This is a genomic window from Metabacillus sp. RB-C-LZQ-3-1, assembly GCF_058315175.1.
Window position 1 is genome coordinate 57672 of record NZ_JBZFLI010000004.1, and the last position, 115343, is coordinate 173014.

General features: G+C 35.7%; 118 protein-coding genes, 1 other RNA gene, 1 pseudogene and 2 other annotated features (1 of these 122 only partly in view). Of the genes and pseudogenes, 104 read left to right on the forward strand and 16 right to left on the reverse strand.

The window, feature by feature from the left end; translation table 11 throughout:
* From recJ to dtd, 4 genes are all read left to right on the forward strand, one after another.
* Window positions 1-925: the 3' portion of a single-stranded-DNA-specific exonuclease RecJ gene (recJ, locus tag AC4GZ8_RS07735; protein WP_491081262.1), read on the forward strand. Its footprint begins 1430 nt before the window's first position; only the last 925 of its 2355 coding nucleotides appear in the window; its start codon lies off the left edge, out of view; its stop codon occupies window positions 923-925.
* Between the two features lie 16 nt (window positions 926-941).
* Complete coding sequence (locus AC4GZ8_RS07740; protein WP_491081263.1) at window positions 942-1454, forward strand: adenine phosphoribosyltransferase; 513 nt, start codon at window positions 942-944, stop codon at window positions 1452-1454.
* Window positions 1455-1824: 370 nt separating this feature from the next.
* Window positions 1825-4035 (forward strand): RelA/SpoT family protein, encoded by a 2211-nt coding sequence (locus AC4GZ8_RS07745; protein ID WP_491081264.1) that lies wholly within the window; start codon window positions 1825-1827, stop codon window positions 4033-4035.
* A 13-nt stretch (window positions 4036-4048) separates the two neighbouring features.
* Window positions 4049-4489, forward strand: a complete 441-nt coding sequence (gene dtd, locus AC4GZ8_RS07750; protein WP_491081265.1) for a D-aminoacyl-tRNA deacylase — start codon at window positions 4049-4051, stop codon at window positions 4487-4489.
* A 45-nt stretch (window positions 4490-4534) separates the two neighbouring features.
* Here dtd and AC4GZ8_RS07755 read toward each other — a convergent pair whose 3' ends face one another.
* Entirely contained in the window at window positions 4535-6304 is a 1770-nt protein-coding gene (locus AC4GZ8_RS07755; RefSeq protein ID WP_491081266.1) for an N-acetylmuramoyl-L-alanine amidase family protein, read from the reverse strand.
* 142 nt (window positions 6305-6446) lie between these two features.
* On the opposite strand from AC4GZ8_RS07755, the gene AC4GZ8_RS07760 reads away from it, so the two are divergent.
* The 5 genes from AC4GZ8_RS07760 (at window position 6447) to AC4GZ8_RS07780 (ending at window position 11387) form a co-directional block, all read left to right on the forward strand.
* Window positions 6447-6620, forward strand: coding sequence for an RNA polymerase subunit sigma-70 (locus AC4GZ8_RS07760; protein ID WP_491081268.1), 174 nt, complete (start codon window positions 6447-6449; stop codon window positions 6618-6620).
* A gap of 71 nt (window positions 6621-6691) precedes the next feature.
* Window positions 6692-6924: a binding site (T-box leader), on the forward strand.
* Window positions 6925-7140: 216 nt separating this feature from the next.
* On the forward strand, window positions 7141-8415 hold the full coding sequence (gene hisS / locus AC4GZ8_RS07765; RefSeq protein ID WP_491081269.1) for a histidine--tRNA ligase: 1275 nt from the start codon (window positions 7141-7143) through the stop codon (window positions 8413-8415).
* Window positions 8416-8429: 14 nt separating this feature from the next.
* Window positions 8430-10196, forward strand: a complete 1767-nt coding sequence (gene aspS, locus AC4GZ8_RS07770) for an aspartate--tRNA ligase (RefSeq protein ID WP_491081270.1) — start codon at window positions 8430-8432, stop codon at window positions 10194-10196.
* A gap of 60 nt (window positions 10197-10256) precedes the next feature.
* A non-coding RNA gene (gene ssrS / locus AC4GZ8_RS07775) (6S RNA) lies at window positions 10257-10443 on the forward strand.
* A 176-nt stretch (window positions 10444-10619) separates the two neighbouring features.
* A complete protein-coding gene (locus AC4GZ8_RS07780; protein ID WP_491081272.1) occupies window positions 10620-11387 on the forward strand; it encodes a tRNA threonylcarbamoyladenosine dehydratase in 768 nt (255 codons plus the stop codon).
* 37 nt (window positions 11388-11424) lie between these two features.
* Here AC4GZ8_RS07780 and AC4GZ8_RS07785 read toward each other — a convergent pair whose 3' ends face one another.
* Window positions 11425-12003 carry an RsfA family transcriptional regulator gene (locus AC4GZ8_RS07785; RefSeq protein WP_491081273.1) on the reverse strand — a complete coding sequence of 193 codons (579 nt, stop codon included), beginning with the start codon at window positions 12001-12003 and terminating at the stop codon, window positions 11425-11427.
* A 207-nt stretch (window positions 12004-12210) separates the two neighbouring features.
* Between AC4GZ8_RS07785 and AC4GZ8_RS07790 the strand changes: the two genes are divergently transcribed.
* From AC4GZ8_RS07790 to recD2, 6 genes are all read left to right on the forward strand, one after another.
* Entirely contained in the window at window positions 12211-13512 is a 1302-nt protein-coding gene (locus AC4GZ8_RS07790; RefSeq protein ID WP_491081274.1) for a replication-associated recombination protein A, read from the forward strand.
* Between the two features lie 263 nt (window positions 13513-13775).
* The gene (gene cymR, locus AC4GZ8_RS07795) at window positions 13776-14195 is read left to right on the forward strand and encodes a cysteine metabolism transcriptional regulator CymR (protein ID WP_026558646.1); all 420 of its coding nucleotides are present in this window, start codon (window positions 13776-13778) and stop codon (window positions 14193-14195) included.
* 39 nt (window positions 14196-14234) lie between these two features.
* Window positions 14235-15374: a cysteine desulfurase family protein gene (locus tag AC4GZ8_RS07800; RefSeq protein WP_491081276.1), complete on the forward strand. Its 1140-nt coding sequence runs from the start codon at window positions 14235-14237 to the stop codon at window positions 15372-15374.
* Window positions 15375-15396: 22 nt separating this feature from the next.
* Window positions 15397-16509: a tRNA 2-thiouridine(34) synthase MnmA gene (gene mnmA, locus AC4GZ8_RS07805; protein WP_491081277.1), complete on the forward strand. Its 1113-nt coding sequence runs from the start codon at window positions 15397-15399 to the stop codon at window positions 16507-16509.
* Window positions 16510-16648: 139 nt separating this feature from the next.
* Window positions 16649-17305 carry a tetratricopeptide repeat protein gene (locus AC4GZ8_RS07810; RefSeq protein WP_491081278.1) on the forward strand — a complete coding sequence of 219 codons (657 nt, stop codon included), beginning with the start codon at window positions 16649-16651 and terminating at the stop codon, window positions 17303-17305.
* 28 nt (window positions 17306-17333) lie between these two features.
* Window positions 17334-19703, forward strand: coding sequence for an SF1B family DNA helicase RecD2 (gene recD2, locus AC4GZ8_RS07815; RefSeq protein WP_491081280.1), 2370 nt, complete (start codon window positions 17334-17336; stop codon window positions 19701-19703).
* 171 nt (window positions 19704-19874) lie between these two features.
* Here recD2 and AC4GZ8_RS07820 read toward each other — a convergent pair whose 3' ends face one another.
* Window positions 19875-20369, reverse strand: a complete 495-nt coding sequence (locus tag AC4GZ8_RS07820; protein ID WP_491081281.1) for a hypothetical protein — start codon at window positions 20367-20369, stop codon at window positions 19875-19877.
* A gap of 251 nt (window positions 20370-20620) precedes the next feature.
* Here AC4GZ8_RS07820 and AC4GZ8_RS07825 point away from each other — a divergent pair, with 251 nt between their 5' ends.
* The 16 genes from AC4GZ8_RS07825 to AC4GZ8_RS07900 all read left to right on the forward strand — a co-directional run bounded on the left by AC4GZ8_RS07825 (window position 20621) and on the right by AC4GZ8_RS07900 (window position 35779).
* On the forward strand, window positions 20621-21097 hold the full coding sequence (locus AC4GZ8_RS07825; RefSeq protein WP_491081282.1) for a PRC-barrel domain-containing protein: 477 nt from the start codon (window positions 20621-20623) through the stop codon (window positions 21095-21097).
* A 15-nt stretch (window positions 21098-21112) separates the two neighbouring features.
* Entirely contained in the window at window positions 21113-21304 is a 192-nt protein-coding gene (locus AC4GZ8_RS07830; RefSeq protein WP_026558652.1) for a YrzR-like zinc ribbon domain, read from the forward strand.
* 13 nt (window positions 21305-21317) lie between these two features.
* A complete protein-coding gene (locus AC4GZ8_RS07835) occupies window positions 21318-21449 on the forward strand; it encodes a YrzQ family protein (protein ID WP_491081283.1) in 132 nt (43 codons plus the stop codon).
* Window positions 21450-21866: 417 nt separating this feature from the next.
* Window positions 21867-22928: an AI-2E family transporter gene (locus AC4GZ8_RS07840; protein WP_491081284.1), complete on the forward strand. Its 1062-nt coding sequence runs from the start codon at window positions 21867-21869 to the stop codon at window positions 22926-22928.
* A gap of 478 nt (window positions 22929-23406) precedes the next feature.
* On the forward strand, window positions 23407-26046 hold the full coding sequence (gene alaS / locus AC4GZ8_RS07845) for an alanine--tRNA ligase (RefSeq protein ID WP_491081285.1): 2640 nt from the start codon (window positions 23407-23409) through the stop codon (window positions 26044-26046).
* Window positions 26047-26124: 78 nt separating this feature from the next.
* Window positions 26125-26391: an IreB family regulatory phosphoprotein gene (locus AC4GZ8_RS07850; protein ID WP_026558655.1), complete on the forward strand. Its 267-nt coding sequence runs from the start codon at window positions 26125-26127 to the stop codon at window positions 26389-26391.
* A gap of 1 nt (window position 26392) precedes the next feature.
* Complete coding sequence (gene ruvX / locus AC4GZ8_RS07855) at window positions 26393-26809, forward strand: Holliday junction resolvase RuvX (protein WP_491081286.1); 417 nt, start codon at window positions 26393-26395, stop codon at window positions 26807-26809.
* A 30-nt stretch (window positions 26810-26839) separates the two neighbouring features.
* Complete coding sequence (locus AC4GZ8_RS07860) at window positions 26840-27124, forward strand: DUF1292 domain-containing protein (protein WP_491081287.1); 285 nt, start codon at window positions 26840-26842, stop codon at window positions 27122-27124.
* Window positions 27125-27285: 161 nt separating this feature from the next.
* On the forward strand, window positions 27286-28410 hold the full coding sequence (gene mltG, locus AC4GZ8_RS07865) for an endolytic transglycosylase MltG (RefSeq protein WP_491081288.1): 1125 nt from the start codon (window positions 27286-27288) through the stop codon (window positions 28408-28410).
* Window positions 28411-28875: 465 nt separating this feature from the next.
* Entirely contained in the window at window positions 28876-29484 is a 609-nt protein-coding gene (locus AC4GZ8_RS07870) for an O-methyltransferase (protein ID WP_491081574.1), read from the forward strand.
* A 15-nt stretch (window positions 29485-29499) separates the two neighbouring features.
* Complete coding sequence (locus AC4GZ8_RS07875; RefSeq protein WP_491081289.1) at window positions 29500-30432, forward strand: peptidase U32 family protein; 933 nt, start codon at window positions 29500-29502, stop codon at window positions 30430-30432.
* Window positions 30433-30466: 34 nt separating this feature from the next.
* A complete protein-coding gene (locus AC4GZ8_RS07880) occupies window positions 30467-31735 on the forward strand; it encodes a peptidase U32 family protein (RefSeq protein WP_491081290.1) in 1269 nt (422 codons plus the stop codon).
* A 5-nt stretch (window positions 31736-31740) separates the two neighbouring features.
* Complete coding sequence (udk, locus tag AC4GZ8_RS07885; protein WP_491081291.1) at window positions 31741-32376, forward strand: uridine kinase; 636 nt, start codon at window positions 31741-31743, stop codon at window positions 32374-32376.
* A gap of 267 nt (window positions 32377-32643) precedes the next feature.
* Complete coding sequence (greA, locus tag AC4GZ8_RS07890; RefSeq protein WP_491081293.1) at window positions 32644-33117, forward strand: transcription elongation factor GreA; 474 nt, start codon at window positions 32644-32646, stop codon at window positions 33115-33117.
* Between the two features lie 111 nt (window positions 33118-33228).
* Window positions 33229-34989, forward strand: a complete 1761-nt coding sequence (locus AC4GZ8_RS07895; RefSeq protein ID WP_491081294.1) for a peptidoglycan D,D-transpeptidase FtsI family protein — start codon at window positions 33229-33231, stop codon at window positions 34987-34989.
* 109 nt (window positions 34990-35098) lie between these two features.
* Window positions 35099-35779 (forward strand): YrrS family protein, encoded by a 681-nt coding sequence (locus tag AC4GZ8_RS07900; protein ID WP_491081296.1) that lies wholly within the window; start codon window positions 35099-35101, stop codon window positions 35777-35779.
* 61 nt (window positions 35780-35840) lie between these two features.
* Here AC4GZ8_RS07900 and AC4GZ8_RS07905 read toward each other — a convergent pair whose 3' ends face one another.
* The gene (locus AC4GZ8_RS07905; RefSeq protein ID WP_491081298.1) at window positions 35841-36047 is read right to left on the reverse strand and encodes a DUF2536 family protein; all 207 of its coding nucleotides are present in this window, start codon (window positions 36045-36047) and stop codon (window positions 35841-35843) included.
* 196 nt (window positions 36048-36243) lie between these two features.
* Here AC4GZ8_RS07905 and mtnN point away from each other — a divergent pair, with 196 nt between their 5' ends.
* The 3 genes from mtnN (at window position 36244) to AC4GZ8_RS07920 (ending at window position 38193) form a co-directional block, all read left to right on the forward strand.
* Window positions 36244-36936 (forward strand): 5'-methylthioadenosine/S-adenosylhomocysteine nucleosidase, encoded by a 693-nt coding sequence (mtnN, locus tag AC4GZ8_RS07910; RefSeq protein WP_491081300.1) that lies wholly within the window; start codon window positions 36244-36246, stop codon window positions 36934-36936.
* A 400-nt stretch (window positions 36937-37336) separates the two neighbouring features.
* A complete protein-coding gene (locus AC4GZ8_RS07915; RefSeq protein WP_491081301.1) occupies window positions 37337-37570 on the forward strand; it encodes a YrhC family protein in 234 nt (77 codons plus the stop codon).
* 476 nt (window positions 37571-38046) lie between these two features.
* A complete protein-coding gene (locus tag AC4GZ8_RS07920; RefSeq protein WP_491081302.1) occupies window positions 38047-38193 on the forward strand; it encodes a YrzI family small protein in 147 nt (48 codons plus the stop codon).
* 358 nt (window positions 38194-38551) lie between these two features.
* Here AC4GZ8_RS07920 and sigK read toward each other — a convergent pair whose 3' ends face one another.
* The gene (gene sigK, locus AC4GZ8_RS07925; protein ID WP_491081303.1) at window positions 38552-39277 is read right to left on the reverse strand and encodes an RNA polymerase sporulation sigma factor SigK; all 726 of its coding nucleotides are present in this window, start codon (window positions 39275-39277) and stop codon (window positions 38552-38554) included.
* 233 nt (window positions 39278-39510) lie between these two features.
* Here sigK and AC4GZ8_RS07930 point away from each other — a divergent pair, with 233 nt between their 5' ends.
* On the forward strand, window positions 39511-39660 hold the full coding sequence (locus AC4GZ8_RS07930; protein WP_491081304.1) for a hypothetical protein: 150 nt from the start codon (window positions 39511-39513) through the stop codon (window positions 39658-39660).
* 244 nt (window positions 39661-39904) lie between these two features.
* On the opposite strand, the gene AC4GZ8_RS07935 is transcribed toward AC4GZ8_RS07930, so the two are convergent.
* Complete coding sequence (locus tag AC4GZ8_RS07935; protein WP_491081575.1) at window positions 39905-40045, reverse strand: sporulation histidine kinase inhibitor Sda; 141 nt, start codon at window positions 40043-40045, stop codon at window positions 39905-39907.
* A gap of 381 nt (window positions 40046-40426) precedes the next feature.
* Here AC4GZ8_RS07935 and AC4GZ8_RS07940 point away from each other — a divergent pair, with 381 nt between their 5' ends.
* From AC4GZ8_RS07940 to AC4GZ8_RS07975, 8 genes are read left to right on the forward strand one after another with little or no spacing between them, the layout of a single operon-like run.
* Window positions 40427-40942, forward strand: a complete 516-nt coding sequence (locus tag AC4GZ8_RS07940; protein ID WP_491081305.1) for a YqeG family HAD IIIA-type phosphatase — start codon at window positions 40427-40429, stop codon at window positions 40940-40942.
* A gap of 3 nt (window positions 40943-40945) precedes the next feature.
* On the forward strand, window positions 40946-42052 hold the full coding sequence (gene yqeH / locus AC4GZ8_RS07945) for a ribosome biogenesis GTPase YqeH (protein ID WP_491081307.1): 1107 nt from the start codon (window positions 40946-40948) through the stop codon (window positions 42050-42052).
* A gap of 16 nt (window positions 42053-42068) precedes the next feature.
* Window positions 42069-42911 carry a shikimate dehydrogenase gene (gene aroE / locus AC4GZ8_RS07950; RefSeq protein WP_491081308.1) on the forward strand — a complete coding sequence of 281 codons (843 nt, stop codon included), beginning with the start codon at window positions 42069-42071 and terminating at the stop codon, window positions 42909-42911.
* Entirely contained in the window at window positions 42905-43198 is a 294-nt protein-coding gene (gene yhbY / locus AC4GZ8_RS07955; RefSeq protein WP_491081309.1) for a ribosome assembly RNA-binding protein YhbY, read from the forward strand. Before aroE ends, yhbY begins: the two co-directional genes overlap by 7 nt.
* Before the next feature lie 20 nt (window positions 43199-43218).
* Window positions 43219-43791, forward strand: coding sequence for a nicotinate-nucleotide adenylyltransferase (locus AC4GZ8_RS07960; RefSeq protein ID WP_491081310.1), 573 nt, complete (start codon window positions 43219-43221; stop codon window positions 43789-43791).
* Entirely contained in the window at window positions 43781-44353 is a 573-nt protein-coding gene (gene yqeK / locus AC4GZ8_RS07965) for a bis(5'-nucleosyl)-tetraphosphatase (symmetrical) YqeK (protein WP_491081311.1), read from the forward strand. Before AC4GZ8_RS07960 ends, yqeK begins: the two co-directional genes overlap by 11 nt.
* Complete coding sequence (gene rsfS / locus AC4GZ8_RS07970) at window positions 44353-44709, forward strand: ribosome silencing factor (RefSeq protein WP_491081312.1); 357 nt, start codon at window positions 44353-44355, stop codon at window positions 44707-44709. The genes yqeK and rsfS overlap by 1 nt, the downstream gene beginning before the upstream one ends.
* The gene (locus AC4GZ8_RS07975; RefSeq protein ID WP_491081314.1) at window positions 44706-45452 is read left to right on the forward strand and encodes a class I SAM-dependent DNA methyltransferase; all 747 of its coding nucleotides are present in this window, start codon (window positions 44706-44708) and stop codon (window positions 45450-45452) included. Before rsfS ends, AC4GZ8_RS07975 begins: the two co-directional genes overlap by 4 nt.
* Before the next feature lie 70 nt (window positions 45453-45522).
* Here the strand turns inward: AC4GZ8_RS07975 and comER are convergent, their stop codons facing one another.
* The gene (comER, locus tag AC4GZ8_RS07980) at window positions 45523-46356 is read right to left on the reverse strand and encodes a late competence protein ComER (RefSeq protein WP_491081316.1); all 834 of its coding nucleotides are present in this window, start codon (window positions 46354-46356) and stop codon (window positions 45523-45525) included.
* A gap of 88 nt (window positions 46357-46444) precedes the next feature.
* On the opposite strand from comER, the gene AC4GZ8_RS07985 reads away from it, so the two are divergent.
* The 3 genes from AC4GZ8_RS07985 (at window position 46445) to AC4GZ8_RS07995 (ending at window position 50147) form a co-directional block, all read left to right on the forward strand.
* Entirely contained in the window at window positions 46445-47077 is a 633-nt protein-coding gene (locus AC4GZ8_RS07985) for a helix-hairpin-helix domain-containing protein (RefSeq protein ID WP_491081317.1), read from the forward strand.
* Between the two features lie 83 nt (window positions 47078-47160).
* The gene (locus tag AC4GZ8_RS07990; protein WP_491081318.1) at window positions 47161-47721 is read left to right on the forward strand and encodes a ComE operon protein 2; all 561 of its coding nucleotides are present in this window, start codon (window positions 47161-47163) and stop codon (window positions 47719-47721) included.
* A 158-nt stretch (window positions 47722-47879) separates the two neighbouring features.
* Window positions 47880-50147 (forward strand): DNA internalization-related competence protein ComEC/Rec2, encoded by a 2268-nt coding sequence (locus AC4GZ8_RS07995; protein ID WP_491081576.1) that lies wholly within the window; start codon window positions 47880-47882, stop codon window positions 50145-50147.
* Window positions 50148-50197: 50 nt separating this feature from the next.
* Here the strand turns inward: AC4GZ8_RS07995 and AC4GZ8_RS08000 are convergent, their stop codons facing one another.
* Window positions 50198-50332 carry a YqzM family protein gene (locus tag AC4GZ8_RS08000; RefSeq protein ID WP_078432397.1) on the reverse strand — a complete coding sequence of 45 codons (135 nt, stop codon included), beginning with the start codon at window positions 50330-50332 and terminating at the stop codon, window positions 50198-50200.
* A 360-nt stretch (window positions 50333-50692) separates the two neighbouring features.
* Between AC4GZ8_RS08000 and holA the strand changes: the two genes are divergently transcribed.
* On the forward strand, window positions 50693-51715 hold the full coding sequence (gene holA, locus AC4GZ8_RS08005) for a DNA polymerase III subunit delta (protein WP_491081319.1): 1023 nt from the start codon (window positions 50693-50695) through the stop codon (window positions 51713-51715).
* Between the two features lie 88 nt (window positions 51716-51803).
* Here the strand turns inward: holA and rpsT are convergent, their stop codons facing one another.
* Window positions 51804-52070: a 30S ribosomal protein S20 gene (rpsT, locus tag AC4GZ8_RS08010; protein ID WP_491081320.1), complete on the reverse strand. Its 267-nt coding sequence runs from the start codon at window positions 52068-52070 to the stop codon at window positions 51804-51806.
* Between the two features lie 275 nt (window positions 52071-52345).
* Here rpsT and gpr point away from each other — a divergent pair, with 275 nt between their 5' ends.
* The 40 genes and pseudogenes from gpr to AC4GZ8_RS08210 all read left to right on the forward strand — a co-directional run.
* A complete protein-coding gene (gene gpr, locus AC4GZ8_RS08015) occupies window positions 52346-53455 on the forward strand; it encodes a GPR endopeptidase (RefSeq protein ID WP_491081321.1) in 1110 nt (369 codons plus the stop codon).
* Window positions 53456-53522: 67 nt separating this feature from the next.
* A complete protein-coding gene (spoIIP, locus tag AC4GZ8_RS08020; RefSeq protein ID WP_491081323.1) occupies window positions 53523-54722 on the forward strand; it encodes a stage II sporulation protein P in 1200 nt (399 codons plus the stop codon).
* Between the two features lie 21 nt (window positions 54723-54743).
* Window positions 54744-55094, forward strand: a complete 351-nt coding sequence (locus AC4GZ8_RS08025) for a YqxA family protein (RefSeq protein WP_491081324.1) — start codon at window positions 54744-54746, stop codon at window positions 55092-55094.
* Window positions 55095-55317: 223 nt separating this feature from the next.
* Window positions 55318-57141 (forward strand): translation elongation factor 4, encoded by a 1824-nt coding sequence (gene lepA, locus AC4GZ8_RS08030; RefSeq protein WP_491081325.1) that lies wholly within the window; start codon window positions 55318-55320, stop codon window positions 57139-57141.
* A 108-nt stretch (window positions 57142-57249) separates the two neighbouring features.
* Window positions 57250-58386 carry a radical SAM family heme chaperone HemW gene (gene hemW / locus AC4GZ8_RS08035; protein ID WP_491081577.1) on the forward strand — a complete coding sequence of 379 codons (1137 nt, stop codon included), beginning with the start codon at window positions 57250-57252 and terminating at the stop codon, window positions 58384-58386.
* Between the two features lie 101 nt (window positions 58387-58487).
* Window positions 58488-59519, forward strand: a complete 1032-nt coding sequence (gene hrcA, locus AC4GZ8_RS08040) for a heat-inducible transcriptional repressor HrcA (RefSeq protein WP_491081326.1) — start codon at window positions 58488-58490, stop codon at window positions 59517-59519.
* 106 nt (window positions 59520-59625) lie between these two features.
* A complete protein-coding gene (gene grpE, locus AC4GZ8_RS08045) occupies window positions 59626-60207 on the forward strand; it encodes a nucleotide exchange factor GrpE (RefSeq protein WP_491081327.1) in 582 nt (193 codons plus the stop codon).
* Between the two features lie 32 nt (window positions 60208-60239).
* Entirely contained in the window at window positions 60240-62069 is a 1830-nt protein-coding gene (dnaK, locus tag AC4GZ8_RS08050; protein WP_491081328.1) for a molecular chaperone DnaK, read from the forward strand.
* A gap of 158 nt (window positions 62070-62227) precedes the next feature.
* Entirely contained in the window at window positions 62228-63349 is a 1122-nt protein-coding gene (gene dnaJ, locus AC4GZ8_RS08055) for a molecular chaperone DnaJ (protein ID WP_491081329.1), read from the forward strand.
* Window positions 63350-63393: 44 nt separating this feature from the next.
* A complete protein-coding gene (prmA, locus tag AC4GZ8_RS08060) occupies window positions 63394-64332 on the forward strand; it encodes a 50S ribosomal protein L11 methyltransferase (RefSeq protein ID WP_491081330.1) in 939 nt (312 codons plus the stop codon).
* An 18-nt stretch (window positions 64333-64350) separates the two neighbouring features.
* The gene (locus AC4GZ8_RS08065; protein ID WP_491081332.1) at window positions 64351-65106 is read left to right on the forward strand and encodes a 16S rRNA (uracil(1498)-N(3))-methyltransferase; all 756 of its coding nucleotides are present in this window, start codon (window positions 64351-64353) and stop codon (window positions 65104-65106) included.
* Window positions 65107-65115: 9 nt separating this feature from the next.
* Window positions 65116-66474: a tRNA (N(6)-L-threonylcarbamoyladenosine(37)-C(2))-methylthiotransferase MtaB gene (gene mtaB / locus AC4GZ8_RS08070; protein ID WP_491081333.1), complete on the forward strand. Its 1359-nt coding sequence runs from the start codon at window positions 65116-65118 to the stop codon at window positions 66472-66474.
* Window positions 66475-66645: 171 nt separating this feature from the next.
* Window positions 66646-67314 carry a deoxyribose-phosphate aldolase gene (gene deoC, locus AC4GZ8_RS08075; RefSeq protein WP_491081335.1) on the forward strand — a complete coding sequence of 223 codons (669 nt, stop codon included), beginning with the start codon at window positions 66646-66648 and terminating at the stop codon, window positions 67312-67314.
* Window positions 67315-67537: 223 nt separating this feature from the next.
* Complete coding sequence (gene rpsU / locus AC4GZ8_RS08080; RefSeq protein WP_015595024.1) at window positions 67538-67711, forward strand: 30S ribosomal protein S21; 174 nt, start codon at window positions 67538-67540, stop codon at window positions 67709-67711.
* Between the two features lie 14 nt (window positions 67712-67725).
* Window positions 67726-68172 carry a GatB/YqeY domain-containing protein gene (locus AC4GZ8_RS08085; RefSeq protein ID WP_491081336.1) on the forward strand — a complete coding sequence of 149 codons (447 nt, stop codon included), beginning with the start codon at window positions 67726-67728 and terminating at the stop codon, window positions 68170-68172.
* A gap of 242 nt (window positions 68173-68414) precedes the next feature.
* Window positions 68415-69737, forward strand: coding sequence for an NfeD family protein (locus tag AC4GZ8_RS08090; RefSeq protein WP_491081338.1), 1323 nt, complete (start codon window positions 68415-68417; stop codon window positions 69735-69737).
* Between the two features lie 28 nt (window positions 69738-69765).
* Window positions 69766-70758 carry a flotillin-like protein FloA gene (gene floA, locus AC4GZ8_RS08095; protein ID WP_491081339.1) on the forward strand — a complete coding sequence of 331 codons (993 nt, stop codon included), beginning with the start codon at window positions 69766-69768 and terminating at the stop codon, window positions 70756-70758.
* An 81-nt stretch (window positions 70759-70839) separates the two neighbouring features.
* Complete coding sequence (locus tag AC4GZ8_RS08100) at window positions 70840-71334, forward strand: YqfB family membrane protein (RefSeq protein ID WP_491081340.1); 495 nt, start codon at window positions 70840-70842, stop codon at window positions 71332-71334.
* Window positions 71335-71404: 70 nt separating this feature from the next.
* Window positions 71405-71692 (forward strand): sporulation protein YqfC, encoded by a 288-nt coding sequence (gene yqfC, locus AC4GZ8_RS08105; RefSeq protein ID WP_491081341.1) that lies wholly within the window; start codon window positions 71405-71407, stop codon window positions 71690-71692.
* 147 nt (window positions 71693-71839) lie between these two features.
* Entirely contained in the window at window positions 71840-73027 is a 1188-nt protein-coding gene (yqfD, locus tag AC4GZ8_RS08110) for a sporulation protein YqfD (RefSeq protein ID WP_491081342.1), read from the forward strand.
* A gap of 3 nt (window positions 73028-73030) precedes the next feature.
* Window positions 73031-73999: a PhoH family protein gene (locus AC4GZ8_RS08115; protein WP_491081344.1), complete on the forward strand. Its 969-nt coding sequence runs from the start codon at window positions 73031-73033 to the stop codon at window positions 73997-73999.
* Window positions 74000-74229: 230 nt separating this feature from the next.
* Window positions 74230-76386 (forward strand): HD family phosphohydrolase, encoded by a 2157-nt coding sequence (locus tag AC4GZ8_RS08120; RefSeq protein ID WP_491081346.1) that lies wholly within the window; start codon window positions 74230-74232, stop codon window positions 76384-76386.
* On the forward strand, window positions 76386-76868 hold the full coding sequence (ybeY, locus tag AC4GZ8_RS08125; protein ID WP_491081348.1) for an rRNA maturation RNase YbeY: 483 nt from the start codon (window positions 76386-76388) through the stop codon (window positions 76866-76868). Before AC4GZ8_RS08120 ends, ybeY begins: the two co-directional genes overlap by 1 nt.
* Window positions 76840-77223 (forward strand): diacylglycerol kinase family protein, encoded by a 384-nt coding sequence (locus AC4GZ8_RS08130; protein ID WP_491081349.1) that lies wholly within the window; start codon window positions 76840-76842, stop codon window positions 77221-77223. The genes ybeY and AC4GZ8_RS08130 overlap by 29 nt, the downstream gene beginning before the upstream one ends.
* A 183-nt stretch (window positions 77224-77406) precedes the next feature.
* A complete protein-coding gene (locus tag AC4GZ8_RS08135) occupies window positions 77407-77808 on the forward strand; it encodes a cytidine deaminase (RefSeq protein ID WP_491081350.1) in 402 nt (133 codons plus the stop codon).
* Window positions 77798-78709 carry a GTPase Era gene (gene era / locus AC4GZ8_RS08140; protein WP_491081351.1) on the forward strand — a complete coding sequence of 304 codons (912 nt, stop codon included), beginning with the start codon at window positions 77798-77800 and terminating at the stop codon, window positions 78707-78709. Before AC4GZ8_RS08135 ends, era begins: the two co-directional genes overlap by 11 nt.
* 131 nt (window positions 78710-78840) lie before the next feature.
* Window positions 78841-78984, forward strand: a complete 144-nt coding sequence (locus AC4GZ8_RS08145) for a YqzL family protein (RefSeq protein ID WP_491081352.1) — start codon at window positions 78841-78843, stop codon at window positions 78982-78984.
* Window positions 78985-79017: 33 nt separating this feature from the next.
* Window positions 79018-79770, forward strand: coding sequence for a DNA repair protein RecO (recO, locus tag AC4GZ8_RS08150; protein ID WP_491081353.1), 753 nt, complete (start codon window positions 79018-79020; stop codon window positions 79768-79770).
* Window positions 79771-79825: 55 nt separating this feature from the next.
* Window positions 79826-79998: a binding site (T-box leader), on the forward strand.
* 101 nt (window positions 79999-80099) lie between these two features.
* Window positions 80100-80987, forward strand: a complete 888-nt coding sequence (gene glyQ, locus AC4GZ8_RS08155) for a glycine--tRNA ligase subunit alpha (RefSeq protein ID WP_491081354.1) — start codon at window positions 80100-80102, stop codon at window positions 80985-80987.
* Window positions 80980-83034: a glycine--tRNA ligase subunit beta gene (gene glyS, locus AC4GZ8_RS08160; protein ID WP_491081356.1), complete on the forward strand. Its 2055-nt coding sequence runs from the start codon at window positions 80980-80982 to the stop codon at window positions 83032-83034. Before glyQ ends, glyS begins: the two co-directional genes overlap by 8 nt.
* A 281-nt stretch (window positions 83035-83315) precedes the next feature.
* Window positions 83316-83945, forward strand: coding sequence for a transcriptional regulator CcpN (gene ccpN / locus AC4GZ8_RS08165; protein WP_491081357.1), 630 nt, complete (start codon window positions 83316-83318; stop codon window positions 83943-83945).
* 25 nt (window positions 83946-83970) lie between these two features.
* A complete protein-coding gene (locus AC4GZ8_RS08170; RefSeq protein ID WP_491081358.1) occupies window positions 83971-84786 on the forward strand; it encodes a pyruvate, water dikinase regulatory protein in 816 nt (271 codons plus the stop codon).
* Between the two features lie 313 nt (window positions 84787-85099).
* Complete coding sequence (locus AC4GZ8_RS08175; RefSeq protein ID WP_491081360.1) at window positions 85100-85552, forward strand: YaiI/YqxD family protein; 453 nt, start codon at window positions 85100-85102, stop codon at window positions 85550-85552.
* 32 nt (window positions 85553-85584) lie between these two features.
* On the forward strand, window positions 85585-87408 hold the full coding sequence (dnaG, locus tag AC4GZ8_RS08180; RefSeq protein WP_491081362.1) for a DNA primase: 1824 nt from the start codon (window positions 85585-85587) through the stop codon (window positions 87406-87408).
* 133 nt (window positions 87409-87541) lie between these two features.
* On the forward strand, window positions 87542-88660 hold the full coding sequence (rpoD, locus tag AC4GZ8_RS08185; protein ID WP_491081364.1) for an RNA polymerase sigma factor RpoD: 1119 nt from the start codon (window positions 87542-87544) through the stop codon (window positions 88658-88660).
* Between the two features lie 131 nt (window positions 88661-88791).
* Window positions 88792-89325: a hypothetical protein gene (locus tag AC4GZ8_RS08190; protein WP_491081365.1), complete on the forward strand. Its 534-nt coding sequence runs from the start codon at window positions 88792-88794 to the stop codon at window positions 89323-89325.
* 330 nt (window positions 89326-89655) lie between these two features.
* Window positions 89656-90018 carry a cytochrome c550 gene (gene cccA, locus AC4GZ8_RS08195; protein WP_491081366.1) on the forward strand — a complete coding sequence of 121 codons (363 nt, stop codon included), beginning with the start codon at window positions 89656-89658 and terminating at the stop codon, window positions 90016-90018.
* A 109-nt stretch (window positions 90019-90127) separates the two neighbouring features.
* The gene (locus tag AC4GZ8_RS08200; protein WP_491081367.1) at window positions 90128-90838 is read left to right on the forward strand and encodes a tRNA (adenine(22)-N(1))-methyltransferase; all 711 of its coding nucleotides are present in this window, start codon (window positions 90128-90130) and stop codon (window positions 90836-90838) included.
* Window positions 90839-90840: 2 nt separating this feature from the next.
* A complete protein-coding gene (locus AC4GZ8_RS08205; protein WP_491081368.1) occupies window positions 90841-91962 on the forward strand; it encodes a Nif3-like dinuclear metal center hexameric protein in 1122 nt (373 codons plus the stop codon).
* Window positions 91963-92146: 184 nt separating this feature from the next.
* Window positions 92147-92404: pseudogene (locus AC4GZ8_RS08210) on the forward strand (group II intron reverse transcriptase/maturase); the annotation flags it as partial.
* 72 nt (window positions 92405-92476) lie between these two features.
* Here the strand turns inward: AC4GZ8_RS08210 and AC4GZ8_RS08215 are convergent.
* Window positions 92477-93421: a 4-hydroxy-3-methylbut-2-enyl diphosphate reductase gene (locus AC4GZ8_RS08215; protein ID WP_491081369.1), complete on the reverse strand. Its 945-nt coding sequence runs from the start codon at window positions 93419-93421 to the stop codon at window positions 92477-92479.
* A gap of 149 nt (window positions 93422-93570) precedes the next feature.
* Window positions 93571-94227 carry a VrrA/YqfQ family protein gene (gene vrrA / locus AC4GZ8_RS08220; RefSeq protein WP_491081371.1) on the reverse strand — a complete coding sequence of 219 codons (657 nt, stop codon included), beginning with the start codon at window positions 94225-94227 and terminating at the stop codon, window positions 93571-93573.
* Window positions 94228-94533: 306 nt separating this feature from the next.
* On the opposite strand from vrrA, the gene AC4GZ8_RS08225 reads away from it, so the two are divergent.
* Window positions 94534-95850: a DEAD/DEAH box helicase gene (locus AC4GZ8_RS08225; RefSeq protein WP_491081372.1), complete on the forward strand. Its 1317-nt coding sequence runs from the start codon at window positions 94534-94536 to the stop codon at window positions 95848-95850.
* Window positions 95851-95861: 11 nt separating this feature from the next.
* The gene (locus AC4GZ8_RS08230) at window positions 95862-96755 is read left to right on the forward strand and encodes a deoxyribonuclease IV (protein WP_491081374.1); all 894 of its coding nucleotides are present in this window, start codon (window positions 95862-95864) and stop codon (window positions 96753-96755) included.
* Window positions 96756-96879: 124 nt separating this feature from the next.
* On the opposite strand, the gene AC4GZ8_RS08235 is transcribed toward AC4GZ8_RS08230, so the two are convergent.
* Window positions 96880-97134, reverse strand: a complete 255-nt coding sequence (locus tag AC4GZ8_RS08235; protein ID WP_491081375.1) for a DUF2624 domain-containing protein — start codon at window positions 97132-97134, stop codon at window positions 96880-96882.
* A gap of 180 nt (window positions 97135-97314) precedes the next feature.
* On the opposite strand from AC4GZ8_RS08235, the gene AC4GZ8_RS08240 reads away from it, so the two are divergent.
* The 3 genes from AC4GZ8_RS08240 to zur are packed head-to-tail and all read left to right on the forward strand — an operon-like array spanning window position 97315 to window position 99341.
* A complete protein-coding gene (locus tag AC4GZ8_RS08240) occupies window positions 97315-98076 on the forward strand; it encodes a metal ABC transporter ATP-binding protein (protein ID WP_491081376.1) in 762 nt (253 codons plus the stop codon).
* A gap of 15 nt (window positions 98077-98091) precedes the next feature.
* A complete protein-coding gene (locus tag AC4GZ8_RS08245) occupies window positions 98092-98934 on the forward strand; it encodes a metal ABC transporter permease (RefSeq protein WP_491081377.1) in 843 nt (280 codons plus the stop codon).
* Window positions 98931-99341: a zinc uptake transcriptional repressor Zur gene (zur, locus tag AC4GZ8_RS08250; RefSeq protein WP_491081378.1), complete on the forward strand. Its 411-nt coding sequence runs from the start codon at window positions 98931-98933 to the stop codon at window positions 99339-99341. Before AC4GZ8_RS08245 ends, zur begins: the two co-directional genes overlap by 4 nt.
* A 43-nt stretch (window positions 99342-99384) precedes the next feature.
* On the opposite strand, the gene AC4GZ8_RS08255 is transcribed toward zur, so the two are convergent.
* The gene (locus AC4GZ8_RS08255) at window positions 99385-99954 is read right to left on the reverse strand and encodes a hypothetical protein (protein WP_491081379.1); all 570 of its coding nucleotides are present in this window, start codon (window positions 99952-99954) and stop codon (window positions 99385-99387) included.
* A 144-nt stretch (window positions 99955-100098) separates the two neighbouring features.
* On the opposite strand from AC4GZ8_RS08255, the gene AC4GZ8_RS08260 reads away from it, so the two are divergent.
* Both AC4GZ8_RS08260 and AC4GZ8_RS08265 read left to right on the forward strand, forming a co-directional pair.
* Window positions 100099-100488, forward strand: a complete 390-nt coding sequence (locus AC4GZ8_RS08260; RefSeq protein WP_491081380.1) for a DUF4190 domain-containing protein — start codon at window positions 100099-100101, stop codon at window positions 100486-100488.
* A gap of 102 nt (window positions 100489-100590) precedes the next feature.
* Complete coding sequence (locus tag AC4GZ8_RS08265) at window positions 100591-100779, forward strand: hypothetical protein (RefSeq protein WP_491081381.1); 189 nt, start codon at window positions 100591-100593, stop codon at window positions 100777-100779.
* 67 nt (window positions 100780-100846) lie between these two features.
* Here AC4GZ8_RS08265 and ispG read toward each other — a convergent pair whose 3' ends face one another.
* The 3 genes from ispG to AC4GZ8_RS08280 form a co-directional block, all read right to left on the reverse strand.
* A complete protein-coding gene (gene ispG, locus AC4GZ8_RS08270; protein WP_491081382.1) occupies window positions 100847-101959 on the reverse strand; it encodes a flavodoxin-dependent (E)-4-hydroxy-3-methylbut-2-enyl-diphosphate synthase in 1113 nt (370 codons plus the stop codon).
* A 138-nt stretch (window positions 101960-102097) separates the two neighbouring features.
* Window positions 102098-102436: a LysM peptidoglycan-binding domain-containing protein gene (locus AC4GZ8_RS08275; RefSeq protein WP_491081383.1), complete on the reverse strand. Its 339-nt coding sequence runs from the start codon at window positions 102434-102436 to the stop codon at window positions 102098-102100.
* Window positions 102437-102769: 333 nt separating this feature from the next.
* Window positions 102770-103549, reverse strand: coding sequence for a DUF1189 domain-containing protein (locus AC4GZ8_RS08280; RefSeq protein ID WP_491081384.1), 780 nt, complete (start codon window positions 103547-103549; stop codon window positions 102770-102772).
* Between the two features lie 199 nt (window positions 103550-103748).
* Between AC4GZ8_RS08280 and AC4GZ8_RS08285 the strand changes: the two genes are divergently transcribed.
* The 10 genes from AC4GZ8_RS08285 (at window position 103749) to phoU (ending at window position 115329) form a co-directional block, all read left to right on the forward strand.
* Window positions 103749-105419, forward strand: coding sequence for a Na/Pi cotransporter family protein (locus AC4GZ8_RS08285; RefSeq protein ID WP_491081385.1), 1671 nt, complete (start codon window positions 103749-103751; stop codon window positions 105417-105419).
* A 243-nt stretch (window positions 105420-105662) separates the two neighbouring features.
* Window positions 105663-107459: a methyl-accepting chemotaxis protein gene (locus AC4GZ8_RS08290; protein WP_491081386.1), complete on the forward strand. Its 1797-nt coding sequence runs from the start codon at window positions 105663-105665 to the stop codon at window positions 107457-107459.
* A gap of 203 nt (window positions 107460-107662) precedes the next feature.
* The gene (locus tag AC4GZ8_RS08295; RefSeq protein ID WP_491081387.1) at window positions 107663-108148 is read left to right on the forward strand and encodes a DUF456 domain-containing protein; all 486 of its coding nucleotides are present in this window, start codon (window positions 107663-107665) and stop codon (window positions 108146-108148) included.
* Window positions 108149-108309: 161 nt separating this feature from the next.
* Window positions 108310-108918, forward strand: coding sequence for a superoxide dismutase SodA (sodA, locus tag AC4GZ8_RS08300; RefSeq protein ID WP_491081388.1), 609 nt, complete (start codon window positions 108310-108312; stop codon window positions 108916-108918).
* 341 nt (window positions 108919-109259) lie between these two features.
* Complete coding sequence (locus AC4GZ8_RS08305; RefSeq protein WP_491081389.1) at window positions 109260-110549, forward strand: MFS transporter; 1290 nt, start codon at window positions 109260-109262, stop codon at window positions 110547-110549.
* A 199-nt stretch (window positions 110550-110748) separates the two neighbouring features.
* Window positions 110749-111741, forward strand: a complete 993-nt coding sequence (locus AC4GZ8_RS08310) for a PstS family phosphate ABC transporter substrate-binding protein (protein WP_491081390.1) — start codon at window positions 110749-110751, stop codon at window positions 111739-111741.
* Between the two features lie 166 nt (window positions 111742-111907).
* Window positions 111908-112813 carry a phosphate ABC transporter permease subunit PstC gene (gene pstC / locus AC4GZ8_RS08315; protein WP_491081578.1) on the forward strand — a complete coding sequence of 302 codons (906 nt, stop codon included), beginning with the start codon at window positions 111908-111910 and terminating at the stop codon, window positions 112811-112813.
* Window positions 112814-112815: 2 nt separating this feature from the next.
* Window positions 112816-113700 carry a phosphate ABC transporter permease PstA gene (pstA, locus tag AC4GZ8_RS08320; RefSeq protein ID WP_491081391.1) on the forward strand — a complete coding sequence of 295 codons (885 nt, stop codon included), beginning with the start codon at window positions 112816-112818 and terminating at the stop codon, window positions 113698-113700.
* A gap of 20 nt (window positions 113701-113720) precedes the next feature.
* On the forward strand, window positions 113721-114548 hold the full coding sequence (pstB, locus tag AC4GZ8_RS08325; RefSeq protein ID WP_491081392.1) for a phosphate ABC transporter ATP-binding protein PstB: 828 nt from the start codon (window positions 113721-113723) through the stop codon (window positions 114546-114548).
* Window positions 114549-114669: 121 nt separating this feature from the next.
* Window positions 114670-115329 (forward strand): phosphate signaling complex protein PhoU, encoded by a 660-nt coding sequence (gene phoU, locus AC4GZ8_RS08330; protein WP_491081393.1) that lies wholly within the window; start codon window positions 114670-114672, stop codon window positions 115327-115329.
* The last annotated feature ends 14 nt before the right edge of the window (window positions 115330-115343 follow it).

A 115343-nucleotide genomic window follows, 5' to 3' on the forward strand; every position in this document is an offset into this window, starting at 1 on the left:
ATTTGGCATGAATAACCCAAAACCAATTATTCATTTGGAAAATGTGACATTAGCGAATGTTCGTAAAATTGGTGCAGATCAAAATCATTTAAAGTTAGTCTTTGCACAAGAAGAACTGCAACTAGACTGTGTAGGGTTTGGAATGGGCCATATCCATGATGAGCTTTCACCTTCTGTTACGGTATCTGCAATAGGAGAGCTGTCAATAAATGAGTGGAATAATTTGAGAAAACCTCAGGTTATGCTGCAGGATGTTAGAGTAGATCAATGGCAGCTATTTGACTTTCGTGGTTCTAGGAATGTTGAGCATCTTATTAACACAATCTCAATGAATGATAATGGTCGGATTATCACATTCCAATCAAAAACATATGAAAACCTTTTAAAAAAAGGACTAGAACATAAAGTATTTCATATAGCATCAGAAGAGGATGCCATTAGAATAGACACTCGTAATAAACAGCTACTAATGCTGGATATTCCTTCTTCAATAGATTTATTAGACGGATTATTTTCTAAAGGGAGACCAGCAAGAATTTACTCTGTTTTTCAACAAGAAGCAGATCACTTTTTTTCGACAATTCCAACAAGAGAGCATTTTAAGTGGTATTATGGTTTTCTATTAAAGAAAGGATCCTTTAAGCTTCGAGAACAAGGTGAACTATTAGCAAAACATAAAGGATGGACAAAAGAAACAATAGAATTTATGTCACAGGTGTTTTTTGAGCTAGAATTTGTTACAATAGAAAATGGCGTCATTTCGACAAATTCCTCGGCTCGTAAAAGAGATCTAAGTGAATCGAAGACTTATGCCCAAAAGCAAAAACAAATTGAACTAGAAAAAACGTTATTATATACATCTTACATGCAGCTTAAGCAGTGGTTTGAGCAAAGATTTCCATTAGATGCGCCTGTAGGTGTATAAGGAGGACAAAGGAAAAATGGATTTAAAGCAATTTGTAACAGTCGTTCCTGATTATCCGAAACCAGGAATTCAATTTAAAGATATTACAACATTGATGGATAACGGGGATGCGTATCGATACGCAACAGACCAAATTGTGAAGTATGCTCGTGAAAAAGAGATCGACATTGTCGTTGGTCCAGAGGCACGCGGGTTTATTATTGGCTGTCCTGTCGCATATTCATTAGGAGTTGGCTTTGCTCCAGTTCGTAAAGAAGGGAAATTACCTCGTGAGGTTGTTCGCGTTGAGTATGGTCTTGAGTATGGAAAGGATGTCCTTACGATTCATAAAGATGCGATTAAGCCTGGACAAAGAGTACTAATAACAGATGACTTATTGGCCACTGGAGGAACAATCGAAGCAACGATTAAGCTTGTAGAAGAGTTAGGTGGAGTTGTTGCAGGTATCGCTTTCTTAATTGAATTATCTTATTTAGATGGTCGTAAATTATTAGATGGCTACGATGTTTTAACATTAATGACATTTTAATTCAATGGGGACAGGAGTTGCAATCAACTCGGTCCCCATTATTCTTATGGGCACTCAAATGGGTGCTTTTTTTGCAAGTTGCATATACTAAATCAATGATGGTAGAAAAGTAAACTAAAAAGCCATATAAGTCCATCCTTCATATACCTTTTGTGTATATCGTCATATACCACTAACTGGCTAGGGTGAAAATTACTGTTTTCTCTTTACATCTAGTGTTTTTTTATTGATAATAGTTACAATATAGTAAAATTTCTAATCGAATTGATGATGTTCGTCACTCGGTTTTTATTAAAATATATAGATGCTTTACGTAGTAGGAAAGAATGTATATTTTCTAACAAAGTTTTCAATATAAAAAGGTGATTTCATGGCTAATGAACAAGTTTTATCTTCTGAGCAAGTGATTCAAAAAGCACAGCGATATCTATCAGCCGAAGATACCGTTTTTATTCAGCGTGCTTATGATTTTGCGGAAGAAGCACATCGGGAACAATTTCGAAAATCAGGCGAACCATATATCATTCATCCCATTCAAGTTGCAGGCATTTTGGTAGATTTAGAGATGGATCCAGCAACGATAGCGGGTGGGTTCCTTCATGATGTGGTGGAGGATACAGAAGTCACGTTAGACGATTTACGAGCAGAGTTCAATGACGAAGTGGCAATGCTTGTTGATGGAGTGACAAAGTTAGGGAAAATTAAATATAAATCAAAAGAAGAGCAACAGGCTGAAAACCATAGGAAAATGTTTGTAGCAATGGCTCAAGATATTCGAGTTATTCTTATTAAACTTGCAGACCGTCTGCATAATATGAGAACTCTGAAACATCTTCCACAGGAGAAGCAGCGGCGAATTTCAAATGAAACACTGGAAATATTTGCACCGCTTGCTCATCGTTTAGGTATTTCGAAAATTAAATGGGAATTAGAAGACACATCATTACGGTATTTAAACCCTCAACAATATTATAGAATTGTGAATCTAATGAAAAAGAAGCGCCAAGAGCGCCTGGAATATTTAGATCAAGTCATCGATGAAGTTCGCGAGAGAGTTGCTGAGGTGAACATTGAGGCAGAATTTTCAGGAAGACCAAAACATATTTACAGTATATATCGGAAAATGGTTCTTCAAAATAAGCAGTTTAATGAAATCTATGATCTTCTTGCGGTTAGAATTGTTGTCAATAGCATCAAAGATTGTTATGCCGTTTTAGGTATTATCCATACTTGTTGGAAGCCAATGCCTGGACGATTTAAAGATTATATTGCCATGCCAAAGCCAAACATGTATCAATCACTTCATACAACAGTAATTGGTCCTAAGGGAGATCCTCTTGAGGTACAAATTCGTACTTTTGAAATGCATCAAATTGCTGAGTACGGAATCGCGGCACATTGGGCGTATAAAGAGGGAAAAGATGTTGATGAAAAAACAACGCTAGAGAAAAAATTATCTTGGTTTAGAGAGATACTAGAATTTCAAAATGATGTAACAAACGCTGAAGAATTCATGGAATCTTTAAAAATTGATCTGTTTTCGGATATGGTATTTATTTTTACACCGAAAGGCGATGTCATTGAACTGCCTTCTGGATCCGTTCCGATTGACTTTGCTTATCGCATTCATTCGGAGATTGGAAATAAGACGATTGGTGCGAAAATAAATGGTAAAATGGTCACTCTTGATTATAAACTAAAAACAGGGGATATTATCGAAATTTTAACCTCCAAGCACTCATATGGACCTAGTCAAGATTGGTTAAAGCTGGCTCAAACATCTCAAGCAAAAAACAAGATTCGCCAATTCTTTAAAAAGCAGCGCCGTGAAGAAAACGTTGAAAAAGGTAAAGAAATGGTTGAAAATGAGATCAAAAACCTTGATTTTAATGTGAAAGAAATCATGACGGCGGATAATTTACAACGGGTTGCTGAAAAATTCAATTTTTCTAATGAAGAAGATATGTATGCTGCTGTTGGTTATAATGGTGTAACGGCATTACAAGTAGCAAATCGTTTAACAGAAAAGTGGCGCAAGAAACGCGACCAAGAAGAACAAGAAAAAAATATTCAAGAGGTTATGAATGAGACCAAACAAGTCCCTTCTACCTCGACTTCAAAAAAGCGTGATGCAGGTGTCCAAGTTAAGGGGATTGATAACTTATTAATACGCCTCTCAAAATGTTGTAATCCAGTTCCAGGTGACGATATTGTCGGCTTTATTACGAAAGGAAGAGGCGTATCAGTTCATCGCTCTGATTGCACAAATGTTCATACAGAGGATGCGAAAGAGCGATTAATAGATGTTGAATGGGAAAATCAGCCTTCATCCAGTAGGAAAGAATATAATGTTGAAATTGAGATTTTAGGCTATGATCGTCGAGGCTTGTTAAATGAGGTATTACAAGCAGTGAATGAGACGAAAACCAATATTTCATCTGTTGCAGGTAAATCAGATAGAAATAAAGTTGCAACGATTAATATGGCGATTTCTATTTCAAATATAAATCATTTACAAAAAGTAGTGGAAAGAATTAAACAGATTTCAGATATTTATTCTGTTAGAAGAATGATGAATTAAGGTAGGTTTTATCGTGAAGGTAGTTGTACAACGTGCTGTTCATGCAAAAGTAACAGTAGATGAAAAAGTAGTCGGTCAAATTGAAAAAGGTGTTATGGTGCTTGTAGGAATTACACATGATGACACTGAAGCAGATGCTGAATATTTAGCTGAAAAAATTGCTCATTTAAGGATCTTTGAAGATGAATCTGGGAAAATGAACCACTCCATCCTTGATGTGGGTGGACAGGTTTTATCCGTTTCCCAGTTTACTCTTTATGGAGATTGCCGAAAGGGCAGAAGACCTAATTATATGAATGCTGCAAAGCCTGATGTGGCGAGGGAGCTTTATGAATCCTTTAATCGCATGTTAAGAGATAAAGGTCTACAGGTTGAGACAGGGGTTTTTGGAGCGATGATGGATGTACAGTTTACAAATGTAGGTCCAGTAACACTGATTATAGAGAGTAATTAAAAAGGTTATCCTTCACTAAAATATGATGAAGGATAACCTTTTTTCTTACTTAAAATATCTGGCTAAACCATTAAAGATACCTTGTGAAGCTCGCTCTTGATAGCCCGTTGTTGCTACTGTTAATTCCTCTGTACGGTTGCTTAAAAATCCTAGCTCAAGCAAAACGGCAGGAACTTTGTTTTCTCTAAGAACATGGAAATTACCGAACTTCAAGCCTCTATCCCTTAGCTTTGTTTGTTTCACAAGTTCATTGTTTAGATCTTTTGCAAAAGGTCCATCCTTTAACGAATTATAATAATAAGTTGTTGTTCCAGAAACGCTTCGATCGGCTATACTATCGTAATGAATACTAATAAATGCCTCTGCATTTCGATAATGGGATGTGCTCACACGAGAATTTAGGCTAATATATGTATCATTTGATCGAGTCATAAAAACATTAGCACCTGCCGAATTTAACTTATCATATAATAATTTAGCTGTAGAAAGTGTTAAATTCTTCTCTAATGTGCCGGATACTCCGACGGCTCCAGCGTCACGTCCTCCGTGTCCGGGGTCAATAACAATTGTTTTGTTTTTGATGTATTGTGACGCTCCAGGCTTTGTAACAGGCTTGCTAACTCCTGTTGTTTCAACTACCCAACCAGCAATATAACCTGTTTTATTACTACCAATATTGATTTTATACCAATCTCCTGCTTTTTCAATGATTCCGTAAGTCTCACCTAAATTAGCACGCTTGATAATAGAATGAGAAGTAGAAGATCCTGACCGTATATTTGTACCGTTATAAATTATTTTTACACGTTGAGAGTTATTGTTCGAATTCATATTGGTAGCAGTAGTAGATGCTTTTGAAATATACCAACCAGCAACCCATCCAACCTTATTTGAACCAAATGATATCTTATACCAATCATTCTTTTCTTCGAGAATTGTTACCTTTGTTCCTTTTGATACAGACCCGATGACACTTCCACTAAGTGAACCGCTATTTCTAACATTTAAGGATGTTGCTGTAACGGTTCCATTACTTTTTGTAGCTGTGTTTTGAGTTGATATGGAAGTTTTAGCGGTCGAGTTGACCTTCACATAATCACTATGGACCCAACCAGAAATATTCTTTGTCTGGATTTGAACCCATTTTCCTGATTCTTGTAAGATTGATACAGTCGTATTTTTCTTAAGGCTTCCAACTAGACTGCCTGAGATAGAAGCGGTTTTACGAACATTCAAGGATGATGCTGTTACGGTAGCTGTTTTTCCTGATGATGTATTAGCAGTACCTTGTGTTGATGTTGCATTTTTGACCTTCACATAGCTTGACGATACCCAGCCTGATTTTCCTGAATAGGAAATCTTGATCCATTCGCCACTCTTCTCTAAATAGGTAGCTGTTTTACCTTTATCAAAAACACCAATTACTCCAAAAGAAGTTCCTGGACCAGAACGAAATCTAAGTCCTGTTGCAATGGATTCAACCACTGTTCCATTAGATGAAGTAACAGTGGGTGTAGACGAACTAGTGGTCGTTTTTTTCTGAGTGACTAACCAATTAGCTACCCATCCAGAAGAATTTGCTGATAATCTAATTTTCGTCCAATCATTCTTTTTTTCTACCACATCATATGTTTGGCCTTTTTTTACTTTGGCAATAACAGAGTATGTAAGACCGGCCCCGTTTCGCACATTTAGCACATCAACATTAATCGTTACTTGGTTAGCTGCCTTAACAGTTGAAGGTGATAAATGAGCGAAAATTGATAGTAGCACTAGAATAGAACACATGGATATGGTTATGATTTTGCGAATCAACGATAAACCTCCTTTATGAAAAAATGTAGTCAAATAAAACATTTCTCTACTTATATCGACATTCCTCTGAAAAGTTGAAATAAAATTTTCCAAAATAGGAAAAGATAAAAAAAGATAATGAAGAGATGAGGTGTACCGATAAATGAGAAATAATGATAAAGGGGAATTAATGTACTCACGAAGAGATGTGTTTGGAGTAGATTTTCATGACTTTATGACAAAAGAACAAAATGAATCCTCATTTGAACTTGCGTCTGAGTTTGGAATATCGTTAAGGGAAGTAAAGAATTTAAAAAAACATTTAAATCGTTCTTGACAATATACCTCAAAGATACGTATGATAAGATATAATTCGAAAAAATAATCTTTAAACATCATACATAAAGTTGTGAACCAGTGAGGGAGAACAGTAAATAAGAGTACACATGAAAAGAGAGGAAATGCCATAGGCTGAAAGCATTTCTACATGATGACTTATTGAAGAACACTCCTTAGGTTTCTCTCTGAAAAACAGCAGGTTTAGTAGGAGTAGAACGTGACAGGCGTTAACTGATCGAGTGGAAATAGATTTGTATTATTTCAACTAGGGTGGAACCACGGGTATAACTCTCGTCCCTACATTATGTAGGACGGGAGTTTTTTTGTTTTTGTCAAATTTTGTGATGTTTAATTTATGCTGTATTTAGTATTAGTGTCCAGCATTAGGCGCATCGGCTCGAGGTCATAAGGCATTTTAGGAATTGAAGGTAAAAGAAGACATCTTCTATTTCTGAATGTCTTATGCTTGTCACCGATAAGCGGGCGCCTTCCGCATTTCGTATATAGGAGGTAAAACTATGTCATTCCAGATTCCTAGAGGTACTCAGGATATATTACCTGGAGAGGTTGAGAAGTGGCAGTTTATTGAGAATACTGCACGTGAGTTATGTAAGAGATATCAGTATAAGGAGATTCGTACACCGATTTTTGAACATACAGAGCTTTTTGCTCGAGGTGTTGGTGAGAGTACGGATATCGTTCAAAAGGAAATGTATACATTTCAAGATCGGAAAGGAAGAAGCATTACCCTTCGTCCTGAGGGAACAGCCTCGACTGTTCGAGCTTTTGTAGAAAAAAAATTATATGCAAATCCGTCACAGCCAACAAAGTTATACTATATTGGACCAATGTTTCGTTATGAACGTCCACAAACAGGGCGCTTTCGTCAGTTTGTTCAATTTGGTATTGAGGCGCTTGGGAGTCATGATCCTGCAATTGATGCAGAAGTCATTTCGCTTGCAATGAATTTATATCAAACTCTTGGCTTAAAAAGCTTAAAGCTGGTGATTAATAGCTTAGGTGATGGGGATAGTCGTAAGGCACATCGCGAGGCACTTATTGCTCACTTTGAGCCAAGGATTGAAGAGTTCTGTTCTGATTGTCAAAAAAGGTTACAGCAAAATCCACTGCGAATTTTAGATTGCAAAAAGGACCGCGACCATGAATTGATGGGAACTGCTCCATCAATACTTGAATTCTTAAATGAGGAATCTGCATCCTACTTTAACAAGGTTCAACAATATTTAACGGCTAACGGTATTGAGTTTGAAGTAGACCCTGGACTTGTTAGAGGATTGGATTATTATAATCATACTGCTTTTGAAATTATGAGCAATGCTGAGGGCTTTGGGGCTATTACAACACTTTGCGGTGGTGGGCGTTATAATGGCTTAGCACAAGAAATTGGTGGTCCAGAGACTCCAGGTATTGGTTTTGCGCTAAGTATTGAGCGATTGTTAGCAGCCCTTGAGGCTGAAGGGGTTCATTTGCCAATTTCTGCTTCAAGCGATTGTTATATCGTGACAATGGGAGATCAAGCAAAAGATTATGCTGTTTCATTATTATATGAAATGAGAAATGCTGGTCTCATAGCTGAAAAAGATTATGAAGATAAAAAAATGAAAGCTCAATTTAAAGCAGCAGATCGTCATCAGGCTAAATTTGTAGCGGTTTTAGGTGATGATGAGTTAGAAAAGAATGTGATTGCTGTTAAAAATATGGAAACAGGTACACAAGAAGAAGTTCCACTTGATCAAGTGATCTCATATCTAAAACAAAAAACAATGGCATAAAAGGAGAGGTTTCTATGTTTGGCCGTACGTATTATTGTGGTGAAGTTCCAGAGTCAGCAATAGGTGAGGAAGTTGTTTTAAAAGGTTGGGTAGCAAAGCGCCGTGATTTAGGAGGAGTCATTTTTATTGATCTTCGCGACCGTACAGGTGTTGTGCAGGTTGTCTTTAATCCGGAAATATCTGCAGAAGCCTTAGCAATTGCAGAAAAAGTTCGCAGTGAGTATGTATTAGATATTACAGGTAAAGTTGTGAAACGTGACGAAGAAACAATCAATCCTAATGTTTCAACAGGTACAATTGAGGTTATTGTTGAAAAGGTGACAATTATTAATGCAGCTAAAAACCCTCCATTTTTAATTGAGGATAAATCTGATGAAGTATCAGAAGATGTTCGTCTAAAGTACCGCTACTTAGATTTAAGAAGACCAGCTTTACTAAATACACTTCAAATGCGTCATCAAGTGACAAGATCAATGAGAAATTTTTTAGATGAAAATGGCTTCTTTGATATTGAAACACCAATTCTAACAAAAAGTACTCCAGAAGGTGCACGTGATTATTTAGTACCAAGTCGTGTGCATGAGGGTGAATTTTATGCATTGCCACAATCACCTCAAATCTTTAAACAACTATTAATGGTATCAGGCTTTGACAAGTACTATCAAATTGCTCGATGCTTCCGTGATGAAGATTTACGTGCAGATCGTCAACCGGAATTTACCCAAATTGATATTGAAGCATCATTTATGAGTCAAGACGACATTATGTCAATGACAGAACAAATGATGGCAAGAATTATGAAGGAAACGAAAAATATTGATCTTGAGTTGCCGTTACCAAGAATGACTTATGATGAAGCTATGGGACGTTATGGTTCAGATAAACCTGATACACGCTTCGGACTGGAGCTTGTTGATGTTAGTGAAGTTGTAAAAGATAGCGGATTAAAAGTATTTAATACGGTTGTTGCAAATGGCGGTCAGGTTAAGTCAATTAACGTTAAGGGTGCAGCTGATAAATATTCAAGAAAAGATATGGATGCTCTTGCAGAGTTTGTTGCCCCTTATGGAGCAAAAGGTTTGGCTTGGTTGAAGGTGGAAGAAGACGGCCTAAAAGGACCTATTATCAAGTTCTTTACAGAGGAAGAACAAAGAGGATTATTACAAACTTTAGAAGCAACGATTGGCGATCTTCTTGTATTTGTTGCAGATAAAAAATCAGTTGTTGCAGATGCATTAGGCGCTCTTCGTTTAAAACTTGGTAAAGAGTTAAACTTAATTGACGAAAGCAAATATAACTTCCTTTGGGTTGTTGATTGGCCTTTGCTTGAGTATGATGAAGCAACAAAGCGCTATTATGCTGCACACCATCCATTTACAATGCCAGCACGTGAAGACATAGAATTATTTGATACAGATCCAGCAAATATGAAAGCTCAGGCTTATGACATTGTTCTGAATGGATATGAGTTAGGTGGAGGTTCTATCCGTATCTTTGAAAAGGATATCCAAGAAAAAATGTTTAAACTATTAGGCTTCTCTGAAGAAGAAGCAAGAGAGCAATTCGGTTTCTTATTAGAAGCATTTGAATATGGAACACCTCCACATGGAGGAATCGCTCTTGGGTTGGATCGACTCGTTATGCTTTTAGCTGGACGCTCAAATCTTAGAGACACAATTGCTTTCCCTAAAACGGCTAGTGCAAGTGATTTATTAACAAGTGCACCAAGTGCTGTTAGTGAAGCACAATTAGAAGAATTAAATCTGGAACTTCGCGACTAAGTCAAGATCTTGAAATGAATTTGTCGTTATGCTATTATTTTTTAAAAGCTAGCAATATAAAAAGTCCTGATGTGTTCGTTGTACACCTAGTTTTGACCTAACATTTTTTATACGGGAGCTTCTAGTTTCTAGCCAGAGTAAATGCCTCTCACACGCATGAGGACTTACAAACGTTTAGAACGAGGCACCCACCTGCTGAGTGCGGGATCAAAACGAGGGAAATGGCGACGGCACAATCGGGACTACCATATAAAACGATAAAACCAGGGACATCCGCTTTCCATTTATAAAATGAGGATGTCCCTATTTATTTGTCAATATAGGCTTACTTTTTCAACGATGTATGGTATATTCTTTTTCAGGTAAAAATACTGTCATTATGACATTTGAAGAAATTTAAGGTTAATAATTGGAGTGAGTTAGTTGCTACATCAATTTTCACGTAATGAACTAGCAATAGGTAAGGAAGGCTTAAATATTTTAAAAAATAGTACAGTAGCTGTGTTGGGGATTGGGGGAGTAGGCTCTTTCTCAGCAGAAGCACTAGCAAGATCAGGTGTTGGCCGCTTAGTATTAGTTGATAAAGACGATGTAGATATTACAAATGTTAATCGTCAAATTCATGCACTTATTTCAACAGTTGGACAGCCTAAAGTAGACTTAATGGCTGCCCGTATTAAAGATATTAATCCAGATTGTGAAGTTGTTTCATTAAAGATGTTCTATACGGAGGAAACGTACGAACAATTTTTTGATCAGAATCTTGATTATGTGATTGATGCCTCAGATACCATATCATACAAGATTCATTTAATGAAGGAATGTCTCAAAAGAAAGATTCCAATCATCTCTAGCATGGGGGCAGCAAATAAAATGGATCCTACGAGATTTCAGGTAGCTGATATTTCAAAAACACATACTGATCCGATTGCAAAGGTTATTCGGACACGCTTGCGTAAAGAAGGAATTCATAAGGGAATAAAAGTTGTATTTTCTGATGAAAGTCCAATTGTTATTCGTGAGGAAGTTCGTAAAGAGGTAGGAAATGATGCTGCACCAATAAGAAAAGCGAAAATGCCGCCTTCATCGAATGCATTTGTTCCTTCAGTAGCAGGACTAATTATGGGTGGACATGTAATTACAGAATTACTAAATGATATAAAAATTACAAGGGTGAAAGATGAAAAATAAGAGGTGAAAAGTAACCTATTTATGGAGAGGAAAAGCGTTAATGATAGGTTTGCTTTTCCTCTAAATGTTCTTCAGACATTTGCTGAGCTTCGCTAATAAGGCGAATGAGAATTTTATAATTATCATCTATTTTTTGTTTTCTTTGAAAAAGTTGATCATATCTCTTGGTGAGATCTTGTCTCATATTATTAAGTTGTGTGTTCTCCTCTCGTAGTCGTTTATTTTCATTCAGGATCTGAAGGTGATTATCTTGGTCTCTAACCTGGGATAAGTAACGAATACAGTCTTTTATAGTTAAATGATGTACATCATTTTTTTCTGTGTTAGTTAAAGAAGATTGATGTTGTGCAACCTGCGGTTCTTCTTTTGTGTAATCTCTCTCTTTGTTACGAGCAAGTTCTTTCCGTCTCTTCTTTGCATCCTCAAATTCTTTTACATACTTTTTGCGGACTTCCGCATTCCATCTATAGCCACATGCAGCAGCCGTTCGATTTAATTGATTTCCAACCTCCTCAAAAGCAGCAGTTTGAGTATGGCCGTTTTGAACATATGCTAAAACAGTCTCTGCTAGAAGCTTATCATTATCTAAAGTCCACGCATCACGTCTGGTTTTCACGACAACCTCCCTGACTTCTTATTCTTATTACAAAGATAAATTGGTGAGATATAGTTTAATTAATTATATTTATCCTATCCGAATTGACCATGTTTATTCTTGATCAAGTTATGAGAAAAGAAAAACGATTCTTCTAAGCTCCTTTCATTTCATTGTTTTGTTATTCTGATTTATAATCATACATAGAAATCAACTGGGGGTTTTAATGTGAACGGAGAACCACTTGCCTTCCGAATGAGGCCAACAACAATAGATGAAATTGTAGGCCAAAAAGAAGTTATAGGGGAAGGAACAAGCCTATATAAAATGATCAAAAATGGGTATGTCCCTTCAATGCTCCTTTATGGTGAGCCTGGAATTGGAAAAACATCTATCGCTTATGCCATCGCAGGTACAACAGATATCCCATTTATAGCCTTAAATGCAACAACTGCTGGGAAAAAAGATGTTGAAGCTGTTGTTGAAGAAACGAGAATTACAGGAAAAGTCATTTTGTTTTTAGATGAGATTCATCGTTTTAATAAAGCACAGCAAGACTATTTATTACCCCATGTAGAGCGAGGGGATATTATTTTAATTGGAGCGACAACGGAGAACCCATTTCACGATGTAAATCCAGCGATTAGAAGCCGATGTGGTCAAATTAAACAATTAACAAGGTTAACAGTAGAGGATATAGAGACACTTCTCCATAGAGCCCTGCATGATGAAAAGAAGGGTTTAGGAGACTTAAAAATAGACATAACAGATGAACAGGTAAAATTAATTGCATATGGGTCTAATGGAGATGCACGAAAATCATTAACGCTGCTTGAATCAATTGTTTATTCGTCACCAAAAGTAAATGATAAATTTGTTGTTGATGAAGAAATGATCAATGATATGGTCGGGAATGTTGGGGTATACGGGGATAAAAAAGGAACTCATTTTTATAATCTTCTATCAAGCTTACAAAAAAGCATAAGAGGTAGTGATGTAGATGCAGCCTTATATTATCTTGCCCATTTATTAGAAACAGGCGATCTTGTGGCTGTAAACCGAAGATTAGTTGTGATCGCTTATGAAGATATAGGCTTAGCAAATACTTCGGTGGGAAATAATGTGTTAGCTGCAGTTACTGCAAGTGAGCGACTAGGTCTTCCCGAAGCTCGCATTCCATTATCTGTAGCAGTCGTTGAAATGTGCTTGTCTTCTAAGTCAAATTCAGCATACAAGGCACTTGATTTAGCAATTGCAGATATTCGCTCTGGTCATGTAGGTGATATTCCTATGCATCTTCGAGATGGCCATTATGCTGGGGCGAAAACATTAGGACATGTGGGCTATAAATATCCTCATGATTATCCAATTGGAACATTTGGAGGATGGGTGAATCAAGAGTATCTTCCTAAAAATTTAATTGGGACAAAATATTATCAACCGCTTGAGGCCGGGGATGAAAAAAGACTTGCTGCAATCTATGAAAAATTGGATCAGTTTAAAAAAAATAGCTCGGGACAAAAAAAGTGACATTTATCAAATAATCGTGTATTGTGATATCTCCTAGTAGGATAGTTGGTTTAAGTGCTTAATTTAGTGAGTTTGTGCTATAATGGCTAATGTTCGAAAGTATATAGCAACTTAAAATTAGAAAACATGAAGATAGGTGTTATTTTATTAATTTTTATGATAATAAAAAGGTATATATAGAATCTGTCTACTATTGATTGTAGTGTAAATCAATAGTAAAAGAGCAAAAAGATAGCAGATTGAATTATGCAAGGGGGAGAACAATGAAAATATCAACAAAAGGTCGATACGGACTAACAATTATGATTGAGCTAGCAAGGAAGCATGGCGAAGGTCCAACATCTTTGAAGAGTATTGCGCAGGCACATGATCTATCTGAACATTACCTGGAACAGCTTATCGCACCATTAAGAAATGCACGTTTAGTGAAAAGTATTAGAGGAGCATATGGCGGGTATATTTTAGGAGATGAACCGGCAAACATCACCTCTGGAGATATTATTCGTGTATTAGAGGGACCTTTAAGTCCAGTTGAAGTGTTAGATGACGAAGAGCCTGCTAAAAGGCAGCTTTGGATTAGGATACGTGATGCTGTAAAAGATGTATTGGATAATACAACATTAGAGGATCTTGCAAATTATAATGGAGATGGAGATCAAGAACCTTATATGTTTTACATTTAAACAATAATCCTAACGAAACAAGAAAGGAGGAGACACACCATGAGGAGAATTTATTTAGATCATGCCGCAACATCGCCGCTCCATCCTGAGGTTGCTGACGAAATGATGAATAAAATGATTGAACATTTCGGTAACCCGTCTAGTATCCATTCTTTTGGCCGCGAAGCTCGTCGAATCCTTGATGAGTCAAGAAGAAGCTTAGCAAACACAATTGGAGCCAAGCCAGGAGAAATTATTTTTACGAGCGGTGGTACAGAGGCGGACAATTTAGCGATCATAGGAACAGTTTTGGCAAATAGCCAAATTGGAAAGCACATTATTACGACTCAAGTAGAGCACCATGCGGTCTTGCATGCTTGTGAATTTTTGGAGAAACAGGGATTTAATGTCACTTATTTACCTGTTAATGAACAAGGACTTGTTTCATTAGATGATGTAAAGAAACATGTCACAGATCAAACAGTTCTTGTTTCAGTGATGTTCGGAAATAATGAGGTCGGAACAATTCAACCAATTCGTGAGATAGGCGACTATCTGAAAGATTACCCTGCTTTTTTCCATACGGATGCCGTACAAGCGTACGGAATGGAATCTATAAATGTACAAGAGCTTGGTGTGGATTTATTAACAGTGTCAGCGCATAAAATTAATGGACCAAAGGGTGTCGGCTTTTTATATGCAAAAGCTGGTATAAAGCTTCAACCTGCTATGTATGGCGGAGAACAGGAATTAAAACGCAGAGCTGGTACTGAAAATGTAGCTGGAGTAAGTGGATTTAGTCATGCAGCAAATCTTTCAATCTCAACGATGGAGCAAAAGAGAGAGCTATATATTTCATTCAAAAAAGAAATGATGAGGATTTTTGAGGAAAACAATATTACCTTTTCTATAAATGGCTCTATTGATGGTTTACCACATGTCCTTAATATATATTTTCCAAAAACGCATATAGAATCTCTTTTAGTTAATTTAGATTTAGCTGGAATTGCGGCATCTAGCGGATCTGCATGTACAGCTGGTTCGGTTGACCCTTCCCATGTGTTGGTTGCGATGTATGGAAAAGAATCAGATCGTATTCAATCATCCATACGTTTTAGTTTTGGATTAGGGACAAGCATGGATGATATTCAATATGCTGCACATGAGATTTCCAAAGTGATTAAGAGAGTAACAGCTTAGAAAGTAACTGGAGGTGAATGGGATGAAAAAAGACCCAAAAGATATAAGAGTTGTTGTCGGAATGTCAGGTGGTGTTGATTCTTCAGTTGCTGCTCTTCGATTAAAGGAGCAAGGATATGATGTAATCGGAATTTTTATGAAAAACTGGGATGACACGGATGAAAATGGAGTATGTACGGCAACAGAAGATTACAATGACGTGATTCAAGTATGTAACCAAATCGGTATTCCTTATTATGCTGTAAATTTTGAAAAACAATATTGGGATAAGGTCTTTACGTATTTCCTCGATGAATACAAAGCAGGCAGAACGCCAAACCCTGATGTTATGTGTAATAAGGAAATTAAATTTAAAGCCTTTTTGGAGCATGCTATGTCATTAGGTGCTGATTATTTGGCAACAGGTCATTATGCTCGTGTTGAATATCGGGATGGAGAATATAAAATGCTCCGTGGAGTTGATGAAAACAAAGATCAAACGTATTTTCTAAATCAATTAGGTCAAGAACAATTATCAAAGGTAATGTTTCCACTTGGCGATATTGAAAAACCATTGGTTCGAGAAATGGCTAAAAAGGCAAATCTCGCAACAGCGGCCAAAAAAGATAGTACAGGTATCTGTTTTATTGGCGAAAGAAATTTCAAAGAGTTTCTAAGCGGATATCTTCCAGCACAACCCGGTTTAATGCAAACCCTTGATGGAGAAGTAAAAGGAAAGCATGATGGATTAATGTACTACACAATCGGTCAAAGGCATGGTCTTGGTATTGGTGGAAGTGGAGAACCTTGGTTTGCTGTCGGAAAAGATTTGGAAAAGAATATACTATATGTTGATCAAGGGTTTCATAATGATTTATTATATTCTGATTCCATTACTGCAACTAATGTAAGTTGGGTATCAGACCAACCTGTAACAGAATTAACATGTACAGCAAAATTCCGTTACCGCCAACAGGATAATGAAGTTACGGTCACAATGATAGATGAATCAACGGCAAAAGTCACATTTAAGGAACCTATTAGAGCGGTAACCCCTGGTCAAGCAGTTGTGTTTTATGATGGTGAAGTTTGTTTAGGTGGCGGTACAATTGACCATGTATTTAAAAATAACGAAAAGCTATGGTATGTTGGATAAAAATGATTTCTATATAGTTGATCGATTGATCTTCCATAGTGATCATTTCTTTTGATAAGATGAAGGGGTTGGCACTTAAAGAGTCAGCCCTTTTTCTCTTGTAGAAAAAACGGAAATGAAAAATAAAGGTAGGGTAATGATGGATACAAATCAACGTGGAATTGAAGCGATGCAAAAAGGGAATTTTGAAGAGGCTGCAACTATATTTTCAGAAGCAATTGAAGCAAATCCCAATGATCCTATAAGCTATATAAACTTTGGTAATCTTTTATCAGCAGTTAACGAATTAGAAAAAGCACTCAAATTTTACGAAAAAGCAATTGAAATAGATGCTAATGCTGCAACAGCTTATTATGGGGCAGGAAATGTGTATTTTAATCAAGAAAACTATGATGAAGCTAAAAGTATGTATGAAAAAGCATTAAAAAATGGCCTTGACGAAGGTGATTTGCATTTTATGCTGGGGATGTCACTCTTTAATCTAGGGCAAAACCGCTTAGCTTTACCGTATTTCCAACGTTCAGTTGAATTGAATGAAACAGATAGTGACGCTAGGTTTCAATACGGCTTATGCTTAGCTCAGCTTGAACTTATTGATGATGCAGTAAAGCAATTTGAGGCTGTGATACAATTGGATCAACAACATGCAGATGCATTTTATAATCTTGGTGTTGCGTACGCTTTTAAAGAAAATACTAATAAAGCAATTGAAATGCTAGAAAAGACCTTAGACATACAGCCTGATCATATGCTAGCTGGACATGCTTTGAAAATAATGAACGGTCAGTCGAATTAATCGATATGTTGTGAAAGGAGAGCCGCTTATGCAGGAGAGTGCAGATTTATTTAGTGATAATGAACGTTATGTAAAAGGGCTTGTTAAGGTTGTGATCTTTCACAATGACCAAAATTTATATTCTGTTTTAAAAGTAAGAGTTCATGAAACAAGTGAAAACATTGAAGATAAAGAAATAACGGTTACAGGTTACTTTCCACTCCTGCATGAAGATGATGTTTATACCTTTTTTGGCTCATTTACAAATCATCCTAAGTTTGGTCTTCAATTTCAAACTGAACATTTTCGTAAGGAAATTCCCCAAACAAGAGAAGGGATTATTCAATATCTTTCAAGTGACCTTTTTAAGGGAATTGGGAAAAAAACAGCAGAAGCGATCGTAGAGAAATTAGGAGAATCAGCCATATCAAAAATTCTTCAAAACCCTTCGATATTAGATGATGTTCCAAAAGTGAATAAAGAAAAAGCAAAACAATTGGTTGATGCCTTAGTTTCTCATCAGGGCCTTGAACAGATCATGATTGCATTAAATCAATTTGGCTTTGGCCCACAGTTAGCCATGAAAATTTATCAAACATATAAAGATGAAACTTTATCAATCGTTCAAGATAATCCTTATCAGCTTGTTCAAGATATTGAGGGCATAGGTTTTGTCAGGGCAGATGAACTTGGCAGACAGTTAGGCATTTCTGGAAAAGATTCTGAAAGGATTAAAGCAGCATGCCATTACATTATTGAACATTTATGTTTACAGGAAGGCCATGTCTATTTAACACTGGAACAGTTAATCGTAAAAGCTAAGGAATTGTTGGATCATTCCAAGCAAGCAACAATTCATGAGACAGATATTGCTACAGAAATTATTGCATTAGGTGAAGAGGGAAAGTTAATTGTAGAGGAAGAACGTGCATATCTTCCCTCCCTTTATTTTGCAGAACAAGGATTAGTTAAAAATATTAAAAAAGTTTTAGAGCAAACCGAATATGATGAATTATTTCCTGAATCTGAGTTTTTATTATCATTAGGTAAACTTGAAGAAAGAATGAAGGTCCAATATGCACCTTCTCAAAAGGATGCCATTCAAAAAGCATTAATGTCTCCAATGCTCCTACTGACAGGAGGCCCAGGGACAGGAAAGACAACCGTTATAAAAGGGATTGTCGAGCTATACTCTGACTTACATGGGTGTTCTCTAGACCCGAAGGATTATAAAAAGGAAGAACCATTTCCTGTTTTGCTGGTAGCTCCAACAGGCCGTGCTGCTAAGCGTATGAGTGAAGCAACAGGTATGCCAGCAGTCACGATCCACCGATTGCTAAAATGGAATGGAGCTGATGGATTTGAACATGATGAAGACAATCCGATAGCAGGAAAACTGCTTATTATTGATGAGGTATCAATGGTGGATATATGGATTGCTCATCAATTGTTCAAAGCGTTACCGAAAGAAATACAGGTCATAATGGTAGGTGATGAGGATCAGCTTCCATCGGTTGGACCAGGACAAGTTTTACGCGATTTATTGTCCTCAAACGTGATCCCAACTGTACGTTTAACGGATATTTATCGTCAGGCTGAAGGCTCATCTATTATTGAACTTGCCCATCAAATAAAAGCGGGAAAGCTACCCCAAAATATTACTAAACCAACCTCAGACCGATCATTTATTCGTTGTTCACAAACACAAATGAAAGATGTTATCGAAAAGATCATAAAAAGTGCAATTAATAAGGGGTATACTGCAAGGGATATTCAAGTTTTAGCCCCTATGTATAGAGGCCCTGCGGGAATTGACCAGCTAAATAAATTGCTTCAAGAGTTGTTTAATCCTAAGACTCCTGGAAAAAGAGAAATGAAGTTTGGAGAGGTTGTCTATCGAAATGGCGATAAAGTACTACAACTCGTGAATCAACCTGATAGTAACGTATTTAATGGGGATATTGGAGAGATTGTTTCGATCTTTTATGCAAAAGAAAATACGGAAAAAGAAGATATGATTGTGATTTCCTTTGATGGAAATGAGGTTACCTATACCAAACAGGACTTTAATCAATTTACACATGCATTTTGTTGCTCTATACATAAATCACAGGGAAGTGAATTTCCAATTGTCGTGCTGCCAATTGTGAAAGGATATTACCGGATGCTAAGGCGGAATTTGATTTATACTGCTGTTACCAGAAGTAAACGATCATTGGTTTTATGCGGCGAGCTAGATGCTCTTCAATGGGGTGTGTCAAATAATGACAGCTCAGATCGTCAAACAAGCTTAACGAAAAAATTAAGTGGAATTCATTCTGATTCGGAAATGGATCAACTACAGAAAGAATTGCCGTTTCCGCTTAGTGATGCAAATATTGGCATGGAAAACGTTACTCCATATGACTTTATGGATTAATCTATTTATTTTATATTGATTATTAGTCTTAACCAAGGTGAAGTGGGAAAATTTTCAAGAAGGATAATTAAATGAAAAAAGCTTTTTTGGATATATTAAAACTAATTTAAACAAGCTTAATAAATGTGTAGTTGATCTGCACAATCAACTACACATTTTAATAATAAGCTCTTATTGGTAAAGGTTTGAACCTGTTTGGTTTTGATTTTGTTGTTGTTGGTTCTGTTGCTGGCTTTGTTGTTGTTGGTTTTGCAATTGTTGTTGAGATTGATTAATTTGTTGAGCAATTTGGTTTAACATATTAACTGATTGTAATGATTGTTCCACATTACTTAACATTTGTGTAGCCTGGTGAATAGATTGTTGCAATTGTTGAAACGTTTTTTGCTGTTGTTGTTGAGCTTGTGAGCTAAATTGTTGCATTTGGTTTAATAGTTCATTTGATTGTTGTTGATTTTGGCCAACTGATGTCATTGAGGCTTGACCGCTTGAATTTAATTGATTTAAGGCATTTTGTATAGTTTGTAATTGGCTTTTTAATGGTGCAAGCTCTTCACCAATTTCTGCTTCTACTTTAGCGGTTGCAACTCTTTCAATTGTTGCTTTTTCCGCATCTTTCGATTTAATATTCTTTTTAATTACTTCCAATTCTGTTTCTTTTGCCATAATAAATTCCTCCTTATAAATCGTGATTGTTAAACATTAAATGGTGGTAGCTACTAGTGAATCACCAGTAGACAAATATATTGTCTTCTTAGTTTGATTTATTTATTTGTGGTATGAATTTCCATTTTTCATCCCGATGAGTAGGTTATTAAACAAGCATTATAAGTAGAATGATTAATGGAAAACGTTACACAGTATGACGATATGGACTTGGGCGTAATCTAAAAATGTTCGGAAAGGTGGAGATGACTTTGCGGACATTCTCAAAGCTCAAAGGACTTCCTGTGTATTGTAGCAACAGCGCAACCTTACTTGGTTATATAACAGATTTATGCTTATCTTCCAAAGGCTTTATTTTTGGATTGATGATGGAGGGGAAAGGCTTATTTCACCGTGATAAATTTATCCCAATTAATTCAATCTATTCTATTGGAGAAAATGGAGTCATGGTGGAACAAGGAGAAACATTATTATCCATTCAGGATTTGAAGAAACAATATACGTATAACACCTATCATGACCTTGAAAATAAAGCAGTTTTAACAAAAGAGGGAAACAAATTAGGATTGTTAGAGGACGTATATTTTTCTGAAAAATTGGGCACAATTGAGGCATACGAATTGACGGACGGATTTTTTGCAGATATTGCTGAAGGAAAAAAAGTGGTCAAAGCATCTGGAGAACCATTTTCGATAAGCAAAGATGCGATCGTCATTGATCTAATGTAAAAGAGGTGTGCCCAATTGTTTTCATGTCCAAATTGTAGAAGTAAAGACCTTGGAAAGATAGGTGTAAATCAATATTATTGCTGGGGTTGCTTTATTGAACTATCTGTATCAAAGGGAAAAATTTTAACTCATCAGGTGGAAGAAGATGGGACATTAAGCTCACTTGATGATTTATTTTCTGAAGATGAACGATCAATAAGCATGTAAAGGGGAGATCGTGTTGAATCGTACATTAACTTCATTAGTATCACTAGGATTAGGGGCAGTTGCTTATCATTATGCACGAAACACAAACATGACGAATAATCGTTCAATGAGAAAAATAAGAAGACGAATCACAAGGATGTTTTAATAGGAAGGGGCTGATTTAATCAGCTCCTTTTTTAACAGATAAGAAAGTATAAAATTTTGTACTTAGTTTTAGTAGCTCCGAAGCACAGGACGTGCAAGTGCAGTCGTGGCAACAGGATGTTGCGGTTTTAGACTGCCAGCGCTTATCAAACTTCAGATCATCTCCTACAATAAGTTAACATCGGTTTGCTTCGCTTTACCGTGTTTCGTTTGCCCTACTTTAACGAGCAGTATAAAATGACTCAAGAGAGACCATAGTGTGAGGTTCACTGCCCGGTAAAAGTCCGATAAGTCTCGCTCTTTATCTCAGTCGTTGCTCCTCTTAGTTTGTACGGCGATGACCAAGGCGCTTGCGCTTTTCTTATGATGTATAAAAAAGTCTCTGCCCTCCACACTAAATGAATGAGGAGGAGTTTGTATGAGAGAAAAACATATCAAATGGCTGTTACAAATTATAATTTTATTATTAGCCTTATTGTCAGTATATGTATTTTTAAAGCTATACACTGTATGGGCTCCTTTTTTATTTATGCTTAAAGCAGTTATGATTCCATTTCTTATCAGTGCATTTATCACTTATTTACTACACCCGGTTATTGAAAAGCTTCATCGTTCGGGCTTGCCTAGATCAATCTCCATTCTTGTCATTTATTTTTTATTTTTTGGATTATTAGGCTATGGATTCTATAGAGGAATACCTGTTTTAATTAGCCAGCTTAGAGACCTGTCAGAAAGCTTCCCGCAATTTACATTAACATATAATAGATGGATTGATTCAATTCATGATCAAACAGATACATGGCCAGTGGGTATACACGATCGTATTGATCTAATGTTTACAAAAACAGAAGAATGGCTTGCTGTTACCATTGAGAAGGTTATCAATAGTTTAAAGGGTATTTTTGATTATATGCTATTAATTGCGATCATACCGTTCCTTGTTTTTTATATGTTAAAGGACTATGAGCAAATAAAGAAGGCTGCATGGTACTTGACCCCTCGTAAATGGAGAAGTAATTCTATTCAATTTCTAAAAGATATTGATCATTCATTGGGCAATTACATTCGCGGCCAATTGTTTGTATGCCTCATTATAGGAACATTAGCTTTTTTAGCACTATGGTTTTTTCATGTCAGATACCCTTTAATTCTTGGACTTTTAATTGGTACAACGAATATCATTCCTTATTTCGGACCAATCATTGGTGCTGTGCCTGCGTTAATTATCGCTGCTACGATGTCAACAAAAACTGTTATCATTGTCATTGTGATTATTCTAAGCTTACAATTTATTGAAGGAAATATATTAGGGCCTTTAATTGTCGGTAGAAGCCTTCATATGCACCCTATTGTTATTATGCTCGCATTGTTAGCTGGAGGGGAGATTGGCGGAATTGTTGGGTTAATGCTAGCAGTACCAGTTATAGTAATCTTAAAAGTCATGATTGTTCATGTAGTTCAATTGAGAAGACAACATTGACAATTAGAAAACGCTTGTCTATAATTCTAAGTTAGAATAATGATAAAACAATGATGGAATAAAGTATGCTGATACCGCTTTTAAGAGAGGAATTTTCGCGGCTGAGAGAAATTCTAAAGTAAGGACAGCAGAAAGCTAATCCTAAGTGCAGAAAAACCTGCCGTATTGAACCACGTTACGGTTTTAATAAAGGTGATGGACTGGTGTAAGAACAAAGATTTGTTTGTTAAACTTTGTCTTGCTGTCTAGCTTACAGGCGTCATCGGCGAAGCATAGGAAGTACAAGTGCAGTCAATGCGACAGGACTCGTCTTATGCTTGTCGCCGATAAACGGACGCCTTCCGCTTTTCAATGTCCATAATCAGGGTGGTACCGCGAGTTAACTCTCGTCCCTGTGCAAAGAGTCTTTCTTTTCACAGTGATGAGGGTTTTTTTGTTTTGCTTTTCCATCTATATTAAGAATTAAAGGAGGATATATATGAAAAACTTACAATCTTCAGAAGTTCGTCAAATGTTTTTAGATTTCTTTAAAGAAAAAGGACACGATGTTGAACCTAGTGCATCACTTGTACCACATGAAGATCCGACATTACTTTGGATTAATAGCGGGGTGGCAACACTAAAAAAATATTTTGATGGTCGTGTCATACCAGCAAATCCAAGAATTTGTAATGCACAAAAGTCTATTAGAACAAATGATATTGAAAATGTCGGAAAAACAGCAAGACATCATACATTTTTTGAAATGTTAGGTAATTTCTCAATTGGTGACTATTTTAAAGTTGAAGCAATAGAATGGGCATGGGAATTTCTTACCGACGAAAAATGGATTGGATTTGATCCAGAGAAACTTTCTGTAACGATTCATCCTGAAGATCATGAAGCTTTTGATATTTGGAAAGATAAAATTGGTATTCCAGAGGAGCGCATTATCCGTTTAGAAGGAAACTTCTGGGATATTGGTGAGGGACCAAGCGGACCAAATACAGAGATTTTCTACGATCGTGGAGAAGAATATGGTCATGATCCAAGCGACTCGGAGTTATATCCTGGTGGAGAAAATGAACGCTATCTTGAAGTATGGAATCTTGTTTTCTCACAATTTAATCATAATCCAGATGGAACATATACCCCGCTTCCTAAGAAAAACATTGATACCGGAATGGGATTAGAGCGTATGGTATCTGTTATTCAAAATGTCCCAACAAACTTTGATACAGATCTTTTTATCCCGATCATTAGAGCTACTGAGCAAATCTCAGGTGAACACTATCGGAAAGATCAAGAAAAGGACGTTGCTTTTAAGGTTATAGCTGACCATGTACGTACAGTTAGTTTTGCCATTAGTGATGGTGCTCTTCCATCAAATGAAGGCCGTGGCTATGTGTTAAGACGCCTATTAAGAAGAGCTGTTCGTTATGCGAAACAAATTAATATTAACCGTCCATTCATGTATGAACTTGTTCCTGTTGTTGCTGAAATCATGGTTGATTTTTATCCGGAGGTAAAAGCAAAAACAGAATTTATTCAAAAAGTCATTAAGAACGAAGAAGAACGTTTCCATGAGACATTAAATGAAGGATTAGCCATCTTGAGTGAAGTGATTAAAACTCAAAAAGAGAAGGGCAATAATGTCATTCCTGGAGAGGATGTTTTCCGTTTATATGATACATACGGATTCCCAGTTGAATTAACGGAAGAGTATGCTGAAGAAGAAGGAATGAAAATTGATCATGAAGGTTTCGAAAAAGAAATGGAGAGACAACGTGATCGTGCACGTGCAGCGATGCAAAAAGTAGATTCAATGCAAGTTCAAGGTGGAATGTTAGGCGAGATTAAACATGAAAGTGAATTTGTTGGTTATGATCAATTAGTGGTTGAGAATGCGACTGCTATTGTGATCGTGAAGGATGGAGATGTGATTCAAGAAGCTCATGAGGGAGAAGAAATTCAACTAATTCTTGATAAAACTCCATTCTATGCCGAAAGCGGTGGACAGATTGCAGACGAAGGGACTCTTTCCAGTGAAAAAGCAGTCCTAAAGGTAAAAGATGTTCAAAAAGCTCCAAATGGGCAAAATCTGCATAATGTTATTGTAGAAAGTGGTACAATTCAAACCGGTGATCAATTCACGGCAACAGTTTTTGAAGAAAATCGAAACGGAATTGTGAAAAACCATACAGCAACACATTTATTACACCAAGCTCTAAAAGATGTGTTAGGAACACATGTTAATCAGGCAGGATCATTAGTAACAGCTGATCGCTTACGATTTGATTTTTCACATTTTGGTCAAGTAACACAAGAAGAATTAGCTCGTGTCGAACAAATTGTAAATGAACAAATTTGGAAGAGCATTGATGTCCAAATTGATTATAAATCGTTAACAGAAGCAAAAGAAATGGGAGCTATGGCACTGTTCGGCGAAAAGTATGGAAATATCGTCCGTGTCGTACAAGTTGGTAGCTACAGCTTAGAGCTTTGCGGGGGTTGCCACGTTAAAAATACTTCCTCAATCGGTATTTTTAAAATTATGACAGAGACTGGTATTGGAGCGGGGACAAGGCGGATTGAAGCTGTTACAGGAAAAGCTGCATATGAGTTAACGAATGACCAGTATGCTAGACTTCAAGAAGCAGCAGATCTTTTAAAATCAAACCCTAGAGATATCGTTTCAAGAATAAATGGATTATTACAGGATTATCGTGCATTGCAACGTGAAAATGAATCTTTAACAACTAAACTTGGAAATCTGGAAGCTGGCAGTGTTGTTGATCAAGCAGTTACAGTTAATGGTGTCACAGTTTTAGCAGCACAAGTAAACGCAAAAGATATGAACAGTCTTCGTGGTATGATGGACGACTTGAAAAATAAACTGCAATCAGCTATTGTTGTTCTCGGAGCTAGTGAAGATGGTAAAGTGAATCTTGTTGCTGGTGTAACGAAGGATCTTGTCGATAAGGGGTATCATGCTGGAAAATTAATCAAAGAAGTTGCAGAACGTTGTGGAGGAAAAGGCGGCGGTCGACCTGAAATGGCCCAAGCAGGTGCAAAACAACCTGAAAAGTTAGCAGAAGCACTTAAATATGTCGAGGAATGGGTTGAATCCGTTTTATAATTAGGAAAAGTAGTGTAAAATGTAGGTAAGATAGGACAAGCAGATTCCCATTATGAATCTGAGAAAGAGGTGCGAACGGTGAGTTCATTTGATAAAACAATGAAATTTAACTTTTCTGATGAAACGGTCGAAACGAATGTAAACGAAGTCCTTTATACCGTGTACGATGCGTTGCAAGAAAAAGGATATAATCCTATTAATCAAATTGTAGGATATTTACTTTCTGGTGATCCTGCCTATATTCCGCGTCATCGTGATGCTCGGAATTTAATTCGCAAGCTTGAAAGAGATGAATTAATTGAGGAGCTAGTTAAATCTTACTTACAAAAAAACCGAGAGGCATAATATGCGAATATTAGGATTAGATTTAGGCTCCAAAACACTTGGGGTTGCAGTGAGTGATGAACTGGGCTGGACTGCCCAGGGAATAGAAACGATTAAAATAAATGAAGAAAGCCGAGACTATCAATTAGGAAGGCTTTCTGAAATTATTGAACAACATGGAGTAGAAAAAATTGTTCTCGGTATGCCAAAAAATATGAATGGAACCATTGGGCCAAGGGCAGAAGCGAGTCAAAGGTTTTCTGAAATATTGACAAAGAAATTTAATCTTCCTGTTATTTTATGGGATGAACGTTTGACGACCATGGCAGCCGAGAGAATGTTGATTTCTGCTGATGTTAGTCGAAAAAAAAGAAAGCAAGTCATTGATAAGATGGCTGCAGTAATGATATTGCAAGGCTATTTAGATAGTCTTAACTAAGTAAAACAAAACCAATTATGAGGTGAAAACATGGATCACGGCGAAAAACAAATTACAGTAATTGATGAAAATGGGAATGAACAATTATGTGAAGTTTTATTCACATTTGAATCTGAGGAATTTAAAAAATCTTATGTACTATATTATCCAGTTGGAGCGGAAGAAGATGATAACGAGGAAATCGAAATTCATGCTTCAAGCTTTAACCCCCACGCAAATGGTGAAGATGGAGAATTGGAACCAATTGAAACAGATGAAGAGTGGGATTTAATTGAAGAGATGTTAAATACATTTCTTGACGAGGAAGAAGAATAATTTTGAAAAGGTGCAAAGGGAATTTATTCCTTTTGTACCTTTTTTTAATTTTTTTCGTTTTTCATGTCCCCTATTTTTTATAGATTGCATAAATCGTGTAATTTATTGCCGAATCACCAAGAAAATTGTAGTATAATAATTGGGGTGAAAGGGGGATATACATGTCTGAAGATCCAAACAAAGATACATTCCGTAAAAACCTAATACAAAAACAAAGTGAGGCAAAGGTAGTTAGAAGAATTGTATTAACCGTTTTTATTATTCTAATTATTGCTTTTTCGGGAATAATAGGGGGCGGTTATCTATATATAAAATCTTCTTTAGAACCAGTAGATCCTAACAATCAGACAGCTATAGATGTAACGATACCAATTGGTTCTTCTGTTTCAACTATATCAAGAATTCTAGAAGAGAATGACATCATTAAGGATGATCGGGTATTTAAGTATTATATTAAATTTAAAAATGAATCAGGCTTTCAGGCTGGAGATTATAAATTAAACAAATCAATGACTTTCCAAGAAATCATTACAAGTTTAAAACAGGGAAAAGTGCTGAATGAGGCAGCCTTTCAGATTACGATTCCGGAGGGACGGCAATTAACTGAGATTGCATCGATCATAGCAAATCATACAGCTTTTGAAGAAGCAGAGGTTCTTGCAACATTAACAAATAAAGAATTCATCGATTCAATGAAAGCGAAATACCCTGATTTATTAACAGATGACATCTACGGAAAAGAAGTTAAATATGCTCTTGAAGGCTATTTGTTTCCGGCTACTTATCCTTATTACACAGAAGAGCCAACAATTGAAGAGGTTTTAGAACCAATGGTGAAAAAAACAAGTGAGGTTGTAGCAAAATATATCCCTCAGCTTCAGGAACAAAACATGAGTGTTCATCAATTCGTTACGATGGCATCACTTATCGAAGAAGAAGCAACAGAAAAAGCAGATCGTGAAAAAATATCAAGTGTATTTTATAATCGTATTGAGAAAAAAATGCCTTTACAAACAGATCCAACAGTACTTTATGCATTGGGGGAACACAAGGATCGAGTATTATATGCTGACCTTGAAGTAGATTCTCCATACAATACCTACCAAAATAGCGGTCTTCCTCCGGGACCTATCGCTAATGCAGGAGAAGTTTCACTAGTTGCAGCTTTATCACCTGAAGATACTGATTTCTTATATTTCCTTGCAACTAGTGAGGGAGAAGTAATTTTTACAAGAACTCTTGAAGAACATAATGTGGCAAAAAATAAATATATAACAAACAACTAAATGTATTCTAAAAGATAGTATAAAATCTCACATAGTTTTAATGTCTAGCTCCGCCTCAGATCGTACAGAACGTGCAAGTGCAGTCGTGGAGATTGACGTCGCGATTTTAGAATTGCCTCTAGGGTCTAGCCAGTTTCGAATAGAAGGCAATGAATGCCTTATCGTCTTATTTGCTCTAGGGGTGATCAAGGCGCTTTAGCATTTCTTATAGGTAAAGAAAGGGAACGCAGATAATCTATTCGCATTCCCTTTCTTCTTATGGTAAAATATATCGAGTTGTTAGTAGGATGACGATTTTTATATATGACTAAACAAGAGTTCTCTATCGAGGGGCTCTTCTTTTTAGTGTTTTCTATATAAATGAAATATGCTCAAAATTTACAAACAAAGATTATGATTGCAATACATGAACAGGAGGGCAATCATTTGTTAAGTCAAGATGTCATAACGTATGTAGAAAATTTAATGCCGGAATCATCACAATACGTTAAGCAAATGGAAGAGTTTGCGAAACAACATGATGTGCCAATCATGGAGAAGGTCGGCATAGAAGTTTTACTGTTACTTCTATCAATGCAGCAACCAAAAAGAATTTTTGAAATTGGGACAGCTATTGGATATTCTGCAATTAGAATGGCAATGCAATTGCCTCATACTCAAATTATCACAGTAGAGCTTGATGAGGAAAGGTACCAACAAGCTAAGAAACATATTAGAGATTTAGGCTTAGAAAACCAAATCAAAACCTTCTTAGGTGATGCTTTGATTATTTCAGAAGAACTCAAGCAATATGGGCCATTTGATGCACTTTTTATTGATGCAACTAAGGCAAAATACAAGAAGTTTTTTGACCTATACGAACCAATGTTAGCTGAAGATGGAATGATATATTCAGATAATGTTTTATTTAAAGGAACTGTTGCACGGGATCGTTCTGAGCTAAAAACGAGAAGACAACGCACCTTGGTGCGAAAGCTAGACGAATTTAATCAAATGCTGTCGACTTTAGAAGGATATAAAACAACGTTTATTCCTGTTGGTGATGGTATTGCTGTTACAAAGAAAATGAAATAAATGAGGTGAAATAGAATGAAAAAACCTGAATTGTTAGTTACACCAAAATCAGTGGAGGACTTTCAGCCCTTGATTGAAGCAGGTGCAGATGCATTTATGATTGGAGAACAAAGATTTGGTCTACGCCTTGCAGGAGAATTTTCCAGAGAACAAGTAAAAGAAGCTATTGAAATTGCTCACAAACATAATAAAAAAGTATATGTTGCCATGAATGCTATTTTTCATAATGAGGCGATCGAAGATATAGAAAACTATTTGTTATTTTTAAAAGAAGTAAAGGTAGATGCTGTCGTGTTCGGAGATCCAGCTGTTTTAATGGCAGCAAAAGAAGTAGCACCAGATCTAAAGCTGCACTGGAATACAGAAACAACTGCAACAAATTGGTATACATGTAATTATTGGGGAAGAAAAGGTGCAAAGCGAGCTGTACTAGCCCGAGAATTAAGCATGGATGCGATTATTGAAATAAAAGAGCATGCAGAGGTTGAAATAGAGGTGCAGGTGCATGGGATGACCTGTATGTTCCAATCTAAACGCACACTTTTAGGTAATTACTTTGAGTATCAAGGCAAGGCTTTAAAAGTTGAAAATCGTTTTGATGATAAGGAAATGATGTTTCTATTTGATCCGGAAAGAGATAATAAATATCCTATTTTCGAAGACGTCAATGGCACACATATTATGAGCCCGAATGATATTTGTATTATTGATGAGCTTGGAGAAATGATTGATGCAGGTGTTGACTCATTCAAAATTGATGGTGTATTGCAAACATCAGAATATATTATTGAAGTCACGAAAAAATACCGAAAAGCAATTGATCTGTGTATTGAAAATAATACAAAATACGAAGAAATAAAAGATACACTTTTAGAAGAAATCGAGAACATTCAAGCGAAGAATCGCTCATTAGATACTGGTTTTTTCTTCAAAGAAACAGTTTATTAAGTTGAACATTATCATGCAAAAGGGAGTGAAAAAAGTGACAACAGTAATCGATAAAATTTCTACAATGGTCGATGGGAAACGTGTGATTACTAAGAAACCTGAGTTATTAGCACCAGCAGGCAATTTAGAAAAATTAAAAATTGCAGTTCATTATGGAGCAGATGCTGTTTTTATTGGAGGCCAAGAATATGGTCTTCGTTCAAATGCAGATAATTTCTCTTTAGAGGAAATGGCAGAGGGTGTTCAGTTTGCAAACAAATACGGGGCGAAGATTTATGTAACAACAAATATATTTGCCCATAATGAAAACATGGATGGACTTGACGAGTATTTAATGGGATTACAGGATGCCGGAGTAACCGGAATTATCGTCGCTGATCCACTGATCATTGAAACCTGTCGCCGTGTTGCTCCGAAACTTGAGGTGCATTTAAGTACTCAGCAATCACTTTCAAACTGGAAAGCAGTTCAATTTTGGAAAGATGAGGGACTAGAACGTGTTGTTTTAGCTCGTGAAACAAGTGCTGAGGAAATAAAGGAAATGAAAGAAAAGGTTGATATTGAAATTGAAGCCTTTATTCATGGTGCAATGTGTATCGCCTACTCTGGACGCTGTACGTTAAGTAACCATATGACTGCACGTGATTCAAATCGTGGCGGTTGCTGTCAGTCTTGTCGCTGGGATTATGACCTGTTTAAAATTGAAAACAATCATGAAGTTCCTTTATTTGATGAAAATGATGCGGCATTTGCAATGAGTCCTAAGGATTTAAACTTAATTGAATCTATTCCTAAAATGATTGAGCTTGGGGTCGACAGTTTAAAGATTGAAGGAAGAATGAAGTCCATTCATTATATTGCTACAGTTGTAAGTGTCTATCGTAAAGTAATTGATGCATACTGTGCAGATCCCGAAAACTTTAAGATAGATCCTGAATGGTTAAAAGAACTTAACAAATGTGCTAACCGTGAAACAGCTTCTGCATTCTTTGAAGGAGTTCCTGGATTTAAACAACAAATGTTTGGCCAACATAGTAAGAAGACTGAGTATGATTTTGCCGGACTTGTTTTAGATTATAACAAAGAAACACAAATGGTTACTTTACAGCAACGTAATCACTTCAAACCTGGCGAAACAGTTGAATTCTTTGGTCCTGAAATTGATAACTTTACACAAACAATCGAGAAGATTTGGGATGAAGATGGTAATGAGCTAGATGCAGCTCGCCATCCACTACAAATTGTGACATTTAAAGTAGATAAACCGGTCTTCGTGAACAACATGATGCGAAAGGGGTTCTAATAAGAATGGCGAAGAAGCCGGTTGTAATAGGGGTTGCTGGAGGATCAGGATCAGGAAAGACAAGCGTGACGAAAGCAATCTACGAGCATTTTAAAGGTCATTCGATCTTAATGCTTGAGCAAGATTATTATTATAAAGATCAAAGTCATTTACCGTTTGAACAGAGATTAAACACGAATTATGATCATCCGTTTGCATTTGATAATGATTTATTAATCGAACATTTGAACGCTTTATTGCATCACAAATCAATTGAAAAACCAGTTTATGATTATAAATTGCATACAAGATCCGAAGATGTGATTATTGTAGAACCTAAAGACGTTATCATTCTTGAAGGGATCCTAATCTTAGAGGACGAGCGTTTACGTGATTTAATGGATATCAAATTATATGTTGATACAGATGCTGATTTACGAATTATTCGAAGAATTCTTCGTGATATTAAAGAAAGAGGTCGTTCTATCGATTCGGTTATTGAGCAATATATTTCAATTGTAAGACCAATGCATAACCAATTTATCGAGCCAACGAAGAGATATGCTGATATCATCATCCCAGAAGGTGGTCAAAATCATGTTGCGATCGATTTAATGGTAACAAAAATTCAAACAATTCTTGAACTAAATGCAATTTTGTAATAACATAGCATAGATAAAGTCTACTGTGTTCATATTAAGTATAAGTAATAAATCTATCTAGCTTTCATAAAGACATCGTTTATATGGGAAAAGGGCACTTTGTTGCCCTTGCTTTTTTACATAATTTGTTGGGCGATATTGGGATAATAAGTTTTATTATTTTTTACTTAAGTAGTTAGTGATTAGCTAATACATAGCAAAAAGAAAAAGTAAAGCATGAAATGACTCAGTACGACGGGGAAGTCTACTAGAAGGAGTGGAACAAACATGGCACAAGAAAAAGTTTTTCCAATGACTAAAGAAGGTAAAGAAAAGCTCGAGCAAGAGCTTGAATATTTGAAAACGGTTAAACGTAAAGAGGTAGTAGAAAGAATTAAAATTGCGCGCAGCTTCGGGGATTTATCTGAGAACTCTGAATACGATTCAGCTAAAGAAGAACAAGCATTTGTTGAAGGCCGTATAACAACATTAGAAAATATGATCCGTAATGCAAAAATTATTGAAGGTGAAGCTGATACAAGCTTAGTATCATTAGGTCGTACAGTTACATTTACTGAACTACCAGATGGTGATGAAGAAACGTATACAATTGTAGGTAGTGCAGAGGCGGATCCTTTTGAGGGTAAGATCTCTAATGATTCTCCAATAGCTAAAAGCTTACTTGGTAAAAAGGTTGGCGATGAAGTAACCGTTCAAACACCAGGTGGAGAAATGCTAGTGAAAATTGTGAAAATTAGCTAATAAAGGTTTATATAAGAAACACCTCGTCAAAAATGATGATGAGGTGTTTCTTTTTTTATTCCCTATTTTAAGGAATGATAAGTGAATGATAGCGCCTCACGGGAGGTTATGATGTTATCAAAAAAGAGACTTACTTTTATGGGTATTTTTTACTTAGTGGTTTTAACACTTATTTTATATCGGCTAGCTGATATTCAATTAATACATACAGAGTCCTTTTCAAAAAAAGGTATTAATCTTGTACAAGAAAGTGTTAATCAAAGAACACAAGAAGTCATGATTGATGATGGAAGAGGTCGTTTTGTTGACCGTCATGGAGAGTCATTACAAAAGCAAGCAGAACCATCCTTGGTTTTATTTCCGTTTCTAAAGGAGGTCTCATGGCCTTCAGAGGACCTTTCGCAGATTGTTGGGATTCCGAGTGAGACATTACAGGAATTAGTCAGCAACACGAAAGAGCCCATCGTGCTTTCAAGTAAAGATGGGATAGCCTTAACGAAACCTGAGCTTGAAAAAATTAATGACTTAGAAATTCCAGGTGTGTTCGGTATTTATCAACAAACAAAGCTGGATGAGACAATAGGGGATCATGTTATCGGAATTATTGGAGAAAATGCAGAGGCATTAAGAAAGAAATATCCAGATCGCACAGATTTGTCTTACAAAACCAAAATAGGTGTAACTGGACTTGAGAAAGCCTTTGATGAGTTTTTGTTACCAGACGCGGAAACAAAGCTTCTATATCATGTAGATGGTGACGGGCATCCTTTATTTGGTATCAATGTAAAATATATTGCAGATTCTAATCCGTTTTATCCGGTAACAGTGGAAACGACAATTGACAAGGAAATGCAAGCAATGATCGAAAAGGTATTAGATCAGCAAAAAGTCGAGAAAGGTGGAGCTGTATTACTTGATATCGAAAGCAATGAAGTATTAGCTATGGCCAGTAAACCAAGCTTAAATCGAGCGGATTCAAGTACTTTAACAAATCAAATGCTTCAGCCTCTTTTCCCCGGGTCTATTTTTAAAACTGTCATTTCTGCTGCGGCAATTGAATATGGTTTAGATGATCCAACAAGACAATTTAATTGCAACCTTAATTTACATGGTGAAGCAGATGGTGGACAAGAAGATGGACAGCTTACGTTTGAAAGGAGCTTTGCAAAAAGCTGTAACTATACATTTACAACATTAGCAAAGGAATTAATGGACCAAGATAAAGATGTTATAGAGGATACCTCTAATAAGCTAGGTTTAATTGACCCGGTTGGCTGGACTGGAGAAGTATTTCATTATGAGAATTTCAAGCAAATTCCTGATGAAAAATCTGGTAATATTTGGGGTGATAGTAAAGATAAAAATGTCCCAAGAGCTATAGATCAAACAGCTATTGGTCAAAAGGATGTAAAGGTTACCCCGCTTTCTGTAGCAAATATGATGGCAACCATTGCGAGGGGCGGACAAAAACAGCAAGTGAAGATCGTAGAAAATATATTATATAAAAATGGAACCAATATGTATTCATTTACGTCTAATTCATTGGAAGGGGAAAAAATAACTCCTACGACAGCTGCAAAGCTGCAAAAACTGCTAAGGCTAGTTGTGACAGATCCTGAGGGAACAGGAAGAAGGTTTCAAACATCACCGATTGAGGTATCAGGTAAATCAGGAACTGCTCAAACAGGTCAATCAAATGACAATGGTCAAACGTTATATAATAAATGGTTTGCCGGTTATTTTCCATCTGAAAAACCAAAATATGCTTTAGTTGTTGTTGAGATGGATACAACGAGTTCTGGGGCGGGTACGAATGCTGCTTTCTATGATATTGTAAACGAAATGTCTAAAATTGACGAACGAAAAAACTAGTTTAGGAGTAGTAATCTTTTCATTTAGGATTTATGATACGACTAGATAGAAAATAGCTAAAATGCTAGAATGTAGACTGAAGGTATAAGGGAAAAAGGAGTGTAGGGCATTGAGTCATAATCAATTTAGCACCTCTCGATACGAAAAAAGAGATAAAAAAAGAAAAACAAATATTGTTTTAAACACACTAATTGGTATTGTTTTAGTCCTGATATTTGTGATAGGGTCACAGCTTATACTAGGTGCAAACCAATCTGAAAAAACCGCTAAATACAATGAGCAGCCTGATATAAAACTTGCAAGTGAAAAAGAAAATACCGAAGAAGAAGATCCAAAGAAAACTGAAGAAACTGAAGAATCAACAGTAGACGATCCTGAAGAAGCAGAAGAACAAAAAGAAAATGGTTCCGAGGATACAGAGAGTAAAGAGGAAGATAAAACAGAGGATTCTTTTGAACAAGCAAAAATAACCGAGGGTGAACCTGGCTCAGGTATTGCAGAAACAATTGAAAATCCTGCATGGGAGCCAATTGGAACCTCTCAATCTGAGCCTCATTCAGCGAATTATACAAAGGGTTCACAAGATTGGAATGAAATGACAAAAGCACTTAGTTATGCAACTGGCATTCCAGAATCTGAAATGATTATCTGGTTCCTTGGAAACAATGGCAGTCCAAATGATGCTGCTGGTACCATCTCACCTAAGGATCAATCAGCTAAATATAAAGTTTATATTACTTGGGTTGAAAATCAAGGCTGGAAACCAACCAAAATTGAAAAATTAGATTAACTTAAAAAAGGAGCTTTTTACGTTTTATTCGTAAAAAGCTCCTTTTAGGTTTAATAAAGTATTACAGGTTTGCTTTAAAGTGAACGACAGCACTATACAATCTTTTGCCTTCTTCTGTTACAAACATCTGATGTGAAACAGAATGTACATGTAACAAAATAGCTTGGTTATGAACGATTTGATCATTAATTTTTTTTTCTAAATCCTTAATAGACGTTGCTTCAAAAAATTCAACTTTATCCTTTAATAAGTCCAATTGAAAATCCATGTTGTACACCTCTTATGCAAATTTTTCTTGATTAAATAGTACCAAATGATGAAAGGAAAAAACAGAAACAACAGCAACAGAAATAACTAAGTTAATTAACCTTGCGTTGAACAAATGAAATAGGTAAACTTCTATGTGGAGATACAAGACATCTAACATGAAAATTAGATCGATACATATGGAAGGAATGAATCTAATGAAAATTGCTATTATCGGGGCCATGGAAGAAGAGGTAACCATTTTAAGAGATAAGTTGGAAAATCGTGAGCAGCAAATGATTGCTGGAAGTGAATTTACTGCTGGTGTATATAACGGAGTGGACATTATCCTCCTAAAGTCTGGTATTGGAAAGGTTAATGCAGCTCTTAGTACAACATTATTATTAGACCGATATAAACCTGACTACGTGATTAACACTGGTTCAGCCGGAGGTTTCCACTCATCATTGAATGTAGGAGATGTTGTCATCTCCACTGAAGTACGTCATAATGATGTGGATGTAACTGCGTTTGGTTATGAATACGGACAAGTCCCAGGATTACCGGCAGCCTATAAACCAGATCCAAAACTGGTGGAGATTGCAGTTAAGAAAGCAGAGGAAATTACAGATATTCAAGTTGCTAAAGGCTTAATCGTGACAGGTGACTCGTTTTTAAATGACCCTGATAAAGTGGAATTTATACGAAGTAAATTTCAAAACCTTTATGCAGGTGAAATGGAAGCAGCTGCAATTGCACAAGTTTGTCATCAATTTGAAGTGCCTTTTGTGATCATCAGAGCATTATCTGATATAGCTGGGAAAGAGTCAAATATTTCCTTTGATCAGTTTTTAGATCAAGCGGCGAAGCATTCAGCTGATTTGGTTTTAAAAATAGTAGAAGCAATATAAAGTGAAACTTTCATCCCCCATTTACCTTCTCTGTAAACTCAGGAGCTTGAGGTAGGTTAACAGTGGGATAAATACCAAGATGACTTAAATTGTTGGATTAAACTCAACATTTAAGTCATTTTTGTATCGTGTTTAAATAAAGGAAATGATAAAATTCTAAAACTGTGGTTAAGTGCTTCGACATCCAGCTCCAGTGCCTAGCCCGTCGAGGTCATAAGCCACAAATGAATAGAAGGCAAAGAACGTCTTCTATTCGTTTGAGTCTTATTTGCCCGAGGCTGACCTAGGCGCTTGCGCTTTTCTAATATTAAAATTATCCCACTAATGGTTGAATTTACTGGGTTAATAGACTGCTAGACTGTGTTATTGTGTATGTATAACACGTTTAGTAGGTGATTTAATGAATAAAAAAGCATTACAAGAGCTTGCTACAGATTTTAAGAATTATGCATTTGTACTTTTAGCAGCAAGTGTTTTCTTATATATAGGTGTTGTACTGCCAGATGAGGAAAAACATTTTATTTATGATTTTGTTTTAATGATTACCACAATTCTTTTTTTAGCTGGAGCGTTCGTAAGCTTTAAAATGTCTTTGAAATATAATAAACAATTGGATGAAACAGAAAATAAATAACGTTACTTTCAAACCAATCTCAATCTTTCTTTTGAGATTGGTTTTTTGTGTAAATGAAAATATAATACCTGAATTATCAGAAAATATAAACTTTTAAAAACGTATTTACAGAATTGGAAATTGTGGATATAATTACCAATATAACAATAATTAATGAAATGGAGGTCGAAGAACATGAACAAACGAACAAATTCACATAACAACAACTTAATCTTTCTTTTCGACCAAAATGGTGTATATTAATTATTTACTTAACATGAATCGTTTTTTTTAGATAAGTAAACACGCCACAGGTTGATTTGAATCCTTGTGGCGTTTTTTATTTGTTATTAAACGCTGCAGGTTGCCCTGTGGCGTGTTTTTATTTTATTCGTCATTAAGAGATCACGTCACTATGTGAAATCCGGAAAACCTTTAAGGATTTGGCAACCTGTCATCATTTCAAGGTGTTAAACAACTTAAAGGAGGTGATATACATGACAATTAACTTATTTTTTATTACACTGACTCTTTCTGTTTCAAAAAGAAAGCAATCAAAAAATGACATTCAACGAGAGCAAGAAATCCAAAGAAGAATGGAAGAAGTTAAAACAAAGCAATTTGAGAATTTTCATAACATGTAATTAAAGCTTAAATAAAAATACTGGAGGCGATGAATATGATGAAAATTGAATTATTATTACATTTAGTTGTTGAGAAGGATACTGCCTAGCTAAGTTTAAAAGAATAAGAAAGGGGCGCAACTCTATCTGCGCCCCTTTCTTACTTTATCAGAATTTATATGTTTTGTTCTTAGTATAGTGTCCAGCGCCTAGCCTTAGATCGCACAGTACGTGCAAGTGCAGTTACTGCGACAAGACGTCGTGTAAGTAACTGCCTTAGGGTCTAGCTAAGTTAGAATTAAAGGTAAAGAACGCCTTCTGTTCTAAATTAGCTTATTTGCCCGAGGCTGATCAAGGCACTTGCGCTTTTCCTAAACCATCATTTTTCCTTTAAGCGATTTCTCTTTTCTTTTTCAGCACGATAAAATTCATGAAACATTTTCATTAATGCACGTTTTTCAATTCTAGATACATAGCTTCTCGAGATGCCCAGTTCTTTTGCAATTTCACGCTGTGTTTTCTCTTTCTTCAAATCAAGTCCAAACCTTCCAACGATGACTTCTCGTTCTCTGCCATCCAATATGTCGATATATTCCTTAACTTTTTCTAATTCCATATTTAATTGAATTGTGTCAATGACATCTTCGTTTTCAGATTTTAAGACATCGATTAAACTTATTTCATTTCCTTCTTTATCTTGACCAATCGGGTCATGTAGGGATACATCTTTTTTAGTCTTTTTTAAAGCTCGTAAATGCATGAGGATTTCATTTTCGATACATCTAGCTGCATAAGTTGCAAGCTTTGTTCCCTTCCCTTGTGAGTAGCTTTCAATCGCTTTTATTAACCCTATGGTTCCAATAGATATCAAGTCTTCTGAGTCTTCCCCGGTATTTTCAAATTTTTTTACAATATGAGCTACGAGTCGCAAGTTATGTTCAATCAACATGTTTCTCGCGTACTCATCACCTTCAGACATTTGTTGAAGATACTTCTTTTCGTCTGTTGCAGACAAAGGCTGTGGAAAGGCATTGTTTTTTACATAAGATACTAAAAACACTAATTCTTTTACAAAGAAACCTAGTGCTGTTATGAGCCCTGTCATACCCCCACCTCCACTTAAAACGTAATATAGGCAAGTGCCTATAAGTCATATGTATGATGAAGGGAGCTTGTTTGTGTCTGTACATATGAAAGAATTCCTTAGATTCTTTTTTGTTTTTATGTACATGTCACTATGTGAATTTTTTGGACGATGTTAGGTTAACAGCCTACGCGTTTACTAGGTTTCGTACATAGTTATATTGAAGAATGACTAAAAATAGGGAGGAAAAGTCGATGTATGGTTATTCACCATATGGGCCAGCGCCATATCCGTATACACCTGCAGCGAGCGGTTATGGTTATTGGTTTGCGTTTATTGTAGTATTATTAATTTTGTTGCTTGTCATTGGCGGAGGGTATTATTATTACAATCATGTTAGATGATAAATCAATCAAAATGAAAAACCTTCAGTATTCTCTGAAGGTTTTTCATTTTGGTCACATTTCCCCATCATAATTTTCTTCCGAATAAGGGAAATAAAGATAGAGGTGCTTCTAAACAAATGGTATAATAACATTCACTAATTATATGTTACGGCAAAGTATTTGAGAGAGTAGCGTAAAATCAGAATGGACAAAGTATATACGTGGATGATTAAAAAAAGCCGTCTGGCGACAGAGTAAAGCTTTAGGAAGAAGCTTTTAACACATGCCCCAAAGAACGGCGCTTAATTTCAATCATAATTAATTCTATAAAATCATCGTTTAGTTTCATATCGATCGCTTTGAAATAAGATTCGATTAATAATTCGTCAGAAAGTTTACGCATAAAGAATGGCCAAGTATTTGGCTCTACACCTCCTAACATTTGTTATGGTCTTATACAATATAAGACATGTAAAAATGTTATATTTTGTTATTAATTTTAATCTAACATGAATCAAAAGTAAGAACAACCGTTCTGTTATCCACAATTAACGGTGGATAAATTGTGGGTATAATGTTTATAAGGTGTGAAAAATGAGGTATTGCAAGGTGGATATTGTGTATAATATTATCCACAGCTGTTGAAGGTGGTCGGAATTTGTCGAAAAGTTTTTGTGATTTTTTGTGGTAAATTTTCATATACTTTAATTTTGTTTTGAAAGAATGATTTAAATTCGATATGATGTAAGATGGCAAAAAAATGATAATGAGGTGTTAAAAACTCATGCTACAGTTATTTTTACCTGGTGAATATGTGAAAAGTATTTATCATATATCTCCGCAGAAATTGAAGGAAAGTGGAATAAAAGGAATTATTACTGATTTAGATAATACTCTAGTTGAATGGGATCGACCAGAAGCTACCCCCCAATTAATTGAGTGGTTTAAAGAAGTAAAAGACCTTGATATGAAGATTACAATTGTTTCAAATAATAATGAAAATCGTGTAAAAGCATTTTCAGAACCTCATAATATCCCTTTTATCTATAAGGCTAGAAAGCCTATGGGAAAGGCATTCTTAAAAGCGGTTAAAGATATGAACTTAAAAAAAGAAGAAGTTGTTGTGATAGGTGACCAGCTCTTAACAGATGTATTAGGCGGAAATCGTAATGGATTCCAGACTATTTTGGTTGTTCCAGTTGCATCAACAGATGGATTCTTTACTAGAATTAATCGCAGAATAGAACGTATGATCATGGCTAATTTGAAGCGTAAAGGTATGATTCAATGGGAGGAATAAGACGTGTCTGAACAGCAATTTTCATGTATAGGGTGTGGTGTTTTAATCCAAACACAAGATCCTGGCAAGCTTGGGTATGCTCCAGAAAGTGCATTAGAAAAAGAGGATATTATTTGTCAAAGATGCTTCCGGTTAAAAAATTATAATGAGATTCAGGATGTTTCACTAACAGATGATGATTTTTTAAAGATTTTACATGGAATTGGCGAAACAAAAGGATTAATTGTAAAAATTGTTGATATTTTTGATTTCAGTGGTAGCTGGTTACAAGGAATTCAACGTTTTGTAAAAGGAAATCCAATTTTGTTAGTTGGAAATAAGAGTGATATCTTACCAAAGTCAGTGAAAAAGCAAAAGTTGATTAACTGGATGAAAAGAGAAGCGAAAGAATTAGGGTTAAAACCGGTTGATGTATGTTTAGTAAGCTCTGCAAAAGGTCATGGCATTAAAGAGGTAGCTGAATTAATCGATGAATATCGGAATGGACAGGATGTTTATGTTGTAGGCTGTACAAATGTTGGGAAATCAACCTTCATTAATCGAATGATTAAGGAAGTTGCAGGAGTAAATGATGTGATTACTACGTCACATTATCCAGGTACAACATTAGACCTAATTGAAATACCGCTAGACAATGGAGCATCTTTATACGACACACCTGGTATTATCAATCACCATCAAATGGCACACTTTGTGGATAAGCGTGACTTGAAGCTACTAAGTCCTAAAAAGGAAATTAAGCCGAAAGTATTTCAATTAAATGAAAACCAAACATTATATTTCGGAGGACTTGCTAGATTAGATTATGTATCTGGTGGAAAAGAAGCTCTTGTTTGCTATATTCCGAATGAGTTGAACATTCATCGAACTAAGTTAGAGAATGCTGATTCATTATATGAAAAACATGTTGGTGAGCTTTTAACACCTCCGAGAAAAGAAGACGTAGCGACATTCCCGGAATTGATTTCTCATGAATTAACGATTCATGAAGGAAAAACAGATGTTGTCTTTTCAGGATTAGGATGGGTGACGGTGAATAATCCAGGAAAAAAAATTGTTGCTTTTGCTCCAAAAGGAGTAAATGTCACATTGAGAAAATCGCTAATATAATTGGGGAGAGTTGAGTATGGGGAACTTATATGGATTGATCGGATGTCCTGTTGAGCATTCAATGTCACCCGCTATTCATAATGATGCGTTTAAAGAGAAAAATATTGACGGATATTACCATGCTTTTCATGTTGAGCCAGAACGTTTAAAGGAATCTGTTGAAGCGTTAAAGCTATTAGGGGTTAAAGGATTTAATGTTACGATTCCACATAAAGTTTCTATTATTCCATATTTAGATGAATTGCATGAAACAGCTAAGATAGCAGGTGCAGTTAACACAGTAGTAAATGTGAATGGTCGATTAATTGGACATAATACAGATGGGAATGGTTATGTTGAATCTTTAAAAGAAATGATCAATAAATCAGTTTCAGATCATAAAATACTAATTATTGGTGCAGGTGGTGCAGCTCGTGGGATTTACCTTGCTCTTACTCACCAAGGTTGCAAGGAAATAGATATTTGTAATCGAACAGTTACAAAAGCGGAGGAGCTCATTCATGAATGCCCTTTTCCGAATAATAGCAAGGCTTTGACGATCCAAGAAGCAGAGGATCATATTGGTGGATATGACATTATGATCCAAACAACTGCAGTTGGTCTTCATCCATATACAGATCAAAAGCCATTATCACTAAGAAATGCTAATAAGTCAGCAATTGTAAGTGATATCATTTATAACCCAATTCATACAGCTTTGCTAAAAGAGGCTGAGGAGTTAGGTTTAACTGTTCATACAGGTGTGGGTATGTTTGTGCATCAAGCAGCACTTGCTTTTGAACTATGGACAAAACAAGCTCCATCAATTGAAAAAATGACTAAAATTGTTTATGACAAACTAGGAGGAACATCATGTTAACTGGGAAACAAAAACGTTTTTTACGTTCTGAAGCTCATCACCTAAATCCAATCTTTCAAGTTGGTAAGGGTGGAGTGAATGAAAATATGATAAAACAATTATCAGATGCACTTGAGGCACGAGAACTCTTTAAAGTATCTGTGCTTCAAAATTGTGAGGATGATAAGAATACCGTAGCTGAAGAGATCATCAATGGGACAGGTGCTGAGCTTGTTCAAATTATTGGAAACACGATTGTGTTATATAAAGAATCAAAAGAAAATAAACAAATTCGTCTGCCGAATTAACAAGTTAGGGGGAATAAGGAATGACAAAAAAAATAGGTATTTTAGGTGGTACATTTGATCCGCCTCATCTGGGTCACCTATTAATTGCAAGTGAAGTTCAGCATGCACTGCAATTATCAGAAATATGGTTTATTCCTAATCAAATTCCTCCTCATAAAATAGACGATCATTTTACTGAAAGTGAACATCGGCTTAATATGCTAAGGATTGCTGTAAAAGATCACGCAGACTTTTCAGTAAATACAATTGAATTAGAGCGAGAAGGTCCATCCTATACATATGATACATTAAGGTTATTACGTGAAGAATTTCCTGAACATACGTTTTATTTTATCATTGGAGCAGATATGATCGAGTATTTGCCAAATTGGCATAAAATCGATGAAGTTATTAAATTGGTTACCTTTGTTGGAGTAAAAAGAAGCGGATATCAAACAAAAACAATTTATCCAGTGGTTGAAGTTGAAATACCTCAATTTGAGGTGTCATCGACAATGTTAAGAGAACGTTTAAGAACAAGCGGAAATACTGACTTTCTTCTTCCAGTTGATGTAAAAAGATATATAGAGGAGAATCACTTATATGGAACGTGAGACAGCCTTAAAGATTGTAGCTGAACAACTAACTGAGCACCGCTATGTACATACACTAGGTGTGATGGAGACAGCTATTCATCTTGCTCAATTATATGGGGAAGATGTGAAGAAAGCGGAACTCGCAGCCATCTTTCATGATTACGCAAAATTCAGACCCAAAAAAGAAATGAAAAAAATTATTGAAGAACAAGAAATGCCGCGAAAATTATTAGAGCATAATAGTGAATTATGGCATGCACCTGTAGGGGCTTATTTGGTTAAAAAAGAAGTCGGAATTAAGGATAAAGACATATTACGAGCGATTAAATATCATACTTCCGGAAGACCTGATATGACCTTGCTTGAAAAAATCATTTATGTGGCAGACTATATAGAACCGGGAAGACATTTTCCAGGGGTTGAAGAAGTGAGAGAACTTGCAAAAACTAATTTAGATCAAGCTCTTTTAAAGTCTCTTCAAAACACGATCATGTTTTTACTGAAAAAAAATCAAGCCATCTATCCAGACACATTAAAAACATATAATTCTTTAGTATTAAAAGGAGGAAAAACAAGTTAATGACAGGTAGAGATATTTTGACAATTGTAGCAAGAGCAGCAGATAGTAAACGTGCAGAGGATCTAATTGCACTTAATATGAATGGGATTTCGTTAATTGCCGATTATTTTCTTATTTGCCATGGTAATTCAGACAAACAGGTACAAGCCATTGCAAGAGAAATGAAAGAACAGGCTGAAGAAAAAGGGATATCTGTTAAAAGGCTTGAAGGCTTTGATGAGGCGCGCTGGATTTTAATTGATCTAGGTGATGTGGTTGCGCATGTATTTCATAAAGATGAAAGAAACTATTACAATTTAGAGCGTTTGTGGGGAGATGCCCCAATAGAAGATCTTGTTAGTGAGCTTGAGCAATGATATATCAAGGCTTCGCCTATATTTATGATCAATTAATGAAAGATGCTCCCTATGAACAATGGGTGAATCTTATTGAAGAATCGATTTCACTCTATCATCAGGGGGCAACAACGATATTAGATGTAGGCTGTGGAACAGGAGAGATTGCTGTTCTATTAGCGGATAAACATTTGACAGTTACAGGTGTTGATATTAGCGAAGACATGTTAACTGTTGCACAAGCTAAAGCGGAAAGTAACAAACGAAACATTTTGTTTCTGCAGCAGGATATGCGTAACCTAACAGGGTTTCCTGAGCCCTTTGATGTAATCACAATTTGTTGTGATTCCTTAAATTATTTAGAGACGAAACAAGATGTGCAAGCTACGTTTCGTGCTGTGCATCAACAGCTTAAGAACCAGGGCCTATTTATTTTTGATGTCCACTCCTTACATAAAATTCATCATGTATTTGCAAATTCTACATTTGCCGATCAGGATGAGGATGTTAGCTTTATATGGAATTCTTTTTTAGGTGAAGAATCAAATAGTATTGAACATGATATGACATTTTTTGTGAAAAAAGATAAGTATTATGAACGATATGATGAGGTTCACTATCAAAGAACTTTCTCCGTTGACGAATATTCAACATGGCTAAAAGAAGCTTCATTTGAGATTTTAGCTACTTGCGGTGATTTTAATATTAATGAAGAGCCAAACGAAACGACTGAAAGAGTGTTTTTTATATGCAGGAAAAGGTGAACTCAAATAAAGTTCACCTTTTCTAAAAAAATTTGAAAAAAATAAAGGATTTTATCATTCCTTAAAAGAATTACTTATTTGGTATTTTACTAAACTGTTCTGATACTTCCTCAAGATCTTCGTAAAACTTCTTATGAGTTGCTTGAAATATCTTTTCAAACATATCTCCAACATTTTCTTCTAGAACCTTTATTCCTTTTCCAGTTACACCGCCTTTTACACACACCTTCTCTTGTAACGTAGGTAAAGTGTAGATTTCCGTTTCAAGTAATTTTCCCATTCCGATAATCATTTCACTAGCTAACACGACAGCTTGATCTTTGGAGATGTTCGTTTCAGCAACTGCTCCGTCAACAAATCGTTGAAGAAGGTAGCTGAAAAATGCAGGTCCACAGCTAACGATATCAGATGAAACTCTTGTAATATCATCTTCAATTTGTACAGGATTTGAAATCTGTTCAAACAACTCTTCAATGGTTCTTTGTAATTCCTTGTGGCATGAATTTCCAAATGTGAGTAATGAAACACCTGAAAAGGCTCGATTTGTAATACTGGGAATGGCCCTAGCTACCTGGCATTTAACAAGAGATTCTAGTTGATCAACATTTATTGGACTTGTAATTGACACGATGCATTTATTTGGTGTTAATAGATGATCTAATTGTTTTAAAAGGGGGTGTATATCTAATGGCTTTACACAAATAAAGACGATATCAGACCTCTTAACAACCTCATCTGCGGTCCTTAGTACATTTGTTTTTGGGTATATTTCTTTTATCTCTTCAGCTTTAGACTGTGTTCTGTTTGTCATATAAATGAATGAGGGTCTAATTGCACCCGACTCAATAAATGATTCAATTAAAATTCTCCCCATGTTCCCTGTTCCAATAAAACCTACATTCAAAGTATATCCCCTCCTTAGAATGCAATCCTCTCCTACACGATATGATTTGAAATGATAATTTATGATTATTTTAATAAGGAGTATAAGTATGAGCAATCTTCAACAATACAAAAAATGGATCATTATCATCGGTATCAGTGTATTAACCATTGGTTGTTTTTGTTATTACTTTATAAAGGAGCCAGCACCTTCTGAATTAGTAAAACTGGAAGAAAAAGATTCTATAGATATGGAACAAACGATTTCCTTAGAAGAAAAGGAAACTGAGCAAAGCGAGGATGAAGGTTCTTTGATCGTTATTGATGTAAAAGGTGCTGTACAGTATCCAGGTGTTTATGAGGTTGCTGAGAATGCAAGAGTATTCGAAGCCATCCAGAAGGCAGGAGGGATGAATGGGAAAGCTGATGAGTTAGCGGTTAATTTAGCTTCTCCTTTACAGGATGGAATGGTGGTTTATATTCCTTTTAAGGGAGAAACAAAAGAAAATCCTTTTATCAACCCAAATGTTATGGAAGATCCTGCACAACAAAAAGTGAATATTAATTTAGCAACTAGTGATGAGCTTCAAACTTTATCCGGTATAGGGCCTTCTAAAGCAGATGCAATCATAGCATACAGAGAGGAAAAAGGGCCTTTTACCAAGATTGAAGACCTTCTTGAAGTAACTGGTATTGGAGAAAAATCACTAGAGAAAATACGAGAAGAGTTCACAATTAAATGATTTCCATAAAAAGTTTGAATTGACGAATAATTAGTATTCTAGATACACTAAAGAAAGAAAATGTCGAGTAGGGGGATAACATCATGAGCCGTATTTCATGGGATCAATATTTTATGTCGCAAAGTCATTTGTTAGCGATGAGAAGCACTTGTACAAGATTAGCAGTTGGGGCGACAATTGTTAGAGATAAACGAATTATTGCTGGTGGATATAATGGATCAATTGCAGGCGGGGTTCACTGTTCGGATGAGGGCTGCTATGTTATTGATAATCATTGTGTAAGAACCATTCATGCTGAAATGAATGCTCTCTTACAGTGTGCGAAATTTGGTGTACCAACAGCTGGAGCTGAAATTTATGTCACTCATTTTCCATGTTTGCAATGTTGCAAAGCACTTATTCAAGCAGGTATTAAAACTGTTTATTATGCAACTAATTATAAAAACCACCCTTATGCGGTTGAACTTTTTGAACAAGCTGGTGTGAAAGTTGAATATGTTAAATTTGAAAAGGCACTAAGTGAATCCGACAAGGATAAAGATGAATTAATCGTAAAGTTACTTAATAAGCTTTCAGAATCGAATGTAAATCACGATGAGGATGTACAAGCTCTTCGTAAGAAAGCAGAAACATTACTGCCATAAACTATACTCTAGGGATAGCCAAGTAGATGTAGAACCTCTATGTCATTCTGTATCTACTTGACTTATCTAATCTATACTAAAATATTCTTTAAATAGAGGTGTTGCTTATTAAAGGTCGTTTACTTTTCTTGGCAATTTCAGCTTGCTTAGCACTAACGATGTGTCGTTTTACTTTCCATCCACTCCCCTTATGTTTCACCTTTCTCTTTCTTCTTTATATTTACCGTAAATTCAAACCACTTCATCTATGTTTTCATTTCCTGATCATCTTTTTATTTATTGTTGTTTATATAGTGACAGAAAAGAATAATGACACAAGTCTAGCTGATGGAGAATATATTACTCAAAGCAAATTATTATCGATACCAGGTATTGATGGAAACCAACTAAAAGGAACAATAATAAACGAAAACAAGGAAAAACTAACATACCGTTATACAATTGAAACCACTGAACAAAAAGAAGCTCTAAAGAAATTAAAGCCAGGTGATCAATGTGTATTTAATGGAGAGTTACGAACACCGAAAGGTCCAACTATGCCAAACGCATTTGATTATAAACAATATCTTCATGATCATCATATTCACTGGCAATTTATAATAGAAAAAATTGAAAAATGCCATTCACCAGATCGTATTAGAGCCTTAACCTTCCTTTTACATATAAGATTGAAAGGATTGGAACTAATTGAACATCATTTTCCGTCTTCATCTGAAGGGATTGTACAAGCCTTGTTATTTGGTGAACGGAAGTTAATAGATGAAGAGGTTGAGAAGGGGTACCAAGCATTGGGGATTGTCCATTTATTAGCCATTTCCGGATTGCATGTCGGTTTATTAGTTGGAGGAATTTATTATGTCATGATCTATTGTGGAGCTACTCATGAGAGAGCAAGGTTGGTGTTTCTTTTATTGTTGCCCTTATACATGGTGCTAACGGGTGGATCTCCATCAGTAATTAGAGCATCTTTTATGGTCATTCTTTATTTTCTTATCAAAATGTGCCGTCTAAAGATACCAGCTATTGATGTTATTAGCTTTACATGCTTAGTTTTATTAGTTGTTAATCCTTATTATTTATTTCAGGTTGGGTTTCAATTATCTTATATTGTGAGTTTAGGATTAATATTGTCTTTAAAATTGATCAGCCGATATAAGAGTTTTTTAGCAAAGTTAACAATTGTTTCCTCTGTTGCACAACTTTGTTCAATACCTCTTTTGCTCTATCATTTTTTTGAAGTATCACTGATTAGTTTACCTTTAAATATGATGTTTGTTCCATTCTACTCATTTCTAGTTTTACCGCTTTCGATTGCCGCAACATTTCTTATGGCCATATTTCCCCCATTAGGTACAATATTTGTTACTTTTTTAGATGCCATTCTTTCTCATACCCATCTATTCGTGTTAAACGTGTTAAAGCTGCCTTTTTCAACCTTGGTCACAGGGAGACCATCTGTAATTTTTATTCTCCTATATTGTGTAGGAACGTATTTTCTGCTCCTGGGATTAGAACAAAAACTCCCATTGAAAAAACTTTCTCATTCTGCATGCTTCATCGTAGTTCTATTTTTGGGACAAGCTCTTTTTTCTTATGTTAATCCCTATGGAAAAGTCATGTTTATTGATGTAGGTCAAGGGGATTCAGTGTTCATCCAACTTCCATTTAATAAGGGTGTTTATATGATTGACACAGGAGGAAGAATTTCCTTTCCGAAAGAAGAATGGGAGTTAACAAACAATACGTATTCAATTGTAGAGAGTATAACTGTTCCGTATTTAAAATCGATTGGGATAACAAAGATAAATGGTCTTTTTCTAACACATGGTGATGTAGATCACGTTGGTGAGGCAGTTGCCCTTATCAATCAGATAGAAATAAAGGAACTAATTGTACCTGAAGGTTTTGTAAGAGGAGAAGTCGAGGAAAAGGTGATAAATAAAGCAAAAGAAAAAAATATAAACGTAAAAGTTGTACGCTCGGGTAATCAAATAGTCTTTAAAGGTTTTCCTTTTTATATTTTATCACCACAGGAGCTAACAGATAGTAAAAATGATGACTCTCTCGTTTTGTGGACTGAGTTAGGTGGGCTGAAGTGGTTATTTACTGGTGATGCTGAACAAAGAAGTGAGGAAAAAATAATAGAAAAATACCTAAACTTACATGCTGATGTATTAAAGGTTGGACACCACGGTAGTAAAGGATCAACATCTGAACAGTTTCTCAATACTTTATCTCCTTCATTAGCTATTATTTCAGCTGGAGCTAATAATCGTTATCAACATCCTCATCAAGAGGTGATTGATAAATTAAAATATCGAAATATTACAATACTTAGGACAGACCTTCATGGGGGAATTTTATATGAATTTAAAGGAACCAGTGGAACCTTTTCGATTCATCCTCCATATGATGAAGTAAAATAGAAAAGAAAAAGAGACTGTCTAAAGCAGTCTCCTAGCGTAGTCAATCATGTTTATGTAGCAATTAATTTTACAACAGTAGCAATAATGAAGATTGTCGCGAAAAATCCAAATGAGACAACGAAACCTACACCTGAATCGACAGCATCATTACGCTTACTTTGGACGTTCTTTTCAAATTCGTTCACGTTTACCCCTCCTATATCATATTTAGTATAAGCGATTACACTAAAAAAATCTACATCATCTTCTACTTAACACGAAGGCTATCCTTTCCATTGTTGCCTTGAATACTCACAAATAATATAACCTTGATTGGCTACAATAATTTATAACATTGGGGTATCGTCGCGTATTCAGGTTACCTAGGCCCTGGATCGAGACGTTCACATAGATTAAAGGGGATCTGAGCTAAAATCTCAGTTCCCTTGCATTCATTTTATATAAAATGTTCATGTCATTGCAAATGGAGTTTCCTCTTCATACTTGCCAAAGTGGTGGTTTCATTTTACGATATATGAAGTGAAATGAACGATTGGAGAGTAAAGATGATTTTTAATGTGTGGAAGGATATTCAAAATAAGACATTGCATCCCATTTATATGCTTTTAGGTGAAGAGGCTTTTTTAATGCAAGAAACATTGCGTCATATTGTACAAGCTTCTTTACTTGAGGAAGAAAAGGATTTTAATTTATCCATCTATGATATGGAGGAGACAGCTGTTGAAACGGCTCTCGAAGATGCGGAAACTTTACCATTTATGGGAGAACGTCGTGTTGTGGTAATAAAAAATCCCGGTTTCCTTACAAGTGAAAAAAAGAAAGAAAAAGTAGAACACCGTATTGAAAAGCTTGAACAATACATACATTCACCTGCTCCTTATTCTGTTGTCGTATTTGTTGCCCCGTATGAAAAATTAGATGAACGGAAAAAAATTACAAAGCTCCTGAAAAAACAGGCAACAGTTCTTGAAATGAAGTCTCTTTCAGATGCTGATACAATAAAATGGATGGAAAATGTAGCCCATGAGGCTCATGTTGAACTAGAGAAAAATGCTATCCAGCAGCTGCTTATTTTAACAGCAGGTGATTTAATGGTCATTCACCAAGAGTTGCAAAAGCTTAGTATGTTTGTAGGAGAGGGTGGCTTAGTTACAGTTGATACGGTTAACCTTCTTGTTGCTAGGACACTTGAGCAAAATATATTTGATCTTATTGATCATGTTATTCATAAAAGAAGCAAAAATGCCTTGCGAATATTTTATGATTTATTAAAAAACAATGAAGAACCTATAAAGATACTTTCTTTATTAGTTAATCAATTTCGTCTTATTTTGCAGGTCAAGGAATTATCCACTGTCGGTTATGGTCAGCAGCAGATTGCTTCAACTGTAAAAGTCCATCCTTTTAGGGTCAAGCTGGCTTTACAACAAGCTAGATTATTTCAAACTGAAGAATTAGCTATGATTTTAATGGAACTTGCAGAGGCGGATTATGAAATGAAGACAGGAAAGAAAGATAAACAGCTTTTGCTGGAATTATTTTTATTGAAATTATTTAATCAGGCATAACAAAAAACGATCCTAACCGGATCGTTTTTTTGTATAAGAAAGAGTGTTTGTGTTAGCTAAAGAGCTACTTCACCATTCTTTCTTAAGATTATGCAGTTAATCCGCTAACACTTTTAGCTAAACGTGATTTGTAACGAGCAGCAGTGTTTTTGTGAACTAAACCGCTTTGTGCAGCTTTATCGATTTTGCTGTTTGCTTCAACAAGTGCAGCTTTTGCATTTTCAGCATCGTTGTTTAAAACTAGTGCATCTACTTTTTTAATAGCAGAACGCATTGCTGATTTGATTGCAGAGTTATGTGCATTACGCTCATTGCTAGTTTTTACGCGTTTGATTGCAGATTTAATATTTGGCATATCTTTCACCTCCTAAGAAGTAAATCGAGATCTATTTTACTCGACCATTTCCTTTACATGAACAAAAGATATTCTATCAAACAGCTACCCATATTGCAATACTAATGTAAAGGAAAATACATTGAAAGCCATTAAATTTTCTTTCAAATTGTATGGAGTCGAGTTTTTTTTAGAACAGACGATATGAAATAGCCGATTCCAATCTACTTTTTTGGGAATGTTTCCTTGTTTTAATGGCAAGGATAAGTAGTAGGAATGATATGGGAGGTAATGGAATGGGTGAGTCATTAGATTTAAGTAATTATTCGGTTCGAACAGATCTGGCAATTGAGGCAAGAGCGATGGCTCTAGAGCAAACAGAGGTTGAAAACAGATCTAATATAAGTGGAGTTATTATAAAGGAATGGGATGAAGAGGGAGTAGGTCTTTCATCTTTAGAGATAGATGAAGAGGGTTCTAAAATTGTCGGAAAAAAACCTGGAAAATATTTAACGCTTGAAGTACAAGGAATTAGACAAAAGGATACGGAGCTTCAAGAAAAAGTCATTGAAGTTTTCGCAAAGCATTTCAGTCAGTTTTTAGCAGATTTAAATATCCCTAAAGATGCAAGTTGTTTAGTCGTAGGTTTAGGGAATTGGAATGTTACACCAGATGCTCTGGGGCCCCTAGCGGTAGAAAACCTTCTCATTACAAGACATTTGTTTAAGCTTCAACCGGAGAATGTTGAAGAAGGCTTTAGACCAGTAAGTGCAATTGCTCCAGGTGTTATGGGATTAACAGGTATTGAAACAAGCGACATTATTTCTGGGGTAATAGAACAATCTAAGCCGGATTTTGTTATTGCTATTGATGCATTAGCTGCAAGATCTATAGAGCGTGTTAACACAACAATTCAAATCTCAGATACTGGTATCCATCCGGGGTCAGGTGTAGGAAATAAAAGAAAAGCGTTAAGCAAAGAAACATTCGGTATCCCTGTTATAGCAATAGGTATTCCTACTGTTGTAGATGCTGTGTCAATTACAAGTGATACGATTGATTTTATTCTAAAGCATTTTGGTCGAGAAATGAACGAGGGCAACAAACCTTCAAGATCTTTAACACCTGCCGGATTGAGTTTCGGAGAGCGTCGTGTGTTAACGGATGAGGATTTACCAAGTGATGAACATCGCCAACAATTTTTAGGTATTGTTGGTGGCTTAGAGGATGACGAGAAACGTAAGCTGATTCATGAGGTTCTTGCTCCATTAGGACATAATTTAATGGTAACACCTAAAGAGGTAGATACATTTATCGATGATATGGCAAATGTCATTGCAAGTGGTTTAAACACAGCTCTTCATCAAGAAGTAGATCAGAATAATTCAGGTGGTTATACCCATTAACACTTTGTTCTACTTTCTTAGGCTTGTTCATACATTTTAGTAGACAAGCATAAGGAGGATTTTAGGAATGAAGCGTTCTACTACTAGTCGCAATATGATTGTTACCTTAAATGGGACAAGCATAAAAAAAGGAATTGTTGTTAGCTTCATTGTGTTGTTAATGACCTTTTTACTTTCGGGTATTTTAACATCATTAAAGCCGGAATATCGGTTAACATCTTCATCGATTCATGATTTAACAAAACATATAGATAGTGAAGCATTCTTGCAATTGCTAGGTGCGGAGAATCGTTATTTTGTTTCCGCAATGCCAGAGAAAGCTGAACCAATAAAACTATCATCTATTATGTTTAAAGTGGCTACCAGTATTAATCCAGATGATCCTCGCAGCTTATTAGGACGAGAATTACCGGGGTTTTCTCTTTTTGATAGTGAAATCGTTGTTGCCGGAGATGGGACAAACTATACAAATATGCCATATGAATCACCGCCGCCAACAGAGGTGATAGTTCAAGAAAGAGAAGCCTCAATTAATAAAAATGATGTTGTTAATGAAGATGATGGTGAGCCTAAAACACCGCCGACTTTAACAACAGGCGACAAAAAAGTTGTGTATATCTATAACACTCATAACACTGAATCCTATCTTCCTCTCTTAGAAGGTGAGGATGATCCAAATCGGGCTATACATTCCAAGGCAAACGTAACAATGGTTAGTGAATTATTAGGAAAAGCCTTAAGTGAAGAAGGGATCGGAAGTCAAGTAGAAACAACGAACATCCAAGGTAATTTAAAGCAAAAAGGCTGGAATTACGCTAAATCTTATACAGAGTCCCGATCGATCGTTCAAAGTGCAATGGCAAGCAATCGAGACTTAACATATATGATTGACATTCACCGTGATTCGCAAAGGAAGGATGTCACAACGATAAAAATTGGGGATAAATCGTACGCTAAGCTAGCATTTGTTATAGGTGGGGACAATCCTACATCCGAAAAAAATGAACAACTCGCAAAAGAACTTCATGCTCTCTTGCAAAAGAAATATCCCGGTTTAAGTAGAGGTATTTTTGAACAAAGTGGGAAAGGTGTCAATGGTGTTTATAATCAGGATTTATCCAATAACGCTATGCTTCTTGAATTCGGCGGAGTAGATAATAATTTAGATGAACTGAAAAACACAATAGCAGCAGTGGCGGATGTTTTTAGTGAATACTACTGGCAAGCGGAAAAGGTAAATGGTGACACAAATACTGAAAAAAAGTAAACATATTGTGAGGTAAGCAAGATGGTAAAATTTATGTTAAAAACTTTTATTCTTTGTTCTGTGCTTCTTTTTGGAGTGTTAATAGGGATGCAGCAAGCGAATCAAGGGATGATCAAAATGAAGGGCTATAATGATCCTGACTTTCAAGGAGCTTTCCAGATAGAAAGTGACAAGTCTGGTGATATAGAAGCATCAATCCTTGGAAATGAAGTTACAAGTCAAGATCTCCAGAAAAAACAAGAACAACTAGAACAAATTGAAGCTTTTAACATATTCTCTCAAATAGGTAAACAGTTCTCCAATATCGTTAGCAGTGGTGTTTCATCCATGCTTGAGATAGTAGCGGAATTAATGAATGGATTATTAGAATAATGAAATAGACTTTAAATTGCACGGTATGAATTGAAGCTTAAAATAAAAAGATGATGAAATAGCTGTCAGAAGAGTACATTATATACTGTATCTTTTGACAGTTTTTTTATGATCAATAAATAGATTATCCGTCACCTGCTTTATTATCCATTGAATGTTGATTTCTCAATTGATATAATGAGAAATAGTGTATTTGTAAGCTATGTAGGAGTGAAGACATAATATGAACAGAGAAGAAAAATTAAAAAGGCAATCGAGAATCCGGAATTTTTCGATTATTGCCCATATTGATCATGGTAAATCTACTCTAGCAGATCGTATTTTAGAAAAAACATCTGCATTAACACAGCGTGAAATGAAAGATCAATTATTAGATTCAATGGATTTGGAAAGAGAACGTGGTATAACAATAAAATTAAATGCTGTTCAATTGAAATATAAAGCGAAAGATGGAGAAGAATATACTTTTCACTTAATTGATACTCCTGGACATGTTGATTTCACATACGAGGTTTCCAGAAGTTTAGCTGCTTGTGAAGGGGCAGTCCTTGTTGTTGATGCTGCACAAGGAATTGAAGCACAAACACTGGCAAATGTATATTTAGCTCTTGATAATGATTTGGAAATTCTACCTGTTATTAATAAAATCGATTTACCAAGTGCTGATCCCGAGCGTGTACGTCAAGAGATAGAGGATGTAATCGGTCTTGATGCTTCTGAAGCAGTATTAGCATCTGCTAAAGCTGGAATTGGTATTGAAGAGATTCTAGAACAGGTTGTGGAGAAAGTTCCTGCCCCGCAAGGTGACCCAGAAGGACCATTGAAAGCATTGATTTTTGACTCCTTATATGACGCTTACCGTGGTGTAGTTGCTTACATCCGTGTTGTTGAAGGTACGGTTAAAGTTGGGCAAAAAATCAAAATGATGGCTACTGGTAAAGAGTTCGAAGTAACTGAGGTGGGAGTATTTAATCCAAAACCAGTACAGTTAAAAGAACTAAATGTCGGAGACGTCGGCTTTTTAACAGCTGCTATTAAGAACGTTGGAGATACTCGTGTCGGTGATACAATTACAGATGCTAAAAACGGAGCAACTGAAGCTCTACCAGGATATCGTAAATTAAATCCAATGGTATTTTGTGGGCTTTATCCAATCGATACAGCTAAATACAATGATTTGCGTGAAGCATTAGAAAAGCTTGAATTAAACGATTCATCTCTTCAATTCGAGCCTGAAACATCTCAAGCTTTAGGTTTCGGATTCCGATGCGGTTTCTTAGGATTATTACACATGGAAATTATTCAAGAACGTATCGAGCGAGAATTTAAAATTGATTTAATTACAACTGCTCCTAGTGTGATCTATGATGTTTATTTAACAGATGGGGAAAAGATCCAAGTAGATAACCCTGCAAACATGCCTGATCCACAAAAAATTGATCATATAGAAGAACCATACGTAAAAGCGGCAATTATGGTTCCGAACGATTATGTTGGTGCAGTAATGGAGCTTTGCCAGAAAAAACGTGGAAACTTCATCGATATGCAATACCTAGATGAAATTCGAGTGAACATTAACTATGAAATTCCATTGTCTGAAATTGTCTATGATTTCTTTGATCAATTAAAATCTAATACAAAGGGATATGCGTCCTTTGATTATGAATTAATTGGTTATAAAACATCAACATTAGTAAAGATGGATATCTTATTAAATGGCGAGAAAATAGATGCCTTATCATTTATTGTGCATCGTGACTCTTCCTATGATCGAGGAAAAATAATTGTTGAGAAGCTTAAAGAATTAATTCCTCGACAACAATTCGAAGTACCAATCCAAGCAGCAATCGGTCAAAAAATTGTTGCGAGATCAACAATCAAAGCCATGCGAAAAAATGTCTTGGCAAAATGTTATGGTGGAGATATTTCACGTAAACGTAAGCTTTTAGAAAAGCAAAAAGAGGGTAAAAAGAGAATGAAGCAAGTTGGTTCAGTAGAAGTACCTCAAGAAGCATTTATGGCAGTACTTCGTATGGATGAAAGCTGATCTTTTTCATATAAAACGAGTTCATGCTATACTGAACCCTACAATACAGAAATGAAACGAATGCCGCAGCGAATGTCTGCGGCTTCTTAATTAGAAGGTGAAATAATGATTCAATCAGCATACATTCATGTCCCCTTTTGCCATCATATTTGTCACTATTGTGACTTCAATAAGGTGTTTTTTAAACAACAGCCGGTAGATGAATACATTGAAATGCTTATTAAGGAAATGCATCATAGCAAAAAAATAAGTGGTGAGTACTCCCTTAAGACCATTTTTATTGGCGGAGGTACCCCTACTGCGTTATCAGCAAAACAGTTAGACCGTCTTATGGAGGGAATTATATCAGAATTACTTCCGACAAATAGGCTTGTAGAATTTGCAGTTGAAGCAAACCCAGGAGAGCTGACACAGGAGAAGTTATCTGTATTGAAAAATGCTGGTGTTAATCGCTTAAGCATTGGTGTTCAAAGCTTCGATGACGAGCTATTAAAGAAAATAGGACGTGTTCATAGAACGGAAGATGTGTTTAGAACAGTTTATCAAGCTGAACAAGCAGGCTTTGATAACATTAGTTTAGATCTTATGTATGCTCTTCCAGGTCAAACTGTAGAGCAATTCCAAAGGACGCTTGAAACTGCTTTTACATTGAATGTAAAACATTTTTCGGCATATTCTTTAATTGTTGAGCCTAAAACTGTTTTCTATAATCTTATGCAAAAGGGCAGATTATCTTTACCACCTCAAGAGCAAGAAGCCATAATGTATGAGCTGGCAATGGAAGAAATGGAAAAGCATGGGTATAAACAATATGAAATTAGCAATTATGCAGTACCTGGATATGAAAGTAACCACAATATCACATATTGGAATAATGATTATTACTTTGGATTTGGTGCAGGAGCACATGGGTATGTAGATGGTGTTCGAACTTCGAATATAGGACCCATTAAGAAATATATAGATAAAGTCAGTGAGTTCGGAAATGCTTATCAGTCTCAACATCAAGTGAGCAAGGAAGAGGCAATGGAAGAGGAAATGTTTCTTGGACTCCGTAAAGTAGCAGGTGTTCAAAAGGAAAGATTTTATAAGAAGTTCTCTATAACTATTGAGCAAAGGTTTGGCGAGCAAATCCATCAATTAGTTAATCATGGCTTGCTGGTTGATACTGAACAGTCTGTTTTTTTAACTCAGAAGGGTAAACTATTAGGGAACGAAGTGTTTCAAGAATTTTTGATTTCATAAATTTGACTGTATTTAATAATTGACAATTTATTTTGGTTTTGATAACTTTTTATATATATTTAGCACTCACACATATAGAGTGCTAACAGAGGTGATGAATAATGCTTACAGATCGCCAATTGTTAATCCTTCAAGTAATAATTGATGATTTTATTCATTCAGCTCAGCCTGTAGGTTCTCGATCATTAGCGAAAAAAGACGATATAACGTTTAGCTCGGCTACAATTAGGAACGATATGGCTGACTTAGAAGACCTTGGATTTATAGAAAAAACCCATAGTTCTTCTGGACGTGTTCCTTCGGAGAAGGGATATCGCTATTATGTGGACCATTTATTATCTCCACAGAGATTAACGAAAACAGAAGTATCACAAATCAAATCCATTTATGCTGAGAAAATTTTTGAGTTGGAAAAAGTTGTTCAAAAATCAGCGCAAATTTTGTCGGAATTGACAAATTATACATCGATTGTACTCGGGCCTAAAGTGAATGAAAATCGTTTGAAAAGGATACAAATAGTCCCGATTAATCATGATACGGCTGTGGCAATCATAGTGACGAATACCGGCCATGTTGAAAACCGTACAATTACGTTCCCGGGATCATTAGACCCTAGTGATATCGAAAAAATGGTTAATATTTTAAATGAAAGATTAGTTGGAGTTCCTTTAGTTGAGCTTCAAGATAAAATTTTCAAAGAAGTTGTTACTGTTCTTAAAGATCATATTGAAAACTATGATATGCTGTTAAAGATCATGGCAGGCACGTTAAAACTAGAATCAAATGAGAAGATCTATTTTGGCGGTAAGACTAATATGCTTAGCCAACCAGAGTTTTCAGATATAGGCAGGATCAGATCGTTATTAACAATGATTGAACAGGAAAAGGAATTATATGGCCTTTTGAAAAGTAATAATGCTGGAATAACGATCAAAATCGGTAAAGAGAATGACAATTCAGCGATGGAAAACTGCAGTTTAATTACCGCGACCTATTCATTAGGAGAAAACCAACTAGGTACAATTGCTGTTTTAGGTCCAACTAGAATGGAGTATTCACGTGTTGTAAGTTTATTAACTCGAATGACCCGTGACCTATCTAAAACCCTTACTGAATTGTATCATGGAAGATAAGCTTGGTTATATTGATAAATGGGTGGAATATCTTGTATTCCATCCGATTCCTATGCTTACTAAATAAAGAATATATATGTGATTTCTTTAAGGGAGGTGAAACATTGTGTCAAATGAAAAAAACGTTGTAGAACAAGAAGAAACAGTAGATAAACAAGATACTGAAGAAGTTGAGGTTGAAGTAGTTGATGCAGAAGATGTTTCTGTTGAAGATGCAACAGATAATGCCGATGAAACAACTGCAAAAATTGCTGAATTACAAGCTAAACTTGATGAAACAGAAAACAAAATGCTGCGTACTCAAGCGGATTTCGATAACTTCAGACGCCGCACGCGCTTAGATCAGGAAGCTGCTCAAAAGTATCGTGCTCAAAGTATTGTTTCTGACATTTTACCTGCTCTTGATAACTTTGAAAGAGCGTTACAAATAGAAGCGAATAATGAACAAACAAAATCATTATTACAAGGGATGAATATGGTTTACAATCAACTAGTTCAAGCCCTGCAAAATGAAGGTGTAGAAACGATTAAATCTGTTGGTGAACCATTTGATCCACATCTACATCAAGCAGTTATGCAAGTTGAAGATGAAAACTTTGAACCCAACACTGTAGTAGAAGAGTTACAAAAAGGATATAAACTGAAGGATCGAGTGATTCGACCTGCAATGGTAAAAGTAAATCAATAAAATAATACTTACATATTAGGAGGTTCTACTTAATGAGTAAAATCATTGGTATCGACTTAGGTACAACAAACTCATGTGTCGCAGTTTTAGAAGGCGGAGAACCGAAAGTAATTCCAAATCCGGAAGGTAATCGTACAACACCTTCTGTAGTTGCTTTCAAAAACGGTGAACGTCAAGTTGGTGAGGTTGCTAAACGACAAGCAATCACAAACCCAAATACAATCATTTCTATTAAACGCCATATGGGTACAGACCATAAGGTAGAGGTAGAAGGCAAGAATTATACTCCACAAGAAATTTCAGCTATTATTCTTCAACACTTAAAATCATATGCTGAAGAGTACTTAGGTGAGCCTGTAACTAAAGCAGTCATTACTGTACCAGCTTATTTCAATGATGCAGAGCGTCAAGCAACAAAAGATGCCGGTAAAATTGCTGGTCTAGAAGTTGAACGTATTATCAACGAACCAACTGCAGCAGCTTTAGCTTATGGTTTAGATAAAACAGACGAAGATCAAACAATTCTTGTTTACGACTTAGGTGGCGGTACGTTTGACGTATCTGTACTTGAACTTGGTGATGGCGTATTTGAAGTACGTTCAACAGCTGGTGATAACCGTCTTGGCGGTGATGACTTTGACCAAGTAATTATCGACTATTTAGTGGCTGAGTTCAAAAAAGAAAATGGCATTGATCTTTCGAAAGATAAAATGGCATTACAACGTCTTAAAGACGCTGCTGAAAAAGCGAAAAAAGACCTTTCAGGTGTAACATCTACGCAAATTTCATTGCCGTTCATTACAGCTGGAGAAGCTGGTCCACTTCACTTGGAAGTAAGCTTATCCCGCGCGAAATTTGATGAGTTATCTGCTGATCTTGTTGAAAGAACAATGGGTCCAGTTCGTCAAGCACTAAGTGATGCGGATCTATCAGCTAGTGAAATTGATAAAGTTATTCTTGTAGGTGGATCAACACGTATTCCTGCTGTACAAGAAGCAATCAAAAAAGCTCTAGGTAAGGAACCACATAAAGGCGTAAACCCAGATGAAGTTGTTGCACTTGGTGCATCAATCCAAGGCGGAGTTATCACTGGAGATGTGAAAGACGTTGTCTTACTTGATGTGACTCCATTATCACTTGGTATTGAAACAATGGGCGGTGTATTTACAAAGCTTATTGAGCGTAATACGACAATCCCAACAAGTAAATCACAAGTATTCTCAACAGCAGCTGATAATCAAACAGCAGTTGATATCCATGTTCTACAAGGTGAACGTCCGATGGCAGCTGACAACAAAACATTAGGTCGCTTCCAATTAACAGACATTCCACCAGCACCACGTGGTGTACCACAAATTGAAGTATCGTTTGATATTGATAAAAATGGTATCGTAAATGTTCGTGCAAAAGATTTAGGTACAAACAAAGAACAAGCCATTACAATTAAATCAAACACTGGTTTATCAGACGATGAAATCGAACGCATGGTTAAAGAAGCGGAAGAAAACGCTGATGCGGATAAAAAACGTAAAGAAGAAGTTGAACTTCGTAATGAAGCTGATCAACTAGTTTTCCAAACAGAGAAAACATTAAAAGATCTGGAAGGAAAAGTAGACGAAGCTGAAGTAACTAAAGCTAACGAAGCGAAGGATGCTTTAAAAGCTGCGATCGAGAAAAATGATCTAGAAGAAATCAAAGCGAAAAAAGAGGCTCTTCAAACGATTGTTCAAGAGCTATCTGTAAAGCTTTATGAGCAGGCCGGGCAAGCTGCACAAGCTCAACAAGGCAATGATGCAGGGAACAAAGCTGACGATGTTGTCGATGCAGAGTTTGAAGAAGTAAATGATGACGATAAAAAATAAGTCAAACTAAGGTGAAAAGTCAAAGTCAGGGTAGGTCTTGACTTTGACTTTTTTTGTCAAGGGAAAGAGCTTGAGTTATACCAATAACATTATGTTGCTTTTCCTCTCTTTAGAGTGATACAATTTACCTTATGTGAGAAAATCGGGAGTGAGAATTTATGAGCAAGCGTGATTACTATGAAGTCCTCGGGTTAAGTAAGAACGCAAGTAAGGATGAGATAAAAAAAGCTTATCGAAAGCTTTCAAAAAAATATCATCCAGACATTAACAAAGAAGCTGATGCTGATGCAAAATTCAAGGAAATTACAGAAGCTTATGAAACGTTAAGTGATGATCAAAAGAAAGCTCATTATGATCAATTCGGTCATACTGATCCAAACCAAGGATTCGGTGGTGGTGCCGGATTTGGTGGAGACGGCTTTGGATTCGAAGATATTTTCAGCTCAATCTTTGGCGGCGGAACGCGTAGGAGAGACCCAAATGCACCAAGACAAGGTGCTGATTTACAATATACAATGACATTAGATTTTGAAGAGGCAGTTTTCGGGAAAGAAACAACAATTGAAATTCCTAGAGAAGAAACATGTGAAACATGTAATGGTTCTGGTGCACAAAAGGGAACGAAGCCAGAAACATGTACACACTGTGGTGGAAGTGGACAACAAAGTGTTGAACAAAATACACCATTCGGCCGCATTGTAAACCGACGTGTTTGTCATCACTGTGAAGGTACAGGCAAAATGATTAAGCACAAATGTGGAACTTGTCGCGGTACTGGAAAAGTAAAAAAACGCAAGAAAATTTCTGTGAAGATTCCTGCAGGTGTTGATGATGGTCAACAATTACGTGTTTCAGCCCAAGGTGAGCCAGGAGTAAATGGCGGACCTCCAGGTGACCTTTATGTTGTGTTCCATGTAAGAGATCATGAATTCTTTGAAAGAGATGGCGATGATATTTATTGTGAAATGCCATTAACATTTGCTCAGGCAGCCCTTGGTGATGAAATTCAAGTACCAACATTGCATGGAAAAGTAAAATTAAAAGTACCTGCTGGAACGCAAACTGGTAAAAAATTCCGTCTGTCCGGTAAAGGTGTGCCAAATGTAAGAGGGTATGGACAAGGTGATCAATACGTTATTTTACGTGTCTTAACACCTACAAACTTAACAGAAAAACAAAAAGAACTCTTGAGAGAGTTTGCTGATATTAGCGGTTCAAAGCCTGATGAACATGAAGAAAGCTTTTTTGAAAAGGTAAAAAGAGCCTTTAAAGGTGACTAATAATAATATTATTATTTAATGGTTTAGGATTGGAGTTGGTAGATATGAAGTGGTCAGAATTAAGTATTCATACAACACAAGAAGCAGTTGAGCCTATTTCAAATATCTTGCATGAGGCTGGTGCTAGTGGTGTAGTAATTGAGGATCTTGCTGATTTAATGAAAGAACGGAGTACGGCACTTGGCGAAATCTACCAACTAGATCCAACCGATTATCCTGAGGAAGGCGTAGTTGTTAAAGCCTATTTGCCTGTTAATAGTTTTCTTGGTGAGACGGTCGATGCGATAAAAGCAGGAATCAATAATTTATTGCTGTTTGATATTGATCTTGGAAGAAATCATATTACAATCAGTGAAGTAAATGAAGAAGAATGGGCTACAGCATGGAAGAAATATTATCATCCGGTAAAAATTTCTGAAAAGTTTACGATTGTTCCAACTTGGGAAATTTATGAACCTGTAAGCTCTGATGAGTTAATTATTGAATTAGATCCAGGAATGGCATTTGGAACAGGAACACACCCTACAACAGTTTTGTGTATTCAAGCTTTAGAACGATCAGTTCAAAAAGACGATACCATTATTGATGTCGGTACAGGTTCTGGTGTTTTAAGTATTGCTGCAGGATTACTTGGCGCGAAACATATAGAAGCTTATGATTTAGACCAAGTAGCTGTTGAGAGTGCAAAACTAAATGTGAAATTAAATAAGGTTCAAAACGTTGTCAATGTTTCACAAAAAAATTTATTAGATGGTGTCGAAGGACCCGTGGATTTAATTGTATCGAATATATTAGCTGAAATCATTGTTCGTTTTATTGACAAGGCATATGAGGTATTAAAAGAGAATGGTACATTTATCACGTCTGGAATCATCCAAAATAAAAAGCAGGAAGTAAAAGAGGCTCTTATGAATGCCGGTTTTGTGATTGAAGAAACAATGGTTATGGAAGATTGGGTAGCGTTTATAGCAAAAAAGAAGTAAAGAAAGAAGGAGTTCCTTTTGCAACGATACTTTATAAATGAAGTGAAAGCTAATATTGGGACAGCAATCCATGTTACCGGTGATGATGTCCATCATATTTCTCGTGTATTACGTATGCAAGCAGGACATAAAATTATTTGTTGTACAAAGGATGGCTTTGAAGCTCTTTGTGAAATTGTTGAAATTACCAATGACCAGGTTCAATGTTTTATATTAGAATGGATAACAGTGAATCGTGAATTACCTGTATCTATATCCATTGCGAGCGGGTTGCCTAAAGGGGATAAGCTTGAATGGATTATTCAAAAGGGCACCGAATTAGGTGCTTCTTCATTTATCCCTTTTAATGCTGCTCGTTCAATTGTAAAGATTGAATCAAAGAAAATCAGCAAAAAGCTTGAACGTTGGAATAAGATTGCGAAGGAAGCTTCTGAGCAGTCTTACCGAAATAATATCCCTGAGGTTTTAGAACCTTGTGATTTTCAAAAGGTAATAGAATTAGCAAAAAGCTATGATGTAAAAGTTGTAGCTTATGAAGAATCGGCAAAACAGGGTGAAAAGAAAAATTTAGCTAAAGCCTTCGAGGAATTAAAAGAGGGCGGCTCACTTCTTGCGGTATTCGGACCGGAAGGTGGTCTTACAGAGAAGGAAATTGAAAGATTAGAGCAAGCTGGTTTTCATATATGTAGTTTTGGACCAAGAATTTTAAGAACTGAAACAGCGCCATTATATTTATTATCAGCTGTTTCATATTATTTCGAACTATCGAGGTGATGAATAATAATGCCTACAGTTGCATTTCATACATTAGGTTGCAAGGTAAATCATTATGAGACAGAAGCTATTTGGCAGCTATTTAAAGAAGCTGGCTATGAGCGGACTGAATACGAACGAGTTGCGGATGTATATGTCATCAATACATGTACAGTGACAAACACTGGTGATAAAAAAAGTCGCCAAGTTATTCGACGTGCAATACGGAAAAATCCAGATGGAGTCATTTGTGTAACAGGGTGTTATGCACAGACTTCACCAGCTGAGATTATGGCGATTCCAGGGGTAGATATTGTCGTTGGTACTCAAGATCGCGTAAAAATGCTTGAGTATATAGAACAATTTAAAAAAGAAAGACAACCAATAAACGGTGTTAGAAATATCATGAAAACACGTGTGTACGAAGAACTTGATGTTCCAGCTTTTACTGATCGTACGAGAGCTTCATTAAAGATTCAAGAAGGTTGTAATAACTTTTGTACATTCTGTATTATCCCATGGGCTCGTGGATTAATGCGTTCACGTGATCCGAAAGAAGTTGTTGCCCAAGCACAACAGCTTGTTGATGCTGGTTATAAAGAGATCGTATTAACGGGAATTCATACAGGTGGGTATGGTGAAGATTTAAAGGATTATAATCTAGCTATGCTATTAAAAGATTTAGATGAACAAGTTAGAGGGTTAAAACGTATTCGTATTTCTTCTATCGAAGCAAGTCAAATTTCGGACGAAGTTATTGAGGTTCTGCAGAAATCTGAAAAAGTTGTCCGTCATTTGCATATTCCAATTCAATCTGGCTCTGACACAGTATTAAAGCGTATGCGCAGGAAGTATACGATGGAGTTTTTTGCTGAACGTTTGGATCGCTTAAAAGAAGCGTTACCAGGCTTAGCCATTACATCTGATGTTATTGTTGGATTCCCAGGAGAAACTGAAGAGGAATTTATGGAAACTTATAACTTTATTAAAAAATATAAGTTTTCTGAGCTTCATGTATTTCCTTATTCTAAGCGTACGGGAACACCTGCTGCAAGGATGGATGATCAAATTGATGAAGAAGTTAAGAATAACCGTGTTCATCGCCTAATTGAGCTTTCAAATCAACTTGCGAAGGAATATGCTTCTCAATTTGAAGGTGAAGTATTAGAGGTTATTCCCGAAGAGAGATTTAAGGAAGAGCCTAATGAAGATTTATATGTTGGGTATACAGATAACTATTTGAAAGTTGTTTTATCTGCACAAGAAGAAATGGTTGGAAAAATTGTGAAAGTAAAACTTACGAAAGCTGGCTATCCTTATAATGAGGGTCAGTTTGTAAAAGTTATGGATGATTTGGATCAACCCGAAAAAATTCGGTTAACATCATGATAGAAAGAAGGTTAGCATCTAAAGTGCTAGCCTTTTTATTTTACTAGCAGACGGCAATAAATTGTGATAAAAAGTAAAGTTAGAGCACAAATTAAATTTGTACTCGTTTTTATACTAAAAAAATGTTAAGATGTAAGAGGTCGGACAACTATTAAAAGGAGACGATACATAATGTCTAAAATAGCGAATATGATTGACCATACTGCTTTGAAAGCAGATACAACAAAAGATGTAGTTGAAAAGCTCTGTCAGGAAGCAATCGAGTACCAATTTGCATCGGTTTGTGTAAATCCAACTTGGGTTGAGACAGCTGCTAGTCTATTAAAGAGTTCAGATGTGAAGGTTTGTACAGTTATTGGATTTCCATTAGGGGCGAATACACCTGAAACGAAAGCGTTTGAAACTAAGGATGCCATTGAAAAAGGGGCAACAGAAGTTGATATGGTTATAAATATTGGGGCGCTAAAGGATAAAAATGATGATCTTGTTCTGCGAGACATAAAAGCAGTCGTTGATGCAGCAAAAGGGAAAGCTTTAACGAAAGTCATTATTGAAACGAGCTTACTTACCGAAGAGGAAAAAGTTAGAGCATGTGAACTTTCAGTTAATGCAGGGGCTGACTTTGTTAAAACATCTACAGGTTTTTCAACAGGTGGGGCTACTGTTGAGGATATCGAATTAATGAGAAAAACTGTAGGTCCAAATATCGGTGTAAAGGCTTCAGGAGGAGTTAGAGATACAGAAGGTGCAGAGGCTCTTATTAAAGCAGGTGCAACGCGTATAGGAGCAAGCTCAGGAGTAGCTATTGTAAAAGGAGAAGTATCTACATCAGATTACTAAGAGGTAGCTTCTATTTGCCAAATTGGTCATTATGTACAATCAAACAATTGCCTTCAACATAAAATAAACTTAAGATTCAAACTTATTAAGAAACCTATATCTTTTTATGATATGAGTTGACCTGAATTATTCATTATATTATAATGTCAAAGTACATGTTTATCTGTAGACATGTTTTATTTACAAGATGTCGATTGGTTGTATTCGGAGGGAGGGAAAGAGAATGTCAAAAACGGTCGTTCGTAAAAACGAGTCGCTTGAGGATGCTCTTCGTCGTTTCAAACGTACTGTATCAAAAAGTGGTACAATACAAGAAGCTAGAAAGCGCGAATTCTATGAAAAGCCTAGCGTAAAGCGTAAGAAAAAGTCTGAAGCAGCTAGAAAGCGCAAATTCTAAAAGAGGGTGTACGTATGAGTCTTCTTGATCAATTGAATCAAGATATGAAACAAGCGATGAAAAACAAAGAAAAAGATAAATTAGTTGTCATTCGTATGGTCAAGGCTGCTTTACAAAATGAAGCAATTAAACTTGGCAATAATGAATTGTCTGCTGAAGAAGAATTGACTGTTCTTTCTCGCGAACTTAAACAACGCAAAGACTCCCTCCAGGAATTCAAAAATGCTGATCGTTTGGACTTAGCTGAAAAAACACAAGCAGAAATCGATATACTTGTCGATTATATGCCTGAGCAGCTTTCCGAGGAAGAAGTTTCTGAAATTGTAAAACAAACAATTGCAGAAGTGAACGCTACTTCAAAAGCCGATATGGGGAAAGTCATGGGAGCACTTATGCCCAAAGTAAAAGGTAAAGCAGACGGAAGTCTTGTTAATAAGCTTGTGCAACAGCAGCTATCATAAATGATATAAAACACCTTGCTAAGTGCAAGGTGTTTTTGCTATCTGAAGAAATGATGAAAAAAAACAGAAAGAAATCGTATACATAAAAATAAAATGAAACTATTTGTTTTTCTATTCGTATTATTATTATCTGATAAGCTATTCTATGGTAAATGACTGATTTTAGCATTGTATAGTTCTAGGTGCAAAAATCAAAAGGTAAGTTTAACAGAGATATCTATGAATAGAGGGGAGGGAAAAGGGTGAGAAAACAGTTTTTTCTTTTTTTGATTGGTTTTGCTTTTATCCTAAGTTTTTATCAAGGGTTTCAAGCAATTGTTAAAGCTGATTCAAATCAAAAAGTGTACGTTATTCCAGTCGAAGAAACTGTTGAAAAAGGACTCTCTCAATATATAAAGAGAACCATCTCGGATGCAAAAGCCCAAAAAGTAGATCATATTATTCTTGAAATTGATACGCTAGGTGGTGCAGTGGATGGAGCGATGGAAATTGCTGATACTCTTCGATCCAGCGAAATCCCGATAACAGCCTATATTAATAGAAGGGCCATATCTGCTGGAGCTTATATTGCACTAAATGCCGATCAAATTTATATGGCACCAGGAAGTCAAATGGGTTCTGCTGCAATTATTACCGGTGATGGAAATGCAGCTGATGACAAAGCTCAATCCCTGTGGTTATCCGAAATGAGGGAATCAGCTGAACGTAATGGTCGTGACCCGAAGTATGCATTGGCCATGGTTGATAAAGATGTTGATATACCTGAATATGGTGCTGGAAAAGGAGACTTGCTAACACTTGAAACAAAGCAAGCAGTGGAAGTAGGCTATGCGGAAGGAACGGCTACTGATTTAACTGACTTGTTAACTGAGCTAAACCTTCAGGGAGCATCAGTAATTGAAGCTGAGGAAAGCTTTGCTGAAAAAATAGCTCGGTTTATTACCAACCCGGTTGTTGTACCAATTCTTTTATCAATAGGAAGCCTCGGTTTAGTTGTAGAGCTTTATTCTCCAGGCTTTGGGGTCCCAGGTTTTATGGGGATTAGTGCACTGCTTTTATTCTTCTACGGTCACCTGGTAGCTGGCCTTGCCGGAATGGAATCCATTATCCTCTTTATATTAGGGGTTATTTTCATCATAGCTGAATTCTTTGTGCCAGGCGGTATATTAGGTATTCTGGGGTTTGTTAGCATCATTGGTAGTTTGTATGTTGCTTCAGGGAATTTTGTTCATATGACGATATCATTATTAATTTCTTTTGCTGTAGCAGTAACAGCATCTATCCTATTAGTAAAGGTGTTTGGAAAGCGTATGAATATCTTTAAAAAGCTAATATTGCGTGACTCAACAAATACTGAAGGCGGTTATGTTTCAAATGTTTCCAGACATGAGTTAGTAGGCTGTGAAGGTATTGCTTTAACTACTCTAAGGCCATCTGGAACTGCAATTATTAATGATGAACGTCTGGATGTTGTAACTGAAGGTGGATATATCACAAAAGGGGAAAAGGTAAAAGTAGTAAAAGTTGAAGGCTCACGTATTGTTGTGAGAGAATTAAACGATTGAAATTTAAGAAATTAGGAGGAATGTCTCAATGGATGCATCTGCCATTTTATTAATCGGACTTGTTATTCTAGGTTTAATCTTTTTAGGGGTTTTCTTTACGTTCGTGCCAATTGCACTGTGGATTTCTGCTTTAGCAGCTGGTGTAAGAATTAGTATATTTACTTTAATCGGAATGAGATTACGTCGAGTTATTCCGAGTCGTGTTGTAAATCCGTTGATTAAGGCTCACAAAGCCGGTCTTGATGTTACAACAAACCAACTTGAAAGCCACTATTTAGCTGGCGGTAATGTAGACCGTGTCGTCAATGCATTAATTGCCGCAGAACGTGCAAACATTGAATTAACATTTGAGCGTTGTGCTGCTATCGACTTAGCAGGTCGTGATGTATTAGAAGCTGTTCAAATGAGTGTAAATCCAAAAGTTATAGAAACACCATTTATTGCCGGTGTAGCAATGGATGGTATTGAGGTAAAAGCGAAAGCAAGAATTACCGTAAGAGCAAACATTGAACGATTAGTCGGTGGTGCCGGAGAAGATACAATTATTGCTCGTGTTGGAGAAGGGATTGTAAGTACAATTGGTTCTTCAGATAATCATAAAAAAGTTTTAGAAAATCCAGATCTTATTTCTCAAACAGTTTTAGGTAAAGGATTAGATTCAGGAACAGCATTTGAAATTCTCTCGATTGATATTGCGGATGTTGATATCGGTAAAAATATTGGAGCAGAATTACAAACTGAGCAAGCCGAAGCAGATAAGAAAATCGCACAAGCAAAAGCTGAGGAAAGAAGAGCTATGGCTGTTGCACAGGAACAAGAAATGCTTGCCCGCGTTCAAGAGATGAAAGCGAAGGTTGTGGAAGCAGAAGCACAGGTGCCACTTGCTATGTCTGAGGCACTTCGTTCAGGAAATATTGGTGTAATGGATTATATGAACATTAAAAATATTTCAGCTGATACAGAAATGAGAGATTCAATCGGAAAAACAAATAAAGACCAGAACGATCCTGATCAATATTAAGAGTAGTAATGATAAGGGGATGGAAGGTATGACCAAAAATATTAGCTTCATCCCTTTTCCTCATAAAAGGAGGGAGAAATCATGGATTTAATGGATATTTTTACCAATCCGATTGTTTGGGCTTTTCTTGTTTGGTTGTTTTCAAGATTTTTTACAAGTAAAAATAATGAAGAAGAAACTAAACCTAAAGCACCGAACCAGCCTAAAAATCGGCCTGATCCAAGGCAGAACCCGAGACCAAATCCAAGGCAAGTACCAAAGCCTGTGATGACAACTGTTGAAACAAGGCAAAGAAGAGAGGATAAAAAACCCGCTCTTCAAACGGTACAAGAGGCTTATGAAAAGATGAGACAACGTTCTGTAGAACAAGAAAAAGAGGTAATGGCAGTAAAAGAACAGCCTAAAAAAGAGCCTGTAGTGAAGCAAGAAAGTTCAATTTTAGTTAATCGTAACGTTAGTCAGCATCATCTTGTAATTGATCAAAATAAGGCTGCACAAGGTGTTATTTGGAGTGAAATATTAGGTCCTCCACGTGCTAAAAATCCACATTATACCAAAAGAAGAAGACATTCATAACTTCTCAAATAATCCTGTTATAAGACTCCGATTTCTCTCATACATATGAGATGAAAGGGGGTCTTTTTTTATGGCAAAAAAATGGCGCCAGCAATTTACTCGATGGATCACTAACACAATCGAACTACCGCCGGATGTCATGATGGATCTTCCTAGAATTACGATGGTTGGACAGCTTCACATTTACATAGAAAATCATCGTGGACTCCTAAAATTTACTGATACTGAGCTTCGCCTCTTGCTTAAACAAGGACAATTATTAATTAAAGGTGAGGCCTTTGTCATAAAGACGATCCTACCGGAAGAAATTTTGCTCGAAGGAAAAATTATTCAAGTTTTATATCTCGATGAAACATAAGTTTTTTTCTAGGATTCAATGTCATCATAAAGCTAGCGGTAAAGGGTCATGGGGCTTGTTCTCTAGGTGTCTGCTGTGGATCATTGGATATATGTATCACAGCAGACAAAAGAATAGATGTTTGAGTGGTTTACAAGGGGGAGAAGGATGAAGAATCAATGGACTAGTTATTTATTTGGTGTTGTTAAAGTTAATATCGATGGAAGAGGAACAGAAAGATTTTTAAACGATTGTATGAGAAGTAATATCATTGTTTGGAATGTAAAAAGAAGTAAAGATAATGGTCTATCTTTTTTTATTCGCCTTCAAGATGTACATGCCCTTCGCTCTGTAGTCAGGAAAAATGATTGTAAATGTCGATTTGAAAGAAGAGTTGGTTTTCCTTTCTTAGTAAGAAGGTCTTGGAAAAATAGTGGATTTGTTCTAGGTTTAATGGCTTTTTTAATCGTTATATTTGTATTATCAAATATGATTTGGGGAATTAAGGTTGAGGGTGCATCGCCTGAAACAGAACATTTAATCAAAAAAGAATTATCAAGAATTGGTGTGAAAACAGGTAAATTTCAATTTTTCGTTGAGAACCCAGATGATATTCAAAAGTCACTGACTGATAATATTGAACAAATAACATGGGTTGGAGTTGAATTGATGGGAACAACCTACCATTTAAAAGTTGTAGAAAAAAACCAACCTGAAGAAGAAGATTTAGTTAGTCCAAGGCATATTGTAGCAGAAAAAGAAGCGGTTATTACAAAAATGTTCGTTGAGCAAGGTCAGCCACTAACAACCTTAAATGAACACGTAACAAAAGGACAAGTTTTAGTGTCAGGTTTAATCGGTAAGGAAGATGAGCCAAAAAAAGTTGCTGCAAAAGCGGAAATCTTTGGAGAAACTTGGTATAAATCAACGATTACAATTCCCTTAAATACGACTTTTCATGTGTTAACTGGGGATGCTAAGATTAAGCATTATCTTCAACTAGGTTCTTTAAGAATACCAATATGGGGGTTTGGGACAAACGAGTATAAATCGTTTGAAGTGGAAGATGATGTTTACGATCTAAAGTTCTTGAATTTTACGTTGCCGATTGCATATGTAAATGAAACGTATCGAGAGAATGAAGAAGTCACGAGGAAATATACAATTCAACAAGCTAAGGAAGCAGCATTAGATAGAGGCCGAAAGGATATTGAGAATAAATTAGATGAAGAAGAAAAGGTAATTGGAGAAAAAGTTTTGCACCAAACGAATGAGAATGGTAAAGTTAGGTTAACCGTATTATATCAAGCAATAGAAAATATTGTAAAAACCACACCAATTGTTCAGGGAGAATAGAGAATGCCAGAAGAATTAGTGACAATGAATCAGCAAGTAGAAAATCCAAATGAGGCAATAGCTCTTTTTGGAAACCATGATCTTCATTTAAAAAGAATTGAAGAAGAATTAAATGTATCCATTGTAACAAGAGGAGGAGCAGTATTTGTTTCAGGAAGTGCTGAACATGTACAACTTGTAGATGAATTATTGAAGTCTTTACTCCTTATCATTCGTAAAGGGATAACTATTAGTGAACGAGATGTACTCTATGCCATCAATATGGCAAAGGAAAAAAAGTTGGATCAACTTGAGAATCTTTATATTCAAGAAATTGCGAAAACGGCTAAAGGTAAGTCCATTCGTGTCAAAACATTAGGTCAGCGCCACTATATTTCTGCAATTCAAAATAATGACCTTGTTTTTGGAATTGGTCCCGCAGGAACAGGGAAAACCTATTTAGCTGTTGTGATGGCAGTGAATGCTCTAAAGCTTGGATCTGTAAAGCGAATTATTTTAACACGGCCTGCCGTAGAAGCGGGCGAAAGCCTTGGATTTTTGCCTGGTGATCTTAAAGAAAAAGTTGATCCATATTTAAGACCGTTATATGATGCATTACATGACGTGTTAGGTATGGAACATACACAACGGTTAATTGAACGTGGGACGATTGAAATTGCCCCTTTAGCGTATATGAGAGGGAGAACACTTGATGATGCATTTGTTATTTTGGATGAGGCCCAAAATACGACCCCGGAGCAAATGAAAATGTTCTTAACCCGATTGGGATTTGGTTCAAAGATGGTCATTACAGGTGATATTACACAAGTGGATTTGCCAAAAGGAGTAAAATCAGGCCTATCAGTTGCGAAAGATATTTTAACAAATGTAAGTGGTTTGTCCTTTGTTCATCTTGAACAATCGGATGTTGTTAGACACCCACTTGTCGCTAAGATTATATCTGCTTATGAAAATTCAAAAGATGGATCGTGACCCGGGAAAGCTTAAAACGGGTCACTTTCTTTTTCATAATTGATGTTAAAATAGATAGTATGCTCATTCGTTATTCAACTTTGGCGAGCAATTATGAAAGTGCTTGCAAACAGTGCTTTTTTTGTCATATTTTGTCTTAATAGTTGAACATTTTTCGATAAAATTGAATAATGGAATAAGAGCTGTTATAAATGCCTCTTCTTAGAAGGTGCTCAAAGGGTGGTGTAAAGTTGAAAAAGAAAACTCCTAATTCAAAAGAAGTTAAAAAAATGAATGTATTTTTAGAGAAATTAAAAAACTACCGATTTTTACATATTTTTTTATATGGGATCTTAGCTGTCGTGTTATTTGTTGCTTTGTATAGTAATGTTAAGCCAGAAACACTAGATATCGAGCTTTTTACTGTTTCTGATCAAACGATCTATGCTCCATCAACGGTTGAAGATAAGGTGGAAACAGATAGGAAGCGTCAAGAGGCATATGATTCTGTAGAGGATCAATACGTCCTAAAAAAGGAAATTACAGAAAAACAGGTAGACCTTATTTCTTCGATTTTTGACACAGTAATTGAGGTTCGAAAAGAGGAAGCTGCAAATTCGGAGTCCAGCACAACTCCTTTAGAGGAACAAGTTAAAAAAGTACAAGATAAATTAACACCATCGATAAACAAAAAAATTCCTGGTGAAACATTTCTTCCTTTACTCGAAACAACAGATGATGAAGTTGTCTTAGCAAAGGATGCGGTAGTAACAGCTGTTAACAATATCATGAGTAAGGAAATTCCGATTGTCCAGCTTACGGAAGCAAAAAAGCAAGTAGAGGAAGAGCTGCAATACACCTCACTCCGAACAGAAGTAATGGAATCTGCAACATTTCTTGCTCGGTTCGCGATAACACCAAATTATGTGTTCGATCTATCCGCTACTGAAGAACAGAGACAATTAGCCATTGACGGTGTAAAAGTAGCTCAGATTAAACAAGGCCAAATTCTTGTTGAAGAGGGGGAGCTCATTAATCGTGAAATTTACAGGAAATTAGGCTTAGTAGGATTGCTTGATGATCAACAATCGATAAAACCTTTCCTTGGACTTGGTATATTTGTGCTCCTTATTATATCAGGTGTTGTGTATTTCTTTGAAAAGAAAGATAGCCCAATTTCGAAAAAAAATAATTTTTTGTTATTATATTGTTTAATATTTGCTATTACCATTCTTCTTATGAAAATTATTAGCTTGTTTCAGAAAATTGATTACACACATATTGGCTATATTGTTCCGGTCGCCATGGGAGTCATGCTTGTGAAATTGTTATTAAATGAGCGGTTAGCAATTTGGACAAGTATGATTTTTGCAGTATGTGGAAGTGTTATCTTTAATGAAGGAGTAACAGGCAGTTTTAACTTTTCAGTAGGGATATACTATCTCTTTGGGTGCTTGGCAGCGGTTTTATTTTTAGGAGAACATAATCTTCGTTCCAAAATTCTTCAAGCTGGTTTATTTGTTGCAGGTGTTAATATTCTTGCGTTAACTGCTATAATGCTAATTAGAAATGGTGGCTATTCAAATGTTGAAATTAGCTCCTACTTCATTATGGCCTGTGTATCTGGACTTGTGTCTTCAGTATTAACAATAGGATTCATGCCTTTTTTTGAAACAGGATTCGGGATTTTATCAACGATGAAATTAATTGAATTATCAAATCCAAATCATCCGTTACTTAGAAAAATCTTAACCGAAACACCTGGTACATATCATCATAGCGTCATGGTTGCAAACTTGTCTGAGTCAGCATGTGAAGCGATTGGCGCCAATGGTTTACTTGCGAGGGTTGGTGCATACTATCATGATATAGGAAAAACAAAACGGCCTCAGTATTTCATAGAAAATCAAATGAATATTGAGAATCCGCATAATAAATTATCAGCACAACTTAGTAAAAACATTATTATTGCTCATGTAACGGATGGTGTTGATATGTTAAGAAAGCATAAAATGCCTAAAGAGTTTATCGACATAGCCGAGCAACATCATGGAACAACTCTATTAAAGTATTTTTACCATCAAGCTAAACAATCAAATGATTCTATTTATGAAGAAGAATTTCGATATCCTGGCCCAAAACCACAAACAAAAGAAATAGCTATTATATCAATAGCAGATAGTGTAGAGGCAGCAGTACGGTCTATGAATAATCCTACACCTGAAAAGATTGAAAAATTAGTGAGGTCCATTATTTCTGATCGCTTACAAGATCATCAATTAGACGAATGTGACCTAACCTTAAAGGAATTAGATATTATTGCGAAATCATTTTGTGAGTCATTAAAAGGAATTTTTCATTCACGAATTGAGTATCCAGAATTAACTAAAAAACAGAAGGTGAAATAATGAGATTATCTATTGATAGTCATGATGAAACAAATGAATTAACAGAAGAACAAATAAAAACAGTTGAAGACCTTTTGCAATTTGCGGCTGAAGTGGAGGATGTATCTCAAGGTGCAGAGCTTTCAGTTACATTCGTATCAAATGAACGTATACAAGAAGTAAACCGTGAATATCGAGATAAAGATCAACCAACAGATGTCATTTCTTTTGCTCTTGAGGAGATGGGAGAGGGAGAAATGGAGATTATAGGGGGAGACCAGCCTCGTGTGCTTGGAGATATCATTATTTCGATTCCAAGAGCAAGGGAGCAGGCAGAAGAATATGGTCATTCATTTATGAGAGAGCTCGGCTTTTTATCAGTACACGGCTTATTACATTTATTGGGTTATGATCATATGACAGAATCGGAAGAGAAAGTGATGTTTACAAAACAAAAGGAAATATTAAATAATTATGGACTTAAAAGATCTGAAGAAGTCTGAGTGGAAGCGATTTTATAAAAGTTTTCAATATGCCTGGAATGGAATTGTATTAACATTTAAATCAGAACGAAACTTTCAAATACATGTAGCAATATCATTTATCATGTTTATAATCGGAAGCGTATTAAGTTTTTCGAAAACAGAATGGATTATTATTTTATTTCTGATAGGTGGTATGCTGGCACTTGAGCTAATCAATACGGCAATAGAGCATGTGGTGGATATGATAACAAGTGAATATCATCCGCAAGCAAAAGCCGCAAAAGATGCAGCTGCAGGAGCAGTTTTGGTTTATGCAATTCTTTCCGTTATAATTGGAATGATGATAGTATCAAATCATCTTTTTGCTTCTTAAAATGAATTAATTTCAAGAAACATGTAAAAAGGTCGAACATCATTTTTAGTCTATTTTAGTTGATTTTCGAAAATTCTTACAATTAAATTACAAATGCAGAATTAGGCGTGAAATTACTGTGAAAATTAGGTAAAATAAAGAAGAGATAAAGTCATTCGCCAGCAAAGAAAGGAAGAAATTTTAGTGAATATTGAACAACTCATCAATGAAGCAAAGACAGCAAGAGAAATGGCTTATACTCCCTACTCTAAATTTAAAGTAGGAGCGGCTTTATTAACTCAGGATGGCAAAGTTTACAAGGGATGCAATATTGAAAATGCTGCATACAGCATGTGTAATTGTGCTGAAAGAACAGCTATTTTTAAAGCCTATTCAGAAGGTGATAAAGACTATTCTATTATGGCTGTTGTTGCTGACACTGCTCGACCAGTCCCTCCATGTGGTGCTTGTCGTCAGGTTATTTCAGAGCTTTGCCCGAAAGATATGAAAGTTATACTAACAAACCTCCATGGTGATATTACAGAACTTACAGTACAAGAATTACTACCAGGAGCATTTTCAGCGGAGGATTTACATGAATCATAATCAATCTTACAAATCAGGATTTGTTTCAATAATAGGAAGACCTAATGTGGGAAAATCTACTTTTATCAATCGGGTAATCGGACAAAAAATTGCGATAATGAGCGATAAGCCGCAAACAACTCGAAACAAGATACAAGGAGTTTATACGACAAACCATTCCCAAACTATTTTCATCGACACACCAGGTATTCATAAACCAAAGCATAAACTTGGTGATTTTATGATGAAGGTAGCACAAAACACTTTGAAAGAAGTCGATTTAATTTTATTTATGATCAATGCTGAGGAAGGGTATGGCCGTGGAGATGAATTTATCATTGAGAGGCTAAAACAAACAAATACACCAGTATTTTTGATAATTAATAAAATTGATCAAATTCACCCCGAGCAATTGCTGCCTTTAATTGAGCAATATAAGGAACTTTATCCGTTTAAAGAAATTGTCCCTATTTCCGCACTACAAGGAAATAATGTCGACACATTATTACAGCAAATTGAAGCCTATTTACCAGAAGGTCCGCAATATTATCCGGAGGATCAAGTAACTGATCACCCTGAGCGTTTTATCATTACAGAATTAATACGCGAAAAGGTATTGCACCTAACAAGAGAGGAAATTCCGCACTCTGTAGCTGTTGTCATGGATACACTTGAACGTAGAGAGAATAATTCTGCAATCTATGTTGGAGCAACAATCATAGTTGAACGTGATTCACAAAAAGGAATTATCATTGGTAAACAAGGAAGTATGCTTAAAGAAGTAGGGAAAAGAGCAAGAGTTGATATTGAGGCACTCTTGGGATCAAAAGTGTTTCTTGAATTGTGGGTTAAAGTTCAGAAGGATTGGCGAAACAAAGCTTCACAGCTTAGAGACTATGGTTTCAGAGAAGATGAATACTAAAAATAGATTATATTCATCTAATCCATTAGCAAAAATTGTTTAACATGAAATGATGAAGAAAAGGTCAAGATAACGGTAAAGAAATTGGATTGATGCTTGCTAGTCTTAACAACTGAAAGGTGGGGTTTTATATGTTGGATTTTACCTGGAAAGTTTTTTCGCAAACAGGTAGCATTGATACTTATCTTCTTTTTAAAGAACTAGAAAAGGAGAATGATGAAGGACCCGATTCTCAAGACGATGAACTAGCTGAAATAGATTTTCCAATTTCCTGATCTTGCCTGAACCTTTGAAAGGTGAGGGGTAAATTGCTTCAAAAATGTGAAGGAATTGTAATCCGTTCAACCGATTACGGTGAAACAAACAAAATAATTACACTATATACAAGAGAACTAGGAAAAGTTGGGGTTATGGCAAGAGGCGCAAAGAAACCTAATAGTCGCCTAACGTCTATCACCCAACTTTTTACTTATGGAACCTTTTTATTCCAAAAATCGAGTGGTTTAGGAAGCTTACAGCAAGGAGAGACCATACAGTCGCTAAGAAGTATTAGAGAAGATATATTTCTAACGGCTTATGCATCATATATTGCAGAGCTTTTGGATAAGAGTACAGAAAATCTAGAGAGAAATCCATTTTTATTTGAACTATTAATGCAAACTCTTACCTTCTTAGATGAGGAAGTTGACCCTGATATTTTACTTTATATTTTTGAAATGAAGATGCTTCCAGTATTAGGACTTCATCCTCAATTAGATTGCTGTTCAAATTGTGGTCATAAGGATGGCACCTTTCACTTTTCAATAAGAGAAGGAGGATTTTTATGCCACAGGTGCTTTGAAATCGATCCCTATCGTCTAATTATAACCCCTACAACTGTAAAGTTGCTTCGACTTTTTTTCTATTTTGACTTAAATCGGTTAGGAAAGATATCTGTTAAGCAAGAAACAAAAAATGAACTTAAAATGGTCATTCAAGCGTATTTTCAAGAATATTCCGGTTTAACCATAAAGTCTAAGCGATTTCTTGATCAAATAGATTCATTAAAAGGAAAGCTTTAGTTAAGGGATATTGACATCGATTAAAAATTCGATTAAGATGCAAATATAATTTAACATTGTTGTGTAGATGGAAAGAAGTACTTGCGAAAGATTCAATGAAAGCGACCTTAGGATGGTGAAAGCTAAGGATTGAACCGTAAGGAAAGGCATTCCGGAGCAAATTCTTCTAAAGTGGCTTATACATATAAGCAATTAGGGTGGAACCGCGGGTTAGCTCTCGTCCCTATGTCAATGATCTGACATAGAGATGAGAGCTTTTTTGTGCTTTATCTATTGTCAGGTTTAGTTTGTCAACAAGTATTATTTAATAACTATGGAGGTGTTTGAATATGAATATTCAAAACATGATTTTAACGCTTCAAAAGCACTGGTCTGATCAAGGTTGCGTGCTTATGCAGGCGTATGATACAGAGAAGGGTGCAGGGACAATGAGTCCGTATACATTTTTAAGAAGTATAGGACCTGAACCATGGAAGGTTGCCTATGTAGAGCCATCTAGAAGACCGGCTGATGGTCGTTATGGAGAAAACCCTAATCGACTTTATCAGCATCATCAATTCCAAGTCATAATGAAGCCTTCACCAGATAATATCCAAGAACTATATTTAGATTCTTTACGTGCCTTAGGAATAAATCCTTTAGAGCATGACATACGTTTTGTTGAGGATAACTGGGAAAATCCTTCTTTAGGATGTGCAGGCCTAGGCTGGGAAGTGTGGCTTGATGGGATGGAAATTACTCAATTTACGTACTTCCAACAAGTTGGTGGTTTGGAATGTAAGCCTGTATCAGCAGAGATAACATACGGAATTGAAAGGCTTGCGTCATATATTCAAGATAAAGAAAATGTTTTTGATTTAGAATGGACAGATGGTTATACAATACGTGATATTTTCCTAATGCCAGAATATGAACATTCTAAGTATACGTTTGAAACCTCAAATACTGAAATGTTATTCGAATTGTTTTCGACCTATGAAAAGGAAGCTATGAGACAAATGGACGAGGGTCTTGTTCATCCTGCATATGATTATGTGTTAAAGTGTTCTCACACGTTTAATCTTCTTGATGCAAAAGGGGCCATCTCTGTTACAGAGAGAACAGGCTATATTGGCCGCGTTCGAAATTTAGCTAGAAAAGTAGCCAAGACATTTTATGACGAACGCGAAAAATTAGGTTTCCCAATGTTACAGGAAGGAGAAAAAGGTCATGAGTAAAAAAGATTTATTACTAGAAATAGGTTTAGAAGAAGTACCTGCACATTATGTAACACCTGCGATGAATCAATTTGCTGAAAAGCTAACTAAATGGCTAGAAGAGAAGCAATTATCTCATGGAGAGGTAAGAACCTATTCCACTCCACGAAGATTAGCTGTTCTTGTCAAGGATGTGTTAGAAAAGCAACCAGATATTGAAGAAGAAGCGAAGGGGCCAGCAAAGAAGATCGCGCTTGATGAAAACGGAAATTGGTCAAAAGCAGCAATTGGCTTTACAAAGGGGCAAGGAGCTTCCGTTGAGGATATCTATTTTAAAGAAATCAATGGTGTTGAATATGCTCATGTTCAAAAATTTGTACAAGGCCAAGAAGCAAAAGAATTATTAGCAGAAACACGTGATTTAATTACTGGACTTACTTTTCCTAAAAACATGCGTTGGGGCAGCCAGGAATTACGATATATTCGTCCAATTAAATGGTTAGTCGCGCTCTTTGGTCAAGATGTTATCCCATTTGAAATAGCTGGTGCTAAGACGGATTCCTATAGTTACGGACATCGTTTTCTAGGAACGAAGGTTGAGATCGCAGCACCTTCACTGTATGAGGCTGCATTGTTAGAGCAATTTGTTATGGCTGATCCCGTAAAACGTAAAGAAGCAATTAGTCAGCAATTGGTTGACTTGGAAAATGAGAAAAATTGGGTAATCCCAGTGGATGAGGATCTTTTAGAAGAAGTAAATAATTTAGTTGAGTATCCAACCGCACTTTATGGAAAGTTTGAACAAGATTATTTAGCATTACCAGATGAAGTGCTTGTCACAACAATGAAGGAACATCAACGCTATTTTCCTGTTCGAAATAAAGAGGGACAATTACAGCCATTCTTTGTTACAGTTCGTAATGGGGATCAAAACCATTTAGAAAATGTAGCGAAAGGGAATGAAAAAGTATTACGCGCAAGATTATCTGATGCAAATTTCTTCTATCAAGAAGATCAGAAGTTAAAAATTGAGGATGCAGTGAAAAAGCTAGATAAAATCGTTTTCCATGAAGAGTTAGGAACTTTAGGTGAAAAGGTTAACCGTATTGTCAATCTTTCAAAACGATTAGCAGATAAATTACAGGTCAACAATGATGAAAAGGAAAATGTTGAACGGGCAGCATCCATTTGTAAGTTTGATTTAGTTACTCATATGGTATATGAATTTCCTGAGCTACAAGGGAAGATTGGAGAAAAATATGCCCGCTTAAGTGGTGAAAAAGAAGAAGTTTCTGTGGCTATTAACGAACATTATATGCCTCGACATGCTGACGATGCTGCACCAAGTTCAAACGTAGGGGCAATTGTTGCGCTTGCTGATAAATTGGATACTATCGTTGGATTTTTTGCCATTGGAAAAATTCCAACTGGCTCTCAGGATCCTTATGCACTTAGAAGACAGGCAAGCGGAATACTTCAAATTTTACTCTCAAAAGAGTGGTCAATATTATTAAAAGAATTATTCAAGCTATCATTTAGTCAATATCAAAACAAAGAATCAGAAAAGGCAACCGAGGAGTTAATTTCGTTCTTTAAATTGAGATTAAAATATCGTTTAGCTGAAGAAAAAATCCGTTATGATCTAATTGATGCTGTGTTAGAATCATCATTGATTGAAGTAAATTCAATAGTATTTCGTGCTAAAGTATTACAAAACGCGTCAGCTCACCCAGACTTTAAAGAAACGATTGAAGCTCTTGCTCGTGTCATGAACATCGCGAAAAAAGGCACAATTAGCGAAATTAATAGTGAACTGTTTGAAAATGATTATGAGACATCATTATTTAATGCTTACACTGAAACTGCTCGGAAAATGGATTCTCTAAGCAACGCAGGGGAAATGTACGAAGCACTTGCATCATTAAAACCAATCATCAACGAATATTTTGATCATACGATGGTTATGTCAGATAATGAAGAGATAAAACAAAACCGATTGGCGCAGATGGTGAAATTATCTCAACTTATCGAATCGTTTGCGAAAATGAATGTTATCCTTGTAAAATAAAAGGATATTTTTAGGATGAATAGGGACTGACAAAGACGTCAGCCCTTTTTCTATAGGTAGAAAGCTTAAAATAAAATCCTTTTCAAAAAGTGAGTAAAGTATATAATTAATTTATCAGCTAAACAAAATCTTTGGTATGTTTGTTGAAACGGAAATTTCATTTTAACAGTATCACGATACTAGAAATGTTTATCTCTTTATTATAAAGTGTTGATTAACCATAAGTTTAACCATTTGATCGAGTTATGTTTCAAGTTGGACGAAAATGAATATGTAAGGCGGTGAGGAAAATAGAACTGAATAAAAGGCAGGAGCAAATTGTTGAAATTGTTAAAGCAAATGGGCCAATCACAGGAGAACAGATTGCTGAGCAATTAAAGTTAACGAGAGCAACACTTCGTCCGGATTTGGCGATATTGACAATGTCCGGTTATTTAGAGGCAAGACCAAGGGTAGGATATTATTTTACAGGTAAAACAAATACGCATTTGTTAACAGAACAACTTAGAAAGCTTCAAGTAAAAGATTATCAGTCTATTCCAATAGTCGTCAGTATCAATGTGTCAGTCTATGATGCGATCTGCATGATGTTTTTAGAGGATGTAGGAACATTGTTTGTTGTAGATGATCACTCTTATTTAGTTGGCGTTCTTTCTCGTAAAGATCTATTACGGACGAGTATTGGCAAGCAGGAACTAACTTCTATTCCAGTGAATATTATCATGACAAGAATGCCAAACATCACAGTATGTAGACCTGATGACTACATAATAGATGTTGCAAAAGTATTAATAGAAAAACAGATTGATGCTTTACCTGTCGTTAAAGATTCAGAAAAAGGCTATGAAGTAATTGGGAGAATCACTAAAACAAATATGACAAAAATATTGGTTAGCTTTCTACAAGAATAAATAGCTAGCGGGAAGAGGGGTTAACATGAGCTATCAATTGATCTATGTTCTGTCAGATTCAGTTGGGGAAACAGCTGAATTGGTTGTAAAAGCAGCAGCAAGTCAATTTAATGGAATTTCTTCAAACACAAAAATTAAACGGATTCCTTATGTAGAGGATAAAGGGACTATTTTGGAGGTTTTGTCTCTAGCTAAGGAGGATAATGCAATTGTTTGTTTTACTCTTGTCATCCCTGAATTAAGAGAATACCTAATTGAAGAGGCAAATAAAAAAGGTGTTGTTTATTACGATATTATAGGACCTTTAATTGATAAAATGGAAACATCCTATGGAATCGCAGCTAAATATGAGCCTGGGCGAGTTAGAAAATTAGATGATGATTACTTTAAAAAGGTAGAAGCTATTGAATTTGCTGTAAAATATGATGATGGTCGTGATCCAAGGGGAATATTAAAAGCAGATATTGTGTTAATTGGGGTTTCGAGAACATCTAAAACACCTTTGTCACAATATTTGGCGCATAAACGATTTAAGGTCGCAAATGTACCAATTGTGCCAGAGGTTGAGCCGCCAGAAGAGTTATACAAAGTATCACCACAAAAGTGCATAGGGCTTCGAATTATGCCTGAGAAGTTAAATAATATTAGAAGAGAGCGACTAAAATCTCTTGGCTTAAATGATGAAGCCTTTTATGCAAACATTGATCGTATAAAAGAAGAACTTAACTATTTTGATAAAATAGTGGGTAAAATTGGCTGTCAAGTAGTAGATGTGTCTGACAAAGCAGTAGAAGAAACAGCTAATATTATCGCGAATTTTATGAATAAACAAAATGGGTAAGGATGAAAGGATGGCAATTCCAGGTCATCCTTTTCTCTATCTGGATTAAGTTGATTGTTTTGATGAAAAAATAATAGAAATTTTGAAACACTTATATTATAATAAAAAATTGTGATAAAAATACTTTTTTTAGGTTTAGAACTTGACATATGGGAATAAACTATTATTTGTAAACTGTCAAGAGAACGAATAAAATAATTTTCGACAAAAAGGAATTTAAGGTCTTTCTCGCGAATAGTATTCAGTACAAAAGTATGTAAGGTAGAAGGAAATTTCGGAGTGATGTAGAATAGAGAATTATGGCGAAAAAACAGTGAGGATTTTTGTCGATGCTGATGCATGTCCTGTAAAAATAGAGATCATGCAAATTGCTAATAAATACAAAACTGATGTTGTATTTGTTGCTTCTTATAACCATACTTCAGATAAAACCTATGGAGGACAGTGGGTATTTGTTGATACTGGAAAAGAAGAAGCTGATCTTTACATAGTTAACCATGTCCATACCGGGGATATTGTTATTTCACAAGACATTGGTTTAGCAGGCCTTTTAATCCGAAAGGGTGTTATTTTTATTACGCCAAGGGGAAAACAATATTCAGAAGCAAATATTGACACAGCTCTTCAGTTTCGTTATTTATCTGCAAAGGAAAGACGCAGTGGTAAATTCACGAAAGGTCCTAAAAAATTTACAGATGATGATACTTTGAATTTTATCACAACATTTGAAAAGATTTTGTCGAAACATGCAGGAGATCTTAAATAAATATCGAATATCTGTATTACGGGGTTGTTAGTATGGGAAATCGAATTCCCGAGGAATTAATCGAAAAAATACAAAGAACTTCTGACATTGTTGATGTAATAAGTGAATATGTTCAATTGAAGAAACAAGGGCGTAACTATTTTGGATTATGTCCGTTTCATGGAGAAAAGTCTCCTTCGTTCTCAGTTTCATCTGATAAGCAGATTTTTCATTGTTTTGGCTGTGGTGCGGGTGGAAACGTTTTTTCTTTCCTCATGCAGCACGAAGGTTACTCATTTATTGAAGCTGCTCAACATCTTGCTGACAAAGCGAATATTGACCTGCCAGCTCTACCTTCAATAGATCAGGGGCAAGGGCCAGCTGTTTCTAAAGACACAGAAAAGATGATTGAGGCCCATGAGCTATTGAAAAAATTCTATCATCATTTATTAGTAAATACAAAGGAAGGTCAGCAAGCATTAGACTACTTGTTGAGTAGAGGGTTTACTAAGGAAATTATTGATACATTTGAAATTGGTTATTCATTAGATTCCTGGGACTTTGTAGCAAAGTTTTTAGAAAAGCGGGGATTTTCCTTATCCTTAATGGAGGAAGCTGGGTTATTAGTTAAAAAAAATAATTCAAATGAAGAATTTTTTGATCGGTTCAGGAATCGAATAATGTTTCCAATTATGGACCACCACGGGAATACAATTGCTTTTTCAGGACGTGTACTTGGGGATGAAAAGCCAAAATATTTAAATAGTCCTGAAACGAAAATTTTTAATAAAAGTAAGCTGCTTTATAATTTTCATCGTGCAAGAGTACATATTCGTAAAAATCAGCAGGTTGTACTGTTTGAAGGATTTGCTGATGTTATTTCTTCTACTAGGGCGAGTGTAGAGCAAGCAATTGCTACCATGGGAACTTCTCTAACCGAGGATCAAGCAAAAATAATCCGAAGGAATGTATCTGAAGTTATTATTTGTTATGATTCTGATTCCGCAGGAATCGAAGCAACGATTAGGGCTGCAAAGATTCTTAAAGATGCTGGTTGTAAGATAAAGGTTGCTATGATCCCAGATGGATTAGACCCTGATGACTACATTAATAAGTTTGGATCTGAGAAGTTCAAGCATGATGTAATAGGGGCCAGCGTTCCGATTATGACATTTAAAATGATCTACTACAGGCGAGGGAAAAATCTTCAAAATGAAGGAGAAAGGCTGCAGTATATTGAAAATGTCATTAATGAATTAGCACAATTAGATAATGCAGTTGAAAAGGAGATCTATTTAAAACAACTATCCTCGGAATTTGACCTTTCGATGGAAGTATTAAAGGAGCAGATTCTGCAAAAAGAAAAGCAGAAAAGCAGTCAAAGACCTCCTCAACAACAAAAAAGAATACAAGAACAGCCTAAAAGAAAGCCGATACAGTCAAAACGACTATTACCAGCTTTTCACACCGCTGAGAGAATGCTTATCGGCCATATGCTTAGAAGCAAAGAAATGGCAGAAAAGGTTCTGGATAGACTTGGACTTCAATTTAATATTGAAGAGCATAAAGCAATTGTTACTTATTTATACGCTTTTTATGAAGAAGGAAATGAAGAAAATGTCAGTTCATTTCTATCGAAGTTACCGAGTCCTGAATTACAACATATTGTGTCCAACATTGCGATGATTACCTTAAATTCTGAAGTAAGTGAAAAGGAACTTTCAGATTATATAAAACAGGTGTTGAATCATCAAAAAATGTTAATGATAAAAGAAAAAGAAGTAGAAAAAATTGAGGCTGAAAGAAACAAGCAGTATAAAGAAGCAGCCCAAATCGCAATGGAAATTATTCAATTAAAACAAGCTCTAAGATCATGATAAGTAAGCTAAAAATAAACGATTATTTTGTAGCATGAAGTTATAAAAAACACATCGTGTATGTGAAGAGTACTTGCTAAACAGTAATCCGATAGCTTATCTTACGATGGTAAGTTTGGAAGGAGGGGATCCTATGGCTGATAAACAAACCCACGATACTGAAGTAACCTTTGAACAGGTGAAGGAACAGTTGACCGAAATTGGGAAAAAGCGAGGAGTTTTGACATATGAAGAAATTGCTGAACGTATGTCTAACTTTGAAATTGAATCAGACCAAATGGATGAGTATTATGAATTTCTTGGTGAACAAGGTGTAGAATTAATTGGTGAAGCCGGTGATGATGCGGAGGCAGATCCAAATATTCAAGATCTTGCAAAAGAAGAAGAATTTGATTTGAATGATTTGAGTGTACCTCCAGGAGTTAAAATTAATGACCCTGTTAGAATGTACTTAAAAGAAATAGGCCGTGTTGACCTTCTATCAGCTAATGAAGAAATTAAATTAGCTAAACGAATAGAAGAGGGCGATGAAGAAGCTAAACGCAGACTTGCAGAAGCAAACTTGCGTCTAGTGGTTAGTATTGCTAAACGCTATGTCGGCCGTGGAATGCTTTTTCTTGATTTAATTCAAGAAGGTAATATGGGATTAATGAAAGCCGTTGAAAAATTCGATTATGAAAAAGGGTATAAGTTTAGTACGTATGCTACATGGTGGATACGTCAAGCAATTACTCGTGCTATTGCAGACCAGGCTCGTACAATTCGTATTCCCGTTCATATGGTTGAGACCATTAACAAGTTGATAAGAGTTCAGCGCCAATTACTTCAGGATTTAGGAAGAGAACCAACTCCGGAAGAAATTGGAGAAGACATGGAACTCACACCTGATAAGGTTAGAGAAATTCTGAAAATCGCTCAAGAGCCAGTTTCATTGGAAACTCCAATTGGAGAAGAAGATGACTCTCATTTAGGTGATTTTATTGAGGATCAAGATGCGACTTCACCATCTGAACATGCTGCATACGAGCTATTAAAAGAGCAGCTTGAAGATGTCCTTGATACATTAACAGACCGTGAAGAGAACGTGTTACGTTTGCGTTTTGGGCTTGATGATGGACGAACAAGAACACTTGAAGAAGTAGGTAAGGTATTTGGTGTTACACGTGAACGTATTCGACAAATTGAAGCAAAAGCACTTCGTAAATTGCGTCATCCTAGCCGCAGTAAACGTCTTAAAGATTTCTTAGAGTAAGATAAGGCGGACGAATGTCCGTCTTTTCTACTTAATTTTAAAGTTGTTTCATAAAATGAATGCTAAAATTCCATTTACAAGCCTTCTATTCCTTTTTACAATAAAAGAAAGCAATGATAAGGATGGCTTTTATGGATAAAGAAAAAAAAGAAATAATTATTAAGGAAATTCGTTACTGGAAAGATAGTAAGCTACTTCCAGATACATACTGTGATTTTTTACTTGCTTTATATACAGAAGGAAATAACAATAGTAAAACATCATTTCCTTCCCCAAAAAAGTTGAATGGGCATATAATTTTGATTGGAATTATTTTTGTTTTATTTCTAATTAGTGCTCTTGTCACCTATTTTACTGAATTGTCTTTTGTTTTGCAAACAGTTACAACAGGTTTTTTTCTTTTAGCCTCAATTGTTGTTACCGCTTTCTTAATTAGGCGGAAAGGATCTTATCAAATAGCTCTGATTATGACTTATATTCAGCTCTTGATAGTTTCTCTTTCGTTTGTTGAGTATACAACGGAAGGGAATCATTTATGGGTTGCTGCTACAGCTGTAATGAATTGCTTACTGTGGATAGTCACAGGGAAACTTTTTCGAATTTTTTATTTGCTGATTAGTGGTGTAATTACAATGCTAATATTAGGAGTTACAATCATTATTTAATAGCTTTTTGCAATGTCAATACAATATAATGGTTATTCAAAACTCTTGTCTGTTTTTTGTCTAAACTGTGAAAAACTTGGAGATGTTAAAAGATAGGTCTTTTCCTTAGTGGAAAATTACAGTAAAATAGAGGTTGTTTAAAAAAAATTGTACTTATGTTGATTATCCAGCAGTACCGGGCAGCAGAATTAAACCTTATAACCAGAAAAAGAAATTGAATTATCGGAGGGAAGCTGCTCGAACATGTACGATAATTCTTGAAGCATTAATAGGTGAATGATGGATCCTATTAATGGAAAGGTTTACTATTTACATAAGGGAGGTTACATGATGAATCGCAATCCACTAATTCCATTTTTATTAATCGCTGTTCTAGGAATCGGCCTTATGTTCCTTTTATCATTTAAAGGTATCGGCGATCATGAAGAACTAGCAAGCGGCGGGGAAGAAGAGCCAAAGACTGAAGATGTTGCAAACGCTACACCTGAAGAAATTTACCAACAAAACTGTATTTCTTGTCATGGAGAAAACTATGAAGGCGGAGCTGGTCCTGCTCTTGTAGGTGTTGGTGATAAAATAGGCGTAGATGAAATTAAAACAACAATTCAGCAAGGTAGAGGAATTATGCCAGGCGGTCTTGTTCCAGATGAAAAGCTTGACGAAATGGCTGAATGGGTTTCACAACTTAAATAATTTAAAAATAAAGAAGTCCTTTGCATCTGTGAAGGACTTTTTTTATACTTGATGAATAGGTCCTTTATTGGAAAACCTAGAGTGTATATTAATGAATTGTGGTGAAATGATGAACGAATTAAAATTATCTAAAAGATTAGAAACAGTTGCAAGCTATATACCGGAGGGTGCTGTTTTTGCAGATATAGGCTCAGATCATGCTTATTTACCGTGCTATTCCATATTACAAGGCAGAGCCAAGGGGGCGATTGCTGGTGAGATTACGGAAGGACCATATGAGTCAGCCAAGAGCCAAGTGAAAAAATGTGATCTTATTCATTCGATATCTGTTCGTAAGGGGGATGGATTATCTGTTCTGCGTGAAGAGGATCAAATTGATTGTATAACAATCGCAGGTATGGGAGGATCTCTTATTAGTAAAATTTTAGAAGAGGGATCAGCTAAGCTGTCAGGAGTCAAACGTTTAATTCTACAGCCAAATATACATGCAATATCGATTCGACAGTGGTTAGTCGATAATGGATGGGAGCTAATAGCGGAAGAAATTATCGAAGAAGATCATAAAATATACGAGGTTCTTGTGGCTGAAAAGGGTGAACCAAAACGTCCTTATGTTTCGTATTCTTTTGAAGCAGGTCTACTTTTAGGTCCATTTCTATCAGAAAAACGTTCGGAAATCTTTGTAAAAAAATGGACGGGTGAATTAAACCACCTAAAATCAATCATTCAACAGTTAGAACAAGCCGGCCATACATACGAAAATAGCGAAAAATATCAAGAAATGATCAAGCAAATGAAGCTAATAGAGGAGGTACTATAAAATTGGCAAAAATCCCGAATGGCTATGAAATCATTCAATTATTTGAACAGTTTTCCCCAAAATCTCTTGCTGTAGAGGGTGACAAAATAGGTCTTCAAATTGGGACACTTAATAAAAAAATTAAACAAGTCATGATTACATTGGATGTTGTTGAATCAGTTATAGATGAAGCGATTGATAAAAAAGTAGATTTAATTATCGCACACCATCCACCTATCTTTAGAGCGATGAAAAATATGATAACTGATACAGCATACGGCAAGATGATAGAGAAATGTATCAAACATGATATTGCGGTTTATGCTGCGCACACTAATTTGGATGTTGCAAACGGTGGTGTCAATGATTTATTAGCAGAAGCATTGCAATTGAAGGATATTGAAGTATTTATCCCTACTTATGAAGACCAATTGAAGAAACTTGTAGTGTTTATCCCTTCAACATATGAAAAAGAGCTAAGAAATGCACTAGGTCAAGTTGGTGCAGGTCATGTTGGTGAATATAGCCATTGCTCATTTGCAACAGAAGGTGAAGGAAGCTTTTTACCTCTTGATAAAGCTAATCCGTTTATCGGTGAAAGAGGTAAGGTAGAGTATGTTACTGAATCAAGAGTTGAAACAATTATTCCTGCATCCATACAGAAAAAAGTAATTCAAGCGATGTTAAAGGTTCATCCATATGAGGAAGTCGCTTATGATATTTATCCATTAGATCAAAAAGGACCAATCATGGGGTTAGGCCGAATAGGCTTAGTAGAAAACGAAGTAAGTCTTCAGGAATTTGCTGAACATGTTAAGAAACAGCTTCAGGTTGAAAAAGTGAGAATGGTAGGTAATCCTGCTAGCAAAGTTAAAAAAGTTGCTGTATTGGGTGGAGATGGAAACAAATATATTCAACAGGCAAAAATGAAGGGTGCCGATGTATATGTAACAGGTGACCTATATTTTCATGTGGCACAAGATGCATTGATGTTGGATTTAAATGTGATTGATCCTGGACATCATGTGGAAAAGGTCATGATTGATGGTGTATCTAAAAAGTTAGGGAAACTATGTGAAAAACATCGTTTTGAAGTGAATGTATTTGGATCACAAGTTGACACCAATCCTTTTACCTTTGTATAAAAGAATATAATATGATGAAAAGCCTTTGGATATTGCATCCAAAGGCTTTTAAATGTGCGCCCGGCATGGGTTTTAGTCTATAGGGTGTAAGTCCCGAGCCACGAAGGCAGTAGTAATGGTTAGCTTAACGCAAGGGTGTCCGTGGTGACGCGGAATCTGAAGGAAGCGAGCGGCAAACCTCTGGTTCAAAGAATTTGATGAGTGGATTAGAAGAAGACTTCGTATGATTGAATGGAAACAATGGAAAACCGATGACAAGAGTAAGAAAACTTAAAGGTCTAGGTGTCCCTGACCAAAAGGCATACGAATGGGGAAACTCCAGAAGAAATATTCGAGAATAGCCTGTAGTCCAATTCTAAACAAAACCCTCGATAACTCTTATTGGAGTAATCGAGGGCTCAAAAGTCTATATCAAAGGAATGAATTTCTACGTCAAACTTAATTGAACCGCCGTATACCGAACGGTACGTACGTGGTGTAAGAGGTCGGGGGTTAGTCACCCCTTCCTACTTAATTAATTTTTCACTTTTACTTTAGGTAGTATTTTTGATAATGGGACTTTATGATCTATATCCCAAGTTGATTCATCTTCTGGATTGTATTGCTCGAGAAATTGAATGACTTTTTTAGTAATCGGAGTTGGTGTAGACGCACCTGCTGTAACAGCAACTGTTTGAACGTCTTTAAGCCATTCAAGTTTAAGCTCGCTTAAATCAGATATACGATAAGCTTTTGTACCTGCAATTTCTTCAGATACTTGTGCTAAGCGGTTTGAGTTATTACTTTTAGGGTCACCCACAACGATTGTTAAGTCAGCATCTTTTGCTTGTTCAGCAACTGCTTCTTGACGGACTTGAGTTGCCAAGCAAATTTCACGGTGTACTTCAACATGTGGGAATTTTTCTTTCACTATCTCCATAATATCAGCAACATCCCATTGGCTCATTGTTGTTTGATTTGTCACAATGATCTTTTTATTTTGAATGTCAAGCTGTTTTACATCGTCCAATGTTTCAACAAGATGTACGATGTGTGGAGCTACACCGACTGCTCCTTCTGGTTCAGGATGACCTTTTTTACCAATATAGATAACATGATATCCTTGAGCTTCTTTCTCGCGGATAAGGTCATGTGTCTTTGTCACATCAGGACATGTGGCATCTAAAGTAACAAGACCTTTTTCCTTTGCAATCCGTCTTACTTCAGGAGAAACTCCGTGAGCTGTAAACACGATTGTACCATGATCTACTTTTTCTAATATCTCTAATCTGTTTTTACCATCAAGTGTAATAATTCCATCTTCTTCAAATGCATCTGTTACATGTTTATTATGAACGATCATACCTAAAATATAGATGGGTCTTGGCAGGGATTTATCTAAAGCAGCGTTCTTTGCAATAACCATGGCATCAACAACACCATAGCAATATCCACGTGGTGCGATTTTAATTACTTTCATTAAACTGCCTCCTTAAGAGATCAATTAGGAGCAGGAGCATAGTGAAATATTGTCCTGTTTCCACTCAAAAAAGCCGTATTAAACGGCTCTTTCCTCTAATAATCTCTTAATATTATAACGAAGAATAGGAAATATTACAAAGAAGAATATTAGATATACATTTTAGGTTGTGAACTTTTCGTTGAAGGCTTTCGCTTTTTACTCATAGTAGGTGTTGTAGCATCATGATCCTGCAATTCTTCCTTTTTCATAGGGCGGGTTGATTTTACTTTTTTAGTTACTTGGGTTTTGTTATGTTCGCTTTTTGCTGCAACTTCTTCATTTGAAGTAGAAACTGCTTCTTCTGGTGTTGTATCAGAGTCATCACTACTACTATTTAGTTCACGATAAATCTTAATCATGGCTGGTAAATTTTTGACAAGCGGTCCATATTGTTGGACCATAGGGGTTACTTGCTGAGCCATCCCTAGAACACGTTGGACATTTCCTAGCATCCCTGAAATATTTGATGGATTCATTAGTCCTTGTAGTCCTCCAGAAGCCCTTGTTGCATTCGATACTGCATTAACGCCTCCGATAAATCCTTGGGGGTTACTTGTAGCAGCACCTTGTGATCCAGGCAAAATGCGGGATAATATTCCTTTCAAACCACCGCCGCCTGCACCTCTTGGTGTCATAGGTGCACCAAATTGTGGACCTCTACCCATGAAAGGTCCAGGCACACCTTGTTGTCCCATTGGAATTTGACCTTGTGGAGGGAAGAAACCTCTAGGATTCATAGGAGGCATCGGTCTTTGCTGAAACATATTATTCCTCCTTTCATAATTCGTTCCTCTATCCTAGACTATGCACAACAGGTTAGTTTGGTTTCTAGAGTGTTCTATTTAATAAGATGATATACAATTTGTGCAGTTAAAGCGATAGGGTGTCAGGTTTGTAACTGAAACAAGTGAATTTAAAACATTAGAAAGTATTGTATTCATTTGTGGCCTATTGCCCGAGACTGTCCATGGTGCTTGCGCTTTCGTTCTAATAAGGTATAATCTAATGATGGACTGATAAAGTTGTCGAAATGAGCAAAAGGAAAGCTTTATCAGAAAGGAGAGATACGGATGGAACAAACAAAATTTGAGCGTTTTTCACTAAAACCTTTTATTATAGAAGCATTAACAAAAGAATTGAAATTTTATGAGCCGACAGAAATTCAAGAAAGGTTAATGCCTTCCATTCTAAAAGGAGAAAGTGCGATTGGACAATCGCAAACTGGTACAGGAAAAACGCATGCTTATTTATTGCCATTACTAAACCAGGTAGTACCCGATAGAAAAGAAGTACAAGTCGTAATTACTGCACCTACTCGAGAGTTAGCAACTCAAATCTACCAAGAGGCAAGTAAGATTATTGCTTATTCACCAGATGAAATCACAGCAAAGCTGTATATTGGAGGAACAGATAAGCAACGAACAATCGAAAAATTAAAAACACAACCACATATTGTTGTAGGGACACCTGGAAGAATCAATGATCTAGTTAAAGAAAATGCATTAATTGTTAACAAAGTTCGTTCATTTGTTGTTGATGAAGCGGATTTAATGCTTGATATGGGTTTCATCAAGGATGTTGATATGGTTGCTGGCCAAATGCCTGAAAACCTTCAAATCTTAGTTTTTTCTGCAACCATTCCAGAGAAGTTAAAACCTTTTTTAAAGAAATACTTAGAAAATCCGAAATTTACACATGTTGCTCCTAAACAAGCAACAGCAGCAAAAATAGAACATATTCTTGTACCTGCAAGGCACCGTGATAAATTAAACCTTGTTTATGAGATGTTAATTGATTTTAATCCATTTTTAGCGATTGTTTTCACAAATACAAAAAAGAATGCTGATGCCGTTGCAGATGCCCTAATAGAGAAGGGACTAAAAGTTGGTAGAATACACGGTGATTTATCCCCGCGTGATCGTAAAAAAATGATGAAACAAATAAATGACTTAGAATACCAATATGTGGTAGCTACAGATTTGGCTGCACGTGGTATCGATATTAAAGGGGTCAGTCATGTTATAAATTACGAAATCCCAACAACAGAATTGGATTTTTATATTCATCGTGTAGGACGAACAGCGAGAGCAGGAAGCTCAGGTATCGCCGTTACTTTATTTGAAATATCTGATGAAGATGCACTAAATAAACTAGAAAAACTCGGAATTGAGTTTATTAATAAGGACTTTGTTGGCGGAGAATGGAAAGATATAGATGACCGTAAACGTCGTCAAAATCGAAAGCGTGTGACAGATGAAGTTGATGCACTAGCAAAAAGTATTGTTCAAAAACCAAAGAAGGTAAAGCCTGGTTATAAGAAAAAGATGAACCGAGAAATGGAACAAATTAAAAAGAGAAAAAGAAGATTAACGAAGAAGCAAAAATAGGGGGAGTACTTATGTTGAAAATTGGTTCGCATGTTTCAATGAGCGGGAAGAAAATGTTACTAACTTCAAGTGAGGAAGCTGTATCCTATGGAGCAAACACCTTTATGGTTTACACAGGTGCTCCTCAAAACACTAGAAGAAAAAAGATAGAAGAACTGAACATCGAAGCAGGACAAGCTCATATGAAAGAAAATGGTATTGAGGAAATTATTGTTCATGCACCTTATATCATTAATATTGGAAACACAACAAATCCAGCGACATTTGAGCTTGGGGTAAACTTTTTACGTTCTGAAATTGAAAGAACAAAGGCGATTGGTGCTAAGCAAATTGTTCTGCACCCTGGGGCACATGTAGGAGCTGGTGCTGATGAAGGAATACGAAAGATTATTGAAGGTTTAAATGAGGTATTAGACCAAGACCAAGATGTACAAATTGCATTAGAAACAATGGCAGGGAAAGGGTCTGAATGTGGTAGATCCTTTGATGAATTAGCGAAAATTATCGACGGAGTTACTCATAATCAGCACTTATCCGTGTGCTTTGATACATGCCATACTCATGATGCAGGGTATGATATTGTAAATGATTTTGATGGAGTACTAAAAGAATTTGATTTAATTATTGGATTAGATCGGATAAAGGTTTTGCATATTAATGATAGTAAAAATCCAATGGGTTCTAGAAAGGACCGTCATGAAAACATTGGATTTGGTCATATTGGCTTTGATGCTCTTAATCGGATTGTCCACCATGAACAACTAATGGATATTCCTAAAATTCTGGAAACTCCTTTTGTTGGGGAAGATAAAAAATATAAAAAGCCGCCATACAAATTTGAAATTAATATGTTTAGAGAAAAAACTTTTGATGAAGGATTATTAGAAAAGATACTCAATCAATAATACTTTTTACATGGGAACTACTTATAAATGTAGTTCTCTTTTTATATGATTGAAAGGGAAAAATGATCAAAAAAAAGAGGAAATCCAAAGATACAATTGAACATCCTCTTCATCATAAGTATGGTTAATTCGTGAATTTCTGAAATATTTGATTTACATGTTGAGCTGTCTGCGGAGAAGTAATATTTGCGATTTGAGCAAGGAGCTTTTTCCTTTCATTCACATTAAAAATGTTTATATTTTTTCCATGCATTGCTTTTACAACTTCAGCAGCTTGGGGACGTTCTATTGATATATTAAATTGCTTCGCATATTGCATTAGTTCCTCTACAGATATGTTGTTAAGCTTTTGATTGATGATTTTTTGAAATAAGATCATTTTCAAACCTCCTCTAAAACAATGTATGGAAGGTTTAATCAAAACGTGCTGTTTTTTTAAGCAGCCATTTTACTTTACAATTAATAAAGTTTCCTGTACAATTTTCATGTTATAAAAGTCTAACGTATTAAAAATCATTTATAAATCGTAACGATTCTTAAATTATAAAGGAAGATGCAAATGAATCAACCGATCGTAGAAATAAAAAATCTAAATTTTACCTATGAGCGGCAAAGAGTGATTGAAGATATAAATTTAACAATAGAACAGGGAAGTTTTCTAGGTCTTGTAGGTCCAAACGGATCTGGGAAAACAACTTTATTAAAATGTTTATTAGGTTTATTAAAACCGCAGCAGGGAGATATAAAGTTGTTTGGTCAACCCATTCAAAAGTTCAAAAATTGGCATGAAATCGGCTTCGTTTCACAAAAAGCAAATAGCTTTAATACGGGATTTCCAGCTTCAGTTTTTGAAGTAGTGTCCAGTGGTTTAACATCGAGACTTGGGCTGTTTAAATTTATGAATAAGCAGGATCGTACAAAAGTCTATGAAGCGATTGAAGCTGTTGGATTAGGTAACTTTGCTAAACGCAATATTGGAGAAATGTCTGGTGGTCAACAGCAAAGAGCCTTTATTGCAAGAGCGATTGTAAGTAACCCAAAATTATTAATTTTAGATGAACCTACCGTTGGAGTTGATGCTCAAACGGTTCAAAACTTTTATGATATGTTATTATCCTTAAATAGGGATTTAGGTATCACTTTAATTCTGGTAACTCATGATGTCGGCACGATTACGGACAAAGTGTCTCATGTTGCCTGCATTAATAAGCATTTGCATTTTCATGGGAATTCCAAAGAATTTGAATCACTTAAGGATGATGAGATGTCCGATTTCTACGGACACTCCTTACATGTGTTATCACATGATCACTCCCATTAATGGAGGATTTACAAAATGTTAAGCAGTTTATTTCAATATGAATTTTTACAAAATGCATTTATTTCTGGAATGCTCATTGGGTTAATTGCCCCTTTGTTAGGTGTATTTGTTGTTGTTAGAAGAATGTCTTTAATCGCGGACGCACTAAGTCATGTGACATTGGCTGGAATAGCTGCTAGTCTACTGCTGGAGAAAAAAGTAGCTGCCTTTGCAGGTATCAATCCGCTATATTTAGGCATGACCTTTTCAGTAGCTGGATCTCTTTTTATCGAAAAACTTAGATCCGTATATAAGCATTATCAGGAATTAGCCATACCAATCATTTTATCTGCAGGTGTCGGAATTAGTGTTGTATTTATTTCTATTGCTGATGGCTTTAATACAGATTTATTTAGTTATTTATTTGGGAGTATAAGTGCGGTAAGTCGAGTGGATATGTATGTGATAGCTGCGATCACAGTTGCTGTAATTCTTATCATCTTTATTTTATATAAAGAGCTTTTTCTATTATCGTTTGATGAAGAACATGCTGTAGCTTCGGGAATTAGCGCAAAAGTTATTCACTTTATATTTATATTTATGCTTGCTCTAGTCATTGCCGGATCAATGAGAATAGTTGGGATATTACTGGTTTCTTCTCTTATGACTTTACCTGTTGCGGCAAGTATCAGAATTGCTAAAGGTTTTAAACAGACAATTTTCTTTTCTGTACTATTTGGTGAAACATCTGTTATTATTGGATTATTCCTAGCCTACTATTTGGATTTAGCACCTGGCGGAACAATTGTCATCTTATCTGTTCTTATTCTTATCATGACGATTATATGGACTAAATTTACAAAGGGGAAAGTTTCATGAACGTGCAAGAGGCTCTTGACTTATTAAAAGAGAAGGGTTATAAGTACACAAGTAAACGAGAAGAGATGCTGCAGCTATTCGCAGACCATGATAAATATCTAACAGCTAAAGATGTTTTAGAATTTTTGAAACATGATTATCCAGGACTAAGTTTCGATACAATTTATCGAAATCTTTCTCTTTTTGCTGATCTTGGGATATTTGAAATGACTGAGTTATCTGGTGAAAAGCATTTTCGGTTTACATGTGATACAAAACATCATCATCATCATTTTATTTGTTTAAAATGTGGAAAAACAAAGGAACTCCCAGGTTGTCCAATGGGGAACCTTAAGGAAAGTCTAAATAATTATGATATTAGTGGCCATAAATTTGAAGTATATGGAAAATGCCCTCAATGTCAATAAAAAGAAAAGGAAGACTTCATTTTTTATGAAGCCTTCCTTTTTTCTATATTGTTATTTCAGACCATTGTTGAACCCATTCCTTTGCCTCAAGCCAATCATTTACTCTAATAACCCCTTTAGGAACAGGATCCTGGTTATAAGGAGTATTAAATAATATAACTGGTATGCGATGTTCTTCATTAATCATACAGGCATTATCGTGCTTGTCCTCAAAAAAAATGGAAATATTATTTTCTTTTACAGCAGTTAGTTTATCATGACTGCCTATCAATTCAATATGGTGATAATAAAGATCTTTTTCCTTAAACCATTGATGTGTAATCTCCATTAAATGTTTCCTTCTGGCGCTAATAAACGTTAATTGATGTTTATCCTTCCACTCATCTAAGACCTCTTTTGCATACAAAGCTAAAGGTGCTTCTTTATAAATAATAGGCTCAAACTCATCCATCCATTTCCAAAAATCTTCCTCAGTAATATTTAAAACTTTTGTTAAATCGTACTGTGTTAAATCTTGATATTTTAAGGATTTTTTAAATGACTTATTTAAATATGGCACAAATGTTTTTGGGTCTGTTACCGTTCCATCTATGTCGATTCCTAGTCGCAGCATTCTCTATTCTCTCCTTCATAAAAGTCATAATATCTAGTGTACCATATTGTATTTTTAAGCGAACAGAAAAGTTTTACAGTTATACTTTTTGACTCTTTGTTCATAATAAGAATGCTCCTTTATTTTAGAAAGGAAGGGATCTAAATGGCAGACGAAAATAAGTTCAGTGAACGAGATCGTTTTGACAATCCTGATTATAGGGGAATCACGCCGCTAGATCGAGAAATAGAAACAGATTATGAAACAGAAGCAGCAGCAGAAATTGCAGCCCCTGTAAATGCAGGGAAAACATATGATAGAGCTAATACTGATGATGATTTAGGTGAAAGAGTAGGCGAGGGCAGAGGGATTGGATATCTAGCCTTAGCATTGTCAATCATTTCACTATTTATCTTACCTGTCATTTTGGGAGCAGCAGGTATAATTGTTGGATTTATTGCCAGAAGAAGAGGAGCTCGTGGTACAGGAGCTTGGGCAATAGGGATAGGAGCCGTATCGATTATTTTAGGAATCTTTATCATGCCGTTCTTTTAGAATTCCCGACAAATCCAAACTGGGGTTGACCTTATTGGTCAATCCCAAATTATTGTTACATTTTTCATTAAGTTTAACATGTATAGTGGAGGATTGAGCAAGATGGAGTCCAAGAAAAACCAATCTTTACATGATCCAGTAAAGTCAAGCCAGCTAGATGATGATGCCTATAAAGCGAATATGGAGATTCAGGACCGTTTTTACGAAAATAAAAGGATTGAAGATGATATTGATATTTCCTTATCCGATAATAGTAATATTGGTGCGGTATTATTACCTGAGGAAAAATAAAAAAGGTGACTCAAGTGAAAAGGGAATCCACATGATGTGGAGTAACCTTTATTTTGAGTCACCTTGCTTATGCGTTTGCTTCAGCTTTTTCTGCAGCTTGCTTTGCATAATGCTCTTCAGCAATTTTATCAATTTCCTTTTTTAATTCCTCAACCATTGTTTTTTCAGGAACCTTACGAACAATTTCTCCTTTGCGGAAAAGCAGACCTTCACCGCGAGCACCAGCTATACCAATATCAGCCTCACGTGCCTCACCCGGCCCATTAACAGCACAGCCTAAAACAGCTACTTTAATCGGCGCTTTAATTTTTGCAATATATTCTTCTACCTCATTTGCAATGCTAATTAAGTCGATTTCAATTCTTCCGCAAGTTGGGCACGATATCAATGTAGCTGCATTCGCTGCTAATCCGAAAGATTTTAATAGTTCACGGGCAACTTTCACTTCTTCGACTGGATCAGCACTTAAAGAGACTCGTACTGTATTTCCTATTCCCTTACTAAGAATTGCTCCTAAACCGGCTGCACTTTTAACTGTCCCGGCAAATAATGTTCCTGATTCCGTAATGCCTAAGTGTAATGGATAGTCAAATGCTCTAGACGCTTTATCGTATGCTTCGATTGCTAAATTTACATCAGATGCCTTCATCGATACAATAATATCACGGAAGTCTAAATCCTCTAGTATTTTAATATGGTGAAGAGCACTTTCAACCATGCCATCTGCTGTAGGGTAACCGTACTTCTCTAAAATTCGTTTCTCCAAAGATCCGGCGTTAACACCAATCCGGATTGGAATGTTACGCTCCTTTGCAGCTCTAACTACTGCTTCTACTTTTTCTTTTCTTCCTATGTTACCCGGGTTAATTCTAATTTTATCTGCTCCGCCTTCAATCGCTTTTAAGGCAAGTTTATAATCAAAATGAATATCTACAACAAGCGGTATGTTAATTCTCTTTTTTATTTCAGAAATTGCATTAGCTGCACGTTCGTCAGGACATGCAACACGTACAATTTGACAACCTGCTTCTTCAAGACGGTTAATTTCAGCAACAGTCGCCTCAACATCATGGGTTTTCGTAGTTGTCATACTTTGAATGACTACTTCATTATTACCGCCAATTGTTAAATTACCGACTTTTACAGGTCTAGTTTTGGTACGATGTATGATTTCACTCACGTGTAAATCGCTCCTTAAAATAGTTTAAACATATCATGATTCTTCTAACTTTATGATACTTGAGTTTCTTTCTTTTTTCTAGTAATTCTACTTTCCAACCTCATTTTACAGGGAGGCTTATGAAATGACAAGGGAGATCTATTGTTTATATTCAGGAAACAAGTAAGAAGTTCCAACCTGAATTTCCTCTGCTTTTACACCAGGATTAAGGTTTTCGAAATCTTTGACCAGCAGATCAATTGAAATCGGGAGTGTACCATGGTATTTCTCTGTAATTGATAAAACAGTATCACCTTGTTTGACTGTCTGTTCATAATAAGATCCTTGTTTATCTTCAATTTTATTACCAGGTACAGAAGGTGATGTTTGATGTACAACGGTTTTTTTATTCATAACTGGAAGTGTACCAACTTGCAAATCATAGTAAATAATGTAACAAATAAAGAAACATAGGAGTAAGATTGAGAATCGCTTCATTTTAGCATCCTCCAAAGAAATGATTTTATATATTGAACCTATGCTTGTCCCATTAAAATATGCCTGATTTTTTATGATAGTAATATACCTCGTTGTACCAACTGTTCATCATGAAAGCCTGTTAACGATCTTGCTCGATTTAACATCTTCATCTATTCTGTTCCTTAAAATGGACAATCTTAAGAAAATTTGTTTTCATTTAGAAAAAATCCTTTTTAATTATGAAATAAACAAAAAACGCGGAATTTTCCGCGCTTTTTTGTTTACTATTAGAAATTTACAAATTATTTGGTCATTGGATACATACTACTGTATCTAGCTCCAGTACTTTTTTTATGGAGCAGCAACCTTCTTTTTAAGTGGTGGAATCTCTTTCAATGCGAGGTAAAGTACAATTAAATGAACAAACCAATTCAGCAAAAATCCACTTGGTACAACTACCTGCAAGCTATCCATGATGATAAAGAATACGGTTGCTAATGTTGTAGAATATGCTGCGATAACCCATAGTTGTTTAAAATTAACTTTACGTTGTAGACTGTTTTTAAATGCTAAACCAAACAATGCTAATACGGTTATCTCGATAAATTTGACAAAAGCACCGAACAAATACATAACAACGATCAAAATAGTAAGAACGATTGGAAGTAGTTGGTTGAATTGAGATGAAATCTCTATGATATCCTCTTTGGAAATGGACATATTTAATAGGGAGTATTCATAGGTTTGAGCTTGCCCATTTGCTGCAAAGACAAATTTATCTGCCAGAATCCCAATTGCATTTTCTTTTGTTTCTATTTCTTCTACTCCATAAGCGCCAGTATCATCTAAAATAACGAAAAATCCACCTTTTTTTATTTCAACTGGTTTTTCTGAATCAGTTGTTAGAGTGCCATTCTCAATCGTGAAAGAAGGTAGGTCATCACTCAGTGTTTCATCAAAAGTTCTTATCCCATCAGTTAAGCTATTAGAAAAGTGAATAGCAGTCGGTAAAGTGCTTAGTAAGGATAAGATGAATACGTATAGGATTGTTTTACCTATACCTTGAAAACGAAAGGTCGAAATCATTTTTGGAGAATAAATACTTACATAAAGTTGCTTAAATATATTCATGATAAGAAGACACATCCCTCTAAAGTTTACGTTTTATATTTTATATCTGAAAAAAGAATATGACAAGGAAAGTAGAAGAGATCTTGGTCTTAATACATAAAAATTTGATTTGTAAAGATTTTATAAAATTTTCGTAAATAATTTCGAAAAATCTCTTTACAAAAAAACAAGATTTCGTTAATAATTGTAAGGGTTGTAGATGTTTGTCGACAAAAGACGAAATGAGGAGTTGGAAATTTTGGAACTAGATATCCAGAAGATGATATTTGAATTCATTGGTGGATTAGGGATTTTCCTATTTGGAATCAAGTATATGGGAGATGGTCTTCAGCGATCTGCCGGCGATAAATTGAGAGATATTTTGGATAAGTTTACGACAAATCCGATCATGGGTGTTTTAGCAGGTATTATTGTGACCATATTAATTCAATCCAGTAGTGGAACTACTGTTATAACGGTTGGATTAGTTAGTGCAGGATTTATGAATCTTAGACAAGCTATTGGTGTTATTATGGGGGCTAATATAGGAACAACGGTTACTGCATTTATTATCGGTATTAAAGTTTCAGATTACGCGCTACCTATAATTGCTGTAGGAGCATTGTTATTATTCTTCTTTAAGAATAAAAGAGTACATAACCTTGGGCAAATTGTTTTTGGGTTTGGTACATTATTTTATGGACTAGAGTTAATGGGCGATGGAATGAAACCACTCAGAAGCTTAGAAGCATTCCATGATTTAACAGTTAGTATGAGTAGTAATCCTTTACTAGGTGTATTAGTTGGAACAATCTTTACGGTTATTGTTCAAAGTTCTAGTGCAACTATTGGTATACTTCAGGAGTTATTTGGTCAAGGTTTAGTAGATATAAAGGCTGCTTTACCGGTTTTATTCGGAGATAACATTGGAACGACAATTACAGCTGTGTTAGCATCGATTGGAGCATCTGTAGCAGCAAGAAGAGCAGCTTTGACACATGTTATCTTTAACTTAATCGGTACTACAGTATTTTTGATTTTTTTACCGTTATTTACAAATTTCATGTTATTTTTACAAAGTGCATTAAATTTAAATCCAGAAATGACGATTGCATTTTCTCATGGTACTTTCAATTTAACTAATACACTTATTCAATTACCTTTTATTGGACTTCTAGCGTTGATCGTAACAAAGTTAATTCCGGGTGAAGATTCAGTTATTGAGTATAAAACAAAGCATTTAGATCCAATTTTTATAGAGCAGTCTTCTTCTATTGCACTAGGGCAGGCAAAGGAAGAAGTTCTACGAATGGGGCAATTTGCTACAATTGGGCTTGAAGCTGCAAGAGATTATCAAGCAACATATTCTCAAAAAAATGCAGATACAGCAATGCAGCTTGAAGATGCGATTAATAATTTAGATCGAAAAATCACGGATTATTTAGTCCTTATTTCTAGAAGTGAAATGTCTACAACAGAGTCTGAAGAGCATAGCATGTTAATGGATACTGTTAGGGATATCGAACGAATTGGGGATCATTTCGAGAATGTAGTAGAATTAGTTGGTTACCAATTAACAAATAAAGTGAAATTAACTGATTCAGCGAAAAAAGATTTAAACGATATGTTTGAATTAACTATTCAAACATTAAAAGATGCAATTACAGCTCTTGATGACAAAGACACGGCATTAGCATCAAAAGTACTAAAGTCTGAAGAGCAGATTGATAAAATGGAAAGAACATTACGTAAAAAGCATATCATGCGAATTAATGAGGGAAGTTGTACAGGTTCTGCAGGTATTGTTTTTGTGGATATTATTAGTAACCTTGAACGAATTGGTGATCACTCTGTAAATATTGCAGAAGCTGTATTAGGATATAGAGACTAAACTTTAATTGAATAAGATAAAATGAAAGCAAGGAACTTCTCCTTGCTTTTTATTATGAAAGTATAAAATTAGAGAGTACCACAGCAGTTAACGCTGTGGTATTTTTTATTATTTTATATTAATACTGGGGAAAAATACGAAAAAATAAGAAGAATGACCGATTGACGGGTTTTATTCTTAACACTGGCTTAACATTTCAATGTTATAATTAGTCGCAATTACACGAGATATGGAGGACTCGGTTTGGGACAGAAATGGGCGAACTACTTAAAAAAGATATCAATACATAAGATGAAGTTTCACTCGAAAAAACGTATAAAGATCAATAAAACTGCAAAGGAAAAGCTACCAATACCTAATGGTTTTGCAGATAAAGTTTTTTCTAAACTTAACCTTCAAAATCGTTTATTGTTTTTATTTATTTTTCTATTGATTATCTCTATTAATATTGTAGGAATTAGTTCCTATTTAAAGGCAAAGGATACAACAATTGAGACGATTGAAAATCGTATAAGTCGTGAATCTGAAGTTATGGCATATGTTGCTAAAAACTTAAAGTTCTTATATGTAAGTGATGACTTATACTTTATGCAGCAATTAGAGATTAGTATTCGTGATCAACAACGCCAGTTAGAAACAGACGGAATCCAATCACATTTATTTTATTATGCTAATGACGAAATTAAACCATTTAAAGTAAGTAATAAATCAAACGTCTCTTTTACAGATACTTTTAAAGAAAAGATAGAAAATGAAGAAAAAGCTGTTTTTCATCAAACAATTAAAGGTGAAGACTATACAATTGCTGTTATAAAAATGGCAGAGATAAATGGGAAATACCTTTTAGTCGTTCCGACATCATCTTATCTGGGACCAGTGAATGAAATGGCACAATTTATGATCGTTGTAATGGCTGTGAGTTTAATCATTTCAACTCTGCTTTTAATCTTGTTTGTTCGGAGTCTAACCAAACCTCTTAATGACCTGCGAAATGTTATGACAAAGGTACGTGAGGGGAATTTAAATGAAAAAGCTTTAATTAATACAACGATTCCAGAGCTACAATCACTAAAAGTAAGCTTTAATATGATGATTGAACAGATGAGAAACGTTATAAATGAAATAAATGAAACAACAACCGAGCTAGAAACAACCGGAGAAAAATTGAGCCATTCTTCAGAAGATGCGCTTTCTTATAGCCGTCAGCTAATTGAAGCCATTAATGTTGTAAAACACGGTGCTGAACAAACAGCAAGTAGTTCAGATAATAGTGTGAATGGATTCCAATCAATGAAACAAAAAATTGAATTATTAATCGCTGGTATGAATATGGTGTTTCAAAGTTCTGAAGATATGAATTTATCCGCTAAGCGCGGAGAAAAGAACAACACATATTTAATCAATACCATCAATAGCTTTGAGCAAGATTTTGAACATATGACATCAACAATTCAACAAGTAAAGGATCATTCTTCTTCCATAACAAATCTTGTAGGTTTAATAAAAGGCGTTGCTGATCAAACGAAGTTATTAGCTCTTAATGCTACAATCGAGTCAGCAAGAGCAGGTGAAGCAGGAAAAGGATTTGCTGTTGTTGCGAACGAGGTACGTAAACTAGCAGAACAATCCTCGTCTGCTACTGTAGACATCTCAAAATCAATTACTGAAATGGAAGAAGTAACGATTCGAGCGACAAATGAATTTGGTGATATGCTGATGAAAATAAGACGCTACCTAGAAACAGCGAACGATTCAAAAGCATCTTTTGATGAATTAATGAATGAAATTGCTACTGTGAGTAAGAATCTTCAAGGAATGCAAGGAGAGCTACAAGGTCTAAAATTGGTCCTCCCAGACCTTGAAGAAAGAACCTTAAACTTTGCATCAATCTCACAAGAAACCCTTGCTAGTACAGAACAAATGCTTTTAACAAGCGATGACCAAATACAGCAAGTGGAAAGCACTCATGAAATTGGTTTACAATTAAAAGGGTTATCCAATTCATTATCTAGTATTTCGAAACAATTTAACGTGAACTAAAGATGGTTTGTTGCGTATAAAACTAAATGTTTATACAATCAAGACAGTTAACATATTATCTCTTTATATCTGGTTACTTCACAAGTGTTCAACTCTAATTGTATATATTGGTGATTATGGATCATTTACAAGAGTACCTGTACGATAAGAGCCTCTGTCTTTCAACTCCATTTAAGAAAATATAGCGAGGGGGTTTTTGTGTTATGCAAATGCTTTACTGGTCCGTTATCATTCTAATGTTTGTTGTTGCTTATATTGGACTTATTTATCCAATCATCCCAAGTGTTCTCTTTATTGTCGCTGGATTTTTAATATACGGATTGTTCTTTGAATTTACTGAACTGACGTGGATGTTTTGGGTTATACAGGGATTCTTTATTGCTTTGTTATTCGGAGCGGATTATCTAGCAAATCTGTTAGGAGTAAAAAAATTTGGAGGCAGTAAAGCCGCTATTTGGGGAAGCACAATCGGCCTTTTAGTTGGTCCTTTTATTATCCCATTGTTGGGGATTATCATCGGTCCATTTATTGGTGCTGTTATTGCAGAGCTTTTATTTCATAAGAAGGACTTCAAATCAGCTCTGCATTCAGGTTTTGGTTCTCTATTAGGATTTATTTCAGGCGTATTTGCAAAAGGACTTATTCAAATGATGATGATTGCGTATTTTCTCTTTCAGGTTTTAAGATAGAATTTTCTTTTGCATACAATTTATTTTTTGTGAGAAAACTGTTAATTGTGTTTGAGTGCTTTTCAATTGAAAGTATAGGACAATTTTGGTAATCTAGAAATTGAAAAGCTTAGATAGGCTTTTAGCTTTTAACATTTACATATATCAAGGAGGAATAATCAATGGCTTTTGAATTACCGCAATTACCTTATGCGTATGATGCACTAGAACCACATATTGACAAAGAAACAATGAATATTCATCACACAAAACACCACAACACTTACATTACAAATGTAAATGCTGCTTTAGAAGGTAATGCTGAACTAGCAGCTAAAAGTGTGGAAGAGTTAGTTTCTAACTTAGACGCTGTTCCTGAGGCTATTCGTACAGCAGTTCGTAATAATGGCGGTGGACATGCAAACCACAGCTTATTCTGGACGATCTTATCTCCAAACGGCGGTGGTGAGCCATCAGGTGAACTAGCTGAAGCAATTAATGCTAAATTTGGTAGCTATGGTAGCTTCAAAGAGGAGTTTGCTAAAGCTGCAACAACTCGTTTTGGATCTGGTTGGGCTTGGTTAGTAGTAAACAATGGTGAATTAGAAGTAACAAGTACACCAAATCAAGACTCTCCTTTAATGGAAGGAAAAACACCAATCCTAGGTTTAGATGTGTGGGAACATGCTTATTACCTTAACTATCAAAATCGTCGTCCAGACTACATTGCTTCTTTCTGGAATGTAGTAAACTGGGATGAAGTTTCTAAGCGTTTTAGCGCAGCGAAATAAGATAAGTATAATTACAAAGAGCAGAGGGTGGCTCAAAAGGTTGTTACATGACGACTTTTTGAACACCCTTTTCATTTTGCCTAGGATAGATCAAAGAGCGGGACAATCCAACATATTTTTGTATAAGTGTTGTGGTTTTGTGGTAACTTCATATGACAAAAGGGACGGTTTATTTGTTTAATTATGCAATAAAAGGCTGATCCAAAGGTCTTATTATCTAGACTTTTGGGTCAGCTTCTTTTTTTGCCTTTTTTCATCAAATGACTAATTACAAATATAAATACATATCTACAACCCGATAAGACAAACTATGTACTAGAAGTTGAAGGGGAGTAGTTCTTATGTCAAAAATGAAGAAGATAATTGGTGATGTAGATGTAAGTAAGGATTTAGTTTTATTATTAGTGATTGGAGGATTGTATTCCCTAAGTATTGCTCTTTCCAATACATTTGTGAACGTTTACTTATGGAAGCAATCCGGCAAGTTTATTGATTTAGCTATTTACAATTTATCAATCGTGGTGATGCAGCCTCTAACCTTTATCTTTGCAGGGAGGCTAGCTAAAAAAGTCGATCGAGTAATCGTATTAAGGCTCGGTGTTATTTTTTTAGCTTCATTTTTCTTAATTGTCCTTATGATAGGAGGATCTGCTGCAAAATTCCTTATTTTATTAGGTGCAACATTAGGGATCGGATATGGATTTTATTGGCTAGCATTTAATGTGTTAACATTTGAAATTACCGAACCTGAAACGAGAGATTTCTTTAATGGGTTTTTAGGTGTGATGAATTCTACAGCAGGGATGGTTGGGCCTATTGTTGCAGGATTCGTTATTTCGAGATTAAAAAACTTTACAGGTTATACGACAATCTTTACAATTTCTCTCTTATTGTTCTCAGGTGCAGTAGTACTGAGCTTTTTTTTAAAGAGAAGAAAAGCCGAAGGAGCTTATTTATTAAGACGAATACTTCATGAAAGAAAGAATAATAAAAATTGGGGACTTATTACAAGAGCGCATTTTTTCCAAGGTTTACGCGAAGGGACTTTTGCTTTTGTAATTGGTGTGTTTGTTTTTATCACAACAGGTAGTGAATTAGCATTAGGAACTTTTGGTTTAGTTAATTCAGCTGTAGCTTTTCTAGGTTATTATCTGGCAACAAGAGTGATCAAGAAGACAATGCGTAAACGTTTCATTTTAATAGGTGGGACGTTATTGTATTTTTCTATCTATTTAATTCTTTTTGATTTGACTTATCAAAAGTTACTTTTATATGCTGCACTCATTGCTATTGGATACCCTATGTTACTCGTTCCATATATGTCGTTAACGTTTGATGTAATAGGAAAGGCTTGGAGCGCTGCTAAAGCTAGAATTGAGTACATTGTTGTAAAAGAGATTTTTCTTAATTCAGGAAGAATTGTTTCAATATTAGGGTTTATCATTGCTGTTTCGTTCTTTGATGAAAAACAAAGTATTCCAGTTTTACTTGCAATAATTGGTGCTGGTCACTTCGTTATATACTTTTTTGTAAAAAATGTTCAACTAGAAGAAAGTGAAAAAAGTATTGATCAGACCGGTCGTAAACCAGTTTTAAAGAACAATATAGTTGATGGTGATAGTAGTGGGTAATTGTATATAATTTAAATCCATTGCTGAAAATAAAACATGAATAATGTTTTTGGTACTTAATGCCCATATTTTCGCAAAATATGACAAACTCCATCAAGAATTTACAAAACCTTTACATTGCGTTAAAACGTTATTAACACTCAAGCGTTATTCTATTATTCGTAGGACAAACAAAACACTCTTTAGGGGGAATTTGGCAATGAAAAGCTTTAAGAGCCTAATATTACTTTTAGTAATGGGAATTTTAGTAGTATTCTCAGCTGCTTGTGGCGGTGGAGCGAATACAGAAGATGAAACAAACACTGGTTCAGGAGATGCTACTGAAGAAGAGACAGCTTTAGAAGGTAGCGTTGTAATCGATGGATCTGGTACAGTTTATCCTTTCATGGCGAAAATGGCAGAAAATTATATGACTGAAAATGAAGAAGTTTCTGTTGAAGTAAGTCGTGCAGGTACTTCTGCTGGTTTTAAAAAGTTCCTAGTAGCTGAAAACGGAACTGATTTCAATAATGCATCACGTGAAATCAAAGATGAAGAAGCTGCATCAGCTGAAGAACTTGGTGTTGAATACAAAGAATTCCAAGTTGCTCTTGATGGATTAACATTCGTTATCAACAAAGAAAATGATTGGGCAACTGAAATGACTAAAGAAGATGTAGTAAAGATCTTCCTTGCTGAAGGTGGAGTAACAAAATGGTCTGATATTAATCCGGAATGGCCAGATGAAGAAATCAAGCCTATGGGTCCTAACGAAAATCATGGTACAAACGAATTCATGTTTGAAACAATTATGGAAGAAAAAGATTTCGTTGACTCTGTAAACTTACAACAAGAATATTCTACTCTTGTAGACCTTGTTTCTAAAGATAAAAATGCAATTGCGTTCTTTGGATATGGTTACTACGAAAGCAATAAAGATAAATTAAACGCAGTATCTGTTGACTTTGGTAACGGTCCAGTTGCTCCAAGTTTAGATACAATTGGATTAGATGAAGAAGCTGCTTACAGTCCATTCACTCGTCCGGTATTCACATACTTAAACGTTGGATTGGCGAAAGAAAAACCTCAAGTTCTTGATTATGCAATCTACACTATGGAAAATGCTCAAGATGTTGCTACTGAAACTGGCTTTGCTCCTTTAAAAGATGAAGTAATTCAAGAGTCAATCAGCTATTTAGAAGGATTAAAATAATCATTCTTAATGCTTTTCCTAACTGTTTGGAGATGAGAAGTTTTGCTTCTCATCTTCTTAAGTGTTTTCCTCTAATAAAAATATCTACTAAAATATTTCACCTCTCATATTATTTGGAGGATGAAAGGGGTTTTCGATCTTGGATAATAAAGAAAGCATCCGTGACATGATTGAAAAAAAGAGAAGCTCTACAAACCTAACATCTGTCACAGAAAAGCTTATACCTAAATTTTTGTTAGTTATAGCTACAATATCAATTCTTACCACAATAGGCATAGTTATTACTCTTTTAACTGAAACAATTAATTTTTTTAGAGATGTTCCATTTTTAGACTTTTATACTGGTACAAATTTAAATCCACTAGGTGAAAATGCAGAGTTTGGTGTACTGCCATTATTAACTGGAACAATTATTTCTACAGTAATTGCGATGGTTGTCGCCATTCCAGTCGGATTAATGGCTGCTATCTTCTTAAGTGAATATGCTTCAGATAGAGTGCGCAGAATATTAAAGCCAATACTTGAAATCCTTGCTGGTATTCCCACAATCGTATATGGTTTCTTTGCTTTTACTTTTGTAACACCATTATTAAGATCCTTTATTCCAGCATTAGACCCAACTAATATTCTAAGTCCAGGACTTGTAATGGGTATTATGATTATTCCTATGGTAGCTTCACTCTCTGAGGATGCTATGAGTTCTGTACCGAACTCGATGAGAGAAGGTGCTCTTGCTCTTGGTGCAACCAAACTTGAGGTAACTTGGAAAGTTGTTATTCCTGCTGCTATTTCTGGTATTATTGCTTCTTTCGTATTGGGAATTTCTCGTGCTATTGGAGAAACTATGATTGTCGCAATTGCAAGTGGAAGTAATAAGAACTTTACTTTTGATATTACACAATCCATGCAAACAATGACCGCTTACATCGTTGAAGTAACTGGTGGGGAAGCTCCTGCAGGTTCAACTATTTACTACAGTTTATACGCTGTTGCAATGACATTATTTGTATTTACACTCATAATGAACCTTGTTGCCCAGTATATTTCTCGTAAATATAGGGAGGAGTATTAATTATGAAATATGTAGATGTTGAACAAGTGCAAAAGAAAATGGGGTCACGTTTGTTTGCTAATAATCTTGCAAAAGCGTTATTCCTCTTAGCAACTTTGTTCGGGTTAGTCGTTTTAGTAACATTAATTTACCGTGTATATACAGATAGTATCGGATGGATTGATTTTGAATTTATTACGAATAAACTGTCAACAACTGCAGAACGAGCAGGAATCATGGGAGCCATTTCAGGTACTTTATGGTTAATGGTTGTTGTTGCTCCTGTTACAATGTTTTTAGGAGTCGGTACAGCAATTTATCTAGAGGAATATGCGAAAAATGGAAAATTAAAATCTATTATTCAAACTAATATTTCTAACTTAGCCGGTGTTCCATCAGTTGTGTTTGGTATCTTAGGATTGACTGTGTTTGTACGTAACTTTGGATTAGGGAGTGTTGTCCTAGCCGGTGGTTTAACCATGTCTTTATTGGTACTTCCAATCGTTGTAGTTGCAAGTCAAGAGGCTATTCGTGCTGTTCCGCAATATCTAAGAGAAGCATCTTACGGTATGGGAGCTACTAAATGGCAAACAATTAAAAACATTGTCCTACCAGCGGCAATTCCTGGTATTTTAACTGGACTTATCCTTTCCCTTTCAAGAGCTATAGGTGAAACAGCACCACTAGTTGTTATTGGAATTCCAGCACTGTTAATTCCGCTTCCGGATGGAATCTTTGATAAGTTTACAGTTTTACCAATGCAAATTTATTATTGGACGGTTGACTCAGCGCTTGTGGCAGAATACGCAAATCTTGCTGCTGCAACAATTGTTGTACTTTTAATCGTATTATTCTTAATGAATTCAATTGCAATCATTATTAGAAATAAGTTTCAAAATAGATTTTAATTCTTTGGGGGTTTTTAACTATGGCAGTTTTATCCGATAGCGAAAAGAAAAATGTAACGACTTTTGATAAAGCCGAGACGCCAGTGGAAAAGAAGAAAGTTGTTTATGATACAAAGGATTTAAACTTATGGTACGGTGAGGACCATGCTTTAAAAAACATTAACCTTTCTATTCATGAAAATGAGGTAACTGCGATTATTGGACCTTCTGGTTGTGGAAAATCAACATTTATTAAAACGTTAAACAGAATGGTAGAATTAATACCGGTTGTTCGTATATCAGGGGATATCAGATATAGGGAAAGCAGTATATTAGATAAAAGCTATCAAGTTGAAGATTTAAGAACAAGAGTAGGTATGGTGTTCCAGAAACCTAATCCATTTCCTAAATCAATATATGATAACATAGCTTATGGTCCTAGAATTCACGGTATAAAGAATAAAAATATTCTAGATGAAATTGTTGAGAGAAGTTTACGCGGAGCAGCAATTTGGGATGAGGTTAAGGATCGATTAAAAGAAAATGCATATGGTCTGTCTGGAGGTCAGCAACAACGTCTATGTATTGCTCGTTGTCTTGCGATTGAACCAGATGTTATATTAATGGATGAACCAACATCAGCGCTTGACCCAATATCTACTCTTAAAGTAGAGGAATTAATTCAAGATTTGAAAAAAGATTATAGTATTATTATTGTTACACATAACATGCAACAAGCCGCTCGTATTTCAGATAAAACAGCGTTCTTCTTAAATGGGGAAGTTGTTGAATATGATGTGACTGATAAAATCTTTTCAAATCCAACTGATAATAGAACAGAGGACTATATAACAGGTCGATTCGGTTAATCTAAAAAGAAAATGATCGTGCATGTCCAAGGTGCACGATTTTTTCTTTTATATCAATTATTAGTTATGAAAGCGTTGTATTGGGGAAAATATAATTATATGTACATAGGAGGTAATGATTGTGAGTATAAGAGAACGGTTCGATATTGATCAGCAAAAATTGAGAGATAAATTAATTGAAATTGGAAGTCTTACTGAAGTAGCTCTTAGCAAGTCAATTGATGCGTTAGAAAATCAAAATATAGATGAAGCCCTTCAGATTATTGAAGATGACTATAGGGTAGATGATCTAGATGAAGAAATTAATGATTTAGCAATTCTATTAATTGCAAAACAACAGCCTGTTGCGACTGATTTGAGACGGATAATTGTAGCTATAAAAATATCTAGTGACATTGAAAGGATGGCTGATTTTGCAGTTAATATTGCTAAGTCAACCATTCGCATTGGTGATGACCCGCTTGTCAAACCAATAGAAAGTATTAGAAAGATGCATGAGATTGCCTCGAAAATGCTCTCGCTTTCTGTAAAAGCTTATAATGAAGAGGACCTCGTGCTAGCAAAAGAAGTAGCTGATATGGATGATCAGGTTGATGAATTATATGGGGAAACGATTAGAGATATTTTAGACCTCATGTCTACTAAAAAAGATAGTTATCAACAACTTATTCAGCTGGCATTCATTTGTCGTTACATTGAAAGAACAGCTGATCATGCAACAAACATATCTGAAAGTACTATGTACTTAATTAAAGGACAGAGGTATGATTTAAATTCATAAATGACATTAATCAT

Excerpts from the sequence above, each read along its gene's own strand:
- yqeK (WP_491081311.1), top strand. The coding sequence starts at position 43,781 with ATGGAACGTGAGACAGCCTTAAAGATTGTAGCTGAACAACTAACTGAG.
- AC4GZ8_RS07905 (WP_491081298.1), bottom strand. The coding sequence starts at position 36,047 with ATGGATTTTCAATTGGACTTATTAAAGGATAAAGTTGAATTTTTTGAA.
- AC4GZ8_RS08145 (WP_491081352.1), top strand. The coding sequence starts at position 78,841 with ATGTTGGATTTTACCTGGAAAGTTTTTTCGCAAACAGGTAGCATTGAT.
- AC4GZ8_RS07935 (WP_491081575.1), bottom strand. The coding sequence starts at position 40,045 with ATGCGTAAACTTTCTGACGAATTATTAATCGAATCTTATTTCAAAGCG.
- aspS (WP_491081270.1), top strand. The coding sequence starts at position 8,430 with ATGTTTGGCCGTACGTATTATTGTGGTGAAGTTCCAGAGTCAGCAATA.
- AC4GZ8_RS07840 (WP_491081284.1), top strand. The coding sequence starts at position 21,867 with ATGAGAGAAAAACATATCAAATGGCTGTTACAAATTATAATTTTATTA.
- vrrA (WP_491081371.1), bottom strand. The coding sequence starts at position 94,227 with ATGTTTCAGCAAAGACCGATGCCTCCTATGAATCCTAGAGGTTTCTTC.
- dnaJ (WP_491081329.1), top strand. The coding sequence starts at position 62,228 with ATGAGCAAGCGTGATTACTATGAAGTCCTCGGGTTAAGTAAGAACGCA.
- dnaG (WP_491081362.1), top strand. The coding sequence starts at position 85,585 with ATGGGAAATCGAATTCCCGAGGAATTAATCGAAAAAATACAAAGAACT.
- AC4GZ8_RS08260 (WP_491081380.1), top strand. The coding sequence starts at position 100,099 with ATGGCAGACGAAAATAAGTTCAGTGAACGAGATCGTTTTGACAATCCT.
- AC4GZ8_RS07930 (WP_491081304.1), top strand. The coding sequence starts at position 39,511 with ATGTATGGTTATTCACCATATGGGCCAGCGCCATATCCGTATACACCT.
- mnmA (WP_491081277.1), top strand. The coding sequence starts at position 15,397 with ATGAAAAAAGACCCAAAAGATATAAGAGTTGTTGTCGGAATGTCAGGT.
- AC4GZ8_RS07820 (WP_491081281.1), bottom strand. The coding sequence starts at position 20,369 with ATGGCAAAAGAAACAGAATTGGAAGTAATTAAAAAGAATATTAAATCG.
- AC4GZ8_RS08225 (WP_491081372.1), top strand. The coding sequence starts at position 94,534 with ATGGAACAAACAAAATTTGAGCGTTTTTCACTAAAACCTTTTATTATA.
- rpsT (WP_491081320.1), bottom strand. The coding sequence starts at position 52,070 with ATGCCAAATATTAAATCTGCAATCAAACGCGTAAAAACTAGCAATGAG.
- AC4GZ8_RS07920 (WP_491081302.1), top strand. The coding sequence starts at position 38,047 with ATGACAATTAACTTATTTTTTATTACACTGACTCTTTCTGTTTCAAAA.
- pstB (WP_491081392.1), top strand. The coding sequence starts at position 113,721 with ATGGCAGTTTTATCCGATAGCGAAAAGAAAAATGTAACGACTTTTGAT.
- AC4GZ8_RS08170 (WP_491081358.1), top strand. The coding sequence starts at position 83,971 with ATGAGCTATCAATTGATCTATGTTCTGTCAGATTCAGTTGGGGAAACA.
- AC4GZ8_RS08275 (WP_491081383.1), bottom strand. The coding sequence starts at position 102,436 with ATGAAGCGATTCTCAATCTTACTCCTATGTTTCTTTATTTGTTACATT.
- AC4GZ8_RS07915 (WP_491081301.1), top strand. The coding sequence starts at position 37,337 with ATGAATAAAAAAGCATTACAAGAGCTTGCTACAGATTTTAAGAATTAT.
- AC4GZ8_RS07810 (WP_491081278.1), top strand. The coding sequence starts at position 16,649 with ATGGATACAAATCAACGTGGAATTGAAGCGATGCAAAAAGGGAATTTT.
- AC4GZ8_RS08255 (WP_491081379.1), bottom strand. The coding sequence starts at position 99,954 with ATGCTGCGACTAGGAATCGACATAGATGGAACGGTAACAGACCCAAAA.
- AC4GZ8_RS08285 (WP_491081385.1), top strand. The coding sequence starts at position 103,749 with ATGTTTGTCGACAAAAGACGAAATGAGGAGTTGGAAATTTTGGAACTA.
- recD2 (WP_491081280.1), top strand. The coding sequence starts at position 17,334 with ATGCAGGAGAGTGCAGATTTATTTAGTGATAATGAACGTTATGTAAAA.
- zur (WP_491081378.1), top strand. The coding sequence starts at position 98,931 with ATGAACGTGCAAGAGGCTCTTGACTTATTAAAAGAGAAGGGTTATAAG.
- AC4GZ8_RS08190 (WP_491081365.1), top strand. The coding sequence starts at position 88,792 with ATGGATAAAGAAAAAAAAGAAATAATTATTAAGGAAATTCGTTACTGG.
- ruvX (WP_491081286.1), top strand. The coding sequence starts at position 26,393 with ATGCGAATATTAGGATTAGATTTAGGCTCCAAAACACTTGGGGTTGCA.
- mtaB (WP_491081333.1), top strand. The coding sequence starts at position 65,116 with ATGCCTACAGTTGCATTTCATACATTAGGTTGCAAGGTAAATCATTAT.
- AC4GZ8_RS07800 (WP_491081276.1), top strand. The coding sequence starts at position 14,235 with ATGAGGAGAATTTATTTAGATCATGCCGCAACATCGCCGCTCCATCCT.
- aroE (WP_491081308.1), top strand. The coding sequence starts at position 42,069 with ATGGGGAACTTATATGGATTGATCGGATGTCCTGTTGAGCATTCAATG.
- rpoD (WP_491081364.1), top strand. The coding sequence starts at position 87,542 with ATGGCTGATAAACAAACCCACGATACTGAAGTAACCTTTGAACAGGTG.
- AC4GZ8_RS07760 (WP_491081268.1), top strand. The coding sequence starts at position 6,447 with ATGAGAAATAATGATAAAGGGGAATTAATGTACTCACGAAGAGATGTG.
- hisS (WP_491081269.1), top strand. The coding sequence starts at position 7,141 with ATGTCATTCCAGATTCCTAGAGGTACTCAGGATATATTACCTGGAGAG.
- AC4GZ8_RS08085 (WP_491081336.1), top strand. The coding sequence starts at position 67,726 with ATGAGTCTTCTTGATCAATTGAATCAAGATATGAAACAAGCGATGAAA.
- AC4GZ8_RS08215 (WP_491081369.1), bottom strand. The coding sequence starts at position 93,421 with ATGAAAGTAATTAAAATCGCACCACGTGGATATTGCTATGGTGTTGTT.
- AC4GZ8_RS07875 (WP_491081289.1), top strand. The coding sequence starts at position 29,500 with ATGAAAAAACCTGAATTGTTAGTTACACCAAAATCAGTGGAGGACTTT.
- AC4GZ8_RS07745 (WP_491081264.1), top strand. The coding sequence starts at position 1,825 with ATGGCTAATGAACAAGTTTTATCTTCTGAGCAAGTGATTCAAAAAGCA.
- dnaK (WP_491081328.1), top strand. The coding sequence starts at position 60,240 with ATGAGTAAAATCATTGGTATCGACTTAGGTACAACAAACTCATGTGTC.
- AC4GZ8_RS08295 (WP_491081387.1), top strand. The coding sequence starts at position 107,663 with ATGCAAATGCTTTACTGGTCCGTTATCATTCTAATGTTTGTTGTTGCT.
- deoC (WP_491081335.1), top strand. The coding sequence starts at position 66,646 with ATGTCTAAAATAGCGAATATGATTGACCATACTGCTTTGAAAGCAGAT.
- AC4GZ8_RS08280 (WP_491081384.1), bottom strand. The coding sequence starts at position 103,549 with ATGAATATATTTAAGCAACTTTATGTAAGTATTTATTCTCCAAAAATG.
- AC4GZ8_RS08305 (WP_491081389.1), top strand. The coding sequence starts at position 109,260 with ATGTCAAAAATGAAGAAGATAATTGGTGATGTAGATGTAAGTAAGGAT.
- hrcA (WP_491081326.1), top strand. The coding sequence starts at position 58,488 with ATGCTTACAGATCGCCAATTGTTAATCCTTCAAGTAATAATTGATGAT.
- AC4GZ8_RS07870 (WP_491081574.1), top strand. The coding sequence starts at position 28,876 with ATGCCGGAATCATCACAATACGTTAAGCAAATGGAAGAGTTTGCGAAA.
- AC4GZ8_RS07960 (WP_491081310.1), top strand. The coding sequence starts at position 43,219 with ATGACAAAAAAAATAGGTATTTTAGGTGGTACATTTGATCCGCCTCAT.
- AC4GZ8_RS08130 (WP_491081349.1), top strand. The coding sequence starts at position 76,840 with ATGGACTTAAAAGATCTGAAGAAGTCTGAGTGGAAGCGATTTTATAAA.
- lepA (WP_491081325.1), top strand. The coding sequence starts at position 55,318 with ATGAACAGAGAAGAAAAATTAAAAAGGCAATCGAGAATCCGGAATTTT.
- AC4GZ8_RS07740 (WP_491081263.1), top strand. The coding sequence starts at position 942 with ATGGATTTAAAGCAATTTGTAACAGTCGTTCCTGATTATCCGAAACCA.
- yqfC (WP_491081341.1), top strand. The coding sequence starts at position 71,405 with ATGGCAAAAAAATGGCGCCAGCAATTTACTCGATGGATCACTAACACA.
- AC4GZ8_RS07895 (WP_491081294.1), top strand. The coding sequence starts at position 33,229 with ATGTTATCAAAAAAGAGACTTACTTTTATGGGTATTTTTTACTTAGTG.
- spoIIP (WP_491081323.1), top strand. The coding sequence starts at position 53,523 with ATGAAGCGTTCTACTACTAGTCGCAATATGATTGTTACCTTAAATGGG.
- pstC (WP_491081578.1), top strand. The coding sequence starts at position 111,908 with ATGATTGAAAAAAAGAGAAGCTCTACAAACCTAACATCTGTCACAGAA.
- AC4GZ8_RS07860 (WP_491081287.1), top strand. The coding sequence starts at position 26,840 with ATGGATCACGGCGAAAAACAAATTACAGTAATTGATGAAAATGGGAAT.
- era (WP_491081351.1), top strand. The coding sequence starts at position 77,798 with ATGAATCATAATCAATCTTACAAATCAGGATTTGTTTCAATAATAGGA.
- AC4GZ8_RS08230 (WP_491081374.1), top strand. The coding sequence starts at position 95,862 with ATGTTGAAAATTGGTTCGCATGTTTCAATGAGCGGGAAGAAAATGTTA.
- AC4GZ8_RS08310 (WP_491081390.1), top strand. The coding sequence starts at position 110,749 with ATGAAAAGCTTTAAGAGCCTAATATTACTTTTAGTAATGGGAATTTTA.
- sodA (WP_491081388.1), top strand. The coding sequence starts at position 108,310 with ATGGCTTTTGAATTACCGCAATTACCTTATGCGTATGATGCACTAGAA.
- greA (WP_491081293.1), top strand. The coding sequence starts at position 32,644 with ATGGCACAAGAAAAAGTTTTTCCAATGACTAAAGAAGGTAAAGAAAAG.
- sigK (WP_491081303.1), bottom strand. The coding sequence starts at position 39,277 with ATGACAGGGCTCATAACAGCACTAGGTTTCTTTGTAAAAGAATTAGTG.
- AC4GZ8_RS08115 (WP_491081344.1), top strand. The coding sequence starts at position 73,031 with ATGCCAGAAGAATTAGTGACAATGAATCAGCAAGTAGAAAATCCAAAT.
- floA (WP_491081339.1), top strand. The coding sequence starts at position 69,766 with ATGGATGCATCTGCCATTTTATTAATCGGACTTGTTATTCTAGGTTTA.
- rpsU (WP_015595024.1), top strand. The coding sequence starts at position 67,538 with ATGTCAAAAACGGTCGTTCGTAAAAACGAGTCGCTTGAGGATGCTCTT.
- prmA (WP_491081330.1), top strand. The coding sequence starts at position 63,394 with ATGAAGTGGTCAGAATTAAGTATTCATACAACACAAGAAGCAGTTGAG.
- alaS (WP_491081285.1), top strand. The coding sequence starts at position 23,407 with ATGAAAAACTTACAATCTTCAGAAGTTCGTCAAATGTTTTTAGATTTC.
- pstA (WP_491081391.1), top strand. The coding sequence starts at position 112,816 with ATGAAATATGTAGATGTTGAACAAGTGCAAAAGAAAATGGGGTCACGT.
- yhbY (WP_491081309.1), top strand. The coding sequence starts at position 42,905 with ATGTTAACTGGGAAACAAAAACGTTTTTTACGTTCTGAAGCTCATCAC.
- rsfS (WP_491081312.1), top strand. The coding sequence starts at position 44,353 with ATGACAGGTAGAGATATTTTGACAATTGTAGCAAGAGCAGCAGATAGT.
- holA (WP_491081319.1), top strand. The coding sequence starts at position 50,693 with ATGATTTTTAATGTGTGGAAGGATATTCAAAATAAGACATTGCATCCC.
- mltG (WP_491081288.1), top strand. The coding sequence starts at position 27,286 with ATGTCTGAAGATCCAAACAAAGATACATTCCGTAAAAACCTAATACAA.
- gpr (WP_491081321.1), top strand. The coding sequence starts at position 52,346 with ATGGGTGAGTCATTAGATTTAAGTAATTATTCGGTTCGAACAGATCTG.
- glyQ (WP_491081354.1), top strand. The coding sequence starts at position 80,100 with ATGAATATTCAAAACATGATTTTAACGCTTCAAAAGCACTGGTCTGAT.
- AC4GZ8_RS08200 (WP_491081367.1), top strand. The coding sequence starts at position 90,128 with ATGAACGAATTAAAATTATCTAAAAGATTAGAAACAGTTGCAAGCTAT.
- glyS (WP_491081356.1), top strand. The coding sequence starts at position 80,980 with ATGAGTAAAAAAGATTTATTACTAGAAATAGGTTTAGAAGAAGTACCT.
- AC4GZ8_RS07990 (WP_491081318.1), top strand. The coding sequence starts at position 47,161 with ATGAGCCGTATTTCATGGGATCAATATTTTATGTCGCAAAGTCATTTG.
- cymR (WP_026558646.1), top strand. The coding sequence starts at position 13,776 with ATGAAAATATCAACAAAAGGTCGATACGGACTAACAATTATGATTGAG.
- AC4GZ8_RS08235 (WP_491081375.1), bottom strand. The coding sequence starts at position 97,134 with ATGATCTTATTTCAAAAAATCATCAATCAAAAGCTTAACAACATATCT.
- AC4GZ8_RS07985 (WP_491081317.1), top strand. The coding sequence starts at position 46,445 with ATGAGCAATCTTCAACAATACAAAAAATGGATCATTATCATCGGTATC.
- AC4GZ8_RS07995 (WP_491081576.1), top strand. The coding sequence starts at position 47,880 with ATGTGTCGTTTTACTTTCCATCCACTCCCCTTATGTTTCACCTTTCTC.
- cccA (WP_491081366.1), top strand. The coding sequence starts at position 89,656 with ATGAATCGCAATCCACTAATTCCATTTTTATTAATCGCTGTTCTAGGA.
- AC4GZ8_RS08100 (WP_491081340.1), top strand. The coding sequence starts at position 70,840 with ATGGATTTAATGGATATTTTTACCAATCCGATTGTTTGGGCTTTTCTT.
- yqfD (WP_491081342.1), top strand. The coding sequence starts at position 71,840 with ATGAAGAATCAATGGACTAGTTATTTATTTGGTGTTGTTAAAGTTAAT.
- AC4GZ8_RS07975 (WP_491081314.1), top strand. The coding sequence starts at position 44,706 with ATGATATATCAAGGCTTCGCCTATATTTATGATCAATTAATGAAAGAT.
- ybeY (WP_491081348.1), top strand. The coding sequence starts at position 76,386 with ATGAGATTATCTATTGATAGTCATGATGAAACAAATGAATTAACAGAA.
- AC4GZ8_RS08245 (WP_491081377.1), top strand. The coding sequence starts at position 98,092 with ATGTTAAGCAGTTTATTTCAATATGAATTTTTACAAAATGCATTTATT.
- AC4GZ8_RS08265 (WP_491081381.1), top strand. The coding sequence starts at position 100,591 with ATGGAGTCCAAGAAAAACCAATCTTTACATGATCCAGTAAAGTCAAGC.
- AC4GZ8_RS08025 (WP_491081324.1), top strand. The coding sequence starts at position 54,744 with ATGGTAAAATTTATGTTAAAAACTTTTATTCTTTGTTCTGTGCTTCTT.
- udk (WP_491081291.1), top strand. The coding sequence starts at position 31,741 with ATGGCGAAGAAGCCGGTTGTAATAGGGGTTGCTGGAGGATCAGGATCA.
- AC4GZ8_RS08240 (WP_491081376.1), top strand. The coding sequence starts at position 97,315 with ATGAATCAACCGATCGTAGAAATAAAAAATCTAAATTTTACCTATGAG.
- AC4GZ8_RS07940 (WP_491081305.1), top strand. The coding sequence starts at position 40,427 with ATGCTACAGTTATTTTTACCTGGTGAATATGTGAAAAGTATTTATCAT.
- mtnN (WP_491081300.1), top strand. The coding sequence starts at position 36,244 with ATGAAAATTGCTATTATCGGGGCCATGGAAGAAGAGGTAACCATTTTA.